Below are 115,343 nucleotides of genomic sequence, written 5' to 3'. Positions count from 1 at the left end.
AGGGCCCACTCGGCGTACGCCTTTTGTTTTCATGATTTCAGCAGCTGCAACTTGGTTAAGCGAAGATGCCCCACCTGATCCTGCCACGATACCCGTTCGCTCATTAGATACTTGATCGTCAGTCAAACCCGCATCATCAATCGCTTGTTGCATTGCAATATAAGTATATGCAGCAGCATCGCCCATAAAACGCAACGCTTTACGATCGATATGATCTTTAGGCACAATATCAACCGCGCCCCAAACTTGGCTACGCATTTTCATCTCAGCAAATTGCTCAGAAAATGTAATGCCAGATTGACCACTTTTAAGGGAAGCTAAAACTTCTTCTTTATTGTTACCAATACTAGAAACAATACCCATACCTGTTATTACTGCTCTTTTCATCATTAAACCTTTATTGCTTGGGGAACTAGTCATACAATGGCTAAAATAATTACATTCAAGCTCATTGATTTCAAATATAAAAATATCATCGCATAGAATAGGAAATATATCTTGTCTGAAGGCAAAAACACACTAATTAAGCATGCTCAAATCCACTGGTCTGATCAGCAAGAGCCCTTTTCACCTCACTTTGATGACGTATATTTTAACACTGATCAAGGAATTGACGAGTCTACTTACGTTTTTTTACAGGGTAATGATTTAATATCGCGCTGGGAAATATCCACGCAAAGCCACTTTTGTATTGCAGAAACCGGCTTTGGTAGTGGTTTAAACTTCCTTATCAGTTGTCTTTATTTTCAAACATTTTTAGACAAAAATCCAAAATCGCCTTTAAAACACCTCTTTTTTAGTAGCTTTGAAAAGTATCCACTAAGCAAATCCGATCTCACTAAAGCACTACAACGCTGGCCAACCTTATCTGACTTTATTCAACCTTTAATAAAACAATATCCACTCGCTTTATCCGGTTGCCATCGTATTCATTTTAAAAATATTACCTTAGATCTTTGGCTCGGCGATGTTAAATCTCAATTGCCAACGCTTTGCATTGCACCTTCGGGACTCTTTGATTGCTGGTATCTAGATGGGTTTTCGCCTCTTAAAAATCCAGATATGTGGGACAGTGAACTGTTTCATCTTATTGCCAATAGTTGTAAAGATAAAGCGACATTAGCAACATTTACCGCTGCAGGTTTTGTACGTAGATCCTTACAAGATGCGGGCTTTATAATGCGTAAACGCAAAGGTTATGGAAAAAAGAGAGAGATGCTCATTGGTGAATATCAACGTCCCTCTTTAACATCGAACCAACACCCCGCTTGGCACGTAAATGCACAAATAGATAAAAAAGAGGTCGCTATTGTTGGAGGGGGAATTAGTAGTGCATGTTTAACGCTAGCTCTCGTTCGTCGAGGCTATCATGTCACCTTATATTGCCAAGATGAAACGTTAGGGTGTGGCGCATCAGGTAATGCTCAAGGGGCACTTTATCCTTTATTAAATCACAGCCACAACTCTTTGAGTCAGTTATTTTCTAATGCCTTTTTATATGCGCGTAATTACGTTGAGAATATTCATAAAAACAACCCAATAGATCATGATTTTAACGGATTGTTACAACTCTATTATGATAAGCAAGCAAGCACCAAGTTAGAAAAAATACGTAATGCCAACTTACCAGAAGAATTAGTACACTACGTAGATGCAAAAAAAACCAATAACATTGCAGCATTAAAGATTGATCAAGACGCCCTTTTCTACCCGTTAGGGGGCTGGCTTAGCCCCAAGCAATTGGTAAATGCTATTTTTAAACAAGCATGCTCGCAGGGTAATGTGACCATCAAGCTACAACATAAATTACAATCCTTCACAAAAAAAGATAATAGTTGGCAATTACACTTTACTCATAAAACAACGAGCCATCCTTTGCTTATTTTAGCTTGCGCCATGCAAACTCTCGATTTTAAACAATGCTTTGCTTTACCCTTTTCAGCAGCTCGAGGCCAAGTCACCCATATTGACCCAACAGAAAAATTAAAAAACCTACGCGTAACACTCTGCCATGCGGGCTACCTAACCCCTGCTAATGGGCAAAAACATTGCATGGGAGCCACCTTTAAACGCCATCAAAACAATGTAAATTTTATGGCTTCAGAGCAACAAGAAAACAAGAAAAAATTGGAAAAATCACTGCGTCAAAAATCCTGGATAAAAGCGATTAATATTGATCATAAAGAGGCACATGTGGGAATACGTTGCACAACTCGCGATCATTTCCCTTATGTTGGTAGTATTGCAAATTATTCATTAACACGTGAACTAAATGAAAACAAAGCACAAGATCATAAAATAAAAAGTGCCAAACCACATGAAAATTTGTTTATTTTAAGTGGGTTAGGATCAAGAGGCCTAGTCAGTGCGCCAATATTAAGTGAACTACTAGCAAGCCAAATTAATGCAGAGCCTTTGCCTTTAAGCCTAAAAATACTAGAATCAATGCAAATTGATCGACAATGGCTAAGCTATTTACGAAAAGGTAAGAAACTAAAAAATGAACAAAAAACAAACAATTGATGTGGTTTCACGGTAATGGCCCGGCAAAAAAGAGTATTCTTTTCGCTTAACTCTTTTTTAAAACAGATAATTGCGTTAGTCTACGCACTCGATTTAGAGCAAACGCATAATGTTTACTCTTTTTATGTGTTACAGATGAGAAACAGAATTGCTTAATGAAATATTCCCGCGTTTTTATCAATAGCCTAGCTTATGAGTTAGCACCTACCGTTATTAAAAGTAGTGAATTAGAATCACGCCTTGCCCCCCTGTATAAAAAATTACATATTCCAATGGGACAATTAGCGGCATTAACTGGCATTATCGAGCGTCGTTGGTGGCCTGAAGATCATCGTTTATCTGATGGCGCCATTATGGCGGCGAAAAAAAGCATGGTCGAAACAGGCATTGATATTAATGACATCGGCGCAGTTGTCTATACCGGCGTATGTCGGGACCAACACGAACCCGCGACCGCTTGCCGCATCGCATCTGCATTAGGCGTTAATCGTAGTACCGCTATTTACGATATTAGCAATGCATGTTTAGGTGTTTTATCAGGTATTTTAGATATTGCCAATCGCATAGAATTAGGCCAAATAAAAGCAGGCTTAGTTGTCTCATGCGAATCAGCTCGACACATCGTAGATATCACTATCGATAGCATGCTTAAAAATCCAAGTATTCAAAACTTTGCACAATCTTTGGCAACGTTAACCGGAGGCTCCGGTGCAACAGCCGTTCTGTTAACCGATGGCAGTTTCCAATTAAAAAATCAATGCCAACACCAACTATTAGGTGCAAGTCATTTAAGTGCTCCTGAGCATCATGATCTTTGTCAGTGGGGAGTCCAAAAAATAGGGCTTAAATTACAGCAAGAGTTTATGCGCACCAACGCAGTACCTTTACTTAAAGAAGGCGTTAAACTTGCCAATGAAACATGGCAACATTTTTTACAACAACGCGATTGGACAATAGACGATGTCGATAAGGTAATTTGTCATCAAGTTGGCTCATCTAATCAAAAACAAGTGTTAAGCACCTTACAAATACCTGAAAGTAAAGAGTTCCCTACATTTCCTTATCTCGGCAATATGGGTACGGTTTCTTTACCTATTACGGCAGCTATTGCGAATGAGCAAGGTTTTTTGAAAAAAGGTGACAACGTCAGTTTCTTAGGAATAGGCAGTGGTCTTAACTGCATGATGTTAGGATTAAAATGGTAATGAATATGCATAACAATATAGATAGTTTATTTCCCTTTCAGCGTAATTATTTAGAGCGCAACGGACAAAAGTATCATTATGTGAATGAAGGACAGGGAGAGCCTGTCGTCATGATCCATGGCAATCCTAGTTGGTCTTTTTATTATCGTAACTTAGTACAAGCATTACGCCATGAAAATCAATGTATTGTTCCCGATCATATCGGTTGTGGTTTCTCATCGAAACCCGGTGATGATGATTATGATTACTGCTTAAAGAGCCGCATTGATGATTTAGAGGCGTTACTTGACTCACTTAATATTAATGAAAATATTACCCTGGTTGTACATGATTGGGGCGGAATGATTGGAATGGGTTATGCGGAGCGTCATCCAGATCGCATTAAACGTTTAGTGATTTTAAATACCAGTGCCTTCCATCTTCCAAGCACTAAAAAACTACCTCTCGCACTGTATATTTGCCGAAATACATGTTTAGGTACATTATTAGTCCGTGGTTTAAATGCTTTTTCTGCCGTTGCTTCATACATTGGCGTTAAACGTAAACCCATGACGAAAGACGTCAGAGAAGCCTATGTGATGCCTTTTAATTCTTGGAAAAACCGCATTTCTACCTTGCGTTTTATTCAAGACATTCCCTTGAGCGAAAGTGATAAAAGTTATGCTTTAGTATCAAGAATCAGCGCCAGTGTAAGCCAGTTTAAAGACACACCTACGCTTATTTGCTGGGGTAGCCAAGATTTTGTCTTTGATGCACACTTTTTAGCACTGTGGAAAGAAAAAATGCCACACGCACAAGTTAATGAATTTACGGACTGTGGGCATTATATTTTAGAGGATGCAAGCGCTGAAGTTATTCCATTAATAACAGAGTTTATTAAACAAAATAAATAATTTATGAACAAAATTAGAGAAGCAAACCTTTGCCGTCACCTCACCTTGGCGGCCAAAAAATTTCCCAATGATCTTGCGGTTGCCGTACAAAAAAAAAGCGTTAAAGGCCTCACTTATCAAGAACTAACTTTTGCAACTTTACATAAAAAAAGCGACCAAATAGCCTATGCATTAACACAGCAAGGTTTAAAACCCGGTGATAAAGTTGTTTTAATGGTCACCCCAAGTTTAGACTTTTTTAGTATTACTTTTGCTTTGTTTAAAGCCGGAATGATCCCCATTTTAGTCGATCCTGGTATGGGCATAAAAAATCTAAAACAATGCTTTATCGAAGCTTGCCCAAGCGCTTTTATTGGCATCAGCAAAGCACATATTGCGCGGATGTTATTTGGTTGGGGAAAAAACACTCTCCAACATTATTTTAGTGTGTCTCCTTTTTCCTGTTTTGGCATACAAAGCATTACGGCGTTATTAAAAAAATACCCGATGCCAGCGCCTTTTAAAATGCAAACATTAGATGAGCATGCGATGGCAGCGATCCTTTTTACAAGTGGTAGCACGGGTAGCCCTAAAGGGGTTGTTTATAGCCATAGCATGTTTGAAACGCAGATAGATATTCTACGTCATGATTACCACATTGAACATGGTGAACGCGACCTTGCGACCTTCCCGCTATTTTCTTTATTTGGCCCCGCATTAGGCATGGCATCTATTATTCCCGCAATGGATGCGAGTAAACCGATTAAAGCCAATCCCGATTATTTGTTTGCTGCCATTAACAAATATAAATGTACCAATTTATTTGCAAATCCCGCATTAATTGAACGTTTAGGCAAAGCTGGCTGCAAACAAAATATTGTATTAACGAGCCTTAAACGCGTTATATCTGCGGGCGCGCCCGCAACAATTTCCTCAATACAACAATTTTCTCGTATTCTAAATAAAGAAACGCAAATTATTAGCTCTTATGGCGCGACAGAATCTTTACCGATCACAAAAATAAATAGCAATAAATTAGTAACCACAGAAAAGAGCACCGAAAATGGTAAAGGTATCTGTGTAGGCTCACCGATAAAAAATACAACGCTTGCCATCATTAAAATCAGTGAAGATCCAATAGATCATTGGCATGATAATTTATGTTTAGCACCCTATGAAATTGGCGAAATTGTTGTACAAGGCAAACAAGTTAGCCGAGCTTATTATCAGCGCCAAAATGCAACTTTACTTGCAAAAATCCCAGATAAAAATGATATTCGTCACCGTATGGGCGATTTAGGTTATCTTGATGATGAAGGCATGCTGTGGATGTGTGGACGTAAAGCACACCGTGTAGAAAGTCATTACCAAGGCCAATCTAAATGTTATTTTTCTATCCCTTGTGAGCGCATTTTTAATACACACATAACGATCAAGCGCAGTGCGTTAGTGTCTATCCGTGTGGGTGATAGTAATGAAGCGTTGCTCTGCGTTGAACTTCAAAATCCCTCTTTAAAAAACACCCAGAGTCTATTCAATGACTTGCAGGCTCTAGCGCAGCAACATCAAATCACACAAGGTATTACACGATTTTTGATCCATAAATCTTTTCCCATGGATATTCGCCATAATGCTAAAATCTACCGTGAAAAACTAGCACTATGGGCGCAGCTTAAATATCCTTTGCAAAATAACAAAGAGCATTAAGATGACCGAGCATAATAATGTGTTTTTTACAAAATTACCTCTTACGCAACAAGCCGTTCTGAGTTCATTAAAGGCGCATGTTAAATGTGTATTTGTCACCGGTGCTGGCGGTTTTTTAGGCAAAGCCTTATGTACGCATTTACGCTTACACAACATACCAGTGGTAGGCTTTGCTCGCGCTTATTATCCCGATTTAGAAGCGCTTGGTGTGACAATGTATCAAGGTGATTTAAATGATGAGCAGGCTTTATTAAAGGCGATGTCAGGATGCGACATTGTCTTTCATGTGGCCTCAAAGGCAGGTGTTTGGGGTAGCAAAAAAAGTTATTTTCAAAGTAACGTAACAGGAACTGAAAATATTATTAATGCCTGTAAAGTTCATGGCATTAATAAACTGATTTATACCAGCACCCCGAGTGTGACTTTTTCGGGAGTTGACGAAGAAGGCATTGATGAATCGGCGCCTTACGCTAAAACATTTTTAAATTATTACGCCTTATCAAAATCAATTGCAGAAAAACAGATCTTAGATTGCGATCAAACACAATTAAAAACGGTAGCGTTGCGTCCGCATTTGATTTGGGGCCCAGGCGATAGACATTTAGTCCCGCGCGTCCTTGCACGCGCTAAAGCTGGACGTTTAAAGTTACTGGGAAAAACAGATAAGTTAGTCGACACCACTTATATTGACAATGCTGTTTATGCACATCTTTTAAGTGCACTTGAGCTCCATAAACCCCAGCCTAAATGCGCCGGGAAAGTATATTTTATCAGCGATGATGAGCCCATTTTTATGGCGGATATGCTTAACAAAATACTTGCCTGCCAGCATTTACCTAAAGTGACAGAGCGCGTGCCCGCATCACTTGCTTACGTCTTTGGGGCAATACTAGAATGCGTCTACTTTTGTTTAAACAAGCAACAAGAGCCCATGCTCACTCGTTTTGTGGCGAAGCAACTTTCTACTAGCCATTATTTTAATATTAGCAACGCCAAAAAAGACCTAGGTTATCATCCTCTCATTAACATTTCTGAAGGCATGCAACACTTAAAAAAATCTCTGAATAAAAATCCAAGTAAGTAACGTGCTTTTTACCTGCATGGGTTTAATAAATCTTACCGACTAATTCAAGCTGCGTTAAATACAGGCGCATTTCAAACTCTCGTTGATGATAATCCGCTAACATATGTTCACAAAGATGATAAAAGGCCTTATCGTGGGCCTTAAATCGGAGATGACTTAATTCGTGTACTACTATCATTTGCAAAAAGGCTTCTGGTCCCTCTTTAAAAACTTCACTAATTCGGATCTCGTTTTTGCGTTTGAGTTTACTTCCTTGCACCCGTGACACAAACGTATGTAAGCCCAACGCATTATTTAACACATGTATTTTAGGATCATAAATAATTTTACTCAGCGGATCTGATTTTTTTAAATACTTATTTTTTAATGCCATCACATATTCACGTAATTGCCGATCATTATTAATGGTGTGGATCTGTGGATACTTTTTAAGGAGAAAAGACCCTAAAGTGTTTTTGTCTAACATCTCTCGGATTTTAGCCTGTACTGAAGGTGAATAAGCACACAGGTATTTAAGCTCTACATTTTGACAATCGGACATCACTTTAGGGACTTCTTTTAAAATTAACAGGTATTAATTTTACCTTATTATATGCGATTCGCATAGGCACCCCACCCGTTGTAATTTATAACCAAGCCCATACTTGTTTCCTTAAAAAAATATAAACAAAATAATAATTTTTTAATAAATTTTTTTGTTTTGTTAAGAAGAGAACATTTCCATCTAAAATCAATGCATTCTATCTTCAATTATACTATTCTTAAGTCTTATACTTACGTTGAGAGTGATTACATGGATAGTAAAAACCCCCTACATATTGAACTTTTACATTTTTCAACAGAGAAAAAATCACTGTTTATCAAAGTGCAAACATTGCCTGAAGATATTAGTGCTGCCATGATCCATACTCTTTTTTTAACCTCGCAATTTTCCCATTTGAAAGTAGATGCTGATGGTATCAAAAAAGCCGCCAAAGCTTTTAACCAGCGTAAGCAGGATATATCAACAAACAATGCGAACCAACGTATTATCATCGCAGAGCAATTAGATGCAAAATTAATCCTTAGTATTGATCCTTTAAAAATGTTTGTCGAAGCCCAAATCACCTCCGCGTTTGGTGGAAAAGCCGCGACCTTAGAGCAATTACAAGAATGCATCACAAAAGCAGATATTAGCTATGGACTGCAACCATTAGCCTTAGAACAAATAATTACACTGTCTGCATCGCGCAAACCGGGCCACTGTACTAAAAGGATCGTTGCCAAAGGAAAACCGCCGATACAAGGCACAAACACGCACTTTAAAGCCTTAGTTGAAACACCTAAAGAACGCTTGTTTAAGCCTAAGAAATTAGAAAATGGTAACGTAGATATGCGCGATCTTGGCCAATTGCTTACCGTTATCCCAGGCGATACTCTTATGCAAAAAATTCCTCATCAAGAGGGGGAAGACGGTTGTAATGTGAATGGTAGTAATATTGCTCATGTCGCAGGTAAAGAGCTTAATTTTGAAATAGGTAAGAATACAGCCCTTAGTGATAGCGATGAAAATTTACTGGTCGCCACCCTTGCAGGCATTCCCAAATCATTAAACAACGGCATGGAAGTAGATGATGTACTCATCATTAAACGCGTTGATGTGAATTATGGGCACGTTAAATACAAAGGTAATGTGATCATTGAAGGTGATATTTGTGAAGGCATGCAAGTCACCTCCACGGGAGATATCACGGTTGCAGGTTTTGTCGATTCAGCCACCATAAAATGTGGCGGTGACTTAACCGTTGCTAACGGTATCGTAGGCCGACAAATTAACAGTGATAGCCATGAATTCTCTTGCTCTGTACAATGCGATGGCACACTGACCGCTACTTTCAGTCAATATAGCAAAATAGTCACCGGCCAAGATCTTAATATAAAAAAACAATTATTACATTGCCATGTTCTGTGTGGTGCGCATATTAAAGTTCACAATGAAAGTGCCACAAAAGGCAGAATTATTGGCGGTTACCTGGCAGCCCAAAAAAGTCTTTGCACTACCGAATTAGGCGCGCTAGCCGGATCTAAAACCGTCATTGACTTAACTGGCCCCTATCCTCAATTAATCGACTTACAACATAAAATAAAAGAAACACAGCAACAACTGCAAACGAAATTACAAGACATTCGTCTCTTACAAACAAAAGTGAAATCAGCAGCGCCGTCTGATAAACAAAAAACAATGTTAAAACGTATCGCATTAACCATGCTCGAATTAAATAATGAGTTGCATGAACTACAACAAAAAGGACTCAAAACGGTAGAAGATGTCACACTTTACTTTGCACAAACACATGTTGTTATCACTAAAAAAATGTTTGATGACGTTATTATTTGTATTGGTGATAAAAAATTTCGCTCTATTCGAAATTATGGACCCACTAAAGTGGGTGTGGAAAATAAAATGATCACAGCTGAGCCATATTTAAAGCCATAAAATCATAATAATGAGCATTCTCTTGTAGTTAAGAGACTGCTTAAGCCTTAAAACAATCGCTAAGCCGACTTTTTCCCCTCCTTGACTAGCCTATTCACTGACATAAGAGTAATATTCTTGCCATTATTTTTAAATCACTAACCATAAAGAGTCCACCCCATGGGAAGAGCATATCAAAACCGTAAAGAGTCAATGGCAAAAACGGCTGGCGCAAAAACAAAAGTTTATTCTAAATATTCAAAAGAACTTTATGTCTGTGCTAAAAACGGAGGGTTTGATCCTGAAGGTAATTTGAGCTTACGTCGTTTAATTGACAGTGCAAAAAAAGATCAAGTGCCGAGTCATGTTATCGATCGTGCACTTGAAAAAGCACAAAGTGGTGCTGGTGAAGATTATGAGCGTGCAACTTATGAAGGCTTTGGTCCCGGTGGATGTTCGGTTATCGTCGATTGCTTAACCGATAACAACAAACGTACATGGACAGATGTACGTAACTGTTTCGTTAAAACTGGCGCTAAAATTGGATCGCCTGGCAGTGCGGCTCACTTATTTGAACATCAAGCTGTTTTTGTTTTCAAAGGAAGCAACGATGAAGCCGTATTAGAAGACTTAATGATGGCTGATGTGGATGTTACCGATGTAGAATTGGACAATGGGATCATCAGCGTATTTTGTCCACATACCGAATTTTTCAAAGCAAAAAGTGCTCTGCATGAAAGCTACCCTGATCTTGAATTAGATATTGAAGAAGTCACTTTTGTGCCACAAACAGATGCTGACATTGATGCGGAACATGTAGAAAAGTTTGAAAAATTTATGGCTATGCTCGATGATTGTGATGATGTGCAAAATGTTTATCATAATGCGGTCTTACCCGAGTAAAAACTAAAAATAAACGTTAAGAAACAGTTTTTCTGTAAGTTTCTTAACGTTGTATTCACAACAACATATTTTCCATCACATCTGTTTAAATGATTTATCTTCCGTTATACTCTCGCCTATATTATTAAGGTAAATAACCGCATTCGTGCGCTTTATGCACCATGCCTCTTATTTTCCTTCACCTTATTGCTCCCCTTAAAATTAAAGGCACACACGTGAATAAGACTGCGAAGCTATTTACTCACCACTATTACCGCTCCGTCTATTTTTGGCTTTTTTTATTGTTAATGGGTTATAGCCTCAGTGGTTTTTTTATCCTGCCACGCATCCTTAAAAATACATTGATCGAGCAAGTACAGCTGAATTTAGGCTGGAACACAACGATTAAAAACATTGCTTTTAATCCCTTTCTTTTACGTCTAGATATCGAAGAATTATCGATTGAAAATAAACTCAAAAGACCTCAACTTTCCTTTACTAAATTAAGCATCGATTTTGAACTGCGATCTTTATTTGAAGGCGCTTTTAGTTTTGCAGATGTACGCCTGATTGATCCCGCCATTCATCTCATTATTGATAAAAAGGGTAATAATAACTTTCAGCAAGCCTTAATAAATAATGAAAAAAGTCAGAAATCAGAAGACGAAAATAACAAAAAACAAATTATACCTCCTTTATTATTTGATTTAATTCAACTTAAAAATGGGCAATTGTCTATCGATGATCACCGTGTTAATAAACGTCTTTCTTTTAAAATATTGCCCATTAATTTTACATTACATGATTTCTCTACCCGTAAAGACACTAAAGGAAATTATAAATTAGCACTCTCCATCGCGCCAGGTGAAAGCATTGATTGGCAAGGAGATATCAGTCTTCAACCTTTTTCTTCACAGGGATTTTTGACCTTAAAAGGCATACAAGCAGCTAAATTTTGGCCTTATATTCAAGAGTTTATGCCGTATAAACTACAACACAGCGAAATAGATTTGAAGACCCTATATAAAGTAAAATCGCAAGATGATCGCTTGCAATTACAACTTAAAAATAGTTTTATTACCCTAAAAAATATCGAACTCGCTGATAAAAAACAACAAAAAACATTTACAAAAATTAAGCAGATATTGATTGGCCCTTTTCGTTACGATTTAGAAAAACAAATATTAGATATCAAAAAAATAAAGATAGATGCACTTGATCTACAATTAACCCGCAATAAAAAAGGCCAACTGACATTACTTGATGCTTTTAAGCAAAAAACCAAAACAGATAAATCCAAAATACAAACCACAAAAAGCAATTTCCAATGGAACATTGATGAGATCGTTCTACAAAATTCACACTTAAAATTTAATGATGAAAAACCGAAAAACAAGATAAATATTCGAGATATCACCCTAAATATGTCAGATCTCAGTCAAGACTTAAGTCAGAAAAGTACATTTCATCTTTCTTATCTTATTGAAAAATCGAAGAAAAGCTATATTACAGGGCAATTAAATTTAGCACCTTTTAAATTAAAAGCCGATCTTAGCTTTAATGCGTTGCATTTACCTTTGATACAGCCTTATTTAGCCTCGATTGCCCATGTTAATTTAAAAAGTGGGAAATTATGGCTTTCTGGGGCATTAGCACTACAACAAGATAAAAACGCTAAAATCAGCGGTAAATTTAAAGGTAAAATCAAAATAAATGACTTTAATATGTCTGATAAAAAATACAATAAGCGCCTTATCGGCTGGCAGAGTATCAACGTTGAATCGATACAACTCGACTTTCAGCCCTTACGTATAAATATTGATACGATTGACATTCAGAGCCCTTATTTACGCCTCATTGTCGATGCCAAAAGGCACCTTAATATAAATGAATTACTGATTTCATCCTCACTTCCCAATAAAAAGACTAATCGAAGAAAATCCACGCCTCTTCCCCTTGCTATTAAAAAAATAATCATCAAAAATGGTAATGGTTATTTTGCGGATCTCTCCTTACTTCCCGCTTTTTCTACGCGCATAGAAAAAATAAATGGTGATATCCACGGCATGTCATCAGAGCATTTAAGCCGTGCAAATATTAATATTAAAGGGCGTATTGATGAATATGGGAAAATGCAGATACAAGGCGAAATGAATCCGTTAAGTAATGATTTATATACCAATATTAAACTCGATTTTAGCAATATTGAACTCACTACTTTCACGCCTTATTCTGGTCGTTATGCAGGTTATGTCATCGATAAAGGAAAACTTAATTTAAAGCTTAAGTATAAAATAGTTAAACGAAAATTAGATGCGAGTAATCGTTTGATTTTAGAGCAATTCGAGCTCGGAGATGCTGTAAATAGTGATGAGGCCGTCGATCTCCCTATAAAATTAGCCCTTGCTTTGTTTAAAGATAAAGATGGCATTATCGATATTAATTTACCCACAAAAGGCAATCTAGACTCCCCTGACTTTAAAATCAGTGGGTTGGTAATGAGCGCATTAAAAAATGTTTTTCTAAAAGCAGTAAGCTCTCCTTTTGCTCTTTTTTCTACGATCATCGGTGCGGATGCTGAGCAATTAAGTCATATTGATTTTAGGCTAGGAGAAAGTAAACTTAATGATCGGCAAAATGAAAATTTAAAGAATATTGCTGACATTTTAAAAAAACGCCCTCAATTAATATTAGAAGTACGTGTTAATATAGATGTAAAGAAAGAGACAAAAACACTAAAAATGCAGATCCTCAATAAAAAATTGCGCACAGAAAATTTTTACAATGAAGATATTGAGGATAAAATTGATATTTTAGAAGATCTACTCAGTGTGGCAGATGCCTCTGATAGTATCGATGAGATTGAAAGCCAACTTGAAAAAAATGACTTGGCTAAATCAACAAAACTAATACAACAACAAAAATATAAAGAAGCCTTATACGCCCATTTAGTGAATATACAAAAAGTAAATTCACTGGCACTAACAGAATTAGCACAGGCGCGGATCCGAATTTTAAAAGCACAACTTCTACAACATTATGCAGTGCAAAATAAACAGCTATTTATGCTCCACCCTTCTTTTAAGGGCGTGGCTAAAAATGGTAAAATTAGCACTCTGTTTAGCTTAACAGGGCAATAACTAAAAGCGGATGCTCCCAGATGCTTTCGTCTTACCCATTGTTAATCGCAAGGATAGAAATTCAAGGTGAAATCATTGTATACCCTTTTCATTGGTTGTAGCGCAGCCAAGCATCTGAGTATATAAAGACTACATAGCCTCTTTTGAAAATTGTAAATAATGATTAGCAACCTTAGAGCCACTTGGATTTAACGCTAATTGATCCGTCACTGATAAAATACTTTTGACATCCTGTAATGATTTTAATGAGGCGTCATCCCATGTTTTTGCTTGGTCACTGTTTAAATAAGACTGTAATTCAAACAACGTGCCCTTTACATTTTCAGCCGTTGTTTTTCCCTTCATCTCACTTAAGTTTTCAACCATACTTTGTGCTTTCGTCAGAATTTTAATTAAGGGATCTTGTTTATTTTTAGCTTCTACTTTTTCTTTAAAGTCACTTAAGAAATCAACAATTTTTGCTGTGCTATGACTCAGCTTTTCTTCTTTATCCTCATTTGCATCCATGAGTTTTTGCGCTTGAGAGGCACTTAAAAAACCATCATCTTCTAAACGTTGTATATATTTAGAAATATCACTTAATGCCAGCCCCCCTTTTGAGAAGAACTCTTTAGATATATTTTGAATTTTAACGGCGCGATCAGAAAAACTGACATTGGGATCGATGCTTGCGTCTTTGCCCTCTTTTGTCAGCAAGGTTGCGTCAGCACGACTGATACCGGCAATAATCGCCGGATCTTGAGATTTTATCTCATGACTATAAGAATTTTGTAAGGGAGAATGCAGAGTATTGGATATATTTGCAGTCATAAACTTGGCCTTTTAAATAATAAGCGTACACCGTTATTTAACAAGCAAGTTTTAGACCACTTTATCAGCAAAGTCACTACTCTCTAAAGTAATACCATTGCTGATAAAAAAGACGCGATAAAGAAATATTTACTTTATCTTTAGCAGGTACTCAAGTCCCGATTGAATGGCAACAACTTGTGCTTTAATACATGTTGCAGAGCAGATACGGTTACTGTCAGGGTAAACTTCTGTTGTGCTATTAAACGTCGCTTTTGTAAAACCCGTACATAGTGCTAATTTTTCACAGGCGTAGTTTATTACCCCCTTTTGAGTGATGGGCTCACCAATGATACGACCTTGTGCATCGGCAGGTGCAATATGCGTCACTTTTTGCACTGCATCTATCATCGCTTTTTGAAAATCAGGCTGAGGATTTTCAGTATCACCTACCAAATAAAAACCATCCGGTATATGACTTTCTATATAACTTAAACCATCACGCGCAGCCAGAGCGGGTCTAAACTCATGCTCATCACTGTTGGTTGTTTCATGTAAATCAAAATGTACCAACCATGTTGTTTGTAAATCGGCAATGGCCTGCATTAATGCGAGAGAGCCTTGTGATTTTCCGTTTTTTGAAAACGAACGATTAGGATCTATCGTTTCGGGATCCCAGCGATTAATCGTTTCATAACCCCAAGGACTAACACAAGGTACAACAACAATATTAAAGTTTTTATTGTAGCGTGACGCCTGCGTTTCTAAAAAATCTATCGCGCCTAATATGCCACTTGTTTCATAACCATGTACGCCTGCCGTAATTAAAACGGACGGCTTATGCGCTTGCCAATTTTTACTTTTTAATAAGTACAACGGATAATTTAATTGAGGCGCAAGCTCAGCATGATCAAGCTTCGCATACTCACAAAGCATAAAATCAGCATTATCAGCCGCAAATGTTTGTAGCCTATTTACAATATCAACTTGGTAGTTACGTTGAATTTTTTGTTTTAAAAACCAAGCTAATTTGTCTTTTTGATCCCACTTCAAAGCCATTATTTACTCTCTAACAAGGTTTCAATATACGTTATCATTGCATTTTCATCGTTTAAATAACGCGCATGATCAAGTAATACCGCATTATCATCAACACATAATAGAAGCGCGGGAAATGCGTTGGTCCCCATAAATTCTTGTAGTTCTTGTAATTCGGATAAGGCATATTCCGATTCATTCGTTAACTTATCTTGAAATACTTTATTAGGGGGAGATAACTTAAAGTCTTCGATGATAAAATTAAAATCACGCTTAGAGCCTAATATCATGCCATCGACAAAATGCATGTCTTGTAATGCACTTAATATTTCTAACGCTTTTTTAGGCTGTTTCTCTTGTACCCATGTCATAAAGTTCATTAACACGGTACTTTTTTTAGGACTATCGACAAAACGTAAATATTCTGCAGAAAAACGCATGTTAGTTTCTGCTTTAACACGTTGCACTTGGTCATATCCCGCACTGCTAGTACCATCATAATGATCACAATGACACAGATGTATTTCAAGTTGTGTATATTTTTTTTGAATACGTTTAATTAATGCAGTACTTGCATAACTCCATGGGCAGTACAGATCATAAATAAAATAAAGCTCGCCTTGCATGCTCAGTTCCTTGTTGATTAAAAAATAACACACTAAAATAAGTAAAAAATAAGCAAAAAACAGATGAAAAACATTCTGCTTAATAACTAAGAGAATTTATATCGAAGAGATCTCCTCACCTGCAGGCTCTCTTTTTTTAGTACTGTGTTTCTGACTTATTGCGATACCAATAAAAACAATACTAATACTTAACCACTGCACATTATTCAAGCGTTCGCCAAGAATAAGCGCCGATAAAAACAAGGTGAAAATAGGGATCAAATTGGAAAATGCGGCGGCGGTTAATACCGACACTTTAATTAAAGCATAATTATATAAACCATATGCTCCCACCGTCACAACAGCGCCTAAGTATAAAATACTCAATAACGCATCACTATTATAAACCTCAGGTAGCCCATTAAAATAAACAAATGGCGCAAAGAAAAGAGTGCCGCTTAAACCTTGTAATCCTATCAATGATAAAGGTGAATAGCGCCCGGCTAAATGTTTAACACTAATAGTATAGTAAGCTGCACAAATCATTGCTAAAAACTCTAATCCATTACCTAGCCAAGGGTTTGGTGCTTGCGCTGAACTCGGTGATAAAAAAGTCAGCAATAAACTACCCGATAAGCACACCGTAAACCCAATCAGTATGGCTTTAGAAAGTTGCTCTTTTAGCAAATAGAATGCAAGAAAAGCCACTAACAAAGGCAAGCAAGAAACTAAAATACCCGCTTGTGATGCAGACGTATTTTGCATTGCAAAACCTTCAAATAAAAAATATAAAGCTGGCTCTGCCAATGACATTGACAGCAAATATTTATAATCGCCTTTTTGATATTTAAAACGCTTAACCCAACGCCATAAAAATACACAAATACACAAAACGATCAACATGCGCAAAAAAATCACAAATGTAGGATCATAAATTTGTATGACATATTTTAATGCAATAAATGAGCTACCCCATAAAAAGGTCGCAACAATCAGCGCAAGTTTTTCATTCATTAAAGAATTTCAGCTAATGCTTTAAGAAGCGTTTCTTGCTCAGCGCTCAAACTCAAAGGAGTCTTGATCTGTACTTCATAGATAAGATCACCCACTTCCGTTGTTTGCATCGCTTTGATGCCTTTGCCTTTAATTCTAAATTTTCTACCCACTTGTGTACCAGCCGGTATTTTAATATTAATAAAGCCAGTGAATGTCGGGACTTTTAAAGTGCCACCTAATGCAGCTAATGGAAATGAAGGCGTAATAAAGCAATATAAGTCTAGTCCTTCACGGCGAAAAACGTCGTCCTCTAACAAGGTCACTTGCACTAGCAGATTGCCTCGAGCAGCACCTAATGTGCCTGGATTACCTTTACCTTGCACTTTGACATGTTGCCCATGAGCAACACCTGCAGGGACAGTGACTAATAAAGGTTCTGGATTATTCGGCAATTTCACCTCTTGCTCACAACCATTGATAGCTTGCTCTAAAGAGATTTCGAGACTTAATATGATGTCAGATCCCACTTCAGGCTGTGGTTGATAACGAGGTTGTTCTCGCTGTTCGTACATACTTCCAAAAATATCTTCAAACCCACGGCTTGATCCACCAAAACCTTGACCTCTGCCACCACCTTGACCATCAAAAGCAGCATGACCATAATGATCGTATTGATCTCTTTTATCTTCATCATGAAGAATTTCATAAGCCGATTTTACTTCGCGGAAGTTCTCTTCTGCAACAGGGTTTCCTGGATTACGATCGGGATGAAATTTCATAGCCAATTTTTTATAAGCTCTTTTTATTTCTTTGTCAGTTGCACTTTTATTAATGCCCAATACTTCATAATGATCACGTTTTGCCATTTATCTTCTCAAATTTATTTTTAAGGTGCGCAGTATAACTTATACTACATAGGGATAAAACGAAAAGGCCCTGCACAGAGCATATTCAGATACATACTTTTACTTTTTATCTGTAGAGAAAAGAGAAGTACAAGATGAGTTTACTTTTTACGAAGGGATAAGAAAAGTAAAAATATAACGACTGTCTTTAATGACGCCTATATTAGTACCCTCTATTTAATAATGCACCTGTTTTTAATGTTTATTTTTAGGTGTTCAAAACGATTATCTTACGCGTCCATAAAGGCCCAATAATACAAAGACCTTTATTCAAATGCCACACAATTTCGGCCACTTTTTTTAGCCGAGTATAAACATTTATCCGCGCGCTGAAAAAGGAGCTCACTGGAATATTCACATTCTGTGTAACTCGCCACCCCAAAGCTACAACTTATCTTTTGCGCTAAAAAAAAAGTATTATTCATATCTTCATCGGTCGTTTCTAACGTCAACTCACTGTCGTCTAATTGATAAGCAGCAATATGATTTAACCCATAATGGCCCAGTTTCAAGGTATTGTGTATTAACAGACGCATGCGTTCAGCGGCTGCGAGTGCACCTTCAAGATTGGTATTAGGTAGAATAATAAGAAACTCTTCACCCCCATAGCGATAAGCCACATCACAAGGGCGTAGACCTTTGGATAAAATGCGCCCAAATAATGTTAACGTATCGTCACCTACCGCATGTCCATAAGTGTCATTCACCTTTTTAAAGTGATCAATATCACACATCACCAAGGCAAAATCATCACTTTGGCATTGGTAAACTTCATTTCCAAAGCGTTGTAATTTACGCTTTAAAAACTCTTTCTTTTGCAACCCTGTCAGCGGGTCAAGGGCCAGTCTGTTGATTTCATTTAGATTTTTAGCTGCCAAATCGACACGGCCCGATGCAATCAAATAATTGTGAATATCTAAAAAACCATAATTCATAATATCTTGATAAAACACATTACATTGCGCTTCAGAGCCATCTCTTTTTTTGTGGCCTTTAGGTAATTGTTTGATGAAATCTAGCTGCGAGAAAAACTCATCTCCAAAATGAAACCCCCTATCTAACCAGATTTTATCTCCCGCTGCATTTAAAAGATCCATTTTCTCTCCAGAGTAGATAAATTACGGATCTCACACAGATCCACTGTAAAAATGTGGTTAAATATTATCAAGCAGATACAATCAATCTATGATCAACCGAATTCACACTATTATTCTTATAAAAGAGATCACATGAATAAACAATCATCAATATTAGCAGACAAATTAATCGATTTCATTGATTTAAGCCCTGTTTCCTACTTTGCCGTTAAAAATATCATGCGAAAATTAGAAAATCAAGGATATCAACATCTTAATGAAGGAGATATCTGGAATATTACGCTCGGTGGGAAATATTATATTACCCGTAATGAAAGTGCCTTAATTGCTTTTCATTTAGGATCAAAAAAACCTCAAGACAGTGGTTTTCATTTAGCCGGTGCACATACCGATAGCCCACATTTGAAGCTTAAAAATGAAGCATTGCAAAAAGTAGCCGGTTGTTTAAAAGTCAGTATTGAAACATATGGTGGCGCCATCAATAGCACTTGGCTTGATAGAGATTTATCGTTAGCGGGACGTGTTTCAATAAAAACAGCGCAAGGCATCGAAAGTCGGTTAATTGATTTTAAACGCCCTATTGGCATCGTTCCAAACTTAGCTATTCATTTAAACCGTGAAACAAATAAAGGCATTGAATATAATAAGCAAACACAACTTGCCGTGATTTTATTTGCAAGCGCTCAAGATGTCGATGAAAAAACCTACTTGAAATCGATGGTCGCGAATGAAATGAACTTAGATAGCGACGCTATTATTGAAATGGACTTGTTCTTTTATGATTGCCAAAAAGGGGCTTTTATCGGTTTAGATAAAGACATGATAGCCACCAGTCGCCTTGATAACCTTGCCATGTGCCATGCTATTTATAGCAGTTTCTTAACCGCCACATCGCCGATAAGTACTAATATCGCGGTCTTCTTTGACAGTGAAGAAATTGGCAGTCAAACCATGATGGGGGCAGATTCAAATTATTTAGATGCCTTATTAAAACGCATTAACTTCTCATTAGATGGCACGTTAGAAGATGATCTGCGCGCACGCCATAAAAGTTTCTTTATTAGCTGTGATGGCGCCCATGCATTACATGCCAACTTTGTAGAAAAACACGATCCCGCTTATGCGCCTTGTTTAAATCAAGGTCCCGTTATCAAAATGAGTGCGAATTTCCGCTACGCAACCACAGCGAGTAGCAGCGCGAAATTTATTCAACTTTGTGATAAGGCAAAAGTACCTTATCAAAAAATGGCAAACCGATCTGATCTTCCCTCGGGCAGTACGATAGGACCCACAGTATCAGCAACACTCGGCATAGAAACAATTGATGTCGGTAATGCAATGCTAGCAATGCATAGTATAAGGGAGCTACAAGGCACATTAGATCATTTCTATATGCACCAAGTGCTCAGTGAATTTTATAAATAGTGGTACGCTGAAGTAAAAGCACGGAAGACCTCTCCTCTTCGGTGCTTTTTTACGCGTTAAGTTTATATGTTTTTGGTTTTACGCAGAGCTTCAGAGAGAGAGGGACTCAGTAAACGTTGCTCAAGATATTTTAATAACATGCCATAAATAGGTAAAAACAGCGCTAAACTGACCACCACTTTAAACATATAATCAAAGAATGCGATTTCAGGCCAATGCGTTGCCATGAACATATCAGTCGATCCGTAAAATGCCACGCTAAAGAATACCAGCGTATCAATAGAGTTACCTAATAATGTTGAGGCTGCCGGAGCTACCCACCAAGAGCGCGTTGCTCTTAATTTAGCAAACACCGTAATATCCATTAATTGACCAATCAAATAAGCAATAAAACTTGCAAAAGAGATGCGAAATACAAAGCTATTAAAGGTTTGTAATGCATCAAGCCCTAAATACCCACCTTGATGAAAAATAACACCCATCAAATAAGAAAGTAATAATGCAGGTAGCATGGCTTTTAAAATGATTTTACGCGCACTACTTTGACCAAAAATACGCACGGTAAGATCAGTGGCTAAATAAACAAAAGGAAAGCTAAAGGCTCCCCATGTATTATGAAAGCCAAAAATTTCTAAAGGGATCTGTACCAAATAATTACTAGCGCAGATAATAAAGATATGAAATGTAACCAGCACGAAAAGTGCACGGCGCATTTGCTGTGTCGAAAGTGATAACATATTGTGACCTTTTTATGTACTTATAACCGCGGGGTGAGGGAACCCGCTATGTTTAAAAAAATTGCAACGCGTAGTATAGCGAGGATGTTACGTCAATGCAAAAAATGTCGCATTTATTCTTTTATGACATAAGTATTTAGCCATGTTGCCTCAAATACATTCTCTGCCACTCGAACGAGAACAGGTCAAGCATCACCTTTGTAAATGCTTATTCCCTTTTCATCGAATGCAATAAATATCAAGGTAGAATAACGCGGTTGCATCTTGAAATATCATGGGTGGGTATATTCATTATTTTACGAAGAGAGAAACATTCAACATCCATGTTGATATTTATCAGGGTAAAAACGACTGCGCAGATTTTGTTAAATAAGGATCAAAAATTATTACGCCCCGCTTCATACGCGTCAGCAAAGTCTGTGATCGCTTTATGATCATAAGCTTTCAACCCTGCTACTATTAATTTTTTAACACCTGATCCAATTTTTTGTTGGTCAGAAAAAAGCGTGAAGTTTAAGAAATTATTAGCACGTTTACCATCTACTTGCATTTCCGTACTTTCTAATTTTAGTTGCATCTCTTTATCAGTGTCTAAATTCACTAAATCATCAAAATGGAAACTCATACTGTTATACATAACCAACGGTCTAGCTGGATTAAACATCACTTGATGCTCTTTCATTAAAGGCATGAGTAAACTTGGAAAATTTTGTCCCGAAAACGAAACATAATTTTTTATCATTGATTCAATAAAAGCAGGCGTTTTGTTGATAGCACCACTGCGCACAATCTCTAATACCGCTTTACCCGCTTCATTTGTGATCACGATGACATCACTCTTTGTATCCGGAAAAATCAATCCCATATCCGCACTTACCATGCTAGAAAAAGAAAAACGCATCGACTCACTGATCCCATAAAAATGCAATGCCAGAGAAAATAAAAGATCCCCTGGAACACAGAAACGTTTATTGTCTGGATCATGGATAGGGTTAAAGTCTGAACACTCAACTTTAGCAAAGCGACTCGCTTGCAATGCCGAAATACGGATCACTGCATTTTCTTGATGATAATAAGGCGTTAATAGCATTATGGAACCTTTTATGGTGCTAAAAAACGCGCAGTATAAAAAAAAAATAACAAAAATGATAGTGAGAAATAAAATTTGTACATAATAGCATTGGCTTTATTCACAAATACTGTTCATAATAACAGTATTTGTTTAAAGTAGAAAAAAGGTATGTCTTTTAATAAACCGATAAAAAAAGCCACCGATATTGCGGGCGTAAAGCGCAGCGCTTTTTGGCATTTAAGTCGTCGAGATCACAGCGAATATGAGCTCCGTCTGAAGTTGGCTCGAAAAACAGAGAAGCAAGATTGGATCGATGCAGTGATCGAAGAATGTTTTAATTATCATTACCTTGATGATGAACGATTTATTAAAAATTACATACGTAGCGCACAAAATAAACGTTTAGGGCCACAACGTATTACCCAAGGTTTAAAGCTAAAAGGTCTCGATATAAAAAGCGCAGAGCTCACGCACCTTGACGACTTTGACTACCAGAAACAAGCCTTAGATCTACTCACTCAAAAATATAAAAAACCCTTGTTTAATACTCATCTAAAACAAAAAGCGATGCTTTTTTTACAAGGTAAAGGATACTGTTTTGATGATATTTTTATTGTAATAGACACATATAATGAAAACTACTCACGAGAGGAATACGACGCTAAAAGTGAAGCGCTTCTCTTACTACAAAAGAAATTTCATATGCGCCTTAATGAACAAAAACAAAAAGATAAAGCGACGCGATTTTTAATCGCACGTGGCTACTCATTTAGCGATGTAAAAGACGCACTACATATTTTTAATAACACTATCGATGATGCATAAGAAGAAGAAAAATGGCCAAAGCAAAAATTAAAATCGCATATGTCTGCAGTGACTGTGGCGCAGACTTTACAAAATGGCAGGGACAGTGCAGTGAGTGTAAGGCGTGGAATACCATAACAGAATTTAGAGAAGCTGCGGTATCGAGCACCTCTCGCTCACTTAATGCTGCCATTTCACGTACAAAAAACACGAGCTATACCGGTATCAATAGCCAAGGTGTACAGCGTATGGACAGTGTTAAAATTGAACAGGCTGCTCGCGTCAGTACCGGTTTGAGTGAATTAGATCGCGTCTTAGGTGGAGGCATCACATTGGGGTCGGTCGTTTTGATCAGTGGCGATCCCGGCTCTGGTAAAACAACCTTGCTGACTAAAGTCGCCCAAATTATGTCACAAACGATGGTAACCCTTTATGTCACCGCCGAAGAAAGCTTAAGTCAGTGGGCAAAACGTGCAACAGAGCGTTTAAAATTAAATTTTAATGAGCTTAATTTTCTCCTTTCAGATACCGATTGTATTGAAGATATTGTCAATCAATGCCTTGATAACAATGTGCGATTTTTAATTGCCGATTCTATCCAAGCCTTTGAATCAAACAGCGTTGACGGCACCGCCGGCGGGATAACACAAGTAAAAACCTGCGCTAAAATATTAAACCGTTTATGTAAGCAACACGGGATCACCCTAATATTAGTAGGCCAAGTGAATAAAAACTCTCAAATGGCAGGACCACAAACACTAAAACATATCATTGATACCGCAATCCATATTGAAGTTAATGATGCCTCCGTGCGTATTTTACGCGCAGACAAAAATCGTTTTGGTGACACCGAGCAAGTCGGTATTTTTCAAATGACCGAATTTGGGATGCATTCTGTTGATAATCCGAGTCGCCTTTTTCTTTCCGGCAGTGAAGAGCATTTTGAAGGCTCTGCCATTGCCGTTATCAAAGATGGCTCACGTAATCTGCTCATTGAAATTCAAGCGCTGGCAACGGATGTAGAAGGAGAGAAGTCCATTCGTAACTGTATCGGGGTTTCCTATAGTCGTTTGTCATTGATCACCGCCGTTCTTAAGAAACATGGTGGTATTTCTACCTACTATGATATTAACATTAGCTTGGTTGGCGGACTAAAAATGGCGGACTCTGAAACATCGACCGATATGGCAGTAACAGCAGCCCTACTCAGTTCTATCAACTCAAAACCACTTCCCGAAGATGCTGTGTTTATTGGAGAGCTTGCCTTGACGGGGGAATTACGCCAGATCCCACAAATTGTTCCGCGCGTCAGAGAAGCGCTCAGTCATGGTATTAAACATATCTTTATTCCCGCTGTCGCCTACCACAAGTCGATGCAACAATATGTTAAAGCAGGCCAATCTATTCACCCTCTAAAAGATATTAAAGCATTAATAGAGGCTTTAAATTAACGACTTAGGGTATAAATAAGTGTTATGCACAAGGTATTTATTACGTTATCTGTTGTATATAAATGCGTTAATCAGTATGCTACGCGCCTTAAAAAAATGTAGAGAAGAGAAAGAAGTAATATGATTGGTTTTGATTATGGTACATCAAATTGTGCTGTCGCTGTCATGGAAAATTCGCAACCGAAATTAGTCCAACTGGGTGAGCATGGAAATTATATTCCCTCAACGTTATATGCTCCTGCACGCGAGATGATTGTAAACTGGTTACATCAACATTTGCCAGAAGAGCAACAAAATAAATTTCAATTAGATCGAAAGTCTGCATTAAATAAAGGCCAAGTTTGCTTAAATGAATTACGCGAAGATGCGATTGAAAGTGAAATATTTTTTGGTAAAAAAGCATTACAATCTTATTTAGAGGCGCCTGATGAAGGCTATTATATAAAATCGCCGAAGTCTTTTTTAGGGTTTAGTGGCTTAACAACACAACAAATTCAGCTCTTTGAAGACATTGTGGCAACCATGATGGCCAATGTAAAACAACTAACAGAGCAAAAACTACAACGCCAAATAACACAAACTGTCATTGGTAAACCGGTTAATTTTAAAGGCATCAATGGTGACAAAAGTAATGCTCAAGCCCTAACAATCCTAAGCAATGCTGCCAAACGCGTTGGTTTTAAAGACGTTGAGTTTTTATTTGAACCCGTTGCTGCAGGCTATGAATTTGAAGCCTCATTGCAGACTGAAAAACGTGTTTTAGTGGTCGATATTGGTGGCGGGACAAGTGACTGCTCCATGATGTTAATGTCACCTAAATTAAGTTTAATGACCGATCGTAGTAGCCACCTTTTAAGTCACTCAGGCGAACGCATTGGTGGTAATGATTTCGATATTAACTTAGCATTAAAAGGGATCATGCCAGAGCTGGGTTTAACGAGTTTACTTAAAAACGGTAAACCGATGCCGACACAATGTTATCGTAATGCCGTTTCTATCAATGATATTGTGGCTCAAACACACTTTTACAGTGCGCAAAACAAACGCTTTATAATGGAAATGATGCGTGATACCCGCCAGCCGGAAAAATTACAACGCTTGCTTCTCTTACAACAAGAGCGCATGACATATCAATTAGTGAACAGTGCAGAGCAAGCGAAGATAAAATTAAGTGCAAGCACGACGCAGAGCATCGATTTACATTATTTAGAAGACAATCTAAATTGCATCATAGATTTACCGCTATTAAAAGATGCCAACCAACATTTACTGCGTAATATTATAAAGTTAATGCAACAAGCGGTAGACTCAGCGCAATGTCAGCCTGATATTATCTTTATTACCGGTGGCACTGCAAAAATAAAAGTCTTACAAGATATTATTCAAGCTCAATATCCTCAGGCACAATTAGTCATCGGCGATCACTTTGGCAGTGTTACCTCCGGTCTTGCTCGTTGGGCGGAGCGGATCTACCGATAACTTTCCGTTATGATCCAAAGGCAATATGAGTAAGCCTACGGATCACTACTTCTCGCAGAATTATAGTGGCTTAAATTGATGCTTTACAATAATGAATATGTTGAGCGCTCTAAATATCCAAGCTTACGACTGATGAATGCATTTTTAGGGGTAAAGCTATCTTTATGCGTATAATTTTTTAAACAAAGATCCTTAGCAAAAAATCTATTTCCACAGACCGCTCAAAAATACACCTTACCTTTTGATTGAATAACACGTAAACTGCCTTTTATGCCAACAAAAAAGCACCTCTTCAAAAAACTGCCTCTCGCGTTAGCAATGATGATCATTGCAACCGGGCAAGTTGGTGTCAGTATCTACCTACCTTCCCTGCCACTTATCAGCCAAGACTTAAACATATCCGCGACTAACACACAATTTATTGTCACCTTTTATCTCTTAGGCTTTGGTGCCTCGCAACTTTTTTATGGGCCTTTTTCAGATGCTATCGGCCGGCGACCGGTTTTTTTACTTGGACAAGGTATTTATCTACTGGGCACATTGCTTTGTGTTTTAAGTGCAAATAATTTTAACCTATTAATTTTCGGACGTTTACTGCAAGGTTTAGGAGCAGGGAGTGCATCCGTACTTGGACGCAGTGTTATTCGTGATAGTTATCACGGCATGCAACTGACGCAAGCAATGTCTTATCTTTCGGTGACCGCATCAATTTTACCGATTTTAGCCCCCGTTGTAGGCGGCTGGGTTGCTTTTCAATTAGGCTGGCCAGCTGTTTTTTCTTTTGTGCTTATTTATCTTTTGGCTATCTTTGTACTTGGCTATTTTGTTTTACCCGAAACAATGCCTTATGCTGTTAGCAAATTTAAGGTACTACAAACCCTTAAAAATTATTATTATCTCGCAAAAAATTATCAAGTAGTGAGCGCTGCGAGCTACAACTGGATCTCGTATTTGGCTACTTTAGTGTCTATTTCCTTGCTGCCTTTTTTATTACAAAATGGTGAGCATTTAAGTAGCGCAGAGTATGGGCAGGTGATGATAATCCCCTCAATGGGTTTGCTCATTGGCAGTTTATTACTTAATACGTTGAATAAATATTTTTCTTCGTTGACGTTAATTCTTCTTGCGGCCTGCATTATGCTGCTCGCAGGCGCATTTTTAATGCTGACCCAAAGCAGTGTGTTTACCCTTGTTACTGGCTTTACATTACTTGCTATTGCACAAGGGATCAGTTTCCCCATTTCAATAAGCCTATTATTGGCCCCACACACGAAACAAGTGGGCGCGGTGTCGGCTTTTTCTGGGGCGGTGCAGATGTGTCTTGCGGGTACTCTGGGGGCTTTTTTAATAAAAAATTTGGTTTATGATCAACAAAGACTCGGTTTATTTTACATCATTACCGGTCTGTTAATGGTATTGGTCTTAACACATGGTAAGTATCGAAAAAATAAAACATCAACAAACCCATGAGTAACCTCGAGTCGTCATGGGTTCACTCATTTTAGCGCATATCTTTGACGCTACTGCGCGTTATCAATATAGGCTCTAAGTCTATGTCCACATCTTCACTACGCTGTGTTTTTATTTTATCGAGTAAGGTATTAAACGCCTGACGACCTAAGTTAAATTTTGCTTGATGAATAGTCGTTAAAGGGGGAATAAGAAATTCAGCCAACTGGATATCATCATAACCAATAATAGAAAGATCATCGGGCACGCGCAGTCCACGTTTCGACGCAGCGCTAATAACGCCCATCGCCATCATATCGTTACACACAAAAATGGCACTCGGTAATGTGCCACTGTTATATATTTTATCGAACGCTTGCATGCCACCAGCACACTCAAAATCAGCAGAAACAATCCAACGAGACTTAATGTCTAAGCGCGCTTCTTGCATCGCTTTTTTATAGCCAAGTAAACGCATTTTTGACGCTTGTTTATTTAAAAACCCCGTAATACATGCAATCTGCGTATGGCCTTTTTCGATAAAGTGTTGAGTGGCTAAATACCCGCCTAAAAACGAATTATCTTGAATTTTATCACAGGGAAAATTAGGCTCACCTAAATCGAGTACCACGGTTGGAATAGTGGCATGTTTTGCAAAAATATCGACTTTTTGACAAGAAAGATCACCACTCATGAGTAATAAACCATCCACTTTTTTTTGTAATAACATATCAATGTTACAACTCAGACGTTCGCTATCACCTTCCGTATTACATAAAAGTAAGCTATAGCCCTCTTCATAACAACGTCTTTCCACTCCCTTTACGACTTCCGCAAAAAAAGGATTGGTTGAAGTGGTAACCAACATACCTAAGGTACGTGTGTTTTTTAACTTTAAGCTACGAGCAAGTGCCGAGGGCGTATAATTTAAGGTTTCGACGCCCAGCATAACGCGCGCCGTAATATCAGGGCTGACATATCGGGTTTTATTAAGCACATGACTCACCGTTGACGTTGAAACCTGTGCGTATTTTGCCACATCTTTGATTGTTGCCATTTTGTCTCACTTACATAAGGATCTGCACGCCAAAGCTTACTGTTTATAATACGTACTGAGATTGATTTTCAAACAGATTAAGAGCAATTTAAACTGTCATTCATGTTGCTATTTTAGCATGATCAAACACTTACAAACCTGATCAAAAGCAAGACACATAAAAAAACACCCTTTTTACGACTTACGCGCGTAGCTTATAACCTCAATAAGATCAATAAGCTTCAGCGCGTAAAAAAATTAATCTGCAATAGGTTGATGTAAGAGTAAAAACGCATCTATCTGTGCGCGCGAAGGAATAGACGTTTGTGCGCCCTTGCCCGTCACCGTGATAGCAGCTGCTGCATGTGCAAAATAAATCGCGTCTTTTAATGTTTCGCCTTCGAGTAAGCGCGCCAGTAATGCGCCATTAAAAGTATCGCCAGCTGCCGTAGTATCAATGGCTTTTACGATAAAGCCTTTAATTTGTTGTGTTGTTTTTTTATCACTTAACCAAACACCTTCTTTACCTAAAGTGATGAGCACAGTGCCTATCCCTTTCACATGTAAGTAGCTTGCCGCTTTTTGCGCAGAGGCTGCATCATTCACCGCAATACCGGTTAATATTTCAACTTCCGTTTCATTGGGAGTGATGATATCAATAAGCGCTAATAATTCGTCTTTTAATGCGATGGCGGGCGCCGGATTTAAGACCACTTTGGTTGAAGATTTTTGCGCAATGCCGGCTGCCCAAAGAACGCCTTCAAGGGGCGTCTCTAACTGCATGAGTAGCATGTCTGCTTGCTCTATTAAGGCTTGATGCGGACGAATCTTATTAACATCTAAACGCGCATTTGCCTCTGCTGAAATACAAATACTATTTTCACCGGTATCGGCCACTTGGATCATTGCGATACCCGTAGGGCAATCTTTTTCAATCATCACCGCATCAACATTAATATTATCAGAGGCAAAACTTTGACGGATATTAAGTCCAAAGGGATCATCTCCTACACAAGCAATAAAACTAACATTAGCCCCCGAGCGAGCAGCAGCTACCGCTTGATTTGCACCTTTACCTCCAGGGATAACCGCATAACTATGCCCATGTAACGTCTCACCCGGGCGAGGGAAAGAGGGAACACAAAGTACATGATCCGCATTGACGCTGCCTAATACTACTAATTTATGCATCCTTTATTCCTTAGTTAATTTCCCGTTATAAAAAACGGCAAAGGGCAAACAACCCCCCTTTGCCGTAAAAAAGGTTATTTAACAACCATCATTAAAGCCACTGGGATATTTTTTTCTACACTTTTACCCGCTAATACAGCAACGGCAGTACTCACGCCAATTTCACCAATTAAAGCCGGTTGCTGGGCAATCGTTGCACTGAGTAAACCACGTTTAACCGCAGCCAAACCATCTTGGGTTCCATCAAAGCCGACTATCATAATATCTTTACCTGACGCTTGTACTGCGCGCACTGCACCCAATGCCATTTCATCGTTTTGTGCAAACACCGCTTGTACATCTGGTTTCGATGCTAAAAGGTTTTCCATTACGTTTAAGCCTTTTGTGCGATCAAAGTCAGCAGGTTGGCTTGCCAATAGCTGCATATTTTCACTTTTAACAGCTTGCATAAAACCTTCACCACGCTCACGAGCAGCAGACGTCCCCGCAATACCTTCAAGCTGGATAACTTTCACATTTTCACCCAATTTATCACTAATATATTTACCCGCTAATGCGCCACCAGCCACATTATCTGAAGCAATATGGCTCACAACCTCACCACGAGACGCGCCTCTATCTAAGGTAATAACCGGAATGTTAGCGCGATTTGCAACGCGTATTGCATTCGACACAGCATCGGAGTCTGTTGGGTTAATTAAAATAGCTTGTACACCGCGCACCACAAGATCTTCTACGTTAGCAAGCTCTTTACTTGGATCGTTTTGCGAGTCCAATACAATTATTTTATAACCGAGTTCAGACGCTTTTTTCTCTGCGCCCTCTTTCATGCTCACAAAAAATGGATTGTTCAATGTCGACACAACCAGTGCAAGCGTATCTTGCGCCATTACCGTCGCCGAGAAAGATGCTGAAATAACCGCTGCAGCCACTAAAGTTGTAATTGTTTTCATCTGATAGTCCTTTTATTTATAGATAAATGAGATCAACGATCTCCTGCGTACGTAAATTATTTTTCTTTATTGTCGACCAACACGGCTAATAATATGACCACCGCTTTAACAATCATTTGGTAATAAGATGACACATCGAGTAAATTCAGCGCATTATTTAATACGCCAATAATCAGTGCGCCAACTAAGGTGCCCATGATGCGTCCCTTACCTCCTGCTAAACTTGTACCCCCTAACACGACGGCAGCAATAGCATCTAATTCATAGCCCATCCCTGCTGTCGGTTGTGCAGATGAAAGTCGTGAAGTAATAATAATGCCCGCTAAGGCTGCCAATAACCCACAAATGGCATAAACCCCTACTTTTACTTTGGCAACATTGATACCGGATAACTGCGTGGCAGATTCATTACCGCCTAACGCATAAATATAACGGCCGAAGCGGGTGTGGTTTAGTAAATACCAAATACTTAAAAAAACCAAAGCCATCAACCAAACAGGGATTGGGATCGATAGGAAGTAACCCGTACCAAACAATGAAAACACGTCAGCTACATCCGTAAATCCTGTTGAAATAGGACGTCCATCGGTATACACCATAGTGACGCCTCGTAATAAGGTCATCGTCACTAACGTTGCAATAAAGGCTTGTACTTTGCCTTTAGCAATGATCATCCCGGTCATCGATCCAAGTACTAAACCTGCAAAAAGAGAGACAGGAACCGCAATGAAAACAGATATTTCAAGCCCTATCATCGTTGCTGAGAATGCGCCACACAATGCTAAAATAGAGCCAACACTTAAATCTATGCCCGCGGTTAAAATAACTAACGTCATGCCGGCTGCGAGAATAGCGATGACAGAGGTTTGACGAAGAATATTCAAAATATTATTGAGTGTAAAAAAATATTCATTTAAAAAAGACACGATCACTATCAATAAAATAAGGGCTATCAATGATTTTTGTTCAATTAGCCACGCTTTACTCAGACCACATCTTCTTTTATGTTTTACTTCTTTACCTAATTGTTGCTCATTCATATGCTTATTTCCTCCCTGTTTTTACCAATAGCACAAGCCATTAGTTTTTCTTGATCTGCATCTTTCGCGCTAAATTCACCACTGATTTTTCCTTGGTGCATCACTAAAATACGGTCACTCATTCCCAATACTTCGGGCATTTCTGATGAGACTAAAATAATGCTCATCCCTTGTGCTTTAAATTTATTGATCAATTGGTATATTTCTTTTTTGGCTCCCACATCAACGCCCCGCGTTGGCTCATCTAATATTAAGACTTTAGGCCGGGTTAAAAGCCCTTTCGCGATAGCCACTTTTTGTTGATTCCCCCCCGACAAATGTCCAATAATTTGCTTGCGACTTGGCGTTTTTATATTAAATAACTTAATAAAATCATCAACGGCCATCGCCTCTGCTGCGTGATCTAACTGCCAGCCTTTTGAAAATAGCTCGAGCGCACACAGCGACATATTTTCTTGCACTGATAAGCCTAAGATCAAGCCTTCCGCTTTACGATCTTCTGAAATATACGCAATGCCTAATGCCAATGCTTGTGCCGGTGTTTTTGGATCTATTTTTTTACCGTGTAAAAACAATTCACCTTGTTGACGTTTCAACGCGCCATAAATCATTTTCATGAGTTCGGTTCGTCCCGCTCCCATAAGCCCCGATATCCCGAGGATTTCACCTTCTTTTAAGGTAAAACTAATATTTTCAATTCCCTCTCCCGAGAGATTTTTAACGTCTAAACAAATTCCCTCATGTTGCACTGCAATACGCGGATACTGCTCTTCTAATTTACGCCCTACCATTAATTCAATCAGTCTATCTTCATCAATATCAGCCACTTTTTCTTGGGCAATAAACTTACCATCACGTAAAATCGTAATATCATCACAAATCTCAAAAATCTCTTTTAAACGATGTGAAATATAAACAATGCCATAACCCTCAGCGCGTAATTCATTGATGACTTTAAACAGAGATTGCGTTTCCGTCTCCGTCAAGGCATCTGTTGGCTCATCCATAATGATAACTTTAGCTTTAAACGATAACGCTTTAGCTATTTCAACCATTTGTTGCTCGCCTAAACTTAACTCTCCCAGTAACTTAGAAGAAGAATAATTAATATTTAAGCGTTGTAATAAAGCATCTGCCTGTGCATACATGCTTTTCCAATCAATCGCGCCCCATGCATGGGTAATTTCTCTGCCTAAAAAAATGTTTTCGGCAATACTGAGCTCTGCAATAAGGTTTAACTCTTGGTGTATAATGCTGATCCCGGCTAACTGAGAGTCACGAGGACCTGCAAAGTTAACGTCCTTATCGGCATAACAAATTGTTCCACTGTCTAATTGATAAATGCCGGTTAATACTTTCATGAGTGTCGACTTACCTGCACCGTTCTCACCGAGTAATGCCATTACCTTTCCGGCATATACATTTAGACAGGCGTTATCAAGCGCCTTAACACCGGGAAATGATTTATGAATATTATTTAACGAAAGTATTGCTTGTCTCATGTATTGCCTCATTCCCTTGTAATTAAAACACCACGCCAGATTGGAAAATGACATTCGCATAAGCGGTGCATTCTCCGGTGCGCACAACGGCTTTACTCTTAGCCGTACGTAACTTGAAATTTTCATGACTTATGTACTGCACATCGACATTTTCATGCTCAGCCAATAAATCTAATAATGCCTGATGTAATTGTGGGCTCACCGTTTTAAACTCACTCGCCAATAACACACCGGTGATCTGCATTTCACTTAATAAAACCTGTACCGTCGTTATAAACGCGGGCACACCATGTGTTAATGCTAAATCAATACGTTGCGTCGTACTTGGAATAGGTAAACCTGCATCACAGACTGTCACCTCATCAAAATGTCCGAGCGACGCTATCAAATAGGATAGTTCAGGGTTTAAAAGCGCGGTTTTTTTCATACTGATCACCTTAATTGTTCATTTATTTTATGAGTATAATCTCTATTTCTTCTTAAAAAATGCCATCGAAACGTTTGCGCAAACGTTTCGATAACAAAAGTATAACAATTTAAAAGCGCTTGCACCTGTTTTGAATAAAAGATGAGAGGTATCTCACGTGAAAAAACAAACACGTTAAATATTGAGATAAATAAGGGGAAATGTTTGCGTATTTTTTAGGCGATGAAATAAGATCTAAAAAACAGATGCAAGATATCGTCATAAATAAGAGAGGTAGTAGCAGATAAACTTAAGATAAAAAGTCAAAGACGTCATGCCACTTAAATAGGATATATTACGTTTAAAAAGAGAAGAAAAAACAAAGGAGGATTGAGTGCACCCGTCGACGCACTATTGATAAAGTTAAGCTTAAAAATGTAAGCTAAATAACGTCTTTTGTTGGTATAACTCACCAGGATATAAGATAGGATCCCCCAAGGGCCACTCTGGATGATTGGGCGCATCCGCTAAAAACTGCGCTTCGAGTGCAAACCCCGCTTGATTTTGATACTCGACTCCCGCAGGATTCACAATACCCGATAAATAATTACCCGTATAAAGATGCACACTCGGCTGCGTCGTCGACACACAGAGCCTGACTTTTTCATCACTCGATACAACTTCAACCACATTTTCATTTAATGTTGAAGAAGAGCGATTTAAAATAAAGCTATGATCATAGCCTGCCACCTTTTTTTGCTCAGCATCTGCCATAAAATCCGCACCAATATTTTTATAGGCTCTAAAATCAAAACTGCTATTTTCTACTTTTGAAAAGACCCCTAAAGGGATGCCACTGTTATCGACTGGCGCGTATTGATCCGCATTAATTTTCATTTTATGGGTTAAACAATTTTGGCCCGGGCAGCTGCCATCTAAATTAAAATAAGCATGATTGGTTAAATTCACGGGGCACGCTTTATCGACGCGCGCTTGGTACTCTATCGTTAAACTATTATCCGCACTTAAGTGATAGCGCACTTGCGCATTGAGTGTCCCCGGAAAACCTTGATCGCCATCTTTTGAAAGCAGTGTAAAAATAACCTCTTGTTCACTTACACTCTTTACCTGCCAGCGTAATTTATCAAAACCAAGTGTGCCACCATGCAATGTGTTGCCTTGCTGATTCAGATCCAGCTGATATTGCTGCGTGCCAATTGTAAATTGACCTTTATGAATGCGATTGGCATATCGGCCGATGGTCGCGCCTAAGTACGCTTGTTGAGCGCAATGCTCAGAAAATGTATTAACCCCTAATAATATTTCTCGAAAATCATCATCCACTAATAATTCACAACTCAACCAAGTGGCCCCGATATCCATCAAGGTAACTTGCATTCCCTGCTTATTTTTCAATACAAAAAGTTGTGCAACTTCACCATCACTTGCGACCTCTTCGCACATGCTTTGTAGTAATTTTTCTGATCGACTTATTTTTAACATTTTAAATCTCACTTTATAAATAACAAAGCCGAGTTAACCCGGCTTTCTTATTACTTATTTATAGCGTACTAACGCCCGCTTGTGCTTTACACACATAAACGCATTCTTTAAGTCCTGTTGCACTCTCATAGTTTAATGCCAACGCAGCTTTTATCGGCTCAACCAATGCAGGCGGTACTAAAGCCACGACGCAGCCACCAAAACCGCCCCCTGTCATACGCACACCACCTTGATCTCCCATTTCTTTTTTTACAATATCGACAATCAGATCAATTTCTTTTACGGTAATTTCAAAATCATCGCGCATTGAGATATGTGAATCTTGCATTAATTTTCCTAATAAACGCAGATCCCCCGCTATCAAGGCTTTAGCTGCCTCTTGCGTGCGAGCATTTTCACTGATCACATGGCGCGCACGTTTCGCCGTAACATCATCAAGGCCCGCAGCACGTTGCTCAAATTGTTGCATTGAAACATCACGTAACGCTTTAACGCCAAAAAACGACGCTGCTTGTTCACATTGCAGGCGACGCGTATTGTATTCACTGTCCACCAGCCCACGTGTTTTATTACTATTAATGATCATGATTGCAATATCTTTGGGCATTGAAACGGCCGTTGTTTGCAACGAGCGACAATCAATTAATAGCGCATGATCGATTTTACCTTGCGCTGAAATCAATTGATCCATGATCCCACAATTACAGCCCACAAACTCATTTTCAGCTTGTTGACCATTTAACGCTATCTCTGCCGTGCTCATGTTTAAATCATATAAAGTATTAAATGTGGCACCAATAACTACTTCAAGAGCCGCTGAAGAGCTTAATCCAGCCCCTTGAGGCACATTACCACTGACGACAAGATCAACACCTTGAAATTGATAGCCACGGCTTTGTAAGCATTTGATCACGCCACGAATATAATTAGCCCACATAAGATCCGGCTCAAATGAGATCTCTTCATCTAATGAAAACTCATCTTGTTGTGCGTCATAATCGAGTGCAATAACCCGTACTATATTGTCATCACGTTTAGAGGCTGCGACTACCGTTTTAAAATCAATGGCGCACGGTAAAACAAAGCCATCATTATAATCGGTATGCTCACCAATAATATTCACTCTGCCAGGTGCCTGTATGATATGGCTAGGTGCATATGCGAATAGCGCATTAAATTTAGTTTTTACTTGCTCTGCTAATGTATTCATATTTTTTTATACCTATCATTAAAAAAGATCATTTAGGGGATGTGTCTTTATAGTGAATATCACTGACATCTCGTAGCTTTTGAGCCGCTTGCTCAGCTGTAAGGTCGCGCTGGCTTTCCGCCAACATTTCATAACCCACCATAAATTTTCGAACACTCGCAGAGCGCAGTAAAGGGGGATAAAATAAGGCATGTAACTGCCAATGCTCAATATCTTTACCTTGTTCAAAAAATGGCGCGTAATGCCAGCCCATCGAATAAGGGAATGAACATTGAAATAAATTATCATAACGACACGTAAGCTTTTTAAGTGCAACGCCAAGATCATCACGCTGCGCCGGCGTTAGCTCACTCATGCGCCTAATATGTGTTTTAGGTAAGAGCATGGTTTCAAATGGCCAAGCCGCCCAATAAGGAACAAGTGCAACCCAATGCTCAGTTTCAACGACTATCCGTTTTTTATGTTGTAATTCAGCTTTCACGTAATCGACTAAAAGGCTCGTGCCTTTTTCATCATAATAAGCCTGTAGTAGCTTATCCTTACGCTCAACTTCATTGGGTAAAAAATTATTTGCCCATATTTGACCATGCGGATGAGGTTGCGAACAGCCCATTGTTGTGCCTTTATTTTCAAAAGCTTGTACCCAGATATAGTCTTTTCCTAAACTCTCAATTTGCGCATTCCATGTATCGATCAACGTACCAATACTTGCCAATGAAAGCTCTGGAAGCGTTTTAGAATGATCCGGTGAATAACAAATTACCCGGCTTAAACCGCGAACACCTTGAGACTGAAATAAACAATCATTTGATTTAGGCGCATCAGGAGAGATTGGCATCAATGCGCCAAAATCATTGGTAAATATATACGTCCCTTTATAATCTGGATTTATTTCCCCAGAAATACGTTTATTGCTTGGGCATAAAAAACAATCTTCAACATAATGGGGTAATGTTTCGATACTCGGCGTTTCATCTTGACCACTCCAAGGACGTTTTGCTCTATGCGGTGAAACTAAAATCCACTGCCCTGTTAATGGGTTATAGCGACGATGAGCATGCTCAGTAGGATCAAAGGTGATATTAGTCATTATTTTTCTCGACGATTAATTTAGTGATTATTTGAGATGATTAAAAAATAGAATTTAAACATAGCCCTGTGGATTTTTTTCTTGCCAATGCCAAGTGTCTGTTGTCATATCCAGTAATGTGCGCGTTGCCTTCCAATTTAATTCGCGCTCGGCTTTATCGGTACTTGCCCAGCACTGGGCAATGTCACCTGCTCTACGTGGGCAAATTTTATAAGCGATATCTTTTTTACACGCATCTGAAAAGGCTTTGATCATTTGTAGAACGCTGCAACCTTTACCCGTGCCTAAATTAAAGATATGTACGCCAGGCTTTGTTGATACGGCTTTAAGCGCAGCAAGATGTCCTTGGGCCAAATCCATCACATGGATGTAATCGCGTACGCCTGTCCCATCTTCTGTGGCGTAATCATCTCCAAAAACAGATAAAACCTCACGACGACCAACGGCAACCTGAGCGATAAAAGGCATTAAATTATTCGGAATGCCTTGAGGATCTTCCCCCATCGTGCCCGATGGATGAGCGCCAACAGGGTTAAAATAACGTAAAATAGTAATACACCAATCCGGTTGCGCTTTAAATAAGTCTTGAAGCATACCTTCAATGATATATTTACTGCGCCCATAAGGATTGGTTGTTGCACCCGTTGGCGTATCTTCCGTAATTGGCATCACTTCAGGCTCGCCATAAACCGTCGCCGATGAGCTAAAGACCACACTTTTAACTCCCGCTTCGTGCATTGCATTAAAAAGAACTAAAGAGCCATTAACGTTATTGTCATAATATTTAAGAGGCAGACTAACCGACTCTCCAACCGATTTAAGGCCAGCAAAATGGATCACCGAGACTATTTTCTGAGCATTAAAAACACTTTTTATAAATTTGGCGTCGCGAATGTCACCTTGGTAAAAAATGGGAAGCACCCCGGTCAACGCTTCAATACGCGTTAATACTTGTACTTTACTGTTACATAAATTATCAACGATAATTGGCTCAAAACCGGCTTCAATTAGCGCAATGCAGGTTAAGCTACCTATGTACCCCAATCCACCCGTGACTAATATTTTCATGACAACCCCTTTTTATGTTTAATTCCTTTAAAAAGATGCCTTTTAAAGACCTTTTCATGCAATGTAAACGTTTACATTTTCAGGGATTATATGCTAAAAAAATAAAAATAACGCTACACAGTTAACATAAATGCTTTTTTTTATCATTTTTTAAAAATAAAGGAGGCTTTGCATCTAATGCTTTAGACAAAAATAGATAATAGTTATCGTTTTTAGCTCTGAATATAGCAAGCATATACAGCAAAAAGGCCTCAATATTTAAGCCTAAAAAATCCACTTAATATAAGTACTAGGCAGGCTGAATGCGCTAGGTAATAAGGATCCGTCCCTTTGTCTTTTTTATATACACACTGTCATTTAGATATAAAAAAACCCACTCAACATAAATACTAAGTAGGCGAAATGGGAACGGTGATAAGGATCCGCCCCTTTGTCTTTTTTATATACACACTGTCATTTAGATATAAAAAACCACTCACATAAATACTAAGTAGGCATAAAAAAACTCACTCAACATAAATACTAAGTAGGCGAAATGGGAACGGTGATAAGGATCCGCCCCTTTGTCTTTTTTATATACACACTGTCATTTAGATGTAAAAAATATTTAGGTATAAAAAAACCCACTCAACATAAATGCTGAGTGGGTTGAATGTGGTCGGTGATAAGGATCCGCCCCTTTGTCTTTTTTATATACACACTGTCATTTAGATGTAAAAAATATTTAGGCATAAAAAAACCCACTCAACATAAATGCTAAGTAGGTTGAATGTGGTCGGTGATAAAGGATCCGCCCCTTTGTCTTTTTTATATACACACTGTCATTTAGATGTAAAAAATATTTAGGCATAAAAAACCCACTCAACATAAATGCTGAGTGGGTTGAATGTGGTCGGTGATAAGGATCCGCCCCTTTGTCTTTTTTATATACACACTGTCATTTAGATGTAAAAAATATTTAGATATAAAAAAACCCACTCAACATAAATACTAAGTAGGCGAAATGGGGTCGGTGATAAGGATCCGCCCCTTTGTCTTTTTTATATACACACTGTCATTTAGATGTAAAAAATATTTAGGTATAAAAAAACCCACTCAACATAAATGCTGAGTGGGTTGAATGTGGTCGGTGATAAGGATCCGCCCCTTTGTCTTTTTTATATACACACTGTCATTTAGATGTAAAAAATATTTAGGTATAAAAAAACCCACTCAACATAAATGCTGAGTGGGTTGAATGTGGTCGGTGATAAGGATCCGCCCCTTTGTCTTTTTTATATACACACTGTCATTTAGATGTAAAAAATATTTAGGCATAAAAAAACCCACTCAACATAAATGCTAAGTAGGCGAAATGGGAACGGTGATAAGGATCCGCCCCTTTGTCTTTTTTATATACACACTGTCATTTAGATGTAAAAAATATTTAGGTATAAAAAAACCCACTCAACATAAATGCTAAGTAGGCGAAATGGGAACGGTGATAAGGATCCGCCCCTTTGTCTTTTTTATATACACACTGTCATTTAGATGTAAAAAATATTTAGGCATAAAAAAACCCACTCAACATAAATGTTGAGTGGGTTGAATGTGGTCGGTGATAAGGATCCGCCCCTTTGTCTTTTTTATATACACACTGTCATTTAGATGTAAAAAATATTTAGGTATAAAAAAACCCACTCAACATAAATGCTGAGTGGGTTGAATGTGGTCGGTGATAAGGATCCGCCCCTTTGTCTTTTTTATATACACACTGTCATTTAGATGTAAAAAATATTTAGGTATAAAAAAACCCACTCAACATAAATGTTGAGTGGGTTGAATGTGGTCGGTGATAAGGATCCGCCCCTTTGTCTTTTTTATATACACACTGTCATTTAGATGTAAAAAATATTTAGGTATAAAAAAACCCACTCAACATAAATGCTGAGTGGGTTGAATGTGGTCGGTGATAAAGGATTCGAACCTTTGACCCCCTGGTCCCAAACCAGGTGCGCTACCAAGCTGCGCTAATCACCGAGATACTGCTGTAAATCTTTAGTTTAAATGGTGCGGAAAGAGAGACTTGAACTCTCACATCTTACGATACTAGAACCTAAATCTAGCGCGTCTACCAATTCCGCCACTTCCGCAACGATTCAAACTTTAAAACAACATTAAAAAAGATGGGGCGAATGACGAGGCTTGAACTCGCGACAACCGGAATCACAATCCGGGGCTCTACCAACTGAGCTACATCCGCCATAATATCTTTAATAATGGTACGCCCTACAGGATTCGAACCTGTGGCCTACGGCTTAGAAGGCCGTTGCTCTATCCAGCTGAGCTAAGGGCGCATAACCTGGATAATGATACATTAAAAACATATCATAAAAATGTGGTCGGTGATAAAGGATTCGAACCTTTGACCCCCTGGTCCCAAACCAGGTGCGCTACCAAGCTGCGCTAATCACCGAATATTTCATATCAACAAAAGATATTGAGTAATAATATAACTAATTGTTAAGTTATTCTACTACTTATACAAGTTTTAACTAAGTTAGTTAAAACTTGCCATCGAGCAAATCGCTTTGCCTTGTCAACGAGGCGAATATTACTGAGTTGAACCCCACACGTCAAACCTTATTTGCACTTTTCTTACTGTATGCATAATTAATAAACGCTTTGCTTATTTAAAGTTCAACATGGGGATCAGTTTCACTCTTATTTGTTAAAACCTTGTAAAACATTCGCTTAAAGTATCAATAAATATTGTTATCTTTCCCAGTAAGACTCTTCTAAACTATCTTCGCGCTCTGGTAATCCACGCGATAATCGAGGACTATGTTGCGCTAATACCTCATAAGCCACCCGATTGGCATATTTACAGATTTGAGAAAAAGAAGAATAACAAATACCATTGTTTAAATGCTTACTCGATCCTGGCACATTTTGTTTATGGAAACTATTTGATGCTAAATCATGTAATAATGCAGCCAACGCAGCATCACCCGCACCATTCGTATTACTGATTTTTTCAGGGCCACCCATGTAAGGTGAAATATGCGCATACACTTTTAATGGATTTTCACAGACACTTTTTAACTTGGGACGTGAAAATTCATAGCGATTAAACTCGGGGATTTGTCCGGGCAATAAAGGATGTGTAGTTTCGCGCTTTTGGCTCTCTTCTGTATAACCTGCCGTATATAATCCTAACGGCCCTGCCGTGGTTAATACCATGTCACACAAATCAAGGGCGGCTTGCGATGCAAGTAATGGATCCGGGAAGCCAGTTAATGCTTCTCCTTCATCTTCATTCATTGCCAATATCGTGACGTTTTCTTTAATGAAGTTTTTCCACCAAGTCGGATCTTGCTCAATTAAAAAACGTGTCCCTAATGTTAATACCACAGGTACATTCGCTTCTTTTGCATATTCAATGGCTTTTAACGTCGCTTGCGTTATCGTATCGCCTTTATTAGTACGCATTAAATAAGCAGTTAAGATCAAAGCAGAGGCGCCTTGTATGACTTCTTTATTGATGTATTGCGTGCTTAATTGATCCATCACCCCTTTACTAATCGCAAAGGTGCGCTCACCGCTTTCAGAAATTAAAGTAAAACAACGGCCCACGGCTCCCATTACGGGTTGTAGATAATTGAGATCTACTTTCGACGACGTATCACAAAGATAACGATAGGAATAACTCCCTACTTCAATATTTTTACTCATCGCGCCAAATAAAACAGATTTATCGTCGGCTAATACCGAATAATTATGCAGAGTATTACCAATCGTCCCGCCGGCAAATTCATCACTGATCATATTGCTTTCATTTAGCTCAGTGTATAATGCATGTGCCCGCGCATCATCTATCAATGTTGAGTTACCTTCAGGCAACGCGTAGCGCTGTAAAAGCTCATCACTGACTTTCGCTTCAATATCCACTAATATTTGGTCAATACCTGCGATATAAGTTGCGCCGTGCTTGGGCCGTGGATGAAGTTGAGCGAGTAAAGGATCTCGGCTGTTAACGGGGAAATAATGCTTTGACTTACGTTGTCCTGGAAACTTCATATCTTACGGCTCGCTCATAATGATTTTTAAACAGAGCGAGATCCTAGCATATACACAAAAGCGAAGGCAGAGTAAAAATTCTATTTTATATCAATGTAAAATGAAATTATCCTCAGTACTTGTCTTTTCTGCTTCATAAACGTACAAAACCTACACCGGGTTATCAATATCGATAAAAGTAACCTCTAAATCTAACTCTTTATGTAACCATTCACCCAAAGCTTGTACGCCATAACGCTCTGTTGCATGATGCCCTGCTGCATAGTAATGGATCCCCATTTCTCGCGCTATATGCACCGTACGCTCCGATATTTCACCACTAATAAAAGCATCGATGCCCTGCTCGGCTGCGATCGTGATTAAGTCTTGCCCTCCGCCAGTGCACCATGCCACCGTTTTAATTTCACTCTTCCCACCATCAATATGTAATGGGCTACGCTGTAGAGCGCGCTCAATACGCGCACTTAATTGATCGCCAGTTAACGCCTCTGAAAATTTACCAACTCGCCCGACACTGCGTTTATTCCAAGGCTCTAGAGGGCGACGATCCGTGATCCCTAATAATTTAGCTAACTGGGTATTATTACCAAGTTCGCTATGTACATCTAATGGTAAATGATACGCATATAAATTAATGCCATTTTCAATTAATGCTTTAATGCGTTTATACTTCATGCCAACAATGTTTTCAGATTCTCCGCGCCAAAAAAAACCATGATGTACTAAAATAGCATCCGCTTTTTGCGCCACTGCAATATCAATTAAGGCTTGATTTGCAGTCACCCCTAAAATGATTTTTTGCACTTCTTCTTTGCCCTCTATTTGCAGGCCATTCGGACAATAATCTTTAAATTGATGAATTTCTAACAGTTGGTCTAATTTATTTGCAAGTTTTTTGTTTTTCATTCGAAGGCCCTTATTTATAGCTACGCGTTTATTATTGGCACCTGCCATGCAGACACATAAACACACTGCTTTTATTGATCGGTGTATATAACCATGTTACCTCAAGATGCAAAATCAGCAAGCCTAATTGGGCCTAGTATCTTGGCATTAATTGAAACGCGTTTCTCCTGCTTTGATTACTTTATAACTGTATTTTATATACGATGCTTTATCAAAATAGCCAACGACAAGATGAATTCAATTTTTAGCCCCTTAATGGTAACGTCAATGCAACTTCAATCGCAGTACCATCATTTTGCCTTAACGCTATTTTAGAGAGAGCCTGATCAAGCATGTTTAGCTAACATCAGCAGATAATAAAATAGATTTAACATCTAATCGTTTTCAAGACTTTCTGATATCAGTTAAACCTAAATTAGACATTTCTTTTGATCTAAATGCGTCTTTTTTGAAAAAGAGGTAAACACTTTTTTTTATTTCATTTAAACTCTAGCTTCTGTTTTATATTAAAGGTGTATTTTCATGTTTTTCAAAAACCTACAAGTTTATCGTTTTACTCGTCCCATGGAGCAAGATGTCGACGCCCTAGAGCGCAATTTAGAAGAATTCAAATTCAAATCCTGCTCTAGCCAAGACGTTTCTAAACTTGGGTGGGTTTTTCCTATGGGTAAAGCAGGCTCTATGTACACTCACCTTGCTAATAAACAAATTTTGGTCTGCCTAAAAAAAGAAGAGAAAATGCTTCCTGCAGGCGTTATCAAAGATCAACTCAATGAACGTGTCGAAGCTATCGAAAATGAGCAAGGCAGAGCATTAAAGAAAAAAGAAAAAGACAGTTTAAAAGAAGATATTATCATGCAACTTCTGCCACGCGCTTTTAGTCGCACGTCGCAAACCTTTGCATGGATAGATCCCGAAACTAATATGCTTTATGTCGATGCATCAAGTACACGTAAAGCCGAAGAGTTGATCTCTTTATTGCGTAAAACGTTAGGCAGTCTACCCGTTGTGCCTATCCAATTAAAAAATCAAGCCGATGTGATCATGACGGACTGGTTAAATGAAGGCAATATTCCCACACACTTTAGCTTAGAAAATGAAGCGGAGCTCTGCTCAGCTCTAGAGGGCGGTGGTATTATTCGCTGTAAACAGCAAGATTTATTATCTGATGAAATCAAAAATCATTTGGCGGCTGACAAATTCGTCACCAAACTTGCTTTAAATTGGGCTGATAGTATCTCTTTTCTGCTTGGTGAGGAGTTTGCTCTTAAACGTCTTAAATTTTCTGATGTACTTCAAGAGCAAAATGAAGATATCGATAAAGATGATTTTGCAGCCCGATTTGATGCGGATTTTGCATTGATGACCGGTGAAATAAAACAACTCGTACCGGCCATTATAGAAGCTTTAGGTGGTGAATTAAGCTTATAAACCTCTCTTTTAAAAAGCCGATGTCAAATATGGGAGGTCTCTTCCAACATTTTACATCGGCTTTTTTCTTCTCAAAATAGACACTTCTCTGTTATTATCACGCCAAGATCCCCCTTTTAATCACGAGAGTTGAATAATATGAGTGTTTCTATTTTTGGTAGTGCCAAGTCTAAAAGTGCAACAAAAGCTTTATTACTTGGATCCGGTGAACTTGGTAAAGAGATTGCCATCGAGCTACAGCGTTTCGGCATTGAGGTAATTGCTGCCGACAGTTACGAAAATGCGCCAGCAATGCAAATAGCCCATCATCATTACGTTGTTTCCATGCTTGATGCAGCTAAACTAGAAGAGATCATCCGTCACGAAAAACCCGACTTTATTATCCCCGAAGTCGAAGCCATTGCCACAGACACCCTTGTTCAACTCGAACAACAAGGTTTTAATGTTATCCCCTCAGCGCGTGCTACCAAACTTACCATGGACAGAGAAGGTATAAGGCGCTTAGTCGCAGAGCAACTTCTTATTCCAACTACCCCTTATATTTTTGTTGATAATAAAGCGCAATTTATTGATGCTATCGACAACATTGGTCTGCCTTGCGTCATCAAACCTGTGATGAGTAGCTCCGGTAAAGGCCAAAGCGTCATACGCACACATGCCGATGTAGATAATGCGTGGCAACACTCTCAAGAGGCAGGGCGCAGTGGCGCGGGCCGTGTGATCCTCGAAGGTTTCATTGATTTTGATTATGAAATCACCCTACTGACCATTTGCGCCGTCGATGGAATACATTTTTGTGCGCCAATTGGTCATCGCCAAGAAAAAGGCGATTATCGCGAGTCTTGGCAGCCACAGAAAATGCCTGAACAAGCCCTTAAAAAAGCCCAAGACATAGCCAGAAAAGTAGTGACTGAGCTCGGTGGTTATGGCTTATTTGGTATGGAGTTTTTCATTAAAGGTGAGCATGTTTACTTTAATGAAGTATCACCACGTCCGCATGATACTGGATTGGTGACTTTACTTTCACAAGATAGCTCAGAGTTTGCTCTGCACGTGCGCGCCATTTTAGGCTTGCCCATTGGTAAAATAGCGCAATATGGGCCGAGCGCATCTTGCGTTATTTTAGGCCAAGGAAAGTCTCAAGATATCCGTTTTTCTCATATTAAAGAGGCGTTAAATGAGGCGCCCGGTGCGCAAATTCGTCTCTTTGCTAAACCTGAGATAAATGGTTCACGGCGCTTAGGCGTTGCCATTACGCGAGCTAGCACGACTGAGCAAGCCGTATTAGATGCCAAAGCTGTTGTGAGTAAGATAAACATATTATATTGATATTTAAAAAAAGGAATCTTTAAAGTAATATCGAATTAAAACATCAAATACTTATTCCGATATTTAAGTGTTTTTATAAACTACGATTTAATAGGCACATTATGATTTCAAAATTAATTATAATGTGCCTATAAAACAATTTACCTACCTTTATATCTTATATAACATTAAAATACTTACTAACTATAAAATTCATTAACAGTTTGATCTAAAATCAAAATCTCTGAGTATTCCTTTGTAACATTCATTAAAATAATGTTTAGACAAAAAAAACATCATTTACAATTTATTGTGATATATTGACTGCACTAAGTTCCTTTTACTTTCAAAATAAGGATATAAATTGAACCCTACAGATTTTAGCTCTCAACTTAAATTAAATATTCAGGCTGGCGCACCTATTATTCAGATTATTAGCCATGAGACATTACGGATTCGAGCGGAAATATTTAAGGTTGCCAGTGCACTCAGTGCATCAGTCTATATTTGGGATAGAAGCAATGGGTTACGAGAGTATATCGATTCATCCTATCAATCATTAACTAATAACTATAAACAACCCCATGAAATATTGGAACTGTTCAATGATGACGATGACGATGAAATTTCACTGCAAAACAGCATATTTTTAATTGAAGATTTTCACCCTAATTTACAAGAACATGAACATCAACAAATTAACCGATTAAGAAATTTTGCCATCTCAGTTTCAATGGGTACGATCAGCAACTGCACACTCATTTTATCTCAGCCTTATCCTCAGCTTCCAGCTGAACTTGAAAAAGAAGTTCAAGTCATGATGATGCCATTGCCTGATATTTTCGATTTAGAAAAATTAGCTCTTCAAGCAAAGCAACGTTTTAATTTAGATGATCGTGATTTTAGTCCAACACAACAATTATTAGAAGCGGCTCTAGGCCTTTCTACTAGTGAAGCGCAGCTTGCTTTTTCCAAAGCAGCCTGTGCAAAAAAACGCTTAACCAACGCAGAAATACCTTTAATTGTTAGTCAAAAAGAACAGGTAATAAGAAAAAGTGGGCATCTAGAATACTTTCATCCTAAAGCTACACTTGATGATATTGGAGGCCTTGATAATTTAAAATCATGGCTAAATCGTCGTAAACAGTCCTTTAGTGAAGATGCAAAAGACTATGGCCTAGAAACACCACGAGGTGTTTTACTACTAGGTTTACCGGGTACGGGTAAAAGTTTAGCCGCAAAAGCAGTGGCTAACGCTTGGCAGTTGCCACTATTAAGACTCGACATGGGTAAAATATATGGCGGTATAGTTGGTCAATCTGAAGAGAATATGCGCCAAGCATTACAGCTAGCTGAAACTCTATCGCCGAGTATTCTATGGGTTGATGAAATAGAAAAAGGTCTGTCTGGCATGCAGAGCTCAGGCTCAAGTGATGGCGGTACAACAGCGCGTGTACTAGGGAGCTTCTTAACTTGGATGCAAGAAAAAGAGAAACCCGTTTTCGTTGTTGCAACCGCTAATAACATTGCACAATTACCGCCTGAATTACTAAGAAAAGGCCGCGTCGATGAAATTTTCTTTGTTGATTTACCGGTCGAAACTGATCGGATAGAAATCCTCAATATCCATCTAAAAAATCGAGATCGCCTCGATGATTTTTCATCTGATGATATTCAGAAATTGGGCGAAATAAGCCAAGGATTTACGGGTGCAGAACTTGAAGAAGCAGTCAAAGAGGCTATGTTTTTATCCTTTGATGCAGGACGACCATTAGCATTCGACTATTTAAAAACTGCGATTCAAAACACCTCCCCATTGTCGTTAACGATGCACGAAATTATTGATAACACCAGAAAGTGGGCAAAAGGACGTGCTGTTCCAGCTAGCAGTAAAAAACCAGAACCATTAGATAATAAAAAGTCATCAAGTCAGGTACGTTTAAAGCAAGAAGGCGAAAATCCCTTTATATAAGTAACAATGGAAGTAGAAGTCGTTATGGAAAACCCTTTTTTTTCGGCCCTTGGGAACAGCAGCTGCATCGATGCTGCTGAGTTATCAAAAGGTGCAAAAGACACATTAACACCCTTTATGCATTATCTAGAAAACAGCATAAAAGCATTAGAAGGCAAGCAGGTTAGCTGCCACTGGAAACCCTTAGCCTATGAGAGCTATCAACTAATACCACAACAAAAAATTTATCAAATTACTCCAACGTCTGTGGTTAAGATTAAAGATAATAACATTGGCTGGTATGAGATCACTGAAGAGGTCGACGGTACATCACTTGATGATGATTTTATGCCAGATCCTGATGATACAATTACCGTCGGCAAAGGCAGAGAACGGCAGTCATTTGATATAACAGCAAATGACTTCGTGCAAAGTGGTGGAAAATACAAACTTTTCCTGCCTGAACTAGCGGAAATAAAAGCGATCACATGGTCTGGCTACCAATTAGCACTGCAGCCTCTAAGCCTCGATCTAAGCACGCTAAATAGCGTTAAAGTCGATGGTTGTTTATATTCAGCGACCGCAAAAAATAATACAGTCACAATATCAGGACTAATCACCCCAACATCTAAACTAACTGTTGACGATATTGAACGTAATTTTATTATCATGAGCGCATGCGCTCTTACGCAATTAGAAAAACTAAATCCGATTCAATCGGGTAATAGCTGGTTGGTATTTAACCGCAAAAAGCCGATTATAAACAATGCGACCATCACTGATATAACACAAGACTCATTAAGTAAATTATCAGCAAGTCACTTTAGTCATGACGACAAACCATTAGTAGAGCAACAGTGGAAGATTAGTTACAAAAAAATATCAGGGTTTAGCCTGCAAGCACAACTGTCAGATCAACAAGCGATTAGTGACATTGTTTGTAGCGAATACCCCCAACTCGAGTTAACAATAAACAAAGAGAAAATAAAAGAACACTGGATCCAACTCATTGAACCCGAAAATTCTGATGATAGCGGCAAATCCGTTTTAGATTATTTCTTTGAAGATTACGTCAATATTCATCATGGTGAGAAAAATAAGAATAGCAATCGAGATCCAGGTTACAAGGTCATAAAATCAAAGCCTGAAGAACGTCAGTTATTATTAGCAACTAACGCCGATAAACATAAGTCTGTATATCCTCAAATAGCAGATAAATCGACCTTACGAGTTCAGGTAGATACATCGCAACTAAAAAAACAGCGAGATGCGATTAATAATTTAATTCTGCGCCCAACGGCAGGACAAGCAACACTAATTAAGCTGTTGCAAAACCGTGATAACGTCCAGTGGCCACTCCTAACTCTCTACGCCAAACCAATAGACTGGAAAGTATTAAGTGATCCTAATTTTGATGGCTGTAAGGAGCAACGCGAATTTGTCACCAAAGCTTTAGGATCTAGTGATTTTACTATCTTAGACGGCCCGCCAGGGACAGGTAAAACCACTACCATCTTAGAATTAATTGTTCAATTAGTGCGCCAAGGCAAGCGTATATTACTAAGCGCTTCAACTCACGCAGCGATTAATAATGTATTAGAACGGGTTGAAGAAAATAACCTGCTTGATGAAATATTCCCACTGCGTATTGGCGATGAAAGTAAAGCAACAAATGTTGAACATTTTCAATATGACAATCAACTAATCAGCATAAACAAAGAGTTATCAGACAACATTTCCGATCAAATATTAGTCGACTCGTCTAATTTGGTTTGCGGAACGACAATTGGTATTTTAAAACTATTTAGAGAACGAGCAGTCTCATTAGATAATGGTACAGCACCGTTTGATGTCATGATTATTGATGAGTGCAGTAAAACAACCTTCCAAGAGTTTTTAGTACCGGCACAATACGCTAAAAGCTTTGTATTGGTGGGTGATGTCAAGCAATTGTCACCGTTTACCGATCGTGAACAAATTGTATGTAATCTACAACAGCTCATGTTAAAACCGGGTCGTGGCCATGAGAAATCATCTAACTACCAAGCGCCCAAGTTACTATCACCTGACATCCAACAAGCGTGTTTCTTACTCGAAGAATTAAGAGGTGATCGAAATGATCTCTATAACAACCAACTAATCGTTCCTGTTTCACTTGGAGTATTACAAGCGTTAGGTAACGAAATAAAAGCGAGATCCCACAGCTGCGAGCAACTCAATAATTTATTACTGATTGGCGAGAGACCAAATGAAAGTCTAAATATTTATGGTCCAGCCCAGATCCTAAAAAATCCAATTGCGCTGTATCAACATAACATCTGTTTTATTGCCTCTACCGCATTAAGCACTTTGGAGCATTGCCTACCCGTTGATGCAATTATGTTGAGTGACGACTGGCAATCGAATCGCCATGCATTTATTCATAATACCAATTACAAAAACAAGCAAAGTGTTAATTTCAGAAAAGAGCATAAAAAAACATCGACCGAAATAAACCAAGCATATTTAAGCCGATTTCAAGAAACTAACTGGGCCGAAGAGCTGTGCTGGCGTTTAGAGCGAGTATATTGGTTACGCTTGTCAAAAAATAAAAATGCAGATAGATATGAAAAAGACATTAATAGGCTGCTCCCAGCCGCAATTAACGTACTTGGCCGGGTGCACGGACTTAAGAACATCGCATTTCCTTCGATCTTAGAAGCGTTATCCGGTGACGGTTTAGTAAAACGTAAAGTTGATTCAGCGACCACCTTAAACCAAGGTTTTCATCGCACGGAAAAATTACAGCGCCATACGACATTAACCTATCAGCATCGGATGCATCCCGATATTTCTGCTTATCCACGCGAACAATTTTATCAAAATCGTTCGCTATTTGATGGTAACCAAGTCAGTAACGCACGACAGTGGGATTATCCAAGGTTTGCCAAGCATAATGTCTGGATTGATGTAACGGGAAGCGTATTTAAAAATGCCAACCGCAATGAAGTAAATCGTATTATCGATGAAATTGAACGTTTTTGTAAATGGGCACAAGGAAAGGTCAAAAACAGAAAAAATGAACCTTATGATATGGCAATTCTAACCTTTTACAAAGGCCAAGAAAAAGCACTACGAGAAGCGCTGCAACAGCTCACTGGCAATAAAAGTTCCTATGCCAAATTTGATTACCTTGGCATTCAGATCAAATTGGCCACGGTGGATTACTTTCAAGGACAAGAGGCGGATTTTGTCATGCTAAGCATGGTCAACACAACACGAGATGGCTTTCTCGATGCACCTAATCGCTTAAACGTAGCCATTACCCGAGCAAGATACCAGTTAGCGATTGTCGGCCAACTCAGTTACTTTTCACGTTCGCGCTCTCCAGAATTAAAGCAACTAACTAAAACATGCCTGACGATACGCTAAGGAATATTTAAAATGAATCAATCAAACAACAGAGCTAAAAAAACAACCAGCGGTTTTGACGATCTTGGAAAATTAAAGTCTAGCGTAGCTAATAAAAAAAATGGCGCCCCTCAAAATAAAAAAAAGTATCATGTAGCCAAAACACAACAACCAAATAATGGTTCAGCGAAGAATAAGAATACCCAAGAATTTTCAGTGCGTTTATCACGCCAACTCAATGTTAAACGCTATCCGGTTATCGCGACTATTTGTTTACTACAAAAAAGAACTGACATCGTTAGCCTGCTCAATCAGGCGCAAGCTAACCCTAGAAATTTACCGCTAAGATTGACATCATATTTAAAAATGGAAGGCTTGCTCAACAACGACAACACATTAACAGATAAAGCTAAGCGGGTGTGCACCTCGGGGAAAATGCCAATTAGTGAGCGCGGGCTTTATCATATTTGGTATAGCGATAACGATCCGCTGTTAGGTACCAGAGCTTTATTAATCCAACGTGATAACGCCTTTAAAGAGCCAAAACAGAAGATCTTGTATAAAGGTCGAGATGCAGCGCAATCTGCCTTTGCTATTAGTTTGCAGGACAATAATCATAAAACCCTAGCAGTTAAATTTTCGGGTAGCAAAAAAAACACCAGCAACAGATTAAATTCAGAGGATATTGTCTCTATATTACCAGAGGTTATCTGTGGTGCCACCGACAATAAAACGCTTAACTTAACTTGGGAACTTACTTTAGACAGCTCAAATATAACACTTAAAGGCCCATTAAATATTTTATCCGGGCATGATTTAAAACACGCAAGTCGAGTCGATTTCGAATACCAACAGAGCGAATATTTATCAAAAGCTCCTGCTATTTTTTCATCATTGGCAACACACCTTGACGGCCACTGGCAGCAGCATGTTCAGCGAGTTAGTATTCCGTTTAATCTAACTAAACAACATCAGGGAATGCTGAGTCGATTTAGCTTAAATAATTACCCTGCATTTGATATGGCGACTCCACATGGACACTTTGACCATGTTGATATTAAACACCTGCCAGTTGAGCCAATTCTAGCAGAAGCCACAAAATGGCACATTGCCTGGCTAGAGCGCTATCATGCTAGCAGCTTTAAAGAAACTGAAATTGCGCAAGCTGAACAACTATCATGGCTAGATCAGCCAGCACTTAAGCAATGTAAGCTAGAGCCTTTATCGGGCAATAACCTTATTGCGGTTTTACCTAAAGAAAAGAATCCTCGTGCCTACTGGCACTGTGCAGCAATCAACGATTTAACTCCAAGCTTGTCCACTGTTACTGCGCAGCCACTAACATTAATCGATAAAGAACAAATCGATATTGAGCAACTCATTAAAAAACTCTCGTTAGATAAGCCCTGTACCAAATTTATTTATTCAGATCGCTATCTAAGGACAAACCGTCAACAGTCTCTGCTTTGCGAAATTACAAAACCATTAAGCAATGCAGATATAACCATTTTCACAGCATTAAATGACGCAGCTGCGCTATCGAACAACTTACCTGAACAGTGGAATATAGAATCTTTTTCTAAACGCGCCGACAATCATGATCGCTACTGGATATTTCAATCGGATAACGACATTACCGCTTGGAAATGCACCGTTAGCTTGGATTTTTTAACAAACGATGGTTCCGCTTATTACGCTCACGGCTATCCAACTTTCACTCCCATGTCTATTGAGCAACTTCCAGAGTATTTACAGCGTACTTTAGCTCACCACACACTTGAGGTAACAGCATAATGAATACACTAGAAATGCAACCAGAATTGTTTACTAAGAGTTATCACGATCAATTATTAACACCTATATTTATCGATCAGGGCTGTGCAGTCGAAGACAACCTTCGCTTTCCTTCATTTGTTGCAGCCGCAGAACAACAAGAAATTATTATTCTAATAAATAATACACGACTGACCTTACTACTCGCAGCAGATCAATTAACTAACGTTGCCATCATTACCGCACTACAAAATGCAGCAGATAAAGGGATCAGAATTTATCTGTATTTAGGAAATGAGCATAAAAATAAAGAAGCCATTAGTACGTTATCCAGTCGTTGCCTAATCCGTACTGGAGAACCACAGCAAGGTGCGCTGCTAATTAGCGATCACGCGACATTTTCACCTGTTGGTCATATCTTAAATTCATCGTTCATTTTTACCAATAATGACGACGATGACAATTTCTTTATTATATTAACAGCAGTTCAAGTCCAAGATGCTTATCGTAGCTTTTGCCATTTATTTTGGGATAAAAGTGAGAAACAAGTCATAAAACAAGGTGAGCAATCAGACAAAGCAGTAGCAAATCCGGCAGGCACCATCGTTGTTAATCATCAATATCACTTGCCAGAACAATTAGACGGTAATTTCACTCAAGCAAATGACATAAAATTCTGCCAACTCAATCACCATGATTTAGATATCACATTATCAAACAAACTATTACGGGCAACTACCAACCTTCTAGACCTTAACAAGGCTGAGTTAGCTGAGTCATTAGTTAATGATAATAAAAATGTGGCACTCACAGACTTCAACAGTCCCAACATAGTTTCAACAACCAGTGGCTGCTGGTTCATTCCAGATAACGCGAAAAATCAGGAGGTAAATTGGTGCCTCAAGCTAGATAACCAGCAATCGGATGAACTAACCAACAGCCTAAATCAAGCATTTAAAGCTGCACAATGGCAACTTAATAGATCATGTTCTGTTGATCAGTTAAATTCACATTTTATGTTTGTTGATGAAGCAAACCGTGTTTATCAATGTGAGGAATCTTTAGATCTTAATCTTGAACCAGTTTACACTGACAGCATCAATAGTTTTTTAAATGATAACATTGAAGACTTAACCAGTTCAGACACCGAGTTTACTCGTGAATTTCTGGCAAAAAACATTAATTATAGCGTGCAACGTCACCCTCCTTATTGCCCGCAAGGTGCCATTAAGGCACCGCTATATAACCGCTGGGACAGCGCAAATAACAACTGGCTAACGGCACTAGCAGATCTTGATGTCAAACTTGATAAACTTGATAAAAAACGCACATCGGTATCACAATCAATTTTTTCTTTTTTCAGTAGCTTTTCACTTGGCCAGCAACACAAACATAAGAAACTAAAAAAGAGTATTTTTGAGCTTAGACAACCAGACATGTTCACAGTAACACCTGCCGAACGAGCAGAACAAAAAAACAACTACATTGACTGTTTTAACCAGCTATCTCAAGATGATGAAGCCACCAACCAAGCGATAGACAAAGCCAAGTTAGAAAAACAATGGCATGACAAAAAAGAGCAATTAGCAAAGAGCTTACAACATAAAGAAGCGCTATATTCACAAGAGAAAAGCAGCGTAAATACTCTCAACAAAGAGAAAAAAGTAAAATATACCCAAGCCTATGATGAGTTTATCGCAAGTCGAGATAATGCCTTTGAAAAGCATACTCTACAGCTAACTCAAGATAATAAAAAACTAGTGGCAATGTCGCTGCAACAGGCAAGTCAATGGCTCAAGAGCAACAGAAAAAGTAACCCGAAATTAGCAGAGCTATTAGTGCTGCATTCCGTACGATTAAAGAAAATTGAACACTCAAACCGCAGTCAAGAAGCATCAAAAGATGACCAAGAAAATCAAAAAGAACAATACCAGCAACAGATCTTAAGTAATGAAGAGTTATTCATTACTTACTGGAAAACGCAATGTGCTCAAACTCTTAATGGACAACAACAAGAAATTATTGAAATCTATTCTGTTGAACCTAGTGCGTTAACTAAGTGGCTAACAAGCAACACTAATAAATCATTAAAGAAAGTACTAGAAACTCACACTCAACTCAGCAACAAGGTGACACGTGATTTAGGTTTAGCACAAAAGAAACTAGATAATGCCCTTAATGACAAGAACATTGCCCTAGAATTACTTAATAAACACGGTTCTTCATTCTATTATCGCAATACCAATGAAAGCGATGAACTGAGCAAGCAACTAGGTAACAAGAAAAACAAAAACAAAGCTCCACATATCGGTTGGCCAGATGAAACCCTGCCAATTACTGATGAGTTGAAGTTATTTGAAGCAAACGACAAACGCTATCTCACCTTATTATCACTTGATTCATTAGAGCAGGCACAGCAGGAAGCAGAGCGTCTAAATGCTAAGCTTTGCGCGCCACAACAAGCAAGAGAGACTCATAATGCCTGAGCAACAAATCACATTAACCATCGATGAAGAAGGTGCGATAACTGCAAAAACAAGCGGATTCAAAGGCGAGGCCTGCTTAAAAGCACTTGAAGAGCTTTTAAGAGATACGACCGGACTGATTCAGGTCAAAACCACCGATGAGTATCACCAGCAACAAGCGGTTCAGTGTCATGAAACGATTAAGCTAAGGAATTAAGCAATGAGTGCAGTCATCAAAACAACCACCCCTTTTACTATTGAAGTGGTACTATTTTCGGCGCTAGTAACATTAAAAGCAGAGCCAGTTTCAATAACAGCTGAAAATATTAATAATTTCCGACAGCGATCCAATGTTGTTATTGGCGACATCATCACCAACAGACGAGATTATAACGGCTTACAGCTATTTCGTTTTAATGGTGATGTCTGGCAACTGCAACATGATCAGGATGAACTAGCCACTAGCATTGTATCTTCTGTGCACAAACAGTATCAATCCGTCAGCCGCTTTTTAAACGTGTTGAATGGTGCCTATCAAGACTGCTATCAGGTACATCTCGATAATATTGCAGAGATTGAACGTCAACGCATTGAACAAGATAGAATTGAACGAGTAGCGGCGACCCGCCTACAGGCAATTACCCAAGCAAAGGCCCAAGGTTACAGCATAAAAGAAAAAAACATCAAAGGAAAAATCCAGCTGGTACTAACCCGATCAGTATAATATGAAGAATTCACACGGTACCCAGTTTAATATTTCTCACATTGAACCTGCCACCCATATATATGGCCCAGGCAGGCGATTTGCGGTGTGGCTACAAGGATGTTCGCTCGCTTGTAAAGGCTGTTGGAATAAACAAATGTGGTCATTTAAAGCGAACGAATTAATGGATCGCGAAACGCTGCTGGCTCAAATTATAGCAGAGCATGACATTGAAGGGATCACACTATTAGGTGGAGAGCCTCTAGAGCAAGTTGAAAACACCCTATGGTTAATCCACAAAATAAAACGGCACACATCCTTAACAATAATGTTGTATACCGGATATACCAAGGCAGAACTTGAGTTACAAAAACTCTGGCCTGTATTAGAAGCTGATGTGGATTTACTTGTGACCGGTCGATATCAAGAACAACACAGAAATACCCACAACCAATGGTATGGATCAGAAAATCAAGAGCTAATTTACCCCGAAAATTCACAAATACAAAAGAGATCAAAAGCACTCAATGAAGTAGAAATTATTATTGAGCCTAGTGGTGAAGTACGTATACTCGGATATCCCCCGAATAATGATTAGTAATATCTATAAGTATTATTATGATTCACGTCTTGGTCTTTTCAATCTGAAAAACTATCCCTATTGAATAAATATAAAATAAAGGTTGAAAATCATCCCAAACAAAAGTACTGTTAACTTATACAGTGGTTTTATTTACAGGGGTTTTATTATGGTAGTTACTGCAATGCATAAACGCGCACCATTCACTTTAAACAATTTAAAATTAGATAACGTTACCCAAACTAAAAGTAACGTACATTTAAGTTATAACGTGAATAATTACCAAAATTTATTAACACATATTCAAGAAAGTGAAGATGCGCGTTGGATTTTATTTATTGCTCCTCCCGGAAAACCTAATTTGTCTTTTTTTCAGCAATCTGGCATTTCAAAAAGCCGGATCATTACATTGACGCAACAGCAAATTGGCGATACGCAGTCACTCCTTCACACCGTGCTTGCTAATAATAATTATGCAGCCGTCGTCACTTGGCTTAATCACTGTGATAAAAGCACTCAAGATGCGCTAAATCAATTAACACGCCAATCTAATACTCAGTGTTTTGTCTATTGCGCGCAATAACGCGTTATACTGGTTTTTTCAGATAATCGAGAGTTTACTATGTACCCATACTGCACTAAGACCAAAAGTTTTATCAATGCAATTGGCAGTGGTGATGCAGCTTATATCCCTAAAGCTGTAACATGCGCTATCAAAACATTAGACAACATTGCAAACAATAGCGCCTTAGATGATAAAACACGTGAAGATGCGGCCTTTGCAGCGGCAAACTTAGTCTTAAGTGACTATAACGACGACGCTTAAGTTTCTGTCTTTCGTCTGTATTTTAAGTAATAAAAAAGGAGCCTAAGCTCCTTTTTTTATGATGTTCTGACAAACACGCCTAATATATTAGCCAATGTGCGTCAATCCACCCATGTAATGTTGTAGTACCGCAGGGATCTCAATACGTCCATCTTCAAGTTGATAGTTCTCAAGTACCGCAACTAAGGTGCGTCCTACTGCAAGACCTGATCCATTGAGTGTATGAATAAGCTCTGCTTTTTTCTGCCCGGTTGGGCGAAAACGTGCTTGTAAACGGCGCGCTTGGAAATCACCGACATTCGAGCACGATGAAATTTCACGATAAGTATTTTGTGCTGGAAGCCATACTTCAAGATCGTATGTTTTACTCGCACTAAAGCCCATATCACCCGTACATAAAATCACTTTACGGTAAGGAAGCTCTAAGTTTCTAAGTACTTGCTCAGCATGTGCCGTTAGCTCTTCTAATGCAGCCGCACTTTTCTCTGGTTGCACAAATTGCACTAACTCAACTTTTTCAAATTGATGTTGGCGAATAAGACCGCGAGTATCGCGCCCATAAGAGCCAGCTTCACTACGAAAACAAGCGGTTTGCGCAGTGATTTTGATCGGTAATTCACTTTCATCAAAAATCACGTCACGACTTAAATTAGTCAATGGCACTTCAGCTGAAGGGATCAAAGACATGACAACGCCTTCTTCGGTCGCAGGTTTAGTATTAAACAGATCATCACCAAATTTAGGCAATTGCGTAGTCGCATATAAACTCGCAGCATTCACTAACAATGGCACGTACGTTTCTGTATAACCATGCTCATTGGTATGCAAGTTAAGCATATATTGACCCAGTGCACGGTGTAATTTCGCAATTTGTCCTTGCATGATAATAAAGCGAGAGCCACTGATTTTAACTGCGGATTTAAAGTCTAAACCGCCAAGCGCTTCACCCAAGTCAACATGATCTTTTACTGCAAATGAAAATGTTTTAGGCGTTCCCCATGTTGATATCTCAATATTATCATCTTCATTTTTACCGACAGGCACATCACTCAGAGGTAAATTCGGGATCGTATAAGCAATCTCTTGAATTTGTTCTACAAGTTGATTAAAGGTCTCTTTGGTTGCATCTAATTGCGCGCCAAATTCAGCCATTTGCGCACGCAATTCTGTAATATCTTCACCGCGTTTCGCAGCTTGGCCAATCTCTTTGGAGCGACTATTACGCTCCGCTTGTAGATCTTCGGTTTGAATTTGTAATGCTTTACGTTTTTCTTCTAACTCGTTGATCAAATCAACATCTAAGATAAAACCACGACCTGCTAATAACTGCGCAGTTTCCTCAATATTATTACGTAACAATTTTGGATCTAGCATTTTATTTCCCTAACTTTTTAAAACTAATAGCGTACCGACATAAGCGGCTAAAATACACACGACAACATTTAGAGCAACATTCAGCATCGCTTTTATTAATGCGCCTTGTTGTAATAACAACAAGCTATCCATTGAGAATGTTGAAAATGTGGTCAATGCCCCTAAAAAACCAACCCCAATTAAAGGCCACCAATATGATGAGGCAATGGAATTATTTTGTTGCATAAACATAAAGATACATCCCATGCTTAGCGAACCTAATATATTAACGGTCAGTGTAGCAAATGGAAAACCTTTTCCAAAGAGGCTTATCATGCCAAACCCGATTAAATAACGTAAAGTAGCACCAAATGCTCCTCCACAAGCAACAAGTGCGATATTGGCGAACATATTATTCATAACGTTTCTTATCACTCTGTTGATTTAGTTGTTGCAGATAATCTAATTTTTGACTGATCTGCTTTTCAAAACCGCGATCACTTGGCGTATAAAAACGCGTGCCTTGCAATTCAACGGGTAAATAGACTTCACCGGCAGCAAACGCGCCGATTTCATCATGAGCATAACGGTAGCCTTTGTTATGCCCTAAATCTTGCATTAATTGTGTGGGAGCATTACGTAAATGCATAGGTACTTCAAAATCAGGCATCTCCTGAACACACTGCTTTGCTTTAGCAAAAGCCACATAAACGGCATTACTTTTAGGGGCGCTCGCACAATAGACTATTGCTTGCGCTATCGCGCGCTCACCTTCATAAGGACCAACACGGGTGAAACAATCCCAAGCATTGATAGCGATTTGCATCGCCCGAGGATCTGCATTACCAATATCTTCAGAGGCGATGGCGAGCAAACGCCTCGCTACATATAAAGGATCGCAACCACCACCAAGCATACGTGCATACCAATATAACGCGCCATCAACATCTGATCCCCGCACTGATTTATGAAAGGCTGAAATTAAATCATAAAAAAGATCGCCTTTTTTATCAAAAGAAACCCCTTCTCGACCCGCTATTTGCATTAATAAATCTAAACTGATCTCGCCTTCAATGGCCATATCACTCAGTAGTTCTAAATAATTAAGCGCTTTACGTGCATCACCTTGTACCAATAATGCCAGTTTCTCTTTAACGCCTTGTGCAAAATGTAGGTTATGCGCTTTCAGTCCGTCTTGAGCATGGCAAGCTTGGTCAATAACCTCGACAATTTCATCTTCACTGAGTTTTTTTAGTAGATAGACACGCGCCCGTGAAAGCAATGCATTATTTAACTCAAATGAGGGGTTCTCTGTGGTCGCCCCAATAAATAACAAAGTGCCATCTTCAATAAAAGGCAGAAACGCATCTTGTTGGGTTTTATTAAAACGATGCACTTCATCCACAAATAATAATGTGCGCATCCCTCTACTTTGATTTTGTTTACCGATTTCAATGGCTGCGCGTATATCTTTTATGCCCGCTGTTACCGCCGATAAACGCTCAACATGCGCATCACAATAATGGGCGATAAGCTCCGCCAAGGTCGTTTTACCGGTGCCTGGTGGCCCCCATAAAATCATCGAGTGAGCAGCACCTGCTTCTAGCGCTTTGCGCAGTGGTTTACCCACACCCACAATATGTGTTTGACCTATATATTGATCAAAGTTTTTCGGGCGCATACGTGCAGCCAAGGGTTGAAATTCATTGCTAATATCAAAGAGATCTTGCATTAACTCTGATCATCCACTTCAACGTTATCCGGAATAATAAACTCAAACATACTGACGTTTAATGGTGCCTTTAATGCAAACGGCACTAAAGTGAAGGCACTACGTTGACCTTGCTCATCAACGATCATAAATTTACTTATTTCACCTGATTTTGAAAACTCAAAAATAAAATAGCGTTCACTGTCCGTATCGCGGTTTGAGGTAAGCGTAAATTGGTCACCTTTTTGAACTACATTGTAATATTTCCACTGCTCACTTGCATTGCCAGCAAGTAATACAAACGGCGTCTCGGTGATCGTGTCATCAAGGTTTAATATTGTCACTTGCTCGATAAAAGGATCGTATATCCACATGAGCAAACCATTAGAGACAATCATTTGCTCATCAGGCGCCGTCACATGCCAAATGAATTTACCCGGACGTAATACGCTTAACGTACCAATACTTTCATTGATAACTTTTCCATCCGCATTGCTTACAACTTGAGAAAAATGCGCATTAATTATTTTTAACTTCGCCAATTTCTCTTGTAATATTTGGCTGTCATCCGCATGCGCAGGGGTTATGCTAAAAAACAAGAAAGACAATAATACTAAAATAACTTTTTTCATTTTTAATCCTTTATTGGGGGAGCAGCCAATACTTCACGACTGCTATTTGCCCCTGATGGTGGCGTGATCACACCTTGTGCTTGCAGTTGATCGACAATACGCGCCGAACGGTTATAACCAATTCTAAATTTACGTTGAATGCTAGAAATAGACACTTTACGGGTTTCACTAATAAAAGCGACAACCTCATCAAACAAGGCATCGATTTCATTTTCTGTATCGCCCTCTTCACCCGGTAGCATAGTATCAAGGCTCATTTCACCTTCTAAAATATCTTTCACATAATTAGGTGCGCCACGTTTTTTCCAATCCGCAACCACTTTATGCACTTCATGATCGTCAACAAAAGCGCCATGTACGCGTGTTGCAACGCCTGTTCCTGGCGGTAGATATAACATATCACCGTGACCGAGTAATGTCTCAGCCCCCTGCATGCCTAAAATCGTACGCGAGTCAATTTTACTCGAGACTTGAAATGCAATACGGGTGGGAATATTTGCCTTGATAAGGCCTGTAATAACATCCACTGATGGTCGTTGCGTTGCTAAAATAAGATGGATCCCAGCGGCCCTTGCTTTTTGCGCAATACGTGTGATTAGCTCTTCACATTTTTTACCCACAATCATCATCATATCCGCAAATTCATCAACAACGACCACGATATTAGGCAGTTTTTGTAATGCTGGCGCCGTTTCATCCATGCTATCGCCGGGCTTCCACAATGGATCTAACATGGGTTCCCCTTTTTCAATAGCTTCTAATACTTGCGCGTTGTAACCGGCTAATGTGCGCACGCCAACCGCTGAAAGCAAACGATAACGACGCTCCATCTCACCCACACACCAGCGCAGAGCATTGGCTGCATCTTTCATGTCTGTCACAACTTCGGTTAACAAATGCGGGATCCCTTCATAAACACTTAACTCCAGCATTTTAGGATCGATTAAAATCAGGCGCACATCTTCCGGTGATGACTTATACAATAAACTGATCAACATACAGTTTACACCAACCGATTTTCCTGAGCCCGTCGTCCCTGCCACCAATAAATGAGGCATTTTAGCCAGATCAACCACCACAGGTTCACCCGATATATCTGCGCCAAGTACGATACTTAACGGCGATTTTGCGTTCTTAAACGCTTCACTACCGAGTACTTGTGAGGCATAAACAATTTCACGATATTTATTTGGCAACTCTAATGCGATCACTGATTTACCTGGAATTTGATCCACCACGCGCACGCTAATGGCTGAAAGAGCCCGTGCTAAATCTTTTTCTAAAGCGGTCACCGCACTCACTTTCATACCCGGTGAAAGCGCCAATTCAAAGCGTGTAATAACCGGTCCAGGAAGTACATTCACCACTTCTGCTTTAATTTTAAATTCAAGCAGTTTAGCTTCAACTAATCGCGCCGCACTGTCGAGTTCTTCTTGTGAAACTTGGTGCTCTTTTTTAGTGACTTTATCTAATAAATCAATACTGGGGAAATCACCAATCGACAAATCTTTTTTATGCGCGATAAAGGGTCTTGCATGCGCAGGTAAATGTGAAAAATCAGGTACTTTCTCGGTGCTCGCTTCACTAAAATCAATAAGAACCTCTTCGCCATCGGGCACACTTTGCATCGGCGTTTCTGTAAATACGATATTAGGGATTGGCTCATCAAACACGGGTTGTGTTAAGAAATCAGGCTCAGACGCTGTAAAATCTGGCACTGTAGCGCTAAACACTGGCCCTTGTTCTGCCATTGGGACATCATCTCGATTAATCTCTGTTTTTTTCTTACGCGTTAATTTTTTAAGTAACACTTTCTTATCACTAAATAAAGACGCTTTGGGTCTTTGGTCGCGCGCCTGCGTAAAGTTGTGCCAGTGTGTCGGCAGTGCCAATAAGAAATAACCAGAGGCAATCGTGCCCGCACCTAAACTATCAATAAGCGTCAGCCATGAAAAACCAAACAATAAAGTAGATCCTGATATAAGTAAGGTTAATAATATAAGGTTAACTGCCAGTAAACTAAAAAATCCGAGCATACTTTGTGCGATGATATCGCCAATTAAGCCACCAGAAGGATAATAATTAAAATCATTAAAATTTAATGAGGCAAGGGCTGACAAGCTAAAAACAGTAAAAATAAAACCGATAATACGTAAACCTGCATTTAAAAAATCTATGTCTAAATTAAATTTAGGTTTCCATAAAATAGTCCATGCCAATAAAACAATCACTATCGGCAATAAATAAGCGAGTAAACCGAAGGCATAAAATAAAATATCAGCAGTCCACGCCCCCACAGGGCCACAACTATTGTCAATGGCAGCAACCCAATGTTGTTGCGACCAACTCGGATCGGAAGGAGAGAAGGTCATAAGAGACAGTGTAATAAAAATTGCCACAAAAAAAGTCAGGATAATACCGACTTCAAAAAGTTTTTGAATACCGGAGAGACGATTAATTATATTTTTTTTAAACAAAACAATACCTTGTATTTTAAGTCAATCTAGAAAGTCTACGGGTAACTGGTGACGTAAGCGTAACCATATTTTACCACTTGCGAATGCGGAATCTCGCACTATTTGCATTATGGGTTGTAACTCACCTTTTTCTAATACGGCTTTAATATCCGCATAAAACGTTAAGGCAATCGAGCGGGCTTCGGTATTTGAAAAATAAAAAACACCTACCTTACGGTATAAATCTTGTAAGCCATTTAAAATCAAAACATAGATCATATTATTAGAAGACACCGCCACATTGTGATAAAAGCGATAATCAAACTCTGTAAATTCTTCACTGCTGGCATCAATCGACGGGACATTCTCCAAGTACGCTAATACATTGTTCTTATTATTTTTAGCTGCCATACGCAATATAATAGTACTAATATTGGTGCGTACTGACATTAATTGATCAATAAAATCACTGCGTCTACTGACGTCTAAACGTGTGAGAGTGCTTAATATGTTGAGACCTGATGTTTCCCAGAAATCATTCACTTTAGTCGGCTTACCATGGTGAATAGTGATCCAACCATCTTTTGCTAGGCGCTGTAAGACTTCACGCAATGTTGTACGTGTTACGCCTATTTTATCCGCCAATAAACGCTCTGCCGGTAAAACTGAATTAACTGCAATAGAGCCATTCCATATTGACTCAATAAGGTATTGCTCTGCGACATCAGCAGGCCCTTTTGCTTTCATTATCATGTTATTATTCGCTATATACTTATTCATTAACAATACAACCTGTAAGCTTGATATCTTTAATTTATACCCATGTTACCTAAAAATGCTTATTCGGCACTCGCTCGATAGTCCTTCAAGGCGCAACCCTTGTTAAGAAGTATAAATAACAAAATAGATCAAAGGAATACAAAGATATAATAACACAGTCAACATTTGTAGAAACACCTCGTTTTTTATCTTTTAACTAAAAATAAAGACTGATTCGATTTTAATGCTTATTTAGTGCCCTTATCTCGCATCATTAGGGCGTTTTATTAAACAACAGATACGCCAATGATACAAATTTCATTTGTGATCACATGCTTAGCCATGTTATAAAATTTGTATAAACTCCCGTGTAAGGAAAAATTGTGTTTTTAATCTTAAAAAATTTATCAAAACAGCGTTGGCCATGGCTATTACTTGCAAGCAGTGCGCTCACACTTGAACTCTGCGCCTTGTTTTTTCAACATGTTATGCACTTAGAGCCTTGTGTTATGTGTGTTTACGAGCGCCTCGCTATGATAGGCCTTATTGTCACTGGACTCATTGGCGCCATCGCCCCACAATTTTTATTACTGCGCTTAATAGCATTTTCGAGCTGGCTGATCAGTGCATATTGGGGCTTACAATTAGCATTAGAGCATACAAAATATCAACTCGACCCATCACCTTTTGCCGTTTGCGCTTTTTTACCTGACTTTCCAAATTGGGCGCCATTACATTTATGGTTCCCCTGGTTATTTAACCCCACCGGTGATTGCGCCAATATTGTTTGGCAATTTTTAGGCTACACCATGCCACAATGGTTGATTGTCAGCTTTATTATTTATTTAGTGCTATTTATTGTCATTGCAGGAAGCGCCTTATATCCTAAAAAATGGCTTAATTAAGCATAAAAAAAGCGCACTGTGAAAATAATTCACAATGCGCTTTTTCTTATTATTTGAATCTAAGCTTTAAAAAATTAGCTTATTTTTAAATACTCACCTATTTTTTGTGCATCTAATGCATACAATTCATCTAACAAGTTAACTTGTAAACTACCCGGCCCTTTAGATGACATAGCCGCTATTTCACCTGCGACACCTAAAATAGCCGTCGCTGCCAGCCCCGTTGTTTCGCCAATGGCTGCAAACGCACCGGTTAATGCTGATAACGTGCACCCCATCCCCGTGACCGATGCCATCATAGCAGCGCCATTACGTAAGTACGTTTCATTTGCGCCATCTAAGATCACGTCTGTTTCACCAGAGATCACCACTTGGCACGCATAACTTGCAATTAGCTCGAGGGCTGCACTTCTCGCATCAAGACTCACATGCACAGAATCAACGCCTTTACTGCTTACAGGATAACCCGCAAGGGCAATGATTTCTGACGCATTAGCGCGAATAATCAGTTTATTCGCTAAACGCACTATTTGCCTCGCACTTTGAGTGCGAAAAACACTCGCACCACAGCCGACAGGATCAAGTACCACCCATTTATCTGCAATGTTCGCTTGTTGCACGGCAAATAACATACGCTTTAGCCCGTCTTCATCTATTGTTCCGATGTTGATCACAACAGCCCCTGCAATCCCCACCATCTCAATCATCTCAGCGCGAGAGTGCGCCATAATGGGAGATGCGCCGATTGCCAGTAACGCATTAGCGGTATTATTCATCACCACATAATTGGTGATGTTAAGTACTAATGGTTTTTTCGCGCGCAGCAACGCTAATGCCTGCACTATTTTTTCTGTTTTTAAACGCATTACACTGCCCCTTGATTGTCCGCATTAAGGTCCCGTATCTTTAAACTTTGCTCCCAAAATGCGATTTCCATACGCGTCGCATTTCGAAACACTTCAATTAACGTTTTACCTTGCGCACTGTGCACATCAATATCGGCTAATAACACGTCTAAATATTGCTGACTTTCAAGCGTTGACTGCTGCAGATCATCACCCGAATACAAGTCTATCCAACTTGTATATGGATTACCCTCTTTCAATGTCCTTTTATCCATTACCAGTGCTCGCCCTATTTGCGCATAGCCAATAAAACAAGGTGCTAAGGCCGTATACAATTGCACAACATCACCGCTCATCCCCGTATCTAAAACATAACGCGTATATGCAACCGTACCGACTTCTTCGGTTTGCGCTTCTAAATCTAACTCAGTGAGTCCCCAATCATTGCAATAACGCACATGATGGGAGATTTCTTCTTGTAAAAGCGCTTGTACACTGGGCAAAAATTGACGCATTTCAGCTAAGGTACGCGCTTTATAGATTGCCAACGCATAAGCCCGCGCATATTGTTTTAGAAATAAGAAGTCCTGCTTAAGATAATGTAAATAACATGGCTGAGGCAACTCCCCCGTTGCCAATAAACGCACAAATTCATGTTCGGTATAAGCAGCCCAATCTTGCTCACAGGCTTTAATTAAATCTTGATAGCGCATATTTTGCTCTCTTATTGAAAATCAGGCATATAATCTTTGGCTTTTGGTAGCACTTTAATGATTTTGTTAGCATACATAAAGGCAGCATAATTATCATAACGCCCTAAATCAATCGCACTCGGACGCAGTGCAAAGCGGCTTAACGTTGCCTTCCATGCGCGTTTATTTAATTCATTATTTAAAGTGTCCGGCGCATAAGAAACAAATTCTTTCCATGCTGCATCTGGATGGTTAAGAATATAAGTTGTCGCCTGCTCTAACGCCTTATTAAACGCACGAATTTTTTGTTTGTCATAGGTTTTTGAATTAGCAATAAATACAAGCTCATCAAAAATAGGCACGCCATTTTCTTCTGGATAAAAACCTTTATTCGCAAAACCTTCAAGCGTTAATTGATTCATCTCAAAGTTACGGTATCCACCCCAAATTGCATCGACTTTTCCTGATGCGAGTGATGATGATAACGCCCAACCCACATTAATAAGTTGTACATCGCTAAACTTTAAACCTTGGCCCTCGAGCATTGCTTTAATGCTTGCATCTTCAGAACCACTGATTGACACACCAATTTTTTTACCTTTTAAATCCGCTAACGTATTGATTTTATTATCATCAAGTACTATTAGTGTATTTAATGGTGTGGCAATTAGTGTCGCACTGCGGATCAAGGGTAAGCCTGCAGCAACATCAATAATTAAACTCGGCTGATAAGACACCGCCATATCCACTTTATTAGCGGCCACTAATTTAGGGGGCATTGACGGATCCGCAGGCTCTTGAATATCCACGCTTAAGCCCTGCGCTTTAAAATAGCCATGTTGTTGCGCAATAATAATGGGGCCGTGATTTGGATTAACGAACCAGTCCAGCATTAATGTCATTTTTTGTGCGTAGCTATTAAGTGAAAACACACTCAGCACTAAAGCCAATACGCAGAGTTTCATTTTATTGTTCATCTTACTTCCTTTTAAAAAACGCCCCAAAGGAGCGCAGTAACATCAGTCTTGCCAATGAATGAGCTTTCTTAACAAGATATCTGTTAAAAAATAAAGCCCCACTGACAAAGCCGATAAAATAAATAGCGCAGCAAACATTTCATCAATAAGCATGCGCGCATTTGCCTGTAACATGAGATACCCCAAGCCTTCACTCGAGCCAACCCACTCTCCTGCAACAGCGCCGATAGGTGCTATCACCACCGCCACACGAATACCGGATGCAAGTGTCGGCAGTGATGCGGGTAACTGGATATAACGTAATACTTGCCATTTACTGGCGCCCATGGTTTTTACCAGATCTAAATAACCTTGCGGGGTATTACGTAGTCCGTCATAACAACAGGTGCAGATAGGGAAAAAAATAATTAAGGCGGCCATCACCACTTTAGAGGCGATGCCATACCCCAACCAAAGCATCAAAATGGGGGCGATAGCAAAAACAGGAAACGCCTGACTGGCAATTAATATTGGCATCAGCCAACGTTTTAAAGGCTTAAATAACAACATTTGCAGGGCAAATAACATCCCCATAGACAAACCTAAGCCTAACCCGAGCACGATCTCGATAAACGTTATCCACGCATGTCTCAGTAAAACGTCATAACGAAAACATAAGCGCTCAAACACCGCCAACGGGCTTGGTAAAATAAAATTGGGTAAGGCAAAAAAGAGTACCGCAGCTTGCCATATCGATAAGATCACCAAGGCACTTATCAAAAAACGAAAGGCAGCGGCAAACATATTTCTTGATCTTTTAACGCCTTGAGGTGGTGCAGATATATTATTCATTATCATTCTCTAAACAGATCATAATTTGTTGCTGCAAGGTTGCGCACTGCGCATCAAATAGACGCGGCGTCTTTGATGAGGGAACATCTAAAGCGGTCACAAAAGCCGGACGACCCTGCATAATATAAAGCTTGTCAGCTAAACGGATCGCTTCTTGCGGATCATGGGTTATCAGTAAAACGGTTTTATCTTTTAATAATTTTATGGCAAGATTTTGTAATCGGTATCGTGTCACTGCATCAAGAGATGAAAAAGGCTCATCCATTAAAACAATGGGTTTATCTTGCATTAAGGTGCGTGCTAATGCGACGCGTTGGCGCATACCGCCAGAGAGTTGCTGCGGAAATAACGCCTCTTGATGCGCAAGCCCAACGCTCTCTAATAAAGATAATGCGCGGATTTTTTGCTCTTTTTTGGATGTTTTTAAAAACTGAGTACTAAGGAGCACATTATCTAAAACAGATAACCAAGGCATCAATAGATCTTGCTGCGCCATATACGCCACTTCATTGTCTAACTGACACTCGGGATCCGTTTGTAATTGTCCTTGCCAATGCACTGTTTTTTCAAGTAGGCCCGCGATATAGCGCAGTAAAGAGCTCTTACCACAGCCACTTTTCCCCAGAAGACATGTCCACGATTGAGCGGGAATACACATATTCAATCCCGACAACGTGGCATTGTCACTTTTGTAATAACGTAAATATCCATCACTAATATTGATATTAATTGGCCGACTGCCCTGTATTTTTATCGACATGATTAAAGCTCTGACAAGGGTAAATTAAAAAAATGATGTACTGGCCCGCTTCCCTTACCAATGTCTAATTTATCCGCATGCGCTATCGCCAATGAGACATAATCTTTAGCATTTTGCACCGCTTTTTCTAAGCTATCGCCTTGCGCTAAATAAGAGGCAATCGCCGATGATAAGGTGCAACCTGTCCCGTGTGTATTTTTAGTATGGGTTCGCGGTGCGCGAAAAATCTTAGTGTCGTTGTTGATGATGAGAATATCATCACTGCTTGTATTTGAGGTGTTATGCCCGCCTTTCAGAAGTACTGCAGAGGTATCTAATTGGCTGAGCGCGGGGATCATGGCTTGCATCGCATCAATAGCGGGATCATAAGAGATATTAAGTAAGGCGGCAGCCTCTGGTAAATTGGGGGTGACTATGTCTGCAAGCGGTAATAATTGTGTTTTAAGTGTATTAATAGCCGATTTTTTTAATAATAAATCACCACTGCTGGCAACCATCACAGGATCAACAACCACGAAAATAGGTCTATATTGCTTTATTTTCCGCGCCACCAGCGCAATAATATCACTATCCGCTAACATGCCCACTTTGACGGCGATTATATTTAAGTCACTAAAAACAGCATCTAATTGTTTTTCAATATGCTCAAGCGGGATAGGAAATATTGCTGTCACGCCCAGTGTGTTTTGCGCCGTGATAGCCGTGATCACTGAGCACGCATAGCTACCTGTTGCAGAAATACTTTTAATATCAGCTTGAATACCCGCACCACCTCCACTATCAGAGCCAGCAATGGTAAGTACAATCGGAATGAGGGAATGTTTTCTGGGGGACGTTGTATTTATCATAAGAGCGCCTTGTGTTGACACAAGGAACTTAAGGCATGCAGGTAAAAATCAAGGTAAACACCCAAGAGATCTAACAAGATGCATAGTTCCCTCCGCCAATATTAATTGGATCAGGTTCAACGGGTCTCGTTTCTACGATCTCAGCCTTTTGGGCCCCCCGACTATCGAAGCGCATAATAACAAATTATATTAAAAGAGCAACCCACAACACACTGATGTTTTTATCGCTTATTTTTAAAGCATAACAATATAAAAAGTGTATTTGTTTGATAAATAAGGGCGATATTAAGCGCATAGAACAGGCATAATTTCCTTCCGCCACTTTGTTTACAAACACCCAACAGGCACCGAAAACAAACGCTATGATGGCCATTTCCCGCAAAGTGTTTTCACCACAAAACAGTAGCATTATGATTTTATTGACTATTTTTAATGCTCAGGCTAACACGAGCACATACTCTAAATTTACACTTCCAAAGATAAATATATGATGTAATATATACGGTCAAGTTTCATACACTTACAGGCACGAGCAACTTATGAAAAAACTTATCTTTTTGATCCTCCTGGCCACCACTCTTTGGAAGTTCTACCCCACAGAAGAAAAGTCAGGCGTCAATGATTTGGTCACTCAATTAAAAGGTAAAGTAGAGCATTTTTTAAAGAAAGATAACGTTCAATTTACGTGTGATGATCGTCAATATTGCACACAAATGAACTCGCAAGATGAAGCTCTCTATTTTATTGAAAACTGCCCCAATGTAAAAATAGTAGCAGAGCCTAATAGTCTTCCTTGTAAAGATGATCCGCGCTTTTAAACTACGTCTAAATGAGGAAGTAACATGGCAGAAATAATAATGAGCATTGGCTTCATTATATGTATTATTGGTGGAATACTACTTGTGATCCAAGCCTTTAAAATGAGTCTGGTTTGGGGCCTCTTGTGTCTATTTTTAATGCCGGTTACGTTTATTTTTACTGTTGTGCACTGGCCAGTGGCTAAAAAACCTTTCTTTATACAATTAATAGGGATGGTGTTTTTCGTTATCGGAACCTTTATGGCTAACTCTTAACAGAAAGAAAGCCCGTTTTAACAAGCATCAAACACTTATGCCTTTTATTTTAATGTCACTCTTTAATAATATTAGGGCATAAGTGCTTTAAACTTATTTCATGCATTTTTTTTAAAGTGCTGACAGATAAAAACAACAACGAACGAACACCATTTTGATCCATACTTTCCGCGTCATAATACCTATCATGATCCTGACTAAAAGAAGGAAACTCGGTCTCTTTTTTAGTGCGAAGAAGCACAATTAAAGCATCAACCGCCTGTTGTACTTCTTGTTGAAATATCCCTAATTTTTTATAGCGAGCACCTTCTCTGATGAGAACACTCAGTACCGTTAAATAATGTACTAATTGCCGATGTAATTGTAATAATTGCTCATAATAGTCACTTTGCATATGCGTGTGCACGGGCTCTTGCTGCATTTCCTTTAACACCAGCTCCCAGGCATGCTCGCTCATAAACATATTGCGTCTAACCTGCGTTAATTCTTTTTTATCAACCTCTTGCGCAGCATCACGCCGTAATGAATTAAAAGTAAACGCTAAAATACCCCCCACTGCTTGAATCGATTCGATGCTTTTATGATGAATTTCTTTGCCTCTCCATTGTGGCCATAATAGGCTATAGCCAAGATAAACAATACTCGCCCCTATAAGGGTATCGAGTAAACGAGGCAATACAAAAGATAAGCCTTGGTGCAATATCAATTCAAACACTAATACAATAAATGCACTGATCCCCGCCATAAAAAACATATAATTGATCATATAAAGAAAGAATGAAATGGGTAATAAAACAATCATCAGCACAATCAAAACAGGATCACTCACGCCGAGTTCAATCCAAATAACGGCAAATGCTAAACCATACAAAGTGCCCAGACAGCGCTCAAAAATACGGCTACGCGTTGCTAAAAAATCCGATTTTATTACCATTAAAATACATAAAACAACCCAATCTGGACGCAATAATTCAAAATATTGTGCAATATCTGCACCCAGTGCCAACATCAATGCAATACGCCCGGCATATTTTAAAAGGTTAAGATCCCATGTTGGCCAGTGCCATGATTGTGATGAAACTTCAATATCTTTAGCGCAAAGATAGCGGGGTTCATTGATATCCACTAACTTGCTAAGCAGTAAAATACTTCGTCCCCAAAATTGTAAATGAATATACTCTGGCACAACAACTTGATGCACTAGGCGCTGGGCGGCTTCAATAATAGGAGTCTGTGACGAAGGTGTTCTTTTATATTTTACGGCGATAGCAAGCGATCGTAATCGTTGTTGCAAAGCATCACTCCAATTTACAAGTAGTGTGCTACAAATAGGATCTTTAAATTTTTTGTGTAAATCTGGATGCATCGAATGACCTGTAAGTGCCAACTCAAACATCTCATTGGCCACATATAATGATTTGATTAATGCAGGATCTTCTTTTTTAGTTAATGATGAGGATTGAAATGCCTGTGAGATCAACCCCACTAACAGATGTTTTTGTTTATTTAACTTTATTTTAATCAACGACTCACCCAATAATGCACATTGGCGTAAATAGATATAATCGGCTAACGCGACATAGATCGTACTTAGGGCAGATCGTAATACGATATGTCGCCAAATTGAAAACCATAACCAGCTTAAAAGGCTAAATAATGCGGGACCAAGCACTAACAAGGCGTATTGATATGTTGGACTTTGCTTTGAAAAAAGAAAAAAGACCATCACTAATATAAATAAACAAGACGATCCTAAACGATTCCAAAACTCACCATTTAATGCCCCTAATGAAAATACAAAACCGCAAAGAAAGAAAACGAGCCAAATAGGAAGGTCTGATCGCATTAAGGTGTAACTGCTTAATATGGCAAGCCCCCAAGCCAATGACAATATAAGCAGGTGTTTACAACAATCCTTATTGGGTTGGTCAATGCCACTAATTAAGGCAGCAGGTATCGCAGAGGCAGCTATCACAGAGAACATGAGATGATCTGTTAACCAACCTGCGCCAAAAATCAAAAAAAACAGGGTCGAAACACGACTACTAAAATTAACAGCGGGATGGTAAAAAATAGAGGTCATAAAATGTAACTTTTTTGCCATAAACTACGTCCTAAAACAAATTATAATGTGACTGATACCTATTCTCTCCGCTAAGATCATTTATACCTGTACAGGTTATGATCCTAATTTTCATCTTAAAACAAAGGTATATTGGGGCACGATTTAATGAACTAAAGTAGATAAACAGGTAAGTGTTTTCGTATTTAGGCCAAGTATTTATTAATAAAAATGCATCATATAAAAACATGATACACAGGGAGTTTTTTTTGTTATAAAATTTCGTGATGAGATAAGCAACACATATTAAGAACAAATACGCAAAGGAATAAGCTTACATTGTACTCTTGGGTTTGTTTTTAACAATGAATAAATGATGCTATATAAAATAACTTACAGTGTCACTTTTTCTCATTAAAATAAAAAAAATATAATTTAAAAGTAAGAGCCTATCGACTTTTAACTCTTCAAAAAGCAGTAAGATACACATAACGTAAGCATGAGCATTAAATTGAAGGTTAATTCCATAACCTGCTCATTAAAGACTTATATTAGATACTTAAAAGATGATAGATAATGACGAGAGTTTATCCGTGACCTTTTAAGTGACGCTATCGAATTAAGCGCTAAGGAAATTATATTTAATGAAACGATGTGACTGGGCAAATACCTCCTCTTTAGAAATACATTATCACGATGAAGAATGGGGAGTTCCCATACATGACGACCGTATGTTGTTTGAGATGCTTATTCTTGAGGGCGCTCAATCGGGCTTAAGCTGGCTAACTATTCTCAAAAAACGCGAGGGTTACTTAAAAGCTTTTGACAACTTTGATGTGAATAAAATCGCACTCTACGGTACAAAAAAAGTCGAAATTTTACGTCATAATGCAGAAATAGTTAGAAATAAGATGAAAATTAATGCTTGTATCGAAAATGCAAAACGTTTTTTAGAGATTCAACAAGAGTACGGTAGCTTCGATCGCTACATTTGGTCCTTTGTCGGGGGTAAGGCCATTAATAATCAATGGACTTGCATTGAAGATGTCCCCTCCATGTCAGAGGTCTCTAAAAAAATGAGCATTGGTCTTAAAGAGAAAGGTTTAAAATTTGTTGGTCCGACTATTTGTTATGCTTATATGCAAGCGGTTGGCATGGTTAACGATCATATAACCTCGTGCTTTAGATATAAAGAAACACAAGAAATATCATAAATAAACTCATTCGAAAATAAATATAATTGGCTTATTGATAACGTCTCTAAAAATTATCCTATAAGCCTCTCCCTCCCTTTAGAATAAACCGAATCATTTTTATGACATTAATCTCAACACCAACACGGCACCACCTCGATAAAAATTTGATTTTTGTTATTGAGCCCTGCGTTCTGAATTGATATATTCAATACCTATATTTTTGAGAACAATTAAAAAGAGAAGGTCTTATCAATGCGTAACTTACGGTTTTTTAGAGGTAGTTTTTTAGTCACATTCATAGGCGCTTTACTTGGATATTTGATCGGTGGTTTTGAAGCGCTCTTTCTTATTTTTGTATTATCTGTCCTCGAAATTTCTCTTTCTTTTGATAATGCGGTCGTTAACGCCACGGTACTTAAAAAGATGGATGCGTTATGGCGAAAACGCTTTCTTACTTGGGGAATTTTAATTTCTGTTTTTGGCATGCGCGTGATATTCCCTGTTGCTGTCGTCTCTGTCGTCGCAGGCGTCTCGCCTTGGTCTGCCATACTCATCGCTATCAACTCCCCTTCCCAGTACCAAGTTTTAATGCAGAGTGCGCATATCTCTTTGATGGGGTTTGGTGGATCCTTTCTCTTATTGGTGGGTTTAGATTTCTTTTTAAATGAAGATAAAACAGAACATTGGATAGGTATTATTGAACGCCCTCTTTTACATATTGGTAAATTGAAGTTTTCAGCGCCTATTTTTACCGTTTTAGGTATTCTTTTGATAGCAGGGCTCTACTTACCCGATGCGGATCAATATTCATTTATCGCCTCTGGTGCCAGTGGTATCGTTGCATTTACATTGATCCATAAAATCTCGGCGCAAATGGAAAAAAGAGAAGATCGGCGCGCCTCATGTAATGGCACAGTCGTTGTTGCCAAAAGCAGTTTAGGTATGTTTCTCTACTTAGAGCTTCTCGATGCATCCTTTAGTTTTGATGGCGTCATTGGCGCCTTTGCTATCACAACTAACTTATTAATTATTGCCACGGGGCTTGGTATTGGCGCGATGTTCGTACGTTCTTTAACGATCATGTTTGTTGAAAATAATGTTTTAGAAGAATATCAATACTTACAACATGGTGCATTCTATGCGGTTATTGCCCTTGCTATCATCATGTTTTTGAAAACATTCATTCATGTACCCGAAATTCTTACCGGCCTCATTGGAGCCGGATTTATTGCACTTGCCTTTATACATTCCTTAATTGCCTCGCGTAAAAATAACAAAGGCACTTAAAATGTAACGCGCTCACTAAACGCCTGCTTTATATTGTAGGTAAACTTAAAAAATCTTAATATAAAGATAAGGCTCTGATTGAATATATTAGAGCCTTATCTTTATTTTCCATACAAGTAACGCTAAGTTTGTTAATAAGAATTCAAGCAATTTATTCGAGGTTTGATAATGTATTTTGTAGATACTGACGTTTGATTTTGGCTTCTTTAATTTTATATTGATACTTACGTACTTTATCCTCTCTTTCGTATTCTCTGGCCTTTTTAAGGTTAATATCATAAGTACTGATCTTAATGTTAATCGCGTCTATTTTAGACGTCACATCATCCTTTAACCCTTGATGCGTACAATATGATTTAGCATTACCCAAGGCTTTAAGGAGTCCATCTGCTCTGCGTTCATTACCTTTTTCCGTTGCAATACTGAGTTGCTTTTCAATGGCGCAGTATTTTTTTTCACATCCTTTAAACTGATCGCAATCAGAGGTCGCAAAGGCCGGCGTCGATACCCCGACAAATAATAATCCCAGCATAGCGTGCATTAAAATATTGAATAATTTAGGGCATTTATTTTTCATAAATATTTCCTAGGATAAAGATAAAATAATGAAGCTCGATAGTGAGCAGAACAATAAATAGCAATTAGCGCCTTATTGATGACAAATGACGCATAAATGTCTTCAAGTGTATTGCATCTTAATGTAAACAGACAATAACATCAGCAAAGCATTTTGCTCTCATCTTCTTTTTTAAAGAGCTAATAGGTTACAAAGATTCTCCTTTGATATATAAAAAGGCCCTCTGCACAGACAAAGAGCCTTTAAACCTACTTTTAACCATAACTTGTTAATCATTAACCAAGTATCGAGTACTTATATCGAGGTTTCATATTAAGCAAATACCGTTACCCCTAATGATAAAATAATGCAGTTCATCACGATGAAAAATCCAACTAATGGCGCAATAAATTTGAGCCAAGTGATATAAGGAATACGCGCGATAGCAAGGCCACCCATTAACACACCATAGGTCGGCGTGACAAATAAAACCGTACCAATACCACTCATAAATGCGGTAACAACAAGCTCTCTGCCTGTGCCTGCAAAATCAGCCAATGGCGCTAAAACAGGCATACTCATTACAGCAAGACCCGACGTTGAAGGAACAATAAAAGATAACATCATCTCTATTAGGTAAATCATATTAATAAATAAGATGGAGCTTTTACCTTGCACAAACGCTTCTGCATAATGCAAAATTGTATCGGTAATATGCCCGGCTTCCATCACCACAACAATGCCACGTGCCACACCAACAATTAATGCAACACCAATTAAATCAGCGGCGCCGGCGATAAAGGAATTAATTAACTCATCTTCTTTTAAACGCCCCACTATTCCACATAAAATCCCCATGAAAATAAATAAAGTGGCCATTTCACCCATCCACCAGCCCAAGATAGAAACACCGTAAATCATAATGGCAAAGGTGGTTACAAATAAAATAAGCACACCTTTTTGCGAGGTTGTTAATAGCACGTTGGGATTGCTTGCTTTATTCGCAAAGAAGTGTTTTTCGTTTGATTCTTTAAGGTGATAAAGCAGTGATGCGCGGGGATCTTTTTGAATTTTACGCGCGTAATGCATGATGTACGCACAGCTGACAATAAGTGCGATGACAAGAATACAAAGACGTAAACTAATACCACTTAAAAAATCGATACTGGCAGCACTTGAGGCTATCACCGTACCAAAAGGATTAATAGTTGAACCCAAGGTGCCGACACCCGTGCCAACAAAAATCACCGATACCGCCACTAAGGGATCAAACCTGGCAGCCATAAATAGCGGGATCATCAATCCATAAAAAGCTAACGATTCTTCTGCCATCCCATAAGTGGTGCCTCCAATCGCAAAGAGAAACATCAATAACGGGATCATATAAAGCTCTTTGCCTTTTAATCGGTCCATTATCCGTGCAAGGCCGGTATCAATTGCACCCGTTTTAGTGATAATACCTAAAAACCCACCTACCATTAATATAAACAAGCTCACATCCACCGCGCCAATCATCCCAGATGAGGGATCATAAAAGCCGGATATAGGCGCCATTAATGTCTGAAAAAAACCTTGCGGTGAAGATTCAATGATTGTAAATGAATTAGGTATTGGCACTTCACGGCCTAAACTTTCGTTCATCTCGCGTACATATTCCCCCGCAGGCAATATATAAGTGAGTAGCGCAAAAAAACCAATTAAAACAAATAATATCGTAAACGTATTAGGAAACTTTTTTATTTTGAACATAGTCTAACCTCATCTAAAGTTGATTGTTTTTTTTAAATTTATTCTTTAACAAAAATTCTTATGCACATATTCTGATGTCATACACTGTAAAATACCGCTATAGGAAAGTGTAAAATCAACACTGTCTCCTATCTGTAGGGCGGGCTCTACATCGGTAATATCTAAAATCAAGTGGTCGCTACTTCCGCCAATCAGCATAATATTTTTATCTTTTAAAAATAATTGAGAGAAATCGATATCTTGTTTCCCCAGTGCGCAAATAGCGCGTTTTCGGTTGCCCCTATCAACAAAAACAGGTTTATGACCAAAGGCATCTTTTGCTGTTGAATTGAGCGGAACAGATGGTTTTATTTTAATTTCAATGATTTCAGCGCTCAGCGTAAAAGCATCTTGTTGGGTATTGGGGATAACATCATCATTTAGTCCGATGCCCATTAATAAGGAAGCACCTAACCTTAATTGGTTAATACCTTTGGGTAATTTACCACTGAGCATTAAAGGCAAAGCGGCTGAACTTGCACCCGAAATGTAAGTTAATTTAATGGCATTTTTATTTTCAATTTTTTTAGCAATCTGTAACAATTGAGTTTGATTTTCAAACGTAGGTTCAACACCGCCATAGCACGCCAAATTACTGCCAAGACCAACAAGTTCAAGGCCTTTAAGCTGCATACACTGCTCTGCTAAGGTTAATGTTTCTTGCTCATAAAATGCGCCCTCTCGAAGGTCTCCAAGATCATGCATAATAATGATTTTATGAATTTTATGTTGCTTGATAGCGGCAACAGATAACGCTTTTAGCGTGACTATTTCCGTATTTAAGGAGATGTCAGAGTATGTGATCACATCCTCAATTTCGCTCAAAGAAGGCATTCTTAGCAGCATTTTTATGCAGTTTAAGTGTTTAATTTTTTTAAGGTTAACAATGCGGGGATCGGCAATAAGATGAATGCCAGCATCAATTAAAGCTTGCTCTACTTTTGGCTCTGCGCAGGCAAGCTTGGCGATACCACAGGGGATCACGCCATGTTTTTTACATTCTTTAATTAACGATTGTGTATTGGATTTAATAATACCCAAATCTATATTAATGCAAGGTGACTTATGCATATAAAACTCCATTATCTGATATTTTATTCACATTAAGTTTTTTTTAGTAAATGTAAAATATCTCGTTTTATATGCTTACATTGTTCAAATTCGATGTAATGATCTAATAGCAATCAAGCCTTTATATTGTATGCGCCTTAATAATAAGATCTTTTAGTTTTCGTGCGGCTAATGATAATTCTTTAGAGGTTAAAAGTGTGAGATGAAAGGCTGCGGTATAATCTAAATCCGGCGCATTAATTTTTATCATTTCGCCTTTTGATACCCAAATGTCTGCAAAATGATCGGGCAGATAGCCAATAAAATTCCCCGATAAAATCAAATGCACGGTCGCTTCCATATTGACACTAGTGGCAACATTTTCGCCTTTATTTAGATTAGTTAATGGCGTTATTTTATGCGAAACACCACGATCAATTAAATTAAAAGCAGCCATCTTTTTTGCGCTTAATTTACCTTTAACGTCTAATACAGGATGCATGGCGGCGCAGTAAAGTGATTGTGTTTCATCAAATAAAGAGAGATACGTTAAACCTTTTTTTCTTATTTCTGAAGATGTCACGCCAAGCTCTATACGCTCGTCTAATAGCATCATTTCAATTTGAAACGAATCAAATACATCTGTTTTCATGGTTATTTTTGGGTAAAGATTAGAAAAAGACTTGATGGCATCTTTGATTTTACAATTAGGATTTGTCGCAATATTATCGGTTAAGGTTAATATAATATGCCCGTTGGATATGTTTCTAATATTATTCAATGCTTCTTCAAACGAGGCAATTTCATTAAATATTTTTAGGCAGAGTTTATAAACGTTCTCACCATCATTGGTCAAATAAAAACCCCGACGCCCTCGATGACATAAGGTCATCCCTAAACGCACTTCTAGCGTCGTCATTTTGGTACTGATCGTTGACTGGTGCATATTTAGTTTTGATTGCGCAGCTGAAAACCCGCCTAACTCAACAATGGTGACAAATAAATCAAGTAAGTGTAAATCAAAATCTTTTATATTCTGCATGATTTTCCCTCTTCAAAACATTCACGTTATTAATAGTGATATTAATAACAAAGCAATTCCTTTGCTCTTATCTTTATAATCAAAATGAGACATTGAGAATAAAACAGACACAACCCATCAAACGATCTATTCCATAAAGCGATTGGAATTTAACACAATAATACTATAAACAAATTAAATCAGTCTCTTACATGTGACATTTAACCTTTAAATACACCCTGTTTTTATTAAAATAGATAAGACTTATGAATATGGAATTATTAATATAACAAAAAACAAAAAATCTTTTATCAAAACAAATAAACAACAAAAAAAAATAATAAAAACCAAAAGACAAGGCGTTGATAATACGCTTTATTATTCATCTATATTTGACATGGATAGTGTTAATATCTCTTGCTAGCAAAGATCATATGGAGTAATCTCTTTTCAAATTGCATGGGTACCTCCCCCAAAAAGTACGTTTCATTTCAAATAAACACCTAAAACAGTAACACTCACCCGAAACCTGAATTAGACGATCGCCCCGAATAAATTCTAGGGATGATTCTTATCAAAAAATGAAAGTTTTAATGAACTACGTTATAACCTGTAAGTATTTTACATTAATTTTATTTATCACTTTTCTTCTTTTATCAGCAATAAATAACGTAAAACTGATCAAGCAATTTTAAGGAATAGGCGATTAAATATTAATAGGCGTGATCATAAAATGGAAAAAGATTTATTATTTACACCAGGCCCAGTCAATTTAGCCAGTAATGTGAAAATGGCTATCATTAAAAAAGATATTTGTCATCGTGAAGTGGAGTTTGAAACTTTACTCAATAGTATTGAGACTAAACTGTTACATATTTTCGATGTAGATCATAATAATTATCGCGCCGTGATTATTACCGGATCAGGAACGGCTGCCAATGAATCTATATTGTCATCCATTGTGAGTGATCAACATATCCTTATATTATCTAATGGTGAATTTGGCGAACGATTGAATAACATATCTAAAATTCACAATAAAAACACTCATATATTGTCATTCCCCTGGGGGAAATCCCTTGATTTAAACATCATAGAAGATTATTTATCTAACAATAAGATTGATATTATTGCAATGGTTCACCATGAGACCAGTTCAGGGATGTTAAATTCATTATCTGATATTGGTAAGCTCACTAAAAAATACGGCATCACTTTTTTTGTCGATTGCGTCAGCAGTGCCGGTGTAGAAATTATTGAGATGGATAAATGCAATATTGCCTTTATTTCCAGCTCAAGCTCTAAAGCTATCGCGTCATATTCAGGCTTATCATTTGTCATCGGTAAAACAACAGAGTTTGAAAAGCTAAAAGATTTACCCGCTAAAACCACATACCTTAACTTATATACTTTTTACCGTTTTATGTGTAATTGGTCACAAACACCCAATACACCAGCGGTGCATCTTTTTTATGCATTAGATCAAGCCTTATCCAACCTTATTGATCGAGGTATCAACAATTATTATAAAGATATCAGAAATAAAGCGAATATTTTACGACGAGGCATTACTAAGTTAGGGCTGAAATTTTTAATTGAGCCCCAACAAATGTGCTCAATGTTAACAACGGTTTGTGTCCCGTCTAATATAGATGTAAGCATTCTGCGGGAAAAACTACGCGATAAATCTATTATTATTTATGAAGGGAAAGGCTGTTTCTTAGGTAAAGTTTTTCAAGTCGGCAATATTGGAGAGCTATCGCTTCATGACATACAATATTTTTTAAATTGTTTAAAACTCATATTGCATGATCTATTAAATATTGAAGTGGATCACTTATTAACCCACAAAAACAAATATAAAGATAATTTGATTATTATAAATGATGAAAAAAGAGAGATTGCTTTATGAACACTAAATTAAAAACATTATGGGCAACCAAAACTAAAGATGATGAGTGGTGGTCCTCTTTTGTAACGTCTCCATTAGCAATATTACTCAATTATATTGTGGTCGACATGAAATTTTTAACACCTAATCGAATCACTTTAATTTCATTTTTAACCGCTATCCTTTCATGTGTCTTTATCCTTGTTGGAGGCATGCAAAATTTTATTATTGCCGCTATTTTAATTACCCTAAGCCATGTTTTTGATTGTATGGACGGACAAATGGCTCGCTATCGAAAAACGACTTCTGCATCGGGAGCCTATTACGATAAATTAACAGATCAAATTCAGGTCACTATGTGGTTCGGCTCAGTGGGATTCGCTGCCTATGCACAATCAGAAAGTGTTCTTCCTATTTGTTTAGCTTTATTAGGGATCGCATTTTACTCTTTACGAGGCTATGTAAAATACATCACGATCTACACACACATGGAGGAGGATTGCCACTATTTAGACTCTCTGTCTAAAAATAAAGTGCAACAAAATAATGTTGCTGGTATTGAATTTAGTTTCCTCGATAATTTATGTTGGTTTATTAAAGAGCAGAAAAAAATCCTATCTTTTAATGAAGGCGTTTTTATCTTTATGTTATCGTTTTCTTTGATCTTTAATCTACTTACCCCCATGCTTTGGATCTTTGCCCTCAGTCAGATATTTTATGGCTTATATCGAGGACTACAACGAGGCCAAGAGTTAGAAAACAATATAAATAACCAAATAACCAAATAAGACGCCATTCTAAAATGCCGTCTTATTTCCTATCAACAAGTATATTTAACAAAAGATTTATTGATAACTATGAAAGATAATAATAAAAACCTGAAAGCCATTATTTTAGCTGCCGGTATTGGCTCAAGAATAAGACCCTTAACGAATAACTGCCCTAAAAGTTTATTAAAAATAGGTGAATACACTATATTAGAAATGATGGTTTCTAATATAGTCAAATGTGGTATTACTGAGATTGTATTTATTCTTGGCTATTTAGAAAATGATATTAAAGATTTTATAAATAAGAATTTCCCGAGTTTAAATGCGCATTTTATTACCAATGAATTTTATACCAAAACGAATACAGGTTACTCTTTAATGCTGGCAGAAGAGCTCGTTAAGGATTCTTCTTTTATAAAATTTGATGCGGATGTGGTTTTTGATATTGAGATCCTTAAACAACTCATCGCATCTGAATATGAAAATTGCTTATGTGTTGATACCCAGATAAATCTAGATGCAGAAGAAATAAAAATTATCATCAATGATAAAAATCAGGTTCTTAAAGCCAGTAAAGATGTCGCCCCTAAAGATGCTATCGGCGAGTCTATTGGTATTGAAAAAATAAGTAATAGTACTGCAAAACGCTTGTTTTCAGAATTAAAAGAGATGATGAGCGATGAAAAACATCATCAAGAGTATTACGAAGCAGCATATGAACGACTTATTGCCAAAAATGTTATCTTCAATATCTTAGATATTACTGGATTAAAATGGATTGAAATTGATACTTTAGATGATTTTGCAAAAGCTGAAAATATATTTAAAAAATGTCACTAAAATATTGATCCCTTCATAATATCTTAGATTTAGAAGAGAGCGTGTTCCTTTGCGCTCTCTTCTAAAGAGAGCTTCTTTAATTCTCCAGCCTTTAAATCCACTTATCTATAACCCTTGATATTAAAAATTCTAAAATAAAGTGGATCCTGAGATCCCATCATCGCAATATTAGAATGTACACTATCTTCCATACCTAACATTGTAGTAACGTTATAACTCTATTTTCTGACCGGTAATACTTCCGCCAGTTCACTGTCATACATCGCTAATACACTCTCAAATCCATGTGACGGTTGCCAATCTAGCGCGCGTTGGGCGGCCCTTGAGTCATAAACACGATCTAAACTTTTGGGCACATCCCAGCCTCGCTTTAAAAACTCAGTGGCCAAATCACTGGCATACTCTCCAATGACAGGTGATGCGTTTTCTAATAAGGCCCGGCAACATGACGGATCAAAAGGCGTTTTTCCTGAGATGATAAAACGATTAAAGCCATTTAAACGTTTTTCAATCGCGCATAAATGCGCACTGGCAACATCGCGCGCATCAATGCCTCGCGTTAAGCGATAAACGCACATCATATCAACCGGCTCAGGAAAACAGCGCGACATTTGTAATACAGTAATGGGGAAATTAAAATGATTTGAAATGTTTTCAAGCTTTTTTTCCGCATTAATCTTCGTGCGGTGATATATCGATTTAGGCTTTGGAAGCACACTTTCATCAATCCACCCAGCCATACCTTCGGGTGTTGAAGCATACCCATACAACGCCGTTGTACTGGTAAATACAAAGTGTTTAATACCCTGCTGTATGGCTTGTAACGCTAAGTTTTGCGTTGCATCTTCATTAATACTTACAAATTGAGCATCACTAAAGATACCCACATGTGGAGCGTGTAATGCTGCGCAGTGCACGATAACGTCGACGCCATGGAGCGCTTTACTCATTAAGGCTTTATCTCGAATATCCCCAATGTGATCCACCGTGGAGCATGGCGTTAAATCAACACCAACAACCTCATGGTATTTCATTAGCTTAATATATATAGCGCGCCCAACCCGGCCTGCCGTACCCGTAATTAATATTTTCAAAAGAATACTCTACTCATTTAATCGCCATCATGGCGTCATAACCTAAAATAATCATTTCTCAGACTTATACCAAAGGAACTAAAAAGGTTACCCATCTTGCTTGTTGAAATTATCCCACCCTGCGTTGTGCGTTTTGAAGTGAGAACAACACTCTCCTACAACTCACGCATTGCCGTGAAAATTTATAAACCGCATTTTCTCCGACTTAGTATATTCAATTAGGGGGCATCTGTCTGATGCTTAAAGCTTTTTAATTGGATTTAAAATCAAGATGGCTAAATCACTTATTAATGGCTGACGCATAAAATGCAGTGCCTAGTGACAGGATAAGCGCTTTAATTTTAAACAGATCAGGCTAATTATTTATGCCACTGCCGTCATGACAAGACAACGCAAATTAAACGTCATAGGGTTTTATCGTTTACTTTCTCCATCAAGAAATCGAGAAAAGCACGTAATGCGGGTCTTGGGTACTTACTGCCATGGTACACCGCATAAATCTCTGCACTTGAGCCTTCATATAAAGACGCTTTCCAATCAGCAAGACATACGATCACTTTTCCTGAGGCTATCAATGGCGTCATCATCCAACGAGACATTTGTACAATCCCTCCCCCATAGATAGCAGCTTCAAGTAATGGCGTTCCACCTTTACTGCGTAAATTTCCACGTACTGGAATTTTTAAATGTTGTTTGTTCTTATTAAAATACCAATAAGTCCGTTGCTTGTCATTTGCGAGCAATAGACAATTATGATGGATAAGATCTTTTGGCGTTTTGGGTGTGCCATATTTCTCTAAATAATCGGCAGAAGCGCACAATAGGGTATGATTTGTCAGTAGCATTCTTGCATGTAAACATGAGTCTGCGGGCCTGCCGATACGGATCCCGATATCCACATTCTCGCTATTCAAATCGATCATTTGATTATCTAATTCAATTTCCACTTGTACTTTCGGATAACGTTGTAAAAACTCGGGAAGAATAGGTGAGATACATTGCCGACCAAAACTTTCAAATACGGATATCTTTAAGATCCCTTCTGGCTCCCGATTAATTTTCGACATTGAGGCAACTAAATTATCAGCATCTTGTAAAAGCTTGGTTGCTCCACCTAGAAATTGTTGGCCATCTTCGGTTATTAATAGCTGACGTGTACTGCGTTTAAAAAGAGTAACACCCAGCTCTTTTTCTAAATTATCTATATTACGAGCAATTGATGACGGCACCATGTTTAACACGGCCCCCGCTTTCGTAAAACTACCTGAATCGACAGTTTGTATAAATACACGGATCAAATCTAACATAACGACGCCCCTCTTTCCTTTGCGTAAAACGCAAAACTGATATGCATTAGTTGAGTATTCTAATTTTTATTCGACTTATATACAATCTTTACAACTTCTCCACCCACACAAAAAAGGAAACACCATGCAAGATAGGATCAGAGTCGACCAACTTGAGCCAGCATCATACAAACCAATGATTGCACTAGAGCAATATTTAGCAACAACAGATATTGAGCCCTCTCTTAAAGAGCTTATCAAAGTAAAAGCATCGATCATTAATAAATGTGCTTATTGCATTCAAATGCATACTGAGCAAGCCCGAAGCAATGGCGAAACAGAGCAACGTTTATATGCTTTAACCGCTTGGCAAGAATCACCTTTATTTAGCGAAAAAGAGCGCGCTGTACTGGCGTTAACTGAAGAGGTCACATTGATATCAGAAAAAGGGGTCACTGACGCGACCTACTCTAACGCGCTTAAATATTTAGGCGAAAATGGACTGGCACAATGCATTATGCAGATTGTAACGATCAATGCTTGGAATAGAATTGCTCTCTCTACAAAAATGTATCATCCAACTAACTAAGATCTCTTTATTTTTAGTCTAATTCACTGAGTGGCTATATGAAAAAAATAGCCACAATTGAACATTAAACAGAGGAATTCTCTATGAAAAAGGTATTAGTGCTCCTTGCACACCCGAATATTGAAACATCAACTATAAATAATGCATTATTTAAGGTCGCAACACTCACCAAAAACATAACAAGCGTTGATTTATATAAAGAATATCCAGATTTTAAAATCAATATCAAAAAAGAGCAGCAAAGATTGTTAGCACATGATGTGATTGTTTTTTTGTTTCCGCTTTACTGGTATTCAACACCTGCACTTCTAAAACAATGGCAAGACAGTGTTTTAGAATATGGCTTTGCTTACGGCTCAAAAGGGAATAAATTACACGGAAAATCACTACTTTGCATGATACCAAAGGAATTAATTAAGTTTTCATGTATTGCGCAGGAAAAATTAACACTAGCAAGGCATGAGTTGTAGGAGATAGTTGTTCTCACTTCAAAACTCACAACGCTGGTAGGGATAATTTCAACAAGCAAGACGGAGCACCTTTTTAGTTCCTTTGGTATAAAGTACTGGCAGCCCTGTTTCTTCTTATCAAGAGGATGGCTTCTCGCTTGTAGAATTATTGACTCCCCTTAAACGAATGGCAAAAGACACCGGCTTAACGTTTTTAGATCCCTTGATATTACATGGTGCAAGAGTGGCGGTTAAAGAAAAGAGATCAAGCTCGCACCTAAATGCATTTTCTCAGCGACTGCATACGCTAACCTCTAAGCATGCATAAGGTCAGTTTTGTTAAGGCCCTTGTCATGACGAAACCAAATAGCGCTATGCTCTTTTAATAAATCAATATTGAATATTAATTTATATTTTTTGCGCGTAGCCAATTTAGCTGCTTAATATATGCAAAATGATGATAATTAATTGAATGTGTATTCATAAAGCCATGTAAATAATTTACCTTTATGATTTTAACCTTGGGCTTTAGGGATAAGATCTTTTGTAACTTTAAGACGTCAAAATGAATTTCTTTTTCAGGAAAGATAAGCTCAATATTAAACGCCGGGTTTATCTCTTTATAATGCCTAATTTGAGATCCATAATAACAGATCCCTACATGTATATTGTTCAGTGAGAGTCTTTCAGATAACCTCCAAATCAACGAAGCGCCGACACTAAACCCGACTAATACACTCGGTGACGTCAATGAGGCGGTTATTTTGACTAACTTAGAAAAATACACGTCAAGTCCCACATGCGCCATAAAATAAGAATAAGCCTCGGCTTCACTTTTAAAATCCATATTTACGCCAGCATAGGGATCTAATATATTGCTTGCCCCTAGTGCGTCACTTAACGCAATCAGCGCAGGCGTTTTCCCAAAAATATCAGCCACTAAAATTATATTCATAACAGGGATACCTCTCATATTTTAAATACGTATTAGCGCTTAAAACTTATAGCTAGCATTCTTTTTATCATCAGAGCTTAAATATTTAAGGCCGATCCTAACTCTTCTTGTCGAAGCGTTAATACCTCAAACCCCGATTGCGTCACTAAAATAGTGTGCTCCCACTGCGCCGATAACTTTTTATCACGCGTAATAACAGTCCAACCATCTTTTTTCGTTTTGATTTTATGTTTGCCTTGATTGATCATTGGCTCGATGGTAAAAATCATTCCAGCCTCAAGCACTAAGCCTGTGTTGCGCTTTCCATAATGAAGTACTTGTGGATCTTCATGCATTTCTCTGCCAATACCATGCCCACAATATTCACGCACGACGCTATAACCGGCATCACCAAGTGTAGCATTAGGTTTAACCACCTTAATGCCTGCACACATTGCCTCATAAGTCGTGTTAACTAAACGCAGTGCGGCAGGGCTAGTAGCTTCAAACGTATACATTTTACTTGAATCACTGATAAACCCATCTTTTTCTAAAGTAATATCTATATTTACAATATCTTTAGCTTTTAAACGATGCGTCTCACTAGGGGTCCCATGACAAACCACTTCGTTAATCGAAGAATTAAGTGAAAACTGATAACCATATTGTCCTTTACTCGCCGGACGTGAATTTAATACATTAACAATATAATCTTCCACTTTATTATCAATTTCTAGCGTGGTTCGCCCTACGCATATAAATTCATCTAACATTTTAAATACTTGCGCTAAAAGTTTACCCGCTTCTCTCATAAGGGTGATTTGCGCGTCCGTTTTTATTATCACTTTAGTCATCAATCGCCTCTGCAAGCGTCAATGTTTCTTTTAATCATTGCTTCTTAATAATCTCATGAAAAGTAAGTGTTGGATTTAACTCGGCAAGCATGCCTGTTTTTATCCAAAACTCCGCTTGAGAATTGATAGATCGAGACATGACATTACTCGCTTTTCTAATTTCGTCATGTGATCCATCCGATATTTTTACTATACCCACTATACGCTCCATATATGTTATATATATAAATCGCATTCTTTTGGCGTGAAAATGTCAATTTCATTATTTAATGTTTTTATCGTGTCATTCCTTAATTCTCTTTTTAATTTGTGTTTATGAACGGTGCATTTAAAAAAGATAAAAGAGGAGAGCCCCCTTTAAATATAACTAACTATTTATAAGCTGGCCGTAACATATGAGGAGTGGTTTTAAATATTCTGTCTGGTGAATATTTAAACCTATATATGAAGAGTTATGATCCCAATAAAATATAAATCGGACTAAGTAGGATGTTAAAAGAGGCTCTAATACCTTGTTTCTTGATATAAATTAATAAGGATCAACTTAGATCCCTTCTCATTTTATAGCTTAGCCGTCGCTAATCTTGCACTAAAAGCAATAAAAATCCCGCCTGAAAGAAAATTAAGCCAACGAGCATTATTGGAATTTGTTAAAAACACTTTAAAATGCCGAGCCAGTAATATCACAACTAAAAACCATGCGGATACTACAAGAGCTTGTACGCCACCCAGTAAAATACTTTCTCTGAACACAGCATCTTTACTCACAAATTGAGGGAAAATAGACAGATAAAATAAAATGATTTTCGGATTGAGTATATTGGTTAACAGACCTTTAATAAAATGACTCATTATATTATTAATATTGCCACTTTCTGGTATCTTGAGTGTTTTTAAACTTAAACCCGCCTTGATATTACTCAAGCCTAACCAAACTAGATATACCACCCCTATCCACTTTAACATCATAAATGCCACACTCGATTGAGCGATAAGTATACTCAAGCCAAAAGCTGAAATAAGTGCATGGAAAATAAAACCGAGTGCCACACCACCAACATTAGCCAAAGCCATTGTACGATTTTTTGTTAATGCAGTATAAAGTACCAATAAAGCATTGGGTCCTGGAATAATGGCTATCACAAAGACAATTCCCGCAAACCCTATTAACGATTCAAAAGTCATGATCATTCCTTTGTTCAAATAATATATCAGTATGATTTTACGATAATAAGCATTTATATTTTATTGTATGGCTCTGATAACTTTCGCGTTTTATGTTTTATTTAATGCTCATCGAGTACTAAATAAAACCACCTAAAAGGAATAACATGACTCCCTTTAACTTAACGTAAAATTAGTAAGATCCCCAATCAAATATCTATACCGTCACTTCACTTTCAATCAATAATTCTACATGCTTATACTCGAATACCGTGACGTCTTCTTTTTGGTTTAAGCAATGTGCAAGGAGATTTTCTATTAACCCTTCTGATTGCTTATAAAAATCACCCGATTGTTGGCTATTATGACAAAGATAAGTTCTAAATTTAGAGAATAATATTCTATCCATTGAAAAATCGTCCTGCCAAAAATACGCTAAAGTACGAGGATAAGTGATATCCGTGATGTCATAAATCGCCTTGCCCAGTACAATGGTTGGCAAATTATGTAATAGCGCCGACATACCGACGGTACTATTGACGGTTACGACACCACGCGCATGATGGTATACATCGGGTAAATTAAAATCATGCCCATAGAGCACACGATCGCCGAGATTTAATTCATCCACCAGTTTACTGATTAATTTCCCATAATTTACAAAACCACGGTTTTGAGGGTGATGCTTAATAAGCAACGCTTGCTGGGGTAGCGCATACAGAGAGAATGAACGCAATACTTCTGATATCACCTGCTCAACTGAATTGAAAGGTGAATGCTCTCTCAGTTGAAAGTCTACTTCCACTTGTAGTGGCAAGAGAAAAAATTGTTGATCATATTGTTTAATAAATGCTTTGTAGCGTTTGGGATCTGTTAATTTTGATATTCCATGCTGTACAAAACCTTTTACCCAATACATTGCCTCTTGTATTGTCGTCCAAGGGCGATGATGCAGATAATGAGGGAAAATGTTTTTTGATAGATGCAAAATAATATAATAACAAGTCGCAAACCAGAAACGTCGAGAAAAGGTTGCACCAACGTTTAGTGAACTCTTTATTTCCTGCTCTTTTACACTTTTTAGATTTTTAAAATTGTTAAATAAGGGAGAGTTTGCATTACAACCATTTTTTTCAAACGTAACAAAACCGGCACGTAGATAACCTTCTTCCATCGCCCAAAAATTAACACCCAACTCCCGTGCGACTTTCCTGGCAACGCTATGATAAAAACGGCAATCGCCATAGACCATTACCATGTCAATATGGCGAGCTTTAATAAATTCACTTAAATAAGCATGCCACATTTCACTTGTATCAATATAATCAACTTGTTGATCTGCCCAAGCATAATATTTATCGCCCCCATTAAAATTTATTTTATAAGTACGATGTCCTTGATCTGAGGCATAACGAGCAAACTTTTTAAAAAAAGGACCTAAAGGCCCCTGTAAAAACAAAATATTATGATTCAAAATATAACTCTTAAAAATTGACATAAAAGGATCGTTTTCAAAAACGACTTGCTTCATAAAAATACTTTAATTTACGCATAAAACGTGCGTGCCAAGGGCTATTTAGGCTCTGCCCTTTTTTACTTTTAAGATCGTTGATCTCACGCTGCTTTATTAATAACTCAATGACTCTTTCGGGTGACGTTAATGATCCGGTTGTCCAATCAACATAACGGGGATATAAAACCAAAGTAGAATAAACAAGCTGATCTAACGTTAAATGACTCTTACGCTCAGCAAAGGCTAAGTGATCATCTGTCATCCCCCAACCCGCATAAAAAGGCGAGCCATAAGTGCTGACTTTTTTGCCTCTTAATAACGCCTCAAAACCGGTTAACGACGTTAAAGTACAAACGCGATCACATAAATCAATTACCACGCTAATATCCACATCACTAAGATACATATTCGCAACTGTCATCGCAGTCTTTTGACCTAATGCCCCAGGCCTTACACCGGAATACAAGTCAGGATGCTCCTTAAAAATAATAAAAGCATCCGGGTGATCAATACGCACTTGCTGTAATAAAGATAAATTACTTTTAATTTTTCCTCGGCTATTGGCAATAGATTGATCTTGTTCAAATTGGCCCGGCACCAAAATAATCTCTTGCTGGCTAACAGACAATTTACGTAATGGATCCAAGGTGTTAATCGTATTTTCGTTTAACTCTTTTTGACCCACATTATATTTACTTAATGCGTGTTTAATGACTGATTTTGTTAGTCTCTTAGCACGTAACGTTTGTTCTGACGTTAATGCTATTGTATTAAGAATGTCGATAATGTCAGAGGGCCTATCGGGTACGTAATACATACTTTGCTTGTCGATAACCAAAGAGGATGGTCGGCATAAGTCGGCTCCCAAGCCTATTGAGCGAATAAAACCATCTTCAATAAACCATACCGAGCAAGACTGTTTTAATTTTATTATCCAAGAACTATGGTTGGCTCCCCACACTAAAACAGCTACATTTTTATTTTTTGAGACTAAATTTATTAACTTATCTTTACTCTTAATAAAAATGATTTTCTTTGCCATACGCCCCACAAACTGCTTAATAAAAGCGCGTTTCCAGAGTGAAAAACCAAAGGCATAACAAATATTTACCGCTTTATCTTGATCACCCATTTGCAACGCTAACCAATCCACAATCGTTTCAACGTCACAAAGCTTTTGTCTTTGAGGATCTAAATAGGTTGGGTATTTTATTAATGAGGCACATATCAATTGATTGAGTGTTAAGCATATATTACGACGTTCACAAATTTGTTTATCCTGTGTTAGCCCCCAACCTGCATAAAAAGGCAACCCATAACAATGCACGGGAATATGATAAAGAAGCCCTTCAAAACCCAATTGTGACGTTACCGTATAAACGCGTTCGACTTTATTAAAAAGTGCTTTTAGGGAACAATCGACGGCGAGTAAGCGCACGCGTGGGTGGGTGCAATCTTGAATATCAAGATAACCTTTTTTCTTACCCTTAATGACATCGGGATGTGTTTTGACAATGATAAGCTGTTTAGGGTGATCCCTTAACGCATCTTTTATCATATTTTTAAATGTTTGTGAGGTGCCTAAACCATATTCAACCGACATATCTCCCGCGGTTTGATCCACCACTAATATCGCACTGTGTGCATCTTGATCGATCAGCCAAGCGGGTAAGTTTTCACGCTGATGGTTATATTTAGAGATACCAAAGCGGATGATTTTAGAGCGTAATTTTTCAGCTCGCATTTCAAGTTCAGGGGAGATCCAATGAGTAACGGATAGGCATAATGATTCGAGATCATTTGTTTTCGTGGCATCGTAATAAATGCCCGTCTTATCTTGAATCAATGACAATCGTTTGCAGTTGTCATTGGGGTGACCCAAATAACCGATGAAGCCATCTTCAAGATGAATATATTGGGCCTTTAATTTCTGAGCAAGCAGTTTTGCTTTATGGGTATTAGTTTTATTACCCCAGCCCACAATACTATCGGTCGGATATATTTTGTGAATGCGATTAATTTTTTTTATCGGGGACTCTAAAAAAAGTGCGAGAGAAGCCCCCTTTTCAATACCCTTCGAATACGTCCATATATTATTTTTATTCTGCATTTAAAATCCATTTAAGGTGCATATTAATTTAGTATATAAAAAGGTGTCAATAACACGCCTTATAATAATTTCTCTTTTAAATCACATATATAACTAAAAACAACCTACTAAATGTAACATATTTACTATAAAATAAATCAACTACTCATCAAAATAATGAGCGATATCAATGATTCCTTCATTTCATTTCCTAACAATCAAAAATATCCCTACAAAACCTTTTACATCCCTTTTTATTCAAGACTTTCTTCCTAAAAAATCGGATCTAAAATAGAGTTAATAGAGAGTAAAAATAATTTTAAGGATCTATTCATAACGATTTCTATAGAGTAGTAATAAATCACTTATCCTTCACATTTGACTATTAGTCATCAAAAAAATAATTTTTTTAAAGGATCCTCGCATTTATCATGCTGTTTTTTATAGCTTAAACATATCAATAAAAAATAATCTCGGATTTAAGTATAGTTTCCGAAACTTCCGTTTCATCGATGATCTTTTCTTTACTCCATCCGCCCAGTTAAATAACCCTGGAAACTGTCCGACAGGATAATCATATTTCTCTTGAACTGAACTTAACCAGTCGCGATAATTTTTTTTGAAATTAGATAATAAAAGAGGATCTACTAAACAATTTTTTTGTAGTAATTTTACACTCTTATTATTCACAATAGGGAAATGAGTAGAACAATCGTTTAATTTATCAACTAATAATAAATCATTACTCTCACGTTTTTTATGATAGGCATTGGTCAATGGCCTTGGATGCCAACAGTGAACAAAAAAACGACCAGCAAATAAATGCGCTAATGCGTATAAACTAAAATAACGCCTGAACCCTTGATAGCAACCAGGAAACTGAGATTTGATATTATCAGAATAATCATTCGGTAATGGAGCGATGGGGTAATGTAAAGCCAATTGATGTATTAATGTTAAATCTTCTCCTCCATGCCCAATAAAATCAACATCAAAACCTCCTAGCGCGATGAACCACTCTCTATTTACTAATAAACAGCTACTTGCAAGAGCAATATTTTCAACCAGATCAATTTCTCCGCTTAAATAAGATTTTAAATACTTTTCGAAATATACATTTGATTTCTTAGTTTCTTTTTCTGTCAAATAAAAACAAGGAAACATTTCAAAAGCTTGCTTTCCTATACTGGATAAGTACCTACTACGTTCAAGTAAATAACTTAATAAACAAGGTTGGCAAAGTAAATCTGCATCTATAAAAAAAAGATACTCACCTGATGCTTTTGCCACTGCCCGGTTTCTAGCCTGCCCTGGAGAGTATATATGGCTTGTGTTATTTTGACTTACAACAATATTTAATTGATTATAAATAATAGCTAAATCAACTAATTTATTATCAATTTCACCTTGAAAATCTATTACCACTTCACAGCATGGCACCTTAACTAACATTTTAACTAACTTTATTAATCGATCATCATTAGTTAAAAAGTGACGGTTACTATAAGGAATAATGAAAGAAATGTTAAAATTCATTTCTAGAATTTCCAACTAAAATCATGTGACATTTCGACTCAGTCATTAAACTTATCTCCTTTACAAAAAAGATCACAACATGGCATTAAACGTTTTTTCCTAATGATTGATACATAGCTTGATAACGTTCTGCATTTTTTGACCAAGTACGATGCTTTGATACCCATACTCTTCCATTTTTACCTAACTGAATGAGTTGATCTCGATGATTGAACGCAAAGATGATAGTTTCAGTTAAAGAATTGATATGACTCGGTTGACAAATAAGGCCCGTTTGATTGTGACGTACCATTTCCTTTAAAGGAGCTAAATCAGACACTATCACAGGAATTTCCATCGCCATTGCTTCTAACACTTTCATTGGAGGCACATAACGACACACCACATCATCAGTACGTGGATAAGCACATAAATCAAAGCTACTATACCAACGTTTCACATGCTCATGCTCAATAGAGCCTACCAGATGAATGTAGATGTGACCCTGTGCTAATAATTGTAAATCTATTTCAATAGGTCCAGAACCCGCCACCACCAAACTAACAGGGAAGCCTTGTTGATTCAGCTGGATCACAGTCGTTATAAGATCAGCTAAACCTTCATACAGTGTTAATGAACCAATAAAGCCAATAACAAAACGATTGAATCCCCAACGAGATCTTAATATTTGGTCAACCATTTGAGGCTTAAATTGTTCTACATCGACTCCATTAGGGATAACATGGATTTTATCTACATTGATACCCCAACTTACAATTAAATCTTTCATTGCGCCCGATAACGTCACAACGCGATCTGATTGTTCCAAAGCCAAAATTTCCATTTTTGATTCATATTCAAACTGATCCGTTTTCGCATATGTAGGGTTTTTAGCCAACCCCGTTATATGCCAAAAACCTCGAGCTTCATAGATGGAATAGACACCAGCTCTTCGAGCCCCATCAATTGCAGCTAAACCATTTAAGAAATTAGAGTGCCCATGAATGACACTACAGTTTTTCTGCTTTGCAATCACAGCTAATTGAGCGCCATAATTTTTAATATATTTCGAATCACTCATCTGTGTATATGAGGGGAATTCACTACTTAAACGATAAAAACAATGATCTTCAATAAATTCAAAATTGAAATTTTTATTGTCCGGATCCAGCTTAGAATCAAAAAAATAACCAGGCCTTGTAGCACAAATGGCCTCTATATTGTTCAATTTCATTGCTCTCAAATTACCAGAAGTTCTTTGCCAATAGCCTGCAACATCATAAGGAGCAGAGTTATGCAACGCCATTAATACTCGACAATTAAATACTTGATCTCGTTTATTTTTTCGATATTCCGGTAAGCTAAATAAATCATCTAAAACAGAACACTTAAATTCCAACATCTCAAGGAAGGCTAATTCCTCTCTTTCTGTCGGGGACCATCGCATTAATAACCTTAGAGGTTGACGAATGCAGTGCCTTTTTACCCTCTTTTTGGCTAATCGACAATAAAAATTTGGACCGAAAGAGCCCCTTAAATCCTTTAGTAAAAAATATGAAAAAGAAAACCACTTTCTTAGTTTTTTCATGTACTTATTCTCTTTAGTCAAAACTAATGCGATATTCTGAACTTCCACTCTCAATGTGAAAACTAATGCAATATGATTCCTCTAATTCTCCATATTTTTTTGAAGTAAAGCTTGGATATTCTTTATCTTTACCTTTCGTAACTCTTACTTCAAAAAGCCCTTTAGCGGTACAATCAATAAACATAGATTTACCCAAAGAAGATTTAATAACAATTCGATTTTTATCTGAGTTATCAATCACTTTATCCTTTGGGAAATGAAATAAAGTTACATAAGAACTATCACTTACCTCACCTGAACTCACACTATCGATAATATTAATCTCATTATTAGCAGTCACTTCAACAACCCGTTTCACTATAAATCCGTCAAACATACTCGTGGTAGCATTTACACAAAACGCCTGATCATTGACATTATGACGCTCAAATTTACAATTAACTCCAATTTGTTTAATCTTTCGTAACGTTTTTGAACCTTTGGGTATCGGTATGTTATGAGCAAAAGGGCCTCGCATATAGTCACGAATTTCGTCCTGATGATCATGCTTGTACAAACCTGAATCAATAAACCAATCTTCACCATAAGCATGTAACAAAATATTGAGATCATCATCTTGTCGATGATAATTACTCAAATAACCACACTTTAATATTAAGTGGATTTGAGCGAGATCATTAAAACGCCATGTATTTCTATACACGGCATAACCCGCATTAACTGCAATATAGTTTTTTTGTACGGGTACAACGCCATCTTGACCTTTAGTCATTATATACTTGAGTTGTTCTATATTTTTGGTCTCTGCTTTCAATAAAAGATTATTCAATGATAATTCTTCGCTATCACCCAAAAGTGAAATTTTTCCGTTTGGAGTGTTCATATGAATAAGGTAATCAATACCACTTTCCAATATGCTATTGAGATAATTAAAGAATAAAATATCCGTAAATTGGAATATATTCTTTATTCTAATGATTTCACACAACATATGAGCATGGTAACCAGGGCTATTTTCTACATGAACGCCTTCAACGGTAAAGGCAAACTCAAGTTCATCTTTAATTCGACTCAGCGCTAGTGCTACTAAATTATGTTGTTGCTCCCAAGAAAGAAAAACTAATGCCCCAAAATACAATGACAACGACTGATCAAATCCATGATTAGTATGTTTACTATAAAATTTCTCTTGAGCTAAAAACAGACAATGTTGAACAGATACTTTCTCAATTATCGAACAAATGTTATTCCAACCCATTTTATTAAAATATAACCAAGATTTAATTAAATTATTAAGTCGTATTGCAGACGAATGGTCATGCCAACTAAACTCGGATGGATAAGGTTCGACTTTATTGTTATTAACCCACGACTTTATTAGCTCTTCTAATTTAGATATGTATTTTGTATCTCCTGTTGCAACATGGGCTTCTAGTAAGTATTTTGAAAATTCTAACTGATGGAGACGCCACTGCCAATTGCGATCATTAAAGGGGTTAGCACTCCATATCGAATCTAGGGGTAATGAAGTGATAGGGAAAGATCCAAACTTAAATTCATTGCGTAATATATCTAATGCTCTTGTATGGTTAGAGCTTTTTCCTACTACAAAATAATCATGCTCTAACCATTTTATAGCTTCAGAGTGCGTTTGCTTTGGTGATTCAAATTTAACATCAAATCTCTTAATGACGATATTTTTTGTATCTGTACTCCAGCGTATTATACGAACAGATATATCATGATCAAATTTCTCTGCAATAATCTCCACTTCATTAATAGCATTAAACTTTAAATATTTATAAATACCAATATGTTTAGAGATACTAAATCCATTTTGAAAGGCAAAAGATTTCATATCTAAGCTATGAGATTCAATTGAAATTAAACACGCATTATGCGGTTCTTTATTATTAGACTCGACATGAATGGTTAATTTACATTTGTGATCATAGGGTATTACAAACTTGAATAACTTACCTTCTTTAGTTGTACTTAAAGGTTGGCAACCTCTATACCTAATAACATGTAATTTGTCATTTTTATTATTATTTTCCATACATTTATTAAACCTTTTTTGAATTCAGTAATGAGTAGCTTAACTCCACAGTCATCAACTTAATGACACAAATAAACCTTAAAAGCACCTTTAATTTGTTAATAAATACATCTATAAGAACACGGGGGGGATTATTTTTTAGAGCAGAGAAAATGAAATCTATTATTTTATTCCTTTAATATAAGCATTACAAAGTTGAATATAATAATATACATGCTTTCATGTTTGGAGAATTTATCAGGTTGTATTTTATACATCGTAAGATCTTCATTATAATTGAGAGGAAAAATAACCGCCTCCAAATGTCAGGGATGACTTCCAATTTCTGGAAGTCTAATATATGGCATTTTTTATCTATATTTCTAGCACTTAGAATCACCTTAATAAAACTGCTTTGATTTATTAAAACAAATATGCAGAAATTAACTAATTATTTTTATCTCTTCCAAAATAGTTTTTTCTAGATTTAAGTTCTCCACGACTCTCTCATTAGCAGCGATTGATAGCGTCAAAAATTTATCCGGATTATAATATAGAGTATTTATAGCTTTAGCCATGCCAATATAGTCTTCTGAAGCAACAACCATACCACAAGAGTTATCGACAAACTCAGGTATGGCTGCAACGTTGTTTGTAACAACAACCAACCCAGAAGACATTGCTTCATCTCTTGAAACACCTTGAGAATCCCATCGGGTTGGATTCATAAATATTCCATGCTTTTTCTGAATTTCCGCAATTTCCGCATGTGTCAAAAATTTTTGTTCAATTTTAACATTTTCAAATTTTTCTAACGCTTGAGTATCTTTCTTAAAGCAAGGGCCATCACCAATAATGAGAAACTCTAATTCATTAAAAAATTTTTCCTTAGAAAGCATCTCTATTGCTTGAGTCGTTAAATCATTTCCATACTTTTTTGAAGCAAAAGATCTAACTGAAAAAATTTTCAATCTATCTTTTTTCTCTTTTGGGAAATATCTAAAAATATCTTCATCCACATAATTATGAATAACTGAATACATATTTTTATCAAGTTGTAAGTCTAAATCAACTTCAACTTCTTTACGAAAAGTATTTGAAACAAAGACGAAATGCACATTTTTATGATTCTCTCGAATTAATTTCTTCCAAAAAATTAACCTACTAGCACATAATTTTTTTTTCCTAGCTATTTCTTCCTTAGTTAAATCCTCCAAATCAAATTTTCTACGAGTCCAATCTTGGATTTCAGCACCATGTAACCAAACCGTCACTTTAACTTTGTCAATATGTTTTTCAAGAACATTCCACATTTTCTCATCCATCAAATGCACAAGAACATGATCGTACTGACCTGTATTAAGTGTATCATTTAGCAGAGCAGCATTCCCCGTTGCTATATCTATGTTTTCAAATTCTCTATATGGCAGTTGAGATTGATCATTAATCCGAAATACATCGACTAACAAACCTTCCTTTTTATACGCTCTAACTCTGCTATGTAAGAAACCATATTTATATATATCGTTATAAGATGGATATTGTTTAGTTAAAACTAATTTTTTAGATTTCCCAACAATAGAAAATGGTAATTCGCCATGGCTCCCAAGAATAAGTTTAGATATAGCCACAGTTCCATTTCCAACCAATTTCAATCCAAGTCGAATATATCTGCATTCGACAGGTATTGCTATCGTATGTGTATCTCCAATCGGATTTATACTATGAGATATTTTTTTTCCATCTTTATCTTGAAATTCAAATACTGTATACATATTTTCTAAAGAAGATTTACAAAGTAATGTGAATTGACTATTAATTATCATATTTAGCTCTTCACGGCCAAAAGATTTTTTAGTGTATATATACGTATGATTACTATTACCTAATTTTGTAATAATTCTCATTTTATTATCTATAAAGTTTATTTTTATTTTACTAGATATGGGTTTGGCAAATAAATTAAATAATTTTTCAGCACTAAACGATGGCAAAGATGAATCACTCTTAATCTTTTTTTCTCTCGGCTGAAGCCCATCCGAAATTTTTGCAAGCTTTTCAATAAAAGATACACCTTGATCGACTAATATTAAATCCTCTACTTTATTTAATGACGTTTTATTAGCATTAGCTCCATTCTTACAATAGTTAAATTCATCTATTGCAAGCATTTCAATATCTGAAATCGAGTATTTATTATTTAAAAAATTCTGTAAATATTTTTTATTGAATTGTTTCAATTTAACTAAGGAAGAACGAATATCCAAATTAGTTGTAGCCTTATATTGTCGGCCATCGCCATTCAATATAATAGATTGCTTATACTCGTAAAAACACCCTTTACCAAAAGCTGGATAATCTCCATAAATAGTTGCGGAGACCAAGTCAACCAGATAACTCTTACCATAATAATCTTTTGGCTCTAAAACCCCAAATAAAGCACCTTCTTCTTGGATCATCTGAAGATATTTTAGGCAATCTGAAATTTTCGATTTTATAATAACATGCTCTAGTTGCAAGTCACTTTTGAACGATTGGCATACAATCAATTTTTTATTTGAATACGTTTGCTTTTTAAATGAATTTATAACACTATCAAATTCTTCTTTATTATCTACATTTGCATATAAATATACAAATGGTAATGTTTTTTTAAAGTCAAAGTTATTTATTTTAGAAAGTATAAATGCAAGCCTATCTGCATAAGTATGCTCTGACATAACTTTTCTTAAACCAAGTAACCTTAACTTTTTATAATAACTTCCATCATCACATATTTTTTTTAGCATGATTTCTATTTGATTACTATTGTCCGAGGATAGCACTAAATCACCAAATAATAATCGCATGCCTCTGGAGTAATTACTCACAACTATAGTATTAGAAGCAAGAAGCTCGAATACTCGTCTTGCAAACATTGATTGAGATTGTTTTATCGTATTCATATTGATGCCATAACGATAACCTTTATATGCTTTATCTATTTCTTCAAAAGGTAATTTACCCAAGATCATTGATTGATAGCTATCTGGGAATAAATAATTTTTATGCGAATTATCAAAATTACGATCGTAAATATCTACAGGCTTGAACTTTTTCACCGCACTTATTAAAGATGAAAAGTCTCTCTGCCTTTCCGGATAACGAAGATAATAAGAACCAGCAAAGTTAAATGCATCTTTTCTTTTATATATTTCTATTGGATTATGCTTCATAGGTTGCGCAGCAAAAGGAAGGAAATTAACATTATTATGGTTAACAATTTTTTTGTATCTAGGTACACAATCAATATCTGTCGTAAATACATGATCAACAATTTTTGCTACTGAAGAAAAAGTATCAAAGTGTACTGGATCCTCTTTATTCCAAAATATAGTATGTATTTTATTTTCATGACAGTATTGTACTAATTCAACCAGTTCAGATTCACAATTACTAACTTTTTTTATCCATAAATCATCTTTTCCTTTCCAAGCTGATTCAATAAAAAGTAAGTTAGGTTGAAATTTTTCCAACTCCCCCCGCCAGGTTTTAGGAGTAAGCTGTAGCAAATTACATTCATACTTAAACGAGTTAAAAGTAAATTCATCCATGATGGAGGCTACTTTTAATTCGTTTAAATTTATTGGAAGGACTAGCTTATTTTTTTCGCTTCTTTTAACAACTATTCTTGATAATTGCTTCACAATAATCTTTCTTTTACATTTAAAGTCTTTATATTCTTTGTATAAGTGAAAAGGAAGCTTTAAAAATACGATAAAAGATTCCGTAGAATTAACTAACCTATTACCCCAGCGAAATGAAAGTGTATTTTTTATACTTCCTACTGTTTCTTTCATCCTTTCCAACTCTGACTGTAAACTCTTATTTCTACTATCCATCCCCATAAAATTTGTTTTATATTTATCAAGATCTTTATATAAATTTTCATTTTTTTTAATCAATTTTGCATTGTGTATTAATTGATTTTTATAAAGAGCTTCCATACCAATAAAGCTAATCAATCTTTTTTCAGAAACAGTTATTGCTTCAATATAATCATTTTTTAATTTATCTAAGTTATTATTATCCATAATCATTCTCAACAATTTACAAAATCTAGAATTTTACTACCACTCTTTAAGTTGATGAACTCTTGATGTTTAACCAATATGACTATTAAATCTGCATCAACTAGTGCAGAATGTAAATCTGTCAATTTAATGTTTCCTAAATCACAGAGTTTTGTAGGCAGAACATCAATATTTGGTTCAACGGCAAGAATATCGAAACCACTCATAACTAAGTTTTTGATGATATTTAATGCAGGGCTTTCACGAAGATCGTCGATATCAGGCTTAAATGCGAGACCTAAACACGCGATTTTTGGTTTAACCATATTGCTAATAGCCTCTTCTATTTTGTTAATTACCCAAAGAGGTTTCGCGTCATTGGTTAACCGTGCTTGATGGATAAGTTTGGCTTCTTCTGGGTTTTGATTGACAATAAACCAAGGATCAACTGCAATACAATGCCCACCAACACCCGCACCTGGTTGCAAAATGTTAACTCTAGGGTGTAAGTTTGCCAACTCAATTAATTCCCAAACATTAATCCCTTGCTTGTCACAAATCATAGATAATTCATTAGCAAAAGCGATTTGTGAATCACGACTCGCATTTTCAGTTAACTTTACCATTTCAGCAGTACGTGCTGTTGTTGCAATACAGTTACCTTTATGCACAAAAGATTTGTAAACTAAAGTTGCTGCTTTCGTGCTTGCTTCATCCATACCACCAATAACACGATCATTTTCAACGAGTTCTCGGATCACTTGTCCAGGTAATACTCGCTCGGGACAATATGCAACTAAAATATCTGCAACTTGACCTTCTTTCACCGTATGTGGAAAGCTTAATTCAGGTCGCGCTTCAGCAAGCCAAGCTGCCATTTTTTCTGTTGCACCAACAGGAGATGTTGACTCCAATATCACTAAATTACCTTTAACCAATTGTGATGCTAATGCTTTTGATGCAGCTTCAATATATTTAAGATCCGGTTCATGATCAGCACCTTTAAATGGTGTAGGTACCGCAATTAAAAATGCATCGGCAGATTGTGGCTCTGTATGTGCCGTTAGATAGCCTTCTGCTACAACGGATTTAACCAATTCTTCTAGCCCCGGCTCAACGATATGGATTTTACCTTGATTAATAATATCAATAACGTGTTGATTGACATCAATGCCTTTAACTCTTATTCCATTACTTGCAATAACAGCTGCGGTTGGTAAACCAATGTAACCTAACCCTACAACTGAAATAGTATTAATATTCATATAACTTCCTGTTTTTTTATTTTGCAATCTTTCAATCTTATTCAATACCTAAAATCGAAAGGAATTCCATTTTATTAATTTTATAAATATCGTTTTAATACTCATAAAACTTTCTCGTTATCAACTTTCTACATACTCTTTAGTGAGAATGGCACTAATAATCTGTTGACTGGTAGTACCGTCACCATAAGGATTAATGGCTCGACTCATCCTTTTATATGCTTGGTCGTTATCAAGTAAATTATTTGTTTCCGCAATGATCACTTCTGCACTCGTTCCAACTAATTTAACGGTACCGGCTTTTACTGCTTGCGGACGCTCAGTCGTCTCCCTCATACATAAAACAGGCTTACCAAGAGTCGGTGCTTCTTCTTGAATACCACCAGAATCTGTTAAAATAATGTAACTTTGCTTCATGAGGAATACAAAAGGTAGATAGTCTTGTGGCTCTATTAAAAACACATTATCTAAACCTTTTAAGTTTCTATTTACAGGCCCTTGCACATTTGGATTTAGATGCACTGGATAAATAATTTGCACATCATCTCGTTTAGCTAACTCCGAAATTGCTTTACAAATGTTTTCTAAGCCTTCTCCGTGGTTTTCACGTCGATGCCCAGTCACTAAAATTAATTTTTTAGAAAAATCAATATATGAAAACTTATTAGTAAACTCACTCATCATATTCGGGTTGCTATCTAAACGTTTCGATACCATCAGCAGTGCATCAATGACAGAGTTCCCTGTAACAAAAATATTTTCAGGCTCAATATTTTCTATTAGTAGGTTTTTTAGTGATCGAACTGTCGGTGTATAATGTTGATCCGCCAGACTTGCTGTCAAACGACGCATACCTTCTTCTGGCCAAGGTGAATAAAGATTACCCGTTCGAAGCCCTGCCTCCACATGCCCAATTGGGATCTGCTGATAATAAGCAGCCAATGTAGTAGCAAACGATGTCGCAGTATCGCCATGCACTAATACACGATCTGGCTTAACTTCCATCAAAACTGGTTTTAATTTTTGTAAAATAGTAGTTGTAATATCTGTTAAATCTTGATCAGGTTTCATAATGTCTAAATCATAATCAGGCTTAATATTGAATAGATCCAAAACTTGATCTAACATTTGACGATGTTGTCCCGTGACACAAACTATCGGTTCAATCATTGGATTTAATTTCATAGCCTCAATCACTGGGCACATTTTAATCGCTTCAGGACGCGTTCCAAAAACAAGCAAGACTTTCATAATATTTTCCTTAATTTAAGAAGTTTTGTAACATTTTGACGACACAACTGACTGAATAGTTATCCTTTAGATATTGATAGTCAGGATGAGGTGCTTCTTTTAATATGGCGCTCTGAAATTCTTTCTCTGTACTAACTTGTTGTACAAAAGTACTCAATACGCCATTTTTTTTAAATTTTGTTATATCTATTACCGAGGCCTGACATGCTAATAATTCAATTAAACGTCGGCTATACATGGTTTTTGAACCATCACAGGTATTTACATTGATATGTAAACGACCAGATTGATAATGTTTTTTTGAATCTGTATATATGAAACTTTCCCATCGCTCTATCTGAGAGCTATTTCCCCACCCATTGTGCCCCTCTGTAAATCGATCAAAGACAACTAGTTTTTGTTTATTGAGCCCTTTAGCAACCATCTTTAAACGCTCTGCTCGTTCAGGAAACTCTTGCTGATATAAACCACCACAAAATAGTATCCGATTATCTAGCTCCTTGATCCTTTCTCCCATTTCTGGATTATGAATTTTAGGTTGAAAGAAAAAAGGTAATAATTCAACTGATTTAAGATGTATAAATTGTCTTTTATACTGTGAAATCAAACTCGCCTCAGTTGTAAGACAAACGTCAAACAATGACAAATTATGACAAAATCTGTTGTAATGAATGGGATCTTCTTTATTCCAAAATACAGTTAATATTTTTTTCCGCTTACAATATGCAGTTATTTTACTAAGTGTTAGATCCCTATCCCTATCCCTATAATTTGCAACTTTGTGTTTCCAAAGTCCCTGATATCCTTGCCAGCAGGACTCAACAAACAAGATGTCAATTTGGCTTGTTAATAATTGTAAACGCCAATATTTGGGTGATAATAATATGAGTTCTATCGCATCTTCATATTCAAATGCTACCTGCGTAAAAGGGTCTGAAATTAATCCTATTCTCATCTAGATGAACACCATAAATACTTGCTTATGACGAATTAAAAGAGGGATATCAGATAACATTAAAAATATTATTCTACTCACTTCAGCACCACATTCGCGGCAATTGCAATCTGGTACATAATTTGTGTAATGTCTTTGACCGTCTGCATGGTTTTAGCTTCTACTTTCGGAATTACAATGATCTGATCTCCGGGCCTAATTTGTGCATTAGGATCAAAAACGACAATGCCATTGGCTCTTACTATTGATATTTTGTGATCTTCCGCCCTGTTGGTAAAGCCTCCCGCCCATGCTATGTAATCATCAATTCTTGCATCTTTATTAAAGACAACCGCTTGTGGCATCAAAACTTCTCCCGCGACTTGGATCAGATCTGTATAATGCGGGATGACCACTTGATCACCTTTTTCTAATAAGATGTTTGCGGTAATACCATTATCAGAGACGATGACTTTACCGAGTGGCTCGATTTTTCTCGCTTTTTCAACAAATCGCATTACCATCTCAGCTTCTTTAGCGCGAATAGAAGCCGCACTATCTGAAGAGATCGGCGCAGTATAAATACTTCGCTCGAGCCTATCTAATGAGTCGTTAAGCAACTGTTTTTGACGTTGCGCTACACTTTTACGTAGGATATAAATTGATTTATAATCGGTTAGTTCCGGGTTGATTGGAATTCGGCTCAACAGATCATGAAGTCTGGTCGTATTGTTCACGACAAAATACGAAGGTCCCATATAACTGCCTGAGATTTTTACATCAATGACTTGTGTATGCAGATCTGCATTAAAAACAACACTATCGCCATCTTTCAATTCAAAATTTTGAAAGTTTTTAACTGTCAAATAGACACTGAAAGGGCCACCTTTACGATCGCCAAAAACGCCAACATGGCTAATTTTAGCGAATGGTCTTGCATAACCAGCAAGCTCTCTTCCCGTCGATATTTTATGCTCTAACTCGAAGCGAAAGGGGTTACGCACTGCACCTGAAACATTGATCGCAGATTTTTGCGGTTTTACTAAAATAATGTCTTTATCTTTAAAGTTTATATTTGGTAATGTTCCCTTTTGTACAAACTCATACAAATCAATGTTGGCAATGATCTTATTATTTCTTAACACTAAGATCTCACGATAACTACCTCGCTCTGAATCGATACCCCCCGCTCGTTTTAAAAAATATAATAAACTGTCTGATGCCATTCCTGCGTATTGCCCAGGTCTGATCACCGGCCCAGACAAATACACACTGACAGGCGTTGAGGTCAATAAATTAACGTATACATTAATGTTATTGGTATAAATAGATTTGATTTTTGTGCTGACTAATTTATTAACGTTGCTGGCTTTTACACCTAATACATTGATTGGCCCAATTTTAGGGATAAATATATTGCCTTGATTATCAACGGTAACCAGATCTGAATAACTAATCGCTCCCCAGATCCAAATATTAATTTTATCACCCGCGGCTATCAAGTAATTATCATTAAGTCCATCCGCTCTTTCAGACTCATAGCCCCCCGCGAATAAATTTGCTCCGTAAGGTGGCGGTAAGGCCTCAGCAGATGAAGGCAATAACTGCCGAATATCAACTTCACCAGGCAGTAAAACGCTACGTCTTGCTTGCTGATTGTAAACGCCTATCGGTGATATTTTCTTAGCCTCAGCCGATTTTATTTCAGGAATAGAGGTTATTTTATTAGCACCTAAAGCATCAACCGCGCTAGGCTCGAATGCCGCCAATATTGGTGGAGATATCACAAAAAGAAACAAGCAAATAACTGTTTTTATCTTCATTTTAATAACTCCACGTAACGAGTAGAGTCAACGATCATCTTCTCAAGAAACCAGCCTTTTTTTTCTTTATTCTTTTTATCAAAAAAAGAATTTTCACACGCAATGCGTTTTTTTGTCATTTTATTCTTACTTTCAAATATCAATGTTCGACATGATTGCCCCAACGCAGATATATATATGTCATTAAGGGCTACTTTCTGCGACTCAAGTAATACATTCGATTGACGGCTATCAGATAAAATAACCCAATATTTTTCAGGTATTTCTTGTTTATAGGGGGGGATAATAGACGCGCTTACCAAAGGTAAAGAGGCTCTGACGATACGAGGCCCACTAGTGCATGCGCTTAGTGTCAGTAACACACAAAGCAACATTGTTTTTTTAAAAAGCATCCGGCTTAAAATATCTCTCATAACGTCCATAGTTGATCACTTTTAAAGGGTCAAAATTAAATTAAAATACAACTCAGTGCCTGATTTAACCGCACCGAGCATCATGGCAACAGAGCATTTATTCTCGGTGCTCTTTCACAATGGCCAGTACTAATCGCCCAACGAGGTAGATAAGCAAGAGAACGGTAAACCAGGTGAAAATACTGTACAATCTGCGCGGATATTTTTGCTCCTCTGCTAACCTCGGCTTAACAACCACTAACAAATATTTAAGATTTTTAAAGGCTTCGGTACGCGTCAACTCTAAACTTGTTAAGGCCGATTTATAAAGATCGCCCGCAAAAACAACGTTAAGCTCTAACTCTTTGAAATCAAAGCTAATTTTATTTAATGACTGCATGTTTCCATTAGTCAGTCGTAACTTTTCTTCTTTTAACTGTGTTTTAAGCGCCGCTATTTGATAACCGAGCGCTTTTATCTCCGAGGCATCATTACCTAAATAAGCTTGCAATGATTTTAATTGCGTACTCTTTTCTATCAAAGAAGACTCTATTTTATTAACGGCAGTAAATAACGCCATACTTTGTAACTCGGGGTTATAAAGTGAATTTTTATTTTGAAAGTCTATTAAGTTTATTTGTTGCTTTTTTAATTCGTTATAAGCTCTTTGTACATCCTGTTTGGCATAGCTTAAATGTTGTTGCGTCATGTCATCCGCCAAACTATTAATGAATTTTTTGCTAATACTTAATAATGTTTGCGCCACCAATAACGAATAATCCGCGTCAAAGCTTTGTACCTCTACCAGCAAAATTTCCGACATCGCATCATAATTGACAGATACATGCTTTTGATAATATTCAACATAAGCCTCTTGTGTGCTATCCGCTTCTAAACGGCTTAACCGATCCCAGTCGTCTTGTTGGTAATGCGCTTTTAGGCCTATTTTTTCATCTAATGCTAAGGCCATACCTTGTGACAAAATATAACCCTGTAAAATAAGTGCATCTTGCGTCGAAGATGATGAGCCACCTAGCGCCATTAACCCGCCAAGTTGGATCCCTTTACCCGATGCCTGCTTAATAACAAATTGCGATTGGCTAACATAACGTGGAGACGCTATTAAGCTAAAGTAAATGACCACTAATAATGAAACTAAAATTACGAAAGAAAATGAACCCACCTTTGCTCTCGCTAAATATGCAGCTTTTCGGGCTTTAATGTAAGCTTTTGAATCCACTAAAAACGACCTTGGATCCCGTTTAAACTTTCTCACTTTCCGCTGTGATGATGTCAGTTTTCTTATTTCTTTTTTCTTTATTATTTGTGGCGTTACCGCTTGTAGTGCGCTTTTATTATTTGACATAAATATCCTGATACGCTTTTATGGCACACTCTAAGTTTTCAAAAAAAACCAAATTTTGCTTGTGAATAAGCACTCCTGAGTCACAAAACTTTTTAAGCTCGCCTATTGAGTGATTCACCATGATTAATTTGGTTTTATCATATTTAGCTAATAATAATTTTTCACTTTTTTTGCGAAAGTTAGCATCCCCCACTGCACCTAACTCATCAATCAGTAACACATCAAAATCAAAATCAAACCCCATCGTTAAACCGAATGTAATACGCGACTTCATTCCACTCGAATATGTTTTAACCGGCTCATCAAAAAACTTGCCAATTTCAGCAAAGTCTTCAACTTGTTGCTCAATATTTTTGGTGTTTTTATAACCATGAATACGCGCGACAAAACGCACATTTTCACGCGCACTCATTGAGCCTTGTAAACCCCCTTGCAAGCCAAGTGGCCATGAAATGTTCTTTTTAGAATGTATACGCCCTCGATTTGGCATATCAGCCCCGCCCATCATGCGGATCAAGGTTGATTTCCCCACACCGTTTGGCCCTAAAATAGCGATATTACGATCTGTCGGCAGGCTAATATTGACGTTTTTAAATACATAATGACGCCCCTGCTTAGTGGCGTAATATTTGCTTAAATTTTCTAAATGGATCATGTTGTAATAAATCTCAGTCTATTCAAATAAAATGTGGTAATGCCTAAACTGAAACTCACTAGAGAGCACAAACTTAAGTATCCCCAGCTACCTATCGGAGTCACATAACTACTAAAAAAAGCATCTCGACTTAATTCCATTGCATGAAAAATGGGGTTCCAATCTAACAAGTACCAATATTTAGCAGGCACCATAGTGGCGCAATACAAAACCCCAGAAATATACATTAATGGGCGTGTAATAATGCCAGTAAATTTTTTACAATCTTGCCAATACGACATCCCCACACATAGCATTAAGCCAAAGCCAATGGCCAATAAGGCTAATAGCGCACTTGCGGCCAAAACCTTCAATATGTCATCCGGTAAAACGTTAAAGCCAAACCAAGCTAAAAAAGAAAAAATAATAAAATACACAACAAGATAAGTAGCTAGCTCAATGATTATGCGAGTGATAACGGGATCTATTGCTGAAACTTGCCGATAAGCCATTAACGCTTTATTCGCGTCAACAGCAGAAGAAAGCTGATTCATTAAGTTCTGAAACAAGTTAAAAGGAAGCATCGCCGCAAATAAAAATAAAACCACAGGGACATTTGCAACACTGTGCCGACCTAATAATGAAAAAATAAGCCCCATCACCGCAACGGCGGCTATCGGCTCCGCTATCGCCCAAAAATAACCTAAGCGGTTAGAGCCAAATCGGGTTTTGATCTCACGCATCATGAGCGCATGTACGGTATCACGCATTATTTGCAATGAATTTCGATCTTTTTTCATATGCTGCTATAAAATCCATTTCGAATGCCATTTTTGACGTTATTTAAACTAAAAAACATCAAAAAAAAGATAACCACCAACTCACACATTAACTGCTACACCTACGTACCACGACAGCGATGCATTATTGAGTTCGCAACATTACTATTAATTAAATTTTAAATGTTGATCTACATCAACGCTTTAAGGTATGACTTATATTATATAGTTACATTTAACCACTTTAAAGATTTGATCACAACACACTGATAAAGAAAGATTTTTATTTAACAGGTAATTAACAATTAATTCCATCTCGTAACGTTTGTGAGGTTTATTTTATAGAGCGGGCGTCTTGAAATCGGCTAGTTTCTTGAGTGTTGATGATGGCACTCGTGATAAATATGAATGTACAACATTATAAAGTACATTAAGCGAGCTGTTCACACTCAAATAAAGCTGAAATTAAAGCAACTAACATATAAAGGTTAGGCTTTCATTTTTAAAGGGTTTGATCGTGACCGATAGGTATAACGGAGATATTCTGCTCAAGGGATAAAGGGAGCACATCTTTAAATCTTTTCCCTCAGACATTAATAATGTGATCCTCTTTGATATTTGTTAGCCCTGTAGATATACCTTGTATCGCGCTTAAGTTTATCTCTATATTTGATTTGGCACTCAACTCATCATTGCAACTCTTAACCTCTGCAATAGCGAATATTCTTCACTTAACTAAGAGCCGAAAGCCAGTGAAATTGCAGGCTAAAGATCTGATGTTTTTAGCATTCTATAACATAAAAAACCAGACCTATTGACGCTACATTATGTTGCTTCAACAGGTCTGGTTTTTTATTTATGCGTTGGATCTACTCATTATAAAAAGGTCAATAAGGGAGAAATACATAATAAAACACCCGTAATAATGATCAGGTTAGTCGCCTTACCTTTATATTTATTTAAGTGTGGCACCTTATAAACCAAATAAGAAGGAATGAGACAACCCACCAAGCCAAATACAGGGCTACAGATAGATGTAAAAGATAAAATAGGCGCATTAAGTACGATAGCGAGCCATGATAATAAAATAATGAAGACAGTAATAAGTTTGTTCATTATTTTCTTATCTATTTTTGATTCATCCATGTAACGGCGTAACACATTCATCGCGATGCCACGACAAGCCTCTTGAAAAGCAAGAAACACACCAAAAAATGAAGTCACAATAGCAAAAATATTAATGACAATGCCCGTGATCGTCGCCCAACTACCCGGGAAGTAATGCGCAATGATAGCCAATGATGAGATATTTTGATGCATTGCTTCTCTCGCTTGCTCTTGGGTTATCGCCAAGGTAAATGATACGGCGAAAAAGAAAACGATGACAAAAAGAATAATAAAGGCAATTGTCATAGCACGAGATGATTTGTAACGAGCCACTTCAATCGATTTTTCATGCGAGCGATATGAAATAACCATAGGGCTAAGTGATTGAATAAAAAGAATAGAGGTTAATGTAAAGGGCAATGTAATAATCGCATCTTTAATCATTGGCATCATATCTCCCATGGGTGGAACATTATCTAAATTCCATCGAGACATCAGTAACACACCCATAACCCCCACCAGCGAAAGTACCGTTACCGCCATAAAGCCTGACAACTTAAATAATAACTTTTCACCCTTGGTGCCGATAAATGCCAAAATACAAATTAACCCAAGCCCATAAAATATATTATCGTTTAAATGGCCCTCAGTGATCCCGAATGTATGCAAGTAAGAAGAACTATCATTGGTTATCGCCAATGAATATATCAAGACCCAAATAACTAACATCACAAAATACAAGATCCCCAACACCATCCCCCAGTTTTTGCCTAAATAACCGGTAATAACGCCTGGATAATCAGTACATTCCTTTGATTCTGCCAAAGTATTTATGAATAATTTTTGAAATAAATACATCGCCGGATAACCAAGTACAGAAGAGAGTAAAAACACCCATAATCCCATGATGCCGACTTGAATAGGTAAAAATACAATACCCGCACCAATGGCCATACCAATACTCATCACTATCCATCCGATATCCACACTATCGAATTTGATGGCTGTCTTCCATTCTTGCTCAGTCATATTAGCTTTAACATATAACGGTTGCTTAGAAACCGTACGCGTATTATCCATAATTATCTCCGGTTAAATTAATATTTAATATTGTTGTTGAAAGTGAATATAAATTCATTCCACAAAACAACAACACAACTTTCAAATATTTTTGCAAGTTTTGCAGCGCTGATAACGTTATATTTTTAATATATTTATATAACAACCACGCACTGTCATTTATAAAGAAAATATTTTAAATTAATATGCCCAATACGATTTGGAATCGACATTTTTCATTCAAAACAACACCATACATAAAACAAAATCATTTTAATTACTTCGTTTTATATGTGTTTAACTAAATATATACAATAAAATCATCATATATCTTCATTTAAGTCTTTTATGAAATGGATTTTATTTCTAATTTTCACCTCTTTACATTAACCCATGCACACTATTGATAAAAATATTTGAATCTATCTTGCAAATTTATTTGTAAGTAGTAGTGTTTCGTTATTACGATTCTTTATATAGGAAATAACATGAAAAAAATTATTACAGCAAACACCGCGCCTGACGCTATCGGCCCATACTCTCATGCCAATCAATTTTCTAATTTGATTTTCACCTCGGGTCAGCTTCCAATCTGCAAAGAAAAAGGGGGCGTCGTTAATGGTGGTATCACTGAGCAATCTCAACAATCCATAAAGAACTTAAAAGCGGTCGTTGAAGCAGGTGGAGGAAGCTTAGAAACCGTTTTAAAAACGACGTGTTATCTTTCAGATATTAATGACTTTGCCGCCTTTAATAACGTATATAGTGACTTTTTTAAAACAGATTGTCCTGCGCGTAGTTGTTTTGCGGTTAAAGATTTACCACTAGGTGTTAAAATAGAAATCGAAGCTATCGCTTATTGTAAATAAATAAGATCGAGGGGATCCAAATGAAAACTCAATGGCAACAATATATAAATATTTTAAATTCTGTCGTGAAGCCTGCACTCGGTTGCACTGAACCAATATCCGTCGCCTATGCTTGCGCAGTAGCGACAAAAATATTAAATAAAACACCTGAAAAGATCACCGTTAAGGTATCTGATAATCTATATAAAAATTCAATGGGTGTCTTTGTTCCTGGGACAGGTAAAATTGGTTTACATATAGCAGCGGCTGTTGGCGCAATCGCAGGAGACCCTCTTGCTGACTTAGAAGTA

The 115,343-nt window shown here is 37.6% G+C and carries 95 protein-coding genes, 5 tRNA genes, 1 pseudogene and 1 riboswitch (2 of these 102 running past the window's edge); of the genes and pseudogenes, 36 read left to right on the top strand and 65 right to left on the bottom strand.

The features are described from left to right. Window positions 1–387, bottom strand: partial view of a beta-ketoacyl-ACP synthase I gene (fabB, locus tag PCNPT3_RS06110; protein WP_015464997.1) — the 5' end (the start) only. The gene continues 831 nt to the left of window position 1, outside the view; 387 of the gene's 1,218 nt are visible here — the first part of the coding sequence; its start codon is at window positions 385–387; the stop codon falls past the left edge of the window. A gap of 111 nt (window positions 388–498) precedes the next feature. Here fabB and mnmC point away from each other — a divergent pair, with 111 nt between their 5' ends. The 5 genes from mnmC to oleD all read left to right on the top strand — a co-directional run bounded on the left by mnmC (window position 499) and on the right by oleD (window position 7,391). Next, window positions 499–2,523, top strand: a complete 2,025-nt coding sequence (gene mnmC / locus PCNPT3_RS06105; RefSeq protein WP_015464996.1) for a bifunctional tRNA (5-methylaminomethyl-2-thiouridine)(34)-methyltransferase MnmD/FAD-dependent 5-carboxymethylaminomethyl-2-thiouridine(34) oxidoreductase MnmC — start codon at window positions 499–501, stop codon at window positions 2,521–2,523. 155 nt (window positions 2,524–2,678) lie between these two features. Further along, window positions 2,679–3,728: a 3-oxoacyl-ACP synthase III gene (locus PCNPT3_RS06100; protein ID WP_015464995.1), complete on the top strand. Its 1,050-nt coding sequence runs from the start codon at window positions 2,679–2,681 to the stop codon at window positions 3,726–3,728. Continuing rightward, entirely contained in the window at window positions 3,728–4,621 is an 894-nt protein-coding gene (locus PCNPT3_RS06095) for an alpha/beta fold hydrolase (protein ID WP_015464994.1), read from the top strand. The genes PCNPT3_RS06100 and PCNPT3_RS06095 overlap by 1 nt, the downstream gene beginning before the upstream one ends. A gap of 3 nt (window positions 4,622–4,624) precedes the next feature. Next, window positions 4,625–6,307, top strand: coding sequence for an olefin beta-lactone synthetase (gene oleC, locus PCNPT3_RS06090; RefSeq protein ID WP_015464993.1), 1,683 nt, complete (start codon window positions 4,625–4,627; stop codon window positions 6,305–6,307). Between the two features lies 1 nt (window position 6,308). Continuing rightward, complete coding sequence (oleD, locus tag PCNPT3_RS06085) at window positions 6,309–7,391, top strand: 2-alkyl-3-oxoalkanoate reductase (protein WP_015464992.1); 1,083 nt, start codon at window positions 6,309–6,311, stop codon at window positions 7,389–7,391. A 22-nt stretch (window positions 7,392–7,413) separates the two neighbouring features. Here the strand turns inward: oleD and PCNPT3_RS06080 are convergent, their stop codons facing one another. After that, a complete protein-coding gene (locus PCNPT3_RS06080) occupies window positions 7,414–7,932 on the bottom strand; it encodes a YgjP-like metallopeptidase domain-containing protein (protein ID WP_015464991.1) in 519 nt (172 codons plus the stop codon). Window positions 7,933–8,184: 252 nt separating this feature from the next. Here PCNPT3_RS06080 and PCNPT3_RS06075 point away from each other — a divergent pair, with 252 nt between their 5' ends. The 3 genes from PCNPT3_RS06075 (at window position 8,185) to PCNPT3_RS06065 (ending at window position 13,868) form a co-directional block, all read left to right on the top strand. Then, window positions 8,185–9,867, top strand: a complete 1,683-nt coding sequence (locus PCNPT3_RS06075) for a DUF342 domain-containing protein (protein ID WP_015464990.1) — start codon at window positions 8,185–8,187, stop codon at window positions 9,865–9,867. Between the two features lie 159 nt (window positions 9,868–10,026). Next, entirely contained in the window at window positions 10,027–10,749 is a 723-nt protein-coding gene (locus PCNPT3_RS06070) for a YebC/PmpR family DNA-binding transcriptional regulator (protein WP_015464989.1), read from the top strand. Window positions 10,750–10,964: 215 nt separating this feature from the next. After that, window positions 10,965–13,868, top strand: a complete 2,904-nt coding sequence (locus PCNPT3_RS06065) for a DUF748 domain-containing protein (protein ID WP_015464988.1) — start codon at window positions 10,965–10,967, stop codon at window positions 13,866–13,868. A gap of 129 nt (window positions 13,869–13,997) precedes the next feature. Here the strand turns inward: PCNPT3_RS06065 and PCNPT3_RS06060 are convergent, their stop codons facing one another. The 6 genes from PCNPT3_RS06060 to PCNPT3_RS06035 form a co-directional block, all read right to left on the bottom strand. Then, on the bottom strand, window positions 13,998–14,678 hold the full coding sequence (locus PCNPT3_RS06060) for a hypothetical protein (RefSeq protein WP_015464987.1): 681 nt from the start codon (window positions 14,676–14,678) through the stop codon (window positions 13,998–14,000). Window positions 14,679–14,807: 129 nt separating this feature from the next. Beyond that, on the bottom strand, window positions 14,808–15,716 hold the full coding sequence (locus PCNPT3_RS06055; protein WP_015464986.1) for a M14 family metallopeptidase: 909 nt from the start codon (window positions 15,714–15,716) through the stop codon (window positions 14,808–14,810). Further along, a complete protein-coding gene (locus PCNPT3_RS06050; protein ID WP_015464985.1) occupies window positions 15,716–16,321 on the bottom strand; it encodes a protein disulfide-isomerase in 606 nt (201 codons plus the stop codon). The genes PCNPT3_RS06055 and PCNPT3_RS06050 overlap by 1 nt, the downstream gene beginning before the upstream one ends. Before the next feature lie 96 nt (window positions 16,322–16,417). Beyond that, the gene (locus tag PCNPT3_RS06045) at window positions 16,418–17,314 is read right to left on the bottom strand and encodes a DMT family transporter (RefSeq protein ID WP_015464984.1); all 897 of its coding nucleotides are present in this window, start codon (window positions 17,312–17,314) and stop codon (window positions 16,418–16,420) included. After that, window positions 17,314–18,162: a DnaJ C-terminal domain-containing protein gene (locus PCNPT3_RS06040; protein WP_015464983.1), complete on the bottom strand. Its 849-nt coding sequence runs from the start codon at window positions 18,160–18,162 to the stop codon at window positions 17,314–17,316. The genes PCNPT3_RS06045 and PCNPT3_RS06040 overlap by 1 nt, the downstream gene beginning before the upstream one ends. A 305-nt stretch (window positions 18,163–18,467) precedes the next feature. Beyond that, a complete protein-coding gene (locus PCNPT3_RS06035; protein ID WP_015464982.1) occupies window positions 18,468–19,298 on the bottom strand; it encodes a GGDEF domain-containing protein in 831 nt (276 codons plus the stop codon). Window positions 19,299–19,430: 132 nt separating this feature from the next. On the opposite strand from PCNPT3_RS06035, the gene PCNPT3_RS06030 reads away from it, so the two are divergent. Further along, window positions 19,431–20,723, top strand: a complete 1,293-nt coding sequence (locus PCNPT3_RS06030) for a M18 family aminopeptidase (RefSeq protein ID WP_015464981.1) — start codon at window positions 19,431–19,433, stop codon at window positions 20,721–20,723. Window positions 20,724–20,785: 62 nt separating this feature from the next. Here PCNPT3_RS06030 and PCNPT3_RS06025 read toward each other — a convergent pair whose 3' ends face one another. After that, the gene (locus tag PCNPT3_RS06025) at window positions 20,786–21,460 is read right to left on the bottom strand and encodes a 7-cyano-7-deazaguanine/7-aminomethyl-7-deazaguanine transporter (RefSeq protein WP_015464980.1); all 675 of its coding nucleotides are present in this window, start codon (window positions 21,458–21,460) and stop codon (window positions 20,786–20,788) included. A gap of 376 nt (window positions 21,461–21,836) precedes the next feature. Beyond that, on the bottom strand, window positions 21,837–22,550 hold the full coding sequence (locus PCNPT3_RS06020; RefSeq protein WP_015464979.1) for a DUF3581 domain-containing protein: 714 nt from the start codon (window positions 22,548–22,550) through the stop codon (window positions 21,837–21,839). A gap of 150 nt (window positions 22,551–22,700) precedes the next feature. Here PCNPT3_RS06020 and PCNPT3_RS06015 point away from each other — a divergent pair, with 150 nt between their 5' ends. The 4 genes from PCNPT3_RS06015 (at window position 22,701) to PCNPT3_RS06000 (ending at window position 27,736) form a co-directional block, all read left to right on the top strand. Beyond that, window positions 22,701–23,357: a regulatory protein RecX gene (locus tag PCNPT3_RS06015; protein ID WP_015464978.1), complete on the top strand. Its 657-nt coding sequence runs from the start codon at window positions 22,701–22,703 to the stop codon at window positions 23,355–23,357. Window positions 23,358–23,368: 11 nt separating this feature from the next. Beyond that, window positions 23,369–24,787: a DNA repair protein RadA gene (gene radA / locus PCNPT3_RS06010; RefSeq protein WP_015464977.1), complete on the top strand. Its 1,419-nt coding sequence runs from the start codon at window positions 23,369–23,371 to the stop codon at window positions 24,785–24,787. 120 nt (window positions 24,788–24,907) lie between these two features. Further along, complete coding sequence (yegD, locus tag PCNPT3_RS06005; RefSeq protein ID WP_015464976.1) at window positions 24,908–26,266, top strand: molecular chaperone; 1,359 nt, start codon at window positions 24,908–24,910, stop codon at window positions 26,264–26,266. Window positions 26,267–26,536: 270 nt separating this feature from the next. Beyond that, entirely contained in the window at window positions 26,537–27,736 is a 1,200-nt protein-coding gene (locus PCNPT3_RS06000) for a multidrug effflux MFS transporter (RefSeq protein WP_015464975.1), read from the top strand. Between the two features lie 31 nt (window positions 27,737–27,767). Here the strand turns inward: PCNPT3_RS06000 and PCNPT3_RS05995 are convergent, their stop codons facing one another. From PCNPT3_RS05995 to PCNPT3_RS05915, 17 genes are all read right to left on the bottom strand, one after another. Then, window positions 27,768–28,772, bottom strand: coding sequence for a substrate-binding domain-containing protein (locus PCNPT3_RS05995; protein WP_015464974.1), 1,005 nt, complete (start codon window positions 28,770–28,772; stop codon window positions 27,768–27,770). A 237-nt stretch (window positions 28,773–29,009) separates the two neighbouring features. Next, a complete protein-coding gene (gene rbsK, locus PCNPT3_RS05990) occupies window positions 29,010–29,942 on the bottom strand; it encodes a ribokinase (protein WP_015464973.1) in 933 nt (310 codons plus the stop codon). Window positions 29,943–30,016: 74 nt separating this feature from the next. After that, the gene (gene rbsB / locus PCNPT3_RS05985) at window positions 30,017–30,895 is read right to left on the bottom strand and encodes a ribose ABC transporter substrate-binding protein RbsB (RefSeq protein WP_015464972.1); all 879 of its coding nucleotides are present in this window, start codon (window positions 30,893–30,895) and stop codon (window positions 30,017–30,019) included. Window positions 30,896–30,951: 56 nt separating this feature from the next. After that, window positions 30,952–31,935 carry a ribose ABC transporter permease gene (gene rbsC, locus PCNPT3_RS05980; RefSeq protein ID WP_015464971.1) on the bottom strand — a complete coding sequence of 328 codons (984 nt, stop codon included), beginning with the start codon at window positions 31,933–31,935 and terminating at the stop codon, window positions 30,952–30,954. After that, window positions 31,932–33,437 carry a ribose ABC transporter ATP-binding protein RbsA gene (gene rbsA, locus PCNPT3_RS05975; RefSeq protein WP_015464970.1) on the bottom strand — a complete coding sequence of 502 codons (1,506 nt, stop codon included), beginning with the start codon at window positions 33,435–33,437 and terminating at the stop codon, window positions 31,932–31,934. Before rbsA ends, rbsC begins: the two co-directional genes overlap by 4 nt. Window positions 33,438–33,459: 22 nt before the next feature. Then, a complete protein-coding gene (gene rbsD / locus PCNPT3_RS05970) occupies window positions 33,460–33,864 on the bottom strand; it encodes a D-ribose pyranase (RefSeq protein ID WP_015464969.1) in 405 nt (134 codons plus the stop codon). 408 nt (window positions 33,865–34,272) lie between these two features. After that, on the bottom strand, window positions 34,273–35,346 hold the full coding sequence (gene galM / locus PCNPT3_RS05965) for a galactose-1-epimerase (RefSeq protein WP_015464968.1): 1,074 nt from the start codon (window positions 35,344–35,346) through the stop codon (window positions 34,273–34,275). A gap of 58 nt (window positions 35,347–35,404) precedes the next feature. Further along, window positions 35,405–36,556, bottom strand: coding sequence for a galactokinase (gene galK, locus PCNPT3_RS05960; RefSeq protein WP_015464967.1), 1,152 nt, complete (start codon window positions 36,554–36,556; stop codon window positions 35,405–35,407). Between the two features lie 28 nt (window positions 36,557–36,584). Then, window positions 36,585–37,646, bottom strand: coding sequence for a galactose-1-phosphate uridylyltransferase (gene galT, locus PCNPT3_RS05955; protein ID WP_015464966.1), 1,062 nt, complete (start codon window positions 37,644–37,646; stop codon window positions 36,585–36,587). 54 nt (window positions 37,647–37,700) lie between these two features. Then, window positions 37,701–38,714 carry a UDP-glucose 4-epimerase GalE gene (gene galE, locus PCNPT3_RS05950; protein ID WP_015464965.1) on the bottom strand — a complete coding sequence of 338 codons (1,014 nt, stop codon included), beginning with the start codon at window positions 38,712–38,714 and terminating at the stop codon, window positions 37,701–37,703. 1,942 nt (window positions 38,715–40,656) lie between these two features. Continuing rightward, window positions 40,657–40,733: transfer RNA gene (locus PCNPT3_RS05945), tRNA-Pro, on the bottom strand. Window positions 40,734–40,761: 28 nt separating this feature from the next. Then, window positions 40,762–40,846, bottom strand: a tRNA-Leu gene (locus tag PCNPT3_RS05940). Between the two features lie 34 nt (window positions 40,847–40,880). Further along, window positions 40,881–40,956 (bottom strand) — tRNA-His (locus PCNPT3_RS05935). A gap of 17 nt (window positions 40,957–40,973) precedes the next feature. Further along, window positions 40,974–41,050 (bottom strand) — tRNA-Arg (locus PCNPT3_RS05930). 42 nt (window positions 41,051–41,092) lie between these two features. After that, window positions 41,093–41,169: transfer RNA gene (locus tag PCNPT3_RS05925), tRNA-Pro, on the bottom strand. A 299-nt stretch (window positions 41,170–41,468) separates the two neighbouring features. Continuing rightward, the gene (locus PCNPT3_RS05920; protein WP_015464964.1) at window positions 41,469–42,773 is read right to left on the bottom strand and encodes an inosine/guanosine kinase; all 1,305 of its coding nucleotides are present in this window, start codon (window positions 42,771–42,773) and stop codon (window positions 41,469–41,471) included. 150 nt (window positions 42,774–42,923) lie between these two features. Beyond that, window positions 42,924–43,679 (bottom strand): Nif3-like dinuclear metal center hexameric protein, encoded by a 756-nt coding sequence (locus PCNPT3_RS05915; protein ID WP_015464963.1) that lies wholly within the window; start codon window positions 43,677–43,679, stop codon window positions 42,924–42,926. 522 nt (window positions 43,680–44,201) lie between these two features. Between PCNPT3_RS05915 and rdgC the strand changes: the two genes are divergently transcribed. The 11 genes from rdgC to PCNPT3_RS05860 all read left to right on the top strand — a co-directional run bounded on the left by rdgC (window position 44,202) and on the right by PCNPT3_RS05860 (window position 58,106). Then, the gene (gene rdgC, locus PCNPT3_RS05910; RefSeq protein WP_015464962.1) at window positions 44,202–45,110 is read left to right on the top strand and encodes a recombination-associated protein RdgC; all 909 of its coding nucleotides are present in this window, start codon (window positions 44,202–44,204) and stop codon (window positions 45,108–45,110) included. 138 nt (window positions 45,111–45,248) lie between these two features. Beyond that, window positions 45,249–46,439, top strand: a complete 1,191-nt coding sequence (purT, locus tag PCNPT3_RS05905) for a formate-dependent phosphoribosylglycinamide formyltransferase (protein WP_015464961.1) — start codon at window positions 45,249–45,251, stop codon at window positions 46,437–46,439. A 343-nt stretch (window positions 46,440–46,782) separates the two neighbouring features. Next, a complete protein-coding gene (locus tag PCNPT3_RS05900; protein WP_015464960.1) occupies window positions 46,783–48,390 on the top strand; it encodes an AAA family ATPase in 1,608 nt (535 codons plus the stop codon). Window positions 48,391–48,414: 24 nt separating this feature from the next. Beyond that, window positions 48,415–51,780, top strand: coding sequence for an AAA domain-containing protein (locus tag PCNPT3_RS05895; protein ID WP_015464959.1), 3,366 nt, complete (start codon window positions 48,415–48,417; stop codon window positions 51,778–51,780). Between the two features lie 12 nt (window positions 51,781–51,792). Further along, window positions 51,793–53,553, top strand: a complete 1,761-nt coding sequence (locus PCNPT3_RS05890; protein ID WP_015464958.1) for a hypothetical protein — start codon at window positions 51,793–51,795, stop codon at window positions 53,551–53,553. After that, window positions 53,553–56,018, top strand: coding sequence for a hypothetical protein (locus PCNPT3_RS05885; RefSeq protein ID WP_015464957.1), 2,466 nt, complete (start codon window positions 53,553–53,555; stop codon window positions 56,016–56,018). The genes PCNPT3_RS05890 and PCNPT3_RS05885 overlap by 1 nt, the downstream gene beginning before the upstream one ends. Beyond that, the gene (locus tag PCNPT3_RS05880; protein WP_015464956.1) at window positions 56,011–56,214 is read left to right on the top strand and encodes a DUF2997 domain-containing protein; all 204 of its coding nucleotides are present in this window, start codon (window positions 56,011–56,013) and stop codon (window positions 56,212–56,214) included. The genes PCNPT3_RS05885 and PCNPT3_RS05880 overlap by 8 nt, the downstream gene beginning before the upstream one ends. A gap of 3 nt (window positions 56,215–56,217) precedes the next feature. Then, on the top strand, window positions 56,218–56,721 hold the full coding sequence (locus PCNPT3_RS05875; RefSeq protein ID WP_015464955.1) for a hypothetical protein: 504 nt from the start codon (window positions 56,218–56,220) through the stop codon (window positions 56,719–56,721). A gap of 1 nt (window position 56,722) precedes the next feature. After that, window positions 56,723–57,298, top strand: coding sequence for a 4Fe-4S single cluster domain-containing protein (locus tag PCNPT3_RS05870; protein WP_051043784.1), 576 nt, complete (start codon window positions 56,723–56,725; stop codon window positions 57,296–57,298). Window positions 57,299–57,449: 151 nt separating this feature from the next. Then, the gene (locus PCNPT3_RS05865) at window positions 57,450–57,863 is read left to right on the top strand and encodes a SulA-like leucine-rich domain-containing protein (protein WP_015464953.1); all 414 of its coding nucleotides are present in this window, start codon (window positions 57,450–57,452) and stop codon (window positions 57,861–57,863) included. Between the two features lie 39 nt (window positions 57,864–57,902). Next, complete coding sequence (locus tag PCNPT3_RS05860; RefSeq protein WP_015464952.1) at window positions 57,903–58,106, top strand: YaeP family protein; 204 nt, start codon at window positions 57,903–57,905, stop codon at window positions 58,104–58,106. An 87-nt stretch (window positions 58,107–58,193) separates the two neighbouring features. Here the strand turns inward: PCNPT3_RS05860 and serS are convergent, their stop codons facing one another. Genes serS through fadR form a run of 6 tightly spaced genes read right to left on the bottom strand, consistent with a single transcriptional unit; the run spans window position 58,194 to window position 65,038 of the window. Beyond that, window positions 58,194–59,480: a serine--tRNA ligase gene (gene serS / locus PCNPT3_RS05855; protein ID WP_015464951.1), complete on the bottom strand. Its 1,287-nt coding sequence runs from the start codon at window positions 59,478–59,480 to the stop codon at window positions 58,194–58,196. Window positions 59,481–59,489: 9 nt separating this feature from the next. Further along, the gene (gene crcB, locus PCNPT3_RS05850) at window positions 59,490–59,879 is read right to left on the bottom strand and encodes a fluoride efflux transporter CrcB (RefSeq protein ID WP_015464950.1); all 390 of its coding nucleotides are present in this window, start codon (window positions 59,877–59,879) and stop codon (window positions 59,490–59,492) included. Further along, window positions 59,872–61,191, bottom strand: a complete 1,320-nt coding sequence (locus tag PCNPT3_RS05845; protein ID WP_015464949.1) for a replication-associated recombination protein A — start codon at window positions 61,189–61,191, stop codon at window positions 59,872–59,874. Before PCNPT3_RS05845 ends, crcB begins: the two co-directional genes overlap by 8 nt. Next, entirely contained in the window at window positions 61,191–61,802 is a 612-nt protein-coding gene (gene lolA, locus PCNPT3_RS05840) for an outer membrane lipoprotein chaperone LolA (protein WP_015464948.1), read from the bottom strand. The genes PCNPT3_RS05845 and lolA overlap by 1 nt, the downstream gene beginning before the upstream one ends. Window positions 61,803–61,804: 2 nt before the next feature. Continuing rightward, window positions 61,805–64,279 (bottom strand): DNA translocase FtsK, encoded by a 2,475-nt coding sequence (locus PCNPT3_RS05835; protein ID WP_015464947.1) that lies wholly within the window; start codon window positions 64,277–64,279, stop codon window positions 61,805–61,807. Between the two features lie 21 nt (window positions 64,280–64,300). After that, window positions 64,301–65,038 (bottom strand): fatty acid metabolism transcriptional regulator FadR, encoded by a 738-nt coding sequence (gene fadR, locus PCNPT3_RS05830; protein WP_015464946.1) that lies wholly within the window; start codon window positions 65,036–65,038, stop codon window positions 64,301–64,303. Between the two features lie 362 nt (window positions 65,039–65,400). On the opposite strand from fadR, the gene dsbB reads away from it, so the two are divergent. Beyond that, the gene (gene dsbB / locus PCNPT3_RS05825) at window positions 65,401–65,922 is read left to right on the top strand and encodes a disulfide bond formation protein DsbB (protein WP_015464945.1); all 522 of its coding nucleotides are present in this window, start codon (window positions 65,401–65,403) and stop codon (window positions 65,920–65,922) included. A gap of 74 nt (window positions 65,923–65,996) precedes the next feature. Here the strand turns inward: dsbB and thiM are convergent, their stop codons facing one another. Genes thiM through thiD form a run of 6 tightly spaced genes read right to left on the bottom strand, consistent with a single transcriptional unit; the run spans window position 65,997 to window position 70,875 of the window. Then, entirely contained in the window at window positions 65,997–66,788 is a 792-nt protein-coding gene (thiM, locus tag PCNPT3_RS05820; RefSeq protein ID WP_015464944.1) for a hydroxyethylthiazole kinase, read from the bottom strand. Continuing rightward, a complete protein-coding gene (locus PCNPT3_RS05815; protein ID WP_015464943.1) occupies window positions 66,788–67,480 on the bottom strand; it encodes a TenA family protein in 693 nt (230 codons plus the stop codon). Before PCNPT3_RS05815 ends, thiM begins: the two co-directional genes overlap by 1 nt. A gap of 11 nt (window positions 67,481–67,491) precedes the next feature. Then, window positions 67,492–68,436: an ABC transporter substrate-binding protein gene (locus PCNPT3_RS05810; protein WP_015464942.1), complete on the bottom strand. Its 945-nt coding sequence runs from the start codon at window positions 68,434–68,436 to the stop codon at window positions 67,492–67,494. A 42-nt stretch (window positions 68,437–68,478) separates the two neighbouring features. After that, window positions 68,479–69,219 (bottom strand): ABC transporter permease, encoded by a 741-nt coding sequence (locus PCNPT3_RS05805; RefSeq protein ID WP_232207386.1) that lies wholly within the window; start codon window positions 69,217–69,219, stop codon window positions 68,479–68,481. Between the two features lie 40 nt (window positions 69,220–69,259). Beyond that, window positions 69,260–70,027 (bottom strand): ABC transporter ATP-binding protein, encoded by a 768-nt coding sequence (locus tag PCNPT3_RS05800; protein ID WP_015464940.1) that lies wholly within the window; start codon window positions 70,025–70,027, stop codon window positions 69,260–69,262. A 2-nt stretch (window positions 70,028–70,029) separates the two neighbouring features. Continuing rightward, window positions 70,030–70,875 (bottom strand): bifunctional hydroxymethylpyrimidine kinase/phosphomethylpyrimidine kinase, encoded by an 846-nt coding sequence (thiD, locus tag PCNPT3_RS05795; RefSeq protein ID WP_015464939.1) that lies wholly within the window; start codon window positions 70,873–70,875, stop codon window positions 70,030–70,032. Between the two features lie 70 nt (window positions 70,876–70,945). Beyond that, window positions 70,946–71,045: riboswitch (TPP riboswitch) on the bottom strand. A gap of 369 nt (window positions 71,046–71,414) precedes the next feature. Between thiD and PCNPT3_RS05785 the strand changes: the two genes are divergently transcribed. After that, window positions 71,415–71,693: a hypothetical protein gene (locus tag PCNPT3_RS05785; RefSeq protein WP_015464937.1), complete on the top strand. Its 279-nt coding sequence runs from the start codon at window positions 71,415–71,417 to the stop codon at window positions 71,691–71,693. Window positions 71,694–71,717: 24 nt separating this feature from the next. Continuing rightward, window positions 71,718–71,948, top strand: coding sequence for a hypothetical protein (locus PCNPT3_RS05780; protein WP_015464936.1), 231 nt, complete (start codon window positions 71,718–71,720; stop codon window positions 71,946–71,948). Window positions 71,949–72,003: 55 nt separating this feature from the next. Here PCNPT3_RS05780 and PCNPT3_RS05775 read toward each other — a convergent pair whose 3' ends face one another. Beyond that, window positions 72,004–74,052, bottom strand: a complete 2,049-nt coding sequence (locus PCNPT3_RS05775) for an FUSC family protein (protein WP_015464935.1) — start codon at window positions 74,050–74,052, stop codon at window positions 72,004–72,006. Window positions 74,053–74,654: 602 nt separating this feature from the next. On the opposite strand from PCNPT3_RS05775, the gene PCNPT3_RS05770 reads away from it, so the two are divergent. Further along, window positions 74,655–75,224: a DNA-3-methyladenine glycosylase I gene (locus PCNPT3_RS05770; RefSeq protein ID WP_015464934.1), complete on the top strand. Its 570-nt coding sequence runs from the start codon at window positions 74,655–74,657 to the stop codon at window positions 75,222–75,224. A 234-nt stretch (window positions 75,225–75,458) separates the two neighbouring features. After that, complete coding sequence (locus PCNPT3_RS05765) at window positions 75,459–76,493, top strand: DUF475 domain-containing protein (protein WP_015464933.1); 1,035 nt, start codon at window positions 75,459–75,461, stop codon at window positions 76,491–76,493. Between the two features lie 151 nt (window positions 76,494–76,644). On the opposite strand, the gene PCNPT3_RS05760 is transcribed toward PCNPT3_RS05765, so the two are convergent. From PCNPT3_RS05760 to PCNPT3_RS05745, 4 genes are all read right to left on the bottom strand, one after another. After that, window positions 76,645–77,070 (bottom strand): DUF1090 domain-containing protein, encoded by a 426-nt coding sequence (locus tag PCNPT3_RS05760; RefSeq protein WP_015464932.1) that lies wholly within the window; start codon window positions 77,068–77,070, stop codon window positions 76,645–76,647. A gap of 312 nt (window positions 77,071–77,382) precedes the next feature. Beyond that, window positions 77,383–78,798 carry a YfcC family protein gene (locus PCNPT3_RS05755; protein WP_015464931.1) on the bottom strand — a complete coding sequence of 472 codons (1,416 nt, stop codon included), beginning with the start codon at window positions 78,796–78,798 and terminating at the stop codon, window positions 77,383–77,385. 45 nt (window positions 78,799–78,843) lie between these two features. Beyond that, window positions 78,844–79,908, bottom strand: coding sequence for an alanine/ornithine racemase family PLP-dependent enzyme (locus tag PCNPT3_RS05750; RefSeq protein ID WP_015464930.1), 1,065 nt, complete (start codon window positions 79,906–79,908; stop codon window positions 78,844–78,846). Between the two features lie 121 nt (window positions 79,909–80,029). Then, window positions 80,030–80,929, bottom strand: a complete 900-nt coding sequence (locus PCNPT3_RS05745; RefSeq protein WP_015464929.1) for a LysR family transcriptional regulator — start codon at window positions 80,927–80,929, stop codon at window positions 80,030–80,032. 712 nt (window positions 80,930–81,641) lie between these two features. Between PCNPT3_RS05745 and PCNPT3_RS05740 the strand changes: the two genes are divergently transcribed. The 3 genes from PCNPT3_RS05740 (at window position 81,642) to PCNPT3_RS05730 (ending at window position 84,409) form a co-directional block, all read left to right on the top strand. Continuing rightward, window positions 81,642–82,820, top strand: a complete 1,179-nt coding sequence (locus PCNPT3_RS05740; RefSeq protein ID WP_015464928.1) for a pyridoxal-phosphate-dependent aminotransferase family protein — start codon at window positions 81,642–81,644, stop codon at window positions 82,818–82,820. Then, window positions 82,817–83,587 (top strand): CDP-alcohol phosphatidyltransferase family protein, encoded by a 771-nt coding sequence (locus PCNPT3_RS05735; RefSeq protein ID WP_015464927.1) that lies wholly within the window; start codon window positions 82,817–82,819, stop codon window positions 83,585–83,587. The genes PCNPT3_RS05740 and PCNPT3_RS05735 overlap by 4 nt, the downstream gene beginning before the upstream one ends. A gap of 69 nt (window positions 83,588–83,656) precedes the next feature. After that, window positions 83,657–84,409, top strand: coding sequence for a phosphocholine cytidylyltransferase family protein (locus PCNPT3_RS05730; RefSeq protein WP_015464926.1), 753 nt, complete (start codon window positions 83,657–83,659; stop codon window positions 84,407–84,409). 218 nt (window positions 84,410–84,627) lie between these two features. On the opposite strand, the gene PCNPT3_RS05725 is transcribed toward PCNPT3_RS05730, so the two are convergent. Both PCNPT3_RS05725 and PCNPT3_RS05720 read right to left on the bottom strand, forming a co-directional pair. Beyond that, window positions 84,628–85,503 (bottom strand): NAD-dependent epimerase/dehydratase family protein, encoded by an 876-nt coding sequence (locus PCNPT3_RS05725; RefSeq protein WP_015464925.1) that lies wholly within the window; start codon window positions 85,501–85,503, stop codon window positions 84,628–84,630. 404 nt (window positions 85,504–85,907) lie between these two features. Continuing rightward, a complete protein-coding gene (locus PCNPT3_RS05720) occupies window positions 85,908–86,810 on the bottom strand; it encodes a LysR family transcriptional regulator (RefSeq protein ID WP_015464924.1) in 903 nt (300 codons plus the stop codon). Between the two features lie 124 nt (window positions 86,811–86,934). Here PCNPT3_RS05720 and PCNPT3_RS05715 point away from each other — a divergent pair, with 124 nt between their 5' ends. Both PCNPT3_RS05715 and PCNPT3_RS05710 read left to right on the top strand, forming a co-directional pair. Then, window positions 86,935–87,378 (top strand): carboxymuconolactone decarboxylase family protein, encoded by a 444-nt coding sequence (locus PCNPT3_RS05715; protein ID WP_015464923.1) that lies wholly within the window; start codon window positions 86,935–86,937, stop codon window positions 87,376–87,378. A gap of 83 nt (window positions 87,379–87,461) precedes the next feature. Beyond that, a pseudogene (locus PCNPT3_RS05710) lies at window positions 87,462–87,779 on the top strand (NAD(P)H-dependent oxidoreductase); the annotation flags it as partial. A 451-nt stretch (window positions 87,780–88,230) separates the two neighbouring features. Here the strand turns inward: PCNPT3_RS05710 and PCNPT3_RS05705 are convergent. From PCNPT3_RS05705 to PCNPT3_RS05620, 19 genes are all read right to left on the bottom strand, one after another. Further along, on the bottom strand, window positions 88,231–88,782 hold the full coding sequence (locus PCNPT3_RS05705) for a hypothetical protein (protein ID WP_015464921.1): 552 nt from the start codon (window positions 88,780–88,782) through the stop codon (window positions 88,231–88,233). Between the two features lie 77 nt (window positions 88,783–88,859). Further along, on the bottom strand, window positions 88,860–89,615 hold the full coding sequence (map, locus tag PCNPT3_RS05700; protein ID WP_015464920.1) for a type I methionyl aminopeptidase: 756 nt from the start codon (window positions 89,613–89,615) through the stop codon (window positions 88,860–88,862). A 34-nt stretch (window positions 89,616–89,649) separates the two neighbouring features. Continuing rightward, window positions 89,650–89,814, bottom strand: a complete 165-nt coding sequence (locus PCNPT3_RS13820; RefSeq protein ID WP_015464919.1) for a ParD-like family protein — start codon at window positions 89,812–89,814, stop codon at window positions 89,650–89,652. Window positions 89,815–90,176: 362 nt separating this feature from the next. Continuing rightward, window positions 90,177–90,800, bottom strand: a complete 624-nt coding sequence (locus PCNPT3_RS05695; RefSeq protein WP_015464918.1) for a LysE family translocator — start codon at window positions 90,798–90,800, stop codon at window positions 90,177–90,179. 196 nt (window positions 90,801–90,996) lie between these two features. Then, a complete protein-coding gene (locus tag PCNPT3_RS05690) occupies window positions 90,997–92,253 on the bottom strand; it encodes a capsular biosynthesis protein (RefSeq protein WP_232207374.1) in 1,257 nt (418 codons plus the stop codon). A 37-nt stretch (window positions 92,254–92,290) separates the two neighbouring features. Continuing rightward, window positions 92,291–94,402 carry a capsular polysaccharide biosynthesis protein gene (locus PCNPT3_RS05685; protein WP_015464916.1) on the bottom strand — a complete coding sequence of 704 codons (2,112 nt, stop codon included), beginning with the start codon at window positions 94,400–94,402 and terminating at the stop codon, window positions 92,291–92,293. Window positions 94,403–94,822: 420 nt separating this feature from the next. Further along, window positions 94,823–95,917: a glycosyltransferase gene (locus tag PCNPT3_RS05680; protein WP_015464915.1), complete on the bottom strand. Its 1,095-nt coding sequence runs from the start codon at window positions 95,915–95,917 to the stop codon at window positions 94,823–94,825. Window positions 95,918–96,002: 85 nt separating this feature from the next. After that, complete coding sequence (locus PCNPT3_RS05675) at window positions 96,003–97,343, bottom strand: glycosyltransferase family 4 protein (protein WP_198006674.1); 1,341 nt, start codon at window positions 97,341–97,343, stop codon at window positions 96,003–96,005. 154 nt (window positions 97,344–97,497) lie between these two features. After that, on the bottom strand, window positions 97,498–99,543 hold the full coding sequence (locus PCNPT3_RS05670; protein ID WP_015464913.1) for a heparinase II/III family protein: 2,046 nt from the start codon (window positions 99,541–99,543) through the stop codon (window positions 97,498–97,500). Window positions 99,544–99,965: 422 nt separating this feature from the next. Next, complete coding sequence (locus PCNPT3_RS05665) at window positions 99,966–103,595, bottom strand: glycosyltransferase (RefSeq protein WP_015464912.1); 3,630 nt, start codon at window positions 103,593–103,595, stop codon at window positions 99,966–99,968. An 8-nt stretch (window positions 103,596–103,603) separates the two neighbouring features. Then, window positions 103,604–104,839 carry a UDP-N-acetyl-D-mannosamine dehydrogenase gene (gene wecC / locus PCNPT3_RS05660; protein WP_015464911.1) on the bottom strand — a complete coding sequence of 412 codons (1,236 nt, stop codon included), beginning with the start codon at window positions 104,837–104,839 and terminating at the stop codon, window positions 103,604–103,606. Window positions 104,840–104,959: 120 nt separating this feature from the next. Beyond that, window positions 104,960–106,090: a non-hydrolyzing UDP-N-acetylglucosamine 2-epimerase gene (gene wecB / locus PCNPT3_RS05655; protein ID WP_015464910.1), complete on the bottom strand. Its 1,131-nt coding sequence runs from the start codon at window positions 106,088–106,090 to the stop codon at window positions 104,960–104,962. Between the two features lie 10 nt (window positions 106,091–106,100). Next, window positions 106,101–107,045 carry a hypothetical protein gene (locus tag PCNPT3_RS05650; protein ID WP_015464909.1) on the bottom strand — a complete coding sequence of 315 codons (945 nt, stop codon included), beginning with the start codon at window positions 107,043–107,045 and terminating at the stop codon, window positions 106,101–106,103. 77 nt (window positions 107,046–107,122) lie between these two features. Continuing rightward, complete coding sequence (locus PCNPT3_RS05645) at window positions 107,123–108,847, bottom strand: polysaccharide biosynthesis/export family protein (RefSeq protein ID WP_015464908.1); 1,725 nt, start codon at window positions 108,845–108,847, stop codon at window positions 107,123–107,125. Continuing rightward, the gene (locus tag PCNPT3_RS05640; RefSeq protein WP_015464907.1) at window positions 108,844–109,269 is read right to left on the bottom strand and encodes a hypothetical protein; all 426 of its coding nucleotides are present in this window, start codon (window positions 109,267–109,269) and stop codon (window positions 108,844–108,846) included. The genes PCNPT3_RS05645 and PCNPT3_RS05640 overlap by 4 nt, the downstream gene beginning before the upstream one ends. Before the next feature lie 88 nt (window positions 109,270–109,357). Further along, window positions 109,358–110,605 (bottom strand): lipopolysaccharide biosynthesis protein, encoded by a 1,248-nt coding sequence (locus PCNPT3_RS05635; RefSeq protein ID WP_083900323.1) that lies wholly within the window; start codon window positions 110,603–110,605, stop codon window positions 109,358–109,360. Continuing rightward, window positions 110,595–111,260 carry an ABC transporter ATP-binding protein gene (locus tag PCNPT3_RS05630; protein WP_015464905.1) on the bottom strand — a complete coding sequence of 222 codons (666 nt, stop codon included), beginning with the start codon at window positions 111,258–111,260 and terminating at the stop codon, window positions 110,595–110,597. Before PCNPT3_RS05630 ends, PCNPT3_RS05635 begins: the two co-directional genes overlap by 11 nt. Beyond that, entirely contained in the window at window positions 111,257–112,039 is a 783-nt protein-coding gene (locus PCNPT3_RS05625) for an ABC transporter permease (protein ID WP_015464904.1), read from the bottom strand. The genes PCNPT3_RS05630 and PCNPT3_RS05625 overlap by 4 nt, the downstream gene beginning before the upstream one ends. Window positions 112,040–112,894: 855 nt before the next feature. Continuing rightward, window positions 112,895–114,205, bottom strand: a complete 1,311-nt coding sequence (locus tag PCNPT3_RS05620; RefSeq protein WP_041771264.1) for an amino acid permease — start codon at window positions 114,203–114,205, stop codon at window positions 112,895–112,897. A gap of 467 nt (window positions 114,206–114,672) precedes the next feature. On the opposite strand from PCNPT3_RS05620, the gene PCNPT3_RS05615 reads away from it, so the two are divergent. Next, window positions 114,673–115,053, top strand: coding sequence for a RidA family protein (locus PCNPT3_RS05615; protein ID WP_015464902.1), 381 nt, complete (start codon window positions 114,673–114,675; stop codon window positions 115,051–115,053). A gap of 20 nt (window positions 115,054–115,073) precedes the next feature. After that, window positions 115,074–115,343, top strand: the beginning of a protein-coding gene (locus tag PCNPT3_RS05610) for an L-cysteine desulfidase family protein (protein ID WP_015464901.1). Its footprint extends 1,005 nt past the window's final position; only the first 270 of its 1,275 coding nucleotides appear in the window; the start codon lies at window positions 115,074–115,076; the stop codon falls past the right edge of the window.

It is taken from the genome of Psychromonas sp. CNPT3, assembly GCF_000153405.2.
In the GTDB taxonomy this organism is placed as follows: domain Bacteria; phylum Pseudomonadota; class Gammaproteobacteria; order Enterobacterales; family Psychromonadaceae; genus Psychromonas.
The sequence above is the reverse complement of the archived record's forward strand: the minus strand, read 5'-3'. Positions and strand labels throughout refer to the sequence as shown.

Excerpts from the sequence above, each read along its gene's own strand:
- PCNPT3_RS06100 (WP_015464995.1), top strand. The coding sequence starts at position 2,679 with ATGAAATATTCCCGCGTTTTTATCAATAGCCTAGCTTATGAGTTAGCA.
- PCNPT3_RS06095 (WP_015464994.1), top strand. The coding sequence starts at position 3,728 with ATGAATATGCATAACAATATAGATAGTTTATTTCCCTTTCAGCGTAAT.
- oleC (WP_015464993.1), top strand. The coding sequence starts at position 4,625 with ATGAACAAAATTAGAGAAGCAAACCTTTGCCGTCACCTCACCTTGGCG.
- oleD (WP_015464992.1), top strand. The coding sequence starts at position 6,309 with ATGACCGAGCATAATAATGTGTTTTTTACAAAATTACCTCTTACGCAA.
- PCNPT3_RS06080 (WP_015464991.1), bottom strand. The coding sequence starts at position 7,932 with ATGTCCGATTGTCAAAATGTAGAGCTTAAATACCTGTGTGCTTATTCA.
- PCNPT3_RS06075 (WP_015464990.1), top strand. The coding sequence starts at position 8,185 with ATGGATAGTAAAAACCCCCTACATATTGAACTTTTACATTTTTCAACA.
- PCNPT3_RS06070 (WP_015464989.1), top strand. The coding sequence starts at position 10,027 with ATGGGAAGAGCATATCAAAACCGTAAAGAGTCAATGGCAAAAACGGCT.
- PCNPT3_RS06060 (WP_015464987.1), bottom strand. The coding sequence starts at position 14,678 with ATGACTGCAAATATATCCAATACTCTGCATTCTCCCTTACAAAATTCT.
- PCNPT3_RS06055 (WP_015464986.1), bottom strand. The coding sequence starts at position 15,716 with ATGGCTTTGAAGTGGGATCAAAAAGACAAATTAGCTTGGTTTTTAAAA.
- PCNPT3_RS06050 (WP_015464985.1), bottom strand. The coding sequence starts at position 16,321 with ATGCAAGGCGAGCTTTATTTTATTTATGATCTGTACTGCCCATGGAGT.
- PCNPT3_RS06045 (WP_015464984.1), bottom strand. The coding sequence starts at position 17,314 with ATGAATGAAAAACTTGCGCTGATTGTTGCGACCTTTTTATGGGGTAGC.
- PCNPT3_RS06040 (WP_015464983.1), bottom strand. The coding sequence starts at position 18,162 with ATGGCAAAACGTGATCATTATGAAGTATTGGGCATTAATAAAAGTGCA.
- PCNPT3_RS06035 (WP_015464982.1), bottom strand. The coding sequence starts at position 19,298 with ATGGATCTTTTAAATGCAGCGGGAGATAAAATCTGGTTAGATAGGGGG.
- PCNPT3_RS06030 (WP_015464981.1), top strand. The coding sequence starts at position 19,431 with ATGAATAAACAATCATCAATATTAGCAGACAAATTAATCGATTTCATT.
- PCNPT3_RS06025 (WP_015464980.1), bottom strand. The coding sequence starts at position 21,460 with ATGTTATCACTTTCGACACAGCAAATGCGCCGTGCACTTTTCGTGCTG.
- PCNPT3_RS06020 (WP_015464979.1), bottom strand. The coding sequence starts at position 22,550 with ATGCTATTAACGCCTTATTATCATCAAGAAAATGCAGTGATCCGTATT.
- PCNPT3_RS06015 (WP_015464978.1), top strand. The coding sequence starts at position 22,701 with ATGTCTTTTAATAAACCGATAAAAAAAGCCACCGATATTGCGGGCGTA.
- radA (WP_015464977.1), top strand. The coding sequence starts at position 23,369 with ATGGCCAAAGCAAAAATTAAAATCGCATATGTCTGCAGTGACTGTGGC.
- yegD (WP_015464976.1), top strand. The coding sequence starts at position 24,908 with ATGATTGGTTTTGATTATGGTACATCAAATTGTGCTGTCGCTGTCATG.
- PCNPT3_RS06000 (WP_015464975.1), top strand. The coding sequence starts at position 26,537 with ATGCCAACAAAAAAGCACCTCTTCAAAAAACTGCCTCTCGCGTTAGCA.
- PCNPT3_RS05995 (WP_015464974.1), bottom strand. The coding sequence starts at position 28,772 with ATGGCAACAATCAAAGATGTGGCAAAATACGCACAGGTTTCAACGTCA.
- rbsK (WP_015464973.1), bottom strand. The coding sequence starts at position 29,942 with ATGCATAAATTAGTAGTATTAGGCAGCGTCAATGCGGATCATGTACTT.
- rbsB (WP_015464972.1), bottom strand. The coding sequence starts at position 30,895 with ATGAAAACAATTACAACTTTAGTGGCTGCAGCGGTTATTTCAGCATCT.
- rbsC (WP_015464971.1), bottom strand. The coding sequence starts at position 31,935 with ATGAATGAGCAACAATTAGGTAAAGAAGTAAAACATAAAAGAAGATGT.
- rbsA (WP_015464970.1), bottom strand. The coding sequence starts at position 33,437 with ATGAGACAAGCAATACTTTCGTTAAATAATATTCATAAATCATTTCCC.
- rbsD (WP_015464969.1), bottom strand. The coding sequence starts at position 33,864 with ATGAAAAAAACCGCGCTTTTAAACCCTGAACTATCCTATTTGATAGCG.
- galM (WP_015464968.1), bottom strand. The coding sequence starts at position 35,346 with ATGTTAAAAATAAGTCGATCAGAAAAATTACTACAAAGCATGTGCGAA.
- galK (WP_015464967.1), bottom strand. The coding sequence starts at position 36,556 with ATGAATACATTAGCAGAGCAAGTAAAAACTAAATTTAATGCGCTATTC.
- galT (WP_015464966.1), bottom strand. The coding sequence starts at position 37,646 with ATGACTAATATCACCTTTGATCCTACTGAGCATGCTCATCGTCGCTAT.
- galE (WP_015464965.1), bottom strand. The coding sequence starts at position 38,714 with ATGAAAATATTAGTCACGGGTGGATTGGGGTACATAGGTAGCTTAACC.
- PCNPT3_RS05920 (WP_015464964.1), bottom strand. The coding sequence starts at position 42,773 with ATGAAGTTTCCAGGACAACGTAAGTCAAAGCATTATTTCCCCGTTAAC.
- PCNPT3_RS05915 (WP_015464963.1), bottom strand. The coding sequence starts at position 43,679 with ATGAAAAACAAAAAACTTGCAAATAAATTAGACCAACTGTTAGAAATT.
- rdgC (WP_015464962.1), top strand. The coding sequence starts at position 44,202 with ATGTTTTTCAAAAACCTACAAGTTTATCGTTTTACTCGTCCCATGGAG.
- purT (WP_015464961.1), top strand. The coding sequence starts at position 45,249 with ATGAGTGTTTCTATTTTTGGTAGTGCCAAGTCTAAAAGTGCAACAAAA.
- PCNPT3_RS05895 (WP_015464959.1), top strand. The coding sequence starts at position 48,415 with ATGGAAAACCCTTTTTTTTCGGCCCTTGGGAACAGCAGCTGCATCGAT.
- PCNPT3_RS05890 (WP_015464958.1), top strand. The coding sequence starts at position 51,793 with ATGAATCAATCAAACAACAGAGCTAAAAAAACAACCAGCGGTTTTGAC.
- PCNPT3_RS05885 (WP_015464957.1), top strand. The coding sequence starts at position 53,553 with ATGAATACACTAGAAATGCAACCAGAATTGTTTACTAAGAGTTATCAC.
- PCNPT3_RS05880 (WP_015464956.1), top strand. The coding sequence starts at position 56,011 with ATGCCTGAGCAACAAATCACATTAACCATCGATGAAGAAGGTGCGATA.
- PCNPT3_RS05875 (WP_015464955.1), top strand. The coding sequence starts at position 56,218 with ATGAGTGCAGTCATCAAAACAACCACCCCTTTTACTATTGAAGTGGTA.
- PCNPT3_RS05870 (WP_051043784.1), top strand. The coding sequence starts at position 56,723 with ATGAAGAATTCACACGGTACCCAGTTTAATATTTCTCACATTGAACCT.
- PCNPT3_RS05865 (WP_015464953.1), top strand. The coding sequence starts at position 57,450 with ATGGTAGTTACTGCAATGCATAAACGCGCACCATTCACTTTAAACAAT.
- PCNPT3_RS05860 (WP_015464952.1), top strand. The coding sequence starts at position 57,903 with ATGTACCCATACTGCACTAAGACCAAAAGTTTTATCAATGCAATTGGC.
- serS (WP_015464951.1), bottom strand. The coding sequence starts at position 59,480 with ATGCTAGATCCAAAATTGTTACGTAATAATATTGAGGAAACTGCGCAG.
- crcB (WP_015464950.1), bottom strand. The coding sequence starts at position 59,879 with ATGAATAATATGTTCGCCAATATCGCACTTGTTGCTTGTGGAGGAGCA.
- PCNPT3_RS05845 (WP_015464949.1), bottom strand. The coding sequence starts at position 61,191 with ATGCAAGATCTCTTTGATATTAGCAATGAATTTCAACCCTTGGCTGCA.
- lolA (WP_015464948.1), bottom strand. The coding sequence starts at position 61,802 with ATGAAAAAAGTTATTTTAGTATTATTGTCTTTCTTGTTTTTTAGCATA.
- fadR (WP_015464946.1), bottom strand. The coding sequence starts at position 65,038 with ATGAATAAGTATATAGCGAATAATAACATGATAATGAAAGCAAAAGGG.
- thiM (WP_015464944.1), bottom strand. The coding sequence starts at position 66,788 with ATGCGTTTAAAAACAGAAAAAATAGTGCAGGCATTAGCGTTGCTGCGC.
- PCNPT3_RS05815 (WP_015464943.1), bottom strand. The coding sequence starts at position 67,480 with ATGCGCTATCAAGATTTAATTAAAGCCTGTGAGCAAGATTGGGCTGCT.
- PCNPT3_RS05810 (WP_015464942.1), bottom strand. The coding sequence starts at position 68,436 with ATGAACAATAAAATGAAACTCTGCGTATTGGCTTTAGTGCTGAGTGTG.
- PCNPT3_RS05805 (WP_232207386.1), bottom strand. The coding sequence starts at position 69,219 with ATGTTTGCCGCTGCCTTTCGTTTTTTGATAAGTGCCTTGGTGATCTTA.
- PCNPT3_RS05800 (WP_015464940.1), bottom strand. The coding sequence starts at position 70,027 with ATGTCGATAAAAATACAGGGCAGTCGGCCAATTAATATCAATATTAGT.
- thiD (WP_015464939.1), bottom strand. The coding sequence starts at position 70,875 with ATGATAAATACAACGTCCCCCAGAAAACATTCCCTCATTCCGATTGTA.
- PCNPT3_RS05785 (WP_015464937.1), top strand. The coding sequence starts at position 71,415 with ATGAAAAAACTTATCTTTTTGATCCTCCTGGCCACCACTCTTTGGAAG.
- PCNPT3_RS05780 (WP_015464936.1), top strand. The coding sequence starts at position 71,718 with ATGGCAGAAATAATAATGAGCATTGGCTTCATTATATGTATTATTGGT.
- PCNPT3_RS05775 (WP_015464935.1), bottom strand. The coding sequence starts at position 74,052 with ATGGCAAAAAAGTTACATTTTATGACCTCTATTTTTTACCATCCCGCT.
- PCNPT3_RS05770 (WP_015464934.1), top strand. The coding sequence starts at position 74,655 with ATGAAACGATGTGACTGGGCAAATACCTCCTCTTTAGAAATACATTAT.
- PCNPT3_RS05765 (WP_015464933.1), top strand. The coding sequence starts at position 75,459 with ATGCGTAACTTACGGTTTTTTAGAGGTAGTTTTTTAGTCACATTCATA.
- PCNPT3_RS05760 (WP_015464932.1), bottom strand. The coding sequence starts at position 77,070 with ATGAAAAATAAATGCCCTAAATTATTCAATATTTTAATGCACGCTATG.
- PCNPT3_RS05755 (WP_015464931.1), bottom strand. The coding sequence starts at position 78,798 with ATGTTCAAAATAAAAAAGTTTCCTAATACGTTTACGATATTATTTGTT.
- PCNPT3_RS05750 (WP_015464930.1), bottom strand. The coding sequence starts at position 79,908 with ATGCATAAGTCACCTTGCATTAATATAGATTTGGGTATTATTAAATCC.
- PCNPT3_RS05745 (WP_015464929.1), bottom strand. The coding sequence starts at position 80,929 with ATGCAGAATATAAAAGATTTTGATTTACACTTACTTGATTTATTTGTC.
- PCNPT3_RS05740 (WP_015464928.1), top strand. The coding sequence starts at position 81,642 with ATGGAAAAAGATTTATTATTTACACCAGGCCCAGTCAATTTAGCCAGT.
- PCNPT3_RS05735 (WP_015464927.1), top strand. The coding sequence starts at position 82,817 with ATGAACACTAAATTAAAAACATTATGGGCAACCAAAACTAAAGATGAT.
- PCNPT3_RS05730 (WP_015464926.1), top strand. The coding sequence starts at position 83,657 with ATGAAAGATAATAATAAAAACCTGAAAGCCATTATTTTAGCTGCCGGT.
- PCNPT3_RS05720 (WP_015464924.1), bottom strand. The coding sequence starts at position 86,810 with ATGTTAGATTTGATCCGTGTATTTATACAAACTGTCGATTCAGGTAGT.
- PCNPT3_RS05715 (WP_015464923.1), top strand. The coding sequence starts at position 86,935 with ATGCAAGATAGGATCAGAGTCGACCAACTTGAGCCAGCATCATACAAA.
- PCNPT3_RS05705 (WP_015464921.1), bottom strand. The coding sequence starts at position 88,782 with ATGAATATAATTTTAGTGGCTGATATTTTTGGGAAAACGCCTGCGCTG.
- map (WP_015464920.1), bottom strand. The coding sequence starts at position 89,615 with ATGACTAAAGTGATAATAAAAACGGACGCGCAAATCACCCTTATGAGA.
- PCNPT3_RS05695 (WP_015464918.1), bottom strand. The coding sequence starts at position 90,800 with ATGACTTTTGAATCGTTAATAGGGTTTGCGGGAATTGTCTTTGTGATA.
- PCNPT3_RS05685 (WP_015464916.1), bottom strand. The coding sequence starts at position 94,402 with ATGCAGAATAAAAATAATATATGGACGTATTCGAAGGGTATTGAAAAG.
- PCNPT3_RS05680 (WP_015464915.1), bottom strand. The coding sequence starts at position 95,917 with ATGAATTTTAACATTTCTTTCATTATTCCTTATAGTAACCGTCACTTT.
- PCNPT3_RS05675 (WP_198006674.1), bottom strand. The coding sequence starts at position 97,343 with ATGCGATGGTCCCCGACAGAAAGAGAGGAATTAGCCTTCCTTGAGATG.
- PCNPT3_RS05670 (WP_015464913.1), bottom strand. The coding sequence starts at position 99,543 with ATGGAAAATAATAATAAAAATGACAAATTACATGTTATTAGGTATAGA.
- PCNPT3_RS05665 (WP_015464912.1), bottom strand. The coding sequence starts at position 103,595 with ATGGATAATAATAACTTAGATAAATTAAAAAATGATTATATTGAAGCA.
- wecC (WP_015464911.1), bottom strand. The coding sequence starts at position 104,839 with ATGAATATTAATACTATTTCAGTTGTAGGGTTAGGTTACATTGGTTTA.
- wecB (WP_015464910.1), bottom strand. The coding sequence starts at position 106,090 with ATGAAAGTCTTGCTTGTTTTTGGAACGCGTCCTGAAGCGATTAAAATG.
- PCNPT3_RS05650 (WP_015464909.1), bottom strand. The coding sequence starts at position 107,045 with ATGAGAATAGGATTAATTTCAGACCCTTTTACGCAGGTAGCATTTGAA.
- PCNPT3_RS05645 (WP_015464908.1), bottom strand. The coding sequence starts at position 108,847 with ATGAAGATAAAAACAGTTATTTGCTTGTTTCTTTTTGTGATATCTCCA.
- PCNPT3_RS05640 (WP_015464907.1), bottom strand. The coding sequence starts at position 109,269 with ATGGACGTTATGAGAGATATTTTAAGCCGGATGCTTTTTAAAAAAACA.
- PCNPT3_RS05635 (WP_083900323.1), bottom strand. The coding sequence starts at position 110,605 with ATGTCAAATAATAAAAGCGCACTACAAGCGGTAACGCCACAAATAATA.
- PCNPT3_RS05630 (WP_015464905.1), bottom strand. The coding sequence starts at position 111,260 with ATGATCCATTTAGAAAATTTAAGCAAATATTACGCCACTAAGCAGGGG.
- PCNPT3_RS05625 (WP_015464904.1), bottom strand. The coding sequence starts at position 112,039 with ATGAAAAAAGATCGAAATTCATTGCAAATAATGCGTGATACCGTACAT.
- PCNPT3_RS05620 (WP_041771264.1), bottom strand. The coding sequence starts at position 114,205 with ATGGATAATACGCGTACGGTTTCTAAGCAACCGTTATATGTTAAAGCT.
- PCNPT3_RS05615 (WP_015464902.1), top strand. The coding sequence starts at position 114,673 with ATGAAAAAAATTATTACAGCAAACACCGCGCCTGACGCTATCGGCCCA.